Origin of the sequence: Streptosporangium carneum (genome assembly GCF_027922005.1) — a bacterium.
Lineage (GTDB): Bacteria > Actinomycetota > Actinomycetes > Streptosporangiales > Streptosporangiaceae > Streptosporangium > Streptosporangium carneum.
In genome coordinates this window covers 123,440-238,782 of sequence record NZ_BSEV01000012.1, presented here as the reverse complement: position 1 = coordinate 238,782, position 115,343 = coordinate 123,440, and the positions used below count along the sequence as shown (strand labels likewise).

General features: G+C 70.8%; 98 protein-coding genes and 1 pseudogene (1 of these 99 cut by a window edge). 47 read left to right on the top strand and 52 right to left on the bottom strand.

Annotated features, from left to right (window positions below; genetic code table 11):
- The 5 genes from PKF00_RS25265 to PKF00_RS25245 form a co-directional block, all read left to right on the top strand.
- Positions 1 to 125: the final stretch of an MSCRAMM family adhesin gene (locus tag PKF00_RS25265; RefSeq protein WP_271220119.1), read on the top strand. Its footprint begins 2,356 nt before the window's first position; only the last 125 of its 2,481 coding nucleotides appear in the window; its start codon lies beyond the left edge, outside the window; the stop codon is at positions 123 to 125.
- Positions 126 to 128: 3 nt separating this feature from the next.
- Entirely contained in the window at positions 129 to 2,186 is a 2,058-nt protein-coding gene (locus PKF00_RS25260; protein WP_271220118.1) for a UvrD-helicase domain-containing protein, read from the top strand.
- Positions 2,187 to 2,235: 49 nt separating this feature from the next.
- The gene (locus tag PKF00_RS25255; protein WP_271220117.1) at positions 2,236 to 4,083 is read left to right on the top strand and encodes a sigma factor-like helix-turn-helix DNA-binding protein; all 1,848 of its coding nucleotides are present in this window, start codon (positions 2,236 to 2,238) and stop codon (positions 4,081 to 4,083) included.
- Between the two features lie 65 nt (positions 4,084 to 4,148).
- Entirely contained in the window at positions 4,149 to 5,540 is a 1,392-nt protein-coding gene (gene cysS, locus PKF00_RS25250; protein ID WP_271220116.1) for a cysteine--tRNA ligase, read from the top strand.
- A 146-nt stretch (positions 5,541 to 5,686) separates the two neighbouring features.
- Positions 5,687 to 6,163, top strand: a complete 477-nt coding sequence (locus tag PKF00_RS25245) for a GNAT family N-acetyltransferase (RefSeq protein WP_271220115.1) — start codon at positions 5,687 to 5,689, stop codon at positions 6,161 to 6,163.
- A gap of 144 nt (positions 6,164 to 6,307) precedes the next feature.
- On the opposite strand, the gene PKF00_RS25240 is transcribed toward PKF00_RS25245, so the two are convergent.
- Complete coding sequence (locus PKF00_RS25240; protein WP_271220114.1) at positions 6,308 to 8,281, bottom strand: sigma-70 family RNA polymerase sigma factor; 1,974 nt, start codon at positions 8,279 to 8,281, stop codon at positions 6,308 to 6,310.
- A 68-nt stretch (positions 8,282 to 8,349) separates the two neighbouring features.
- Positions 8,350 to 8,673: a YciI family protein gene (locus PKF00_RS25235; RefSeq protein WP_271220113.1), complete on the bottom strand. Its 324-nt coding sequence runs from the start codon at positions 8,671 to 8,673 to the stop codon at positions 8,350 to 8,352.
- Between the two features lie 147 nt (positions 8,674 to 8,820).
- Between PKF00_RS25235 and PKF00_RS25230 the strand changes: the two genes are divergently transcribed.
- Together PKF00_RS25230 and PKF00_RS25225 are read left to right on the top strand one after the other, a co-directional pair.
- Positions 8,821 to 9,525 (top strand): DUF998 domain-containing protein, encoded by a 705-nt coding sequence (locus PKF00_RS25230; RefSeq protein ID WP_271220112.1) that lies wholly within the window; start codon positions 8,821 to 8,823, stop codon positions 9,523 to 9,525.
- A gap of 221 nt (positions 9,526 to 9,746) precedes the next feature.
- Positions 9,747 to 12,281, top strand: a complete 2,535-nt coding sequence (locus PKF00_RS25225; protein ID WP_271220135.1) for a penicillin acylase family protein — start codon at positions 9,747 to 9,749, stop codon at positions 12,279 to 12,281.
- Positions 12,282 to 12,328: 47 nt separating this feature from the next.
- On the opposite strand, the gene PKF00_RS25220 is transcribed toward PKF00_RS25225, so the two are convergent.
- From PKF00_RS25220 to PKF00_RS25200, 5 genes are all read right to left on the bottom strand, one after another.
- Complete coding sequence (locus tag PKF00_RS25220) at positions 12,329 to 13,384, bottom strand: MBL fold metallo-hydrolase (protein WP_271220111.1); 1,056 nt, start codon at positions 13,382 to 13,384, stop codon at positions 12,329 to 12,331.
- 63 nt (positions 13,385 to 13,447) lie between these two features.
- Positions 13,448 to 13,873, bottom strand: coding sequence for a hypothetical protein (locus PKF00_RS25215; protein WP_271220110.1), 426 nt, complete (start codon positions 13,871 to 13,873; stop codon positions 13,448 to 13,450).
- A gap of 118 nt (positions 13,874 to 13,991) precedes the next feature.
- On the bottom strand, positions 13,992 to 14,474 hold the full coding sequence (locus PKF00_RS25210; protein ID WP_271220109.1) for a DUF6113 family protein: 483 nt from the start codon (positions 14,472 to 14,474) through the stop codon (positions 13,992 to 13,994).
- Positions 14,475 to 14,479: 5 nt separating this feature from the next.
- Positions 14,480 to 15,385: an N-acetyl-1-D-myo-inositol-2-amino-2-deoxy-alpha-D-glucopyranoside deacetylase gene (mshB, locus tag PKF00_RS25205; protein WP_271220108.1), complete on the bottom strand. Its 906-nt coding sequence runs from the start codon at positions 15,383 to 15,385 to the stop codon at positions 14,480 to 14,482.
- Positions 15,382 to 16,836, bottom strand: coding sequence for a glycosyltransferase family 39 protein (locus PKF00_RS25200; protein ID WP_271220107.1), 1,455 nt, complete (start codon positions 16,834 to 16,836; stop codon positions 15,382 to 15,384). Before PKF00_RS25200 ends, mshB begins: the two co-directional genes overlap by 4 nt.
- 148 nt (positions 16,837 to 16,984) lie before the next feature.
- On the opposite strand from PKF00_RS25200, the gene PKF00_RS25195 reads away from it, so the two are divergent.
- On the top strand, positions 16,985 to 19,045 hold the full coding sequence (locus PKF00_RS25195; protein WP_271220106.1) for a S9 family peptidase: 2,061 nt from the start codon (positions 16,985 to 16,987) through the stop codon (positions 19,043 to 19,045).
- Positions 19,046 to 19,236: 191 nt separating this feature from the next.
- Here the strand turns inward: PKF00_RS25195 and PKF00_RS25190 are convergent, their stop codons facing one another.
- The 4 genes from PKF00_RS25190 to PKF00_RS25175 all read right to left on the bottom strand — a co-directional run bounded on the left by PKF00_RS25190 (position 19,237) and on the right by PKF00_RS25175 (position 24,270).
- Complete coding sequence (locus tag PKF00_RS25190; protein WP_271220105.1) at positions 19,237 to 19,854, bottom strand: hypothetical protein; 618 nt, start codon at positions 19,852 to 19,854, stop codon at positions 19,237 to 19,239.
- Between the two features lie 314 nt (positions 19,855 to 20,168).
- Positions 20,169 to 20,645, bottom strand: a complete 477-nt coding sequence (locus tag PKF00_RS25185; protein ID WP_271220104.1) for a GNAT family N-acetyltransferase — start codon at positions 20,643 to 20,645, stop codon at positions 20,169 to 20,171.
- Between the two features lie 119 nt (positions 20,646 to 20,764).
- Positions 20,765 to 22,510, bottom strand: coding sequence for an ABC transporter ATP-binding protein (locus tag PKF00_RS25180; protein WP_271220103.1), 1,746 nt, complete (start codon positions 22,508 to 22,510; stop codon positions 20,765 to 20,767).
- A complete protein-coding gene (locus PKF00_RS25175; protein ID WP_271220102.1) occupies positions 22,507 to 24,270 on the bottom strand; it encodes an ABC transporter ATP-binding protein in 1,764 nt (587 codons plus the stop codon). The genes PKF00_RS25180 and PKF00_RS25175 overlap by 4 nt, the downstream gene beginning before the upstream one ends.
- A 128-nt stretch (positions 24,271 to 24,398) precedes the next feature.
- Between PKF00_RS25175 and PKF00_RS25170 the strand changes: the two genes are divergently transcribed.
- The 5 genes from PKF00_RS25170 (at position 24,399) to PKF00_RS25150 (ending at position 29,526) form a co-directional block, all read left to right on the top strand.
- The gene (locus PKF00_RS25170; protein ID WP_271220101.1) at positions 24,399 to 24,632 is read left to right on the top strand and encodes an RNA polymerase subunit sigma-70; all 234 of its coding nucleotides are present in this window, start codon (positions 24,399 to 24,401) and stop codon (positions 24,630 to 24,632) included.
- 2 nt (positions 24,633 to 24,634) lie between these two features.
- Entirely contained in the window at positions 24,635 to 25,219 is a 585-nt protein-coding gene (locus PKF00_RS25165) for a Clp protease N-terminal domain-containing protein (RefSeq protein ID WP_271220100.1), read from the top strand.
- Positions 25,220 to 25,634: 415 nt separating this feature from the next.
- A complete protein-coding gene (locus PKF00_RS25160) occupies positions 25,635 to 26,864 on the top strand; it encodes a hypothetical protein (protein WP_271220099.1) in 1,230 nt (409 codons plus the stop codon).
- Between the two features lies 1 nt (position 26,865).
- Positions 26,866 to 28,992: a tetratricopeptide repeat protein gene (locus PKF00_RS25155; RefSeq protein WP_271220098.1), complete on the top strand. Its 2,127-nt coding sequence runs from the start codon at positions 26,866 to 26,868 to the stop codon at positions 28,990 to 28,992.
- A gap of 3 nt (positions 28,993 to 28,995) precedes the next feature.
- Positions 28,996 to 29,526 (top strand): flavin reductase family protein, encoded by a 531-nt coding sequence (locus PKF00_RS25150; protein WP_271220097.1) that lies wholly within the window; start codon positions 28,996 to 28,998, stop codon positions 29,524 to 29,526.
- On the opposite strand, the gene PKF00_RS25145 is transcribed toward PKF00_RS25150, so the two are convergent.
- Positions 29,510 to 30,148 (bottom strand): helix-turn-helix transcriptional regulator, encoded by a 639-nt coding sequence (locus tag PKF00_RS25145; RefSeq protein WP_271220096.1) that lies wholly within the window; start codon positions 30,146 to 30,148, stop codon positions 29,510 to 29,512. The genes PKF00_RS25150 and PKF00_RS25145 overlap by 17 nt on opposite strands.
- A 726-nt stretch (positions 30,149 to 30,874) precedes the next feature.
- Entirely contained in the window at positions 30,875 to 31,747 is an 873-nt protein-coding gene (locus PKF00_RS25140; protein WP_271220095.1) for an alpha/beta fold hydrolase, read from the bottom strand.
- 162 nt (positions 31,748 to 31,909) lie between these two features.
- Here PKF00_RS25140 and PKF00_RS25135 point away from each other — a divergent pair, with 162 nt between their 5' ends.
- Positions 31,910 to 32,461 (top strand): AAA family ATPase, encoded by a 552-nt coding sequence (locus PKF00_RS25135; RefSeq protein WP_271220094.1) that lies wholly within the window; start codon positions 31,910 to 31,912, stop codon positions 32,459 to 32,461.
- A 117-nt stretch (positions 32,462 to 32,578) separates the two neighbouring features.
- Here PKF00_RS25135 and PKF00_RS25130 read toward each other — a convergent pair whose 3' ends face one another.
- The 4 genes from PKF00_RS25130 to PKF00_RS25115 all read right to left on the bottom strand — a co-directional run bounded on the left by PKF00_RS25130 (position 32,579) and on the right by PKF00_RS25115 (position 38,365).
- A complete protein-coding gene (locus tag PKF00_RS25130) occupies positions 32,579 to 34,528 on the bottom strand; it encodes an outer membrane protein assembly factor BamB family protein (protein WP_271220093.1) in 1,950 nt (649 codons plus the stop codon).
- A gap of 316 nt (positions 34,529 to 34,844) precedes the next feature.
- A complete protein-coding gene (locus PKF00_RS25125) occupies positions 34,845 to 35,582 on the bottom strand; it encodes a succinate dehydrogenase/fumarate reductase iron-sulfur subunit (RefSeq protein ID WP_271220092.1) in 738 nt (245 codons plus the stop codon).
- Between the two features lie 84 nt (positions 35,583 to 35,666).
- Positions 35,667 to 37,589: a fumarate reductase/succinate dehydrogenase flavoprotein subunit gene (locus PKF00_RS25120; RefSeq protein ID WP_271220091.1), complete on the bottom strand. Its 1,923-nt coding sequence runs from the start codon at positions 37,587 to 37,589 to the stop codon at positions 35,667 to 35,669.
- A gap of 2 nt (positions 37,590 to 37,591) precedes the next feature.
- Entirely contained in the window at positions 37,592 to 38,365 is a 774-nt protein-coding gene (locus tag PKF00_RS25115; protein WP_271220090.1) for a succinate dehydrogenase cytochrome b subunit, read from the bottom strand.
- A gap of 224 nt (positions 38,366 to 38,589) precedes the next feature.
- Between PKF00_RS25115 and PKF00_RS25110 the strand changes: the two genes are divergently transcribed.
- From PKF00_RS25110 to PKF00_RS25080, 7 genes are all read left to right on the top strand, one after another.
- Positions 38,590 to 39,522, top strand: a complete 933-nt coding sequence (locus PKF00_RS25110) for a LysR family transcriptional regulator (protein WP_271220089.1) — start codon at positions 38,590 to 38,592, stop codon at positions 39,520 to 39,522.
- A 155-nt stretch (positions 39,523 to 39,677) separates the two neighbouring features.
- Entirely contained in the window at positions 39,678 to 40,850 is a 1,173-nt protein-coding gene (locus PKF00_RS25105) for a PP2C family protein-serine/threonine phosphatase (protein WP_271220088.1), read from the top strand.
- 40 nt (positions 40,851 to 40,890) lie between these two features.
- The gene (locus PKF00_RS25100) at positions 40,891 to 42,474 is read left to right on the top strand and encodes a sensor histidine kinase (RefSeq protein ID WP_271220087.1); all 1,584 of its coding nucleotides are present in this window, start codon (positions 40,891 to 40,893) and stop codon (positions 42,472 to 42,474) included.
- Positions 42,467 to 42,916: a response regulator gene (locus PKF00_RS25095; protein ID WP_271220086.1), complete on the top strand. Its 450-nt coding sequence runs from the start codon at positions 42,467 to 42,469 to the stop codon at positions 42,914 to 42,916. Before PKF00_RS25100 ends, PKF00_RS25095 begins: the two co-directional genes overlap by 8 nt.
- A gap of 328 nt (positions 42,917 to 43,244) precedes the next feature.
- Positions 43,245 to 44,030: a succinate dehydrogenase subunit SdhC gene (gene sdhC / locus PKF00_RS25090; protein ID WP_271220085.1), complete on the top strand. Its 786-nt coding sequence runs from the start codon at positions 43,245 to 43,247 to the stop codon at positions 44,028 to 44,030.
- A gap of 9 nt (positions 44,031 to 44,039) precedes the next feature.
- The gene (locus tag PKF00_RS25085; protein ID WP_271220084.1) at positions 44,040 to 45,941 is read left to right on the top strand and encodes a fumarate reductase/succinate dehydrogenase flavoprotein subunit; all 1,902 of its coding nucleotides are present in this window, start codon (positions 44,040 to 44,042) and stop codon (positions 45,939 to 45,941) included.
- Positions 45,938 to 46,699 (top strand): succinate dehydrogenase/fumarate reductase iron-sulfur subunit, encoded by a 762-nt coding sequence (locus tag PKF00_RS25080; RefSeq protein ID WP_271220083.1) that lies wholly within the window; start codon positions 45,938 to 45,940, stop codon positions 46,697 to 46,699. The genes PKF00_RS25085 and PKF00_RS25080 overlap by 4 nt, the downstream gene beginning before the upstream one ends.
- A gap of 275 nt (positions 46,700 to 46,974) precedes the next feature.
- On the opposite strand, the gene PKF00_RS25075 is transcribed toward PKF00_RS25080, so the two are convergent.
- The 11 genes from PKF00_RS25075 to PKF00_RS25025 all read right to left on the bottom strand — a co-directional run bounded on the left by PKF00_RS25075 (position 46,975) and on the right by PKF00_RS25025 (position 64,838).
- A complete protein-coding gene (locus PKF00_RS25075) occupies positions 46,975 to 48,813 on the bottom strand; it encodes a hypothetical protein (protein ID WP_271220082.1) in 1,839 nt (612 codons plus the stop codon).
- Positions 48,814 to 48,937: 124 nt separating this feature from the next.
- Positions 48,938 to 51,040 (bottom strand): hypothetical protein, encoded by a 2,103-nt coding sequence (locus PKF00_RS25070; RefSeq protein WP_271220081.1) that lies wholly within the window; start codon positions 51,038 to 51,040, stop codon positions 48,938 to 48,940.
- Positions 51,041 to 51,116: 76 nt separating this feature from the next.
- Positions 51,117 to 51,509 carry a (deoxy)nucleoside triphosphate pyrophosphohydrolase gene (locus PKF00_RS25065; protein WP_271220080.1) on the bottom strand — a complete coding sequence of 131 codons (393 nt, stop codon included), beginning with the start codon at positions 51,507 to 51,509 and terminating at the stop codon, positions 51,117 to 51,119.
- A 13-nt stretch (positions 51,510 to 51,522) separates the two neighbouring features.
- Complete coding sequence (locus PKF00_RS25060; RefSeq protein WP_271220079.1) at positions 51,523 to 52,608, bottom strand: C40 family peptidase; 1,086 nt, start codon at positions 52,606 to 52,608, stop codon at positions 51,523 to 51,525.
- On the bottom strand, positions 52,608 to 53,291 hold the full coding sequence (locus tag PKF00_RS25055; RefSeq protein WP_271220078.1) for a hypothetical protein: 684 nt from the start codon (positions 53,289 to 53,291) through the stop codon (positions 52,608 to 52,610). Before PKF00_RS25055 ends, PKF00_RS25060 begins: the two co-directional genes overlap by 1 nt.
- Before the next feature lie 2 nt (positions 53,292 to 53,293).
- On the bottom strand, positions 53,294 to 55,732 hold the full coding sequence (locus PKF00_RS25050) for a type IV secretion system protein (RefSeq protein ID WP_271220077.1): 2,439 nt from the start codon (positions 55,730 to 55,732) through the stop codon (positions 53,294 to 53,296).
- Positions 55,729 to 58,221: an ATP-binding protein gene (locus tag PKF00_RS25045; protein ID WP_271220076.1), complete on the bottom strand. Its 2,493-nt coding sequence runs from the start codon at positions 58,219 to 58,221 to the stop codon at positions 55,729 to 55,731. The genes PKF00_RS25050 and PKF00_RS25045 overlap by 4 nt, the downstream gene beginning before the upstream one ends.
- Before the next feature lie 135 nt (positions 58,222 to 58,356).
- Entirely contained in the window at positions 58,357 to 61,377 is a 3,021-nt protein-coding gene (locus tag PKF00_RS25040; RefSeq protein ID WP_271220075.1) for a TcpE family conjugal transfer membrane protein, read from the bottom strand.
- 47 nt (positions 61,378 to 61,424) lie between these two features.
- The gene (locus PKF00_RS25035) at positions 61,425 to 61,685 is read right to left on the bottom strand and encodes a hypothetical protein (protein ID WP_271220134.1); all 261 of its coding nucleotides are present in this window, start codon (positions 61,683 to 61,685) and stop codon (positions 61,425 to 61,427) included.
- 164 nt (positions 61,686 to 61,849) lie between these two features.
- Positions 61,850 to 62,674, bottom strand: coding sequence for a conjugal transfer protein (locus tag PKF00_RS25030; RefSeq protein WP_271220074.1), 825 nt, complete (start codon positions 62,672 to 62,674; stop codon positions 61,850 to 61,852).
- 856 nt (positions 62,675 to 63,530) lie between these two features.
- On the bottom strand, positions 63,531 to 64,838 hold the full coding sequence (locus PKF00_RS25025; RefSeq protein WP_271220073.1) for a helix-turn-helix domain-containing protein: 1,308 nt from the start codon (positions 64,836 to 64,838) through the stop codon (positions 63,531 to 63,533).
- A gap of 171 nt (positions 64,839 to 65,009) precedes the next feature.
- Here PKF00_RS25025 and PKF00_RS25020 point away from each other — a divergent pair, with 171 nt between their 5' ends.
- Together PKF00_RS25020 and PKF00_RS25015 are read left to right on the top strand one after the other, a co-directional pair.
- The gene (locus PKF00_RS25020; RefSeq protein WP_271220072.1) at positions 65,010 to 65,237 is read left to right on the top strand and encodes a hypothetical protein; all 228 of its coding nucleotides are present in this window, start codon (positions 65,010 to 65,012) and stop codon (positions 65,235 to 65,237) included.
- Positions 65,234 to 65,515, top strand: a complete 282-nt coding sequence (locus tag PKF00_RS25015) for a hypothetical protein (RefSeq protein ID WP_271220071.1) — start codon at positions 65,234 to 65,236, stop codon at positions 65,513 to 65,515. Before PKF00_RS25020 ends, PKF00_RS25015 begins: the two co-directional genes overlap by 4 nt.
- Positions 65,516 to 65,687: 172 nt before the next feature.
- Here PKF00_RS25015 and PKF00_RS25010 read toward each other — a convergent pair whose 3' ends face one another.
- Both PKF00_RS25010 and PKF00_RS25005 read right to left on the bottom strand, forming a co-directional pair.
- Positions 65,688 to 66,008 carry a DUF4326 domain-containing protein gene (locus PKF00_RS25010; RefSeq protein WP_271220070.1) on the bottom strand — a complete coding sequence of 107 codons (321 nt, stop codon included), beginning with the start codon at positions 66,006 to 66,008 and terminating at the stop codon, positions 65,688 to 65,690.
- A pseudogene (locus PKF00_RS25005) lies at positions 65,948 to 66,154 on the bottom strand (type II toxin-antitoxin system YoeB family toxin); the annotation flags it as partial. The gene PKF00_RS25010 and the pseudogene PKF00_RS25005, both read right to left, overlap by 61 nt.
- A 709-nt stretch (positions 66,155 to 66,863) precedes the next feature.
- Here PKF00_RS25005 and PKF00_RS25000 point away from each other — a divergent pair.
- The 3 genes from PKF00_RS25000 to PKF00_RS24990 all read left to right on the top strand — a co-directional run bounded on the left by PKF00_RS25000 (position 66,864) and on the right by PKF00_RS24990 (position 70,155).
- Entirely contained in the window at positions 66,864 to 67,217 is a 354-nt protein-coding gene (locus PKF00_RS25000) for a hypothetical protein (RefSeq protein ID WP_271220069.1), read from the top strand.
- Positions 67,218 to 67,339: 122 nt separating this feature from the next.
- The gene (locus PKF00_RS24995) at positions 67,340 to 67,999 is read left to right on the top strand and encodes an ABC transporter ATP-binding protein (protein WP_271220068.1); all 660 of its coding nucleotides are present in this window, start codon (positions 67,340 to 67,342) and stop codon (positions 67,997 to 67,999) included.
- Between the two features lie 404 nt (positions 68,000 to 68,403).
- Positions 68,404 to 70,155 carry a hypothetical protein gene (locus PKF00_RS24990; RefSeq protein WP_271220067.1) on the top strand — a complete coding sequence of 584 codons (1,752 nt, stop codon included), beginning with the start codon at positions 68,404 to 68,406 and terminating at the stop codon, positions 70,153 to 70,155.
- A gap of 227 nt (positions 70,156 to 70,382) precedes the next feature.
- Here PKF00_RS24990 and ychF read toward each other — a convergent pair whose 3' ends face one another.
- Complete coding sequence (ychF, locus tag PKF00_RS24985) at positions 70,383 to 71,471, bottom strand: redox-regulated ATPase YchF (RefSeq protein WP_271220066.1); 1,089 nt, start codon at positions 71,469 to 71,471, stop codon at positions 70,383 to 70,385.
- A gap of 170 nt (positions 71,472 to 71,641) precedes the next feature.
- Between ychF and PKF00_RS24980 the strand changes: the two genes are divergently transcribed.
- Both PKF00_RS24980 and PKF00_RS24975 read left to right on the top strand, forming a co-directional pair.
- Positions 71,642 to 72,946: a DNA recombination protein RmuC gene (locus PKF00_RS24980; protein WP_271220133.1), complete on the top strand. Its 1,305-nt coding sequence runs from the start codon at positions 71,642 to 71,644 to the stop codon at positions 72,944 to 72,946.
- Positions 72,947 to 73,034: 88 nt separating this feature from the next.
- Complete coding sequence (locus PKF00_RS24975) at positions 73,035 to 73,601, top strand: DUF6542 domain-containing protein (RefSeq protein ID WP_271220065.1); 567 nt, start codon at positions 73,035 to 73,037, stop codon at positions 73,599 to 73,601.
- Positions 73,602 to 73,665: 64 nt separating this feature from the next.
- Here the strand turns inward: PKF00_RS24975 and PKF00_RS24970 are convergent, their stop codons facing one another.
- Positions 73,666 to 74,634, bottom strand: a complete 969-nt coding sequence (locus PKF00_RS24970) for a 4-hydroxy-3-methylbut-2-enyl diphosphate reductase (RefSeq protein WP_271220064.1) — start codon at positions 74,632 to 74,634, stop codon at positions 73,666 to 73,668.
- 121 nt (positions 74,635 to 74,755) lie between these two features.
- On the opposite strand from PKF00_RS24970, the gene PKF00_RS24965 reads away from it, so the two are divergent.
- Positions 74,756 to 75,739 carry a hypothetical protein gene (locus tag PKF00_RS24965; protein WP_271220063.1) on the top strand — a complete coding sequence of 328 codons (984 nt, stop codon included), beginning with the start codon at positions 74,756 to 74,758 and terminating at the stop codon, positions 75,737 to 75,739.
- 157 nt (positions 75,740 to 75,896) lie between these two features.
- Positions 75,897 to 77,105 carry an exodeoxyribonuclease VII large subunit gene (xseA, locus tag PKF00_RS24960; protein WP_271220062.1) on the top strand — a complete coding sequence of 403 codons (1,209 nt, stop codon included), beginning with the start codon at positions 75,897 to 75,899 and terminating at the stop codon, positions 77,103 to 77,105.
- 67 nt (positions 77,106 to 77,172) lie between these two features.
- Here the strand turns inward: xseA and PKF00_RS24955 are convergent, their stop codons facing one another.
- A complete protein-coding gene (locus PKF00_RS24955; protein ID WP_344927227.1) occupies positions 77,173 to 77,643 on the bottom strand; it encodes a GNAT family N-acetyltransferase in 471 nt (156 codons plus the stop codon).
- 118 nt (positions 77,644 to 77,761) lie between these two features.
- On the opposite strand from PKF00_RS24955, the gene PKF00_RS24950 reads away from it, so the two are divergent.
- On the top strand, positions 77,762 to 77,992 hold the full coding sequence (locus tag PKF00_RS24950) for an exodeoxyribonuclease VII small subunit (RefSeq protein ID WP_271220061.1): 231 nt from the start codon (positions 77,762 to 77,764) through the stop codon (positions 77,990 to 77,992).
- 31 nt (positions 77,993 to 78,023) lie between these two features.
- Here PKF00_RS24950 and PKF00_RS24945 read toward each other — a convergent pair whose 3' ends face one another.
- On the bottom strand, positions 78,024 to 78,572 hold the full coding sequence (locus PKF00_RS24945; RefSeq protein WP_271220060.1) for a DUF4245 domain-containing protein: 549 nt from the start codon (positions 78,570 to 78,572) through the stop codon (positions 78,024 to 78,026).
- Positions 78,573 to 78,610: 38 nt separating this feature from the next.
- Positions 78,611 to 79,216: a TetR/AcrR family transcriptional regulator gene (locus PKF00_RS24940; RefSeq protein ID WP_271220059.1), complete on the bottom strand. Its 606-nt coding sequence runs from the start codon at positions 79,214 to 79,216 to the stop codon at positions 78,611 to 78,613.
- Positions 79,217 to 79,300: 84 nt separating this feature from the next.
- Here PKF00_RS24940 and glpX point away from each other — a divergent pair, with 84 nt between their 5' ends.
- Positions 79,301 to 80,335 carry a class II fructose-bisphosphatase gene (gene glpX / locus PKF00_RS24935; RefSeq protein ID WP_271220058.1) on the top strand — a complete coding sequence of 345 codons (1,035 nt, stop codon included), beginning with the start codon at positions 79,301 to 79,303 and terminating at the stop codon, positions 80,333 to 80,335.
- A gap of 99 nt (positions 80,336 to 80,434) precedes the next feature.
- Here the strand turns inward: glpX and PKF00_RS24930 are convergent, their stop codons facing one another.
- Positions 80,435 to 81,055: a DUF1707 SHOCT-like domain-containing protein gene (locus PKF00_RS24930; RefSeq protein ID WP_271220057.1), complete on the bottom strand. Its 621-nt coding sequence runs from the start codon at positions 81,053 to 81,055 to the stop codon at positions 80,435 to 80,437.
- A gap of 157 nt (positions 81,056 to 81,212) precedes the next feature.
- On the opposite strand from PKF00_RS24930, the gene PKF00_RS24925 reads away from it, so the two are divergent.
- Complete coding sequence (locus PKF00_RS24925; protein ID WP_271220056.1) at positions 81,213 to 82,430, top strand: MFS transporter; 1,218 nt, start codon at positions 81,213 to 81,215, stop codon at positions 82,428 to 82,430.
- Positions 82,431 to 82,544: 114 nt separating this feature from the next.
- On the opposite strand, the gene iolB is transcribed toward PKF00_RS24925, so the two are convergent.
- The 3 genes from iolB to PKF00_RS24910 form a co-directional block, all read right to left on the bottom strand.
- Complete coding sequence (iolB, locus tag PKF00_RS24920) at positions 82,545 to 83,366, bottom strand: 5-deoxy-glucuronate isomerase (RefSeq protein ID WP_271220055.1); 822 nt, start codon at positions 83,364 to 83,366, stop codon at positions 82,545 to 82,547.
- 205 nt (positions 83,367 to 83,571) lie between these two features.
- Positions 83,572 to 83,811, bottom strand: coding sequence for a Cgl0159 family (beta/alpha)8-fold protein (locus PKF00_RS24915; RefSeq protein WP_271220054.1), 240 nt, complete (start codon positions 83,809 to 83,811; stop codon positions 83,572 to 83,574).
- Positions 83,812 to 84,276: 465 nt separating this feature from the next.
- Positions 84,277 to 84,567 carry a hypothetical protein gene (locus PKF00_RS24910; RefSeq protein WP_271220053.1) on the bottom strand — a complete coding sequence of 97 codons (291 nt, stop codon included), beginning with the start codon at positions 84,565 to 84,567 and terminating at the stop codon, positions 84,277 to 84,279.
- 271 nt (positions 84,568 to 84,838) lie between these two features.
- On the opposite strand from PKF00_RS24910, the gene PKF00_RS24905 reads away from it, so the two are divergent.
- From PKF00_RS24905 to PKF00_RS24865, 9 genes are all read left to right on the top strand, one after another.
- On the top strand, positions 84,839 to 86,491 hold the full coding sequence (locus PKF00_RS24905; RefSeq protein ID WP_271220052.1) for a fumarate hydratase: 1,653 nt from the start codon (positions 84,839 to 84,841) through the stop codon (positions 86,489 to 86,491).
- Positions 86,492 to 86,597: 106 nt separating this feature from the next.
- On the top strand, positions 86,598 to 87,014 hold the full coding sequence (locus PKF00_RS24900; RefSeq protein WP_271220051.1) for a TIGR03668 family PPOX class F420-dependent oxidoreductase: 417 nt from the start codon (positions 86,598 to 86,600) through the stop codon (positions 87,012 to 87,014).
- A gap of 463 nt (positions 87,015 to 87,477) precedes the next feature.
- Positions 87,478 to 88,086 (top strand): superoxide dismutase, encoded by a 609-nt coding sequence (locus tag PKF00_RS24895; RefSeq protein ID WP_271220050.1) that lies wholly within the window; start codon positions 87,478 to 87,480, stop codon positions 88,084 to 88,086.
- A gap of 69 nt (positions 88,087 to 88,155) precedes the next feature.
- Positions 88,156 to 89,298, top strand: coding sequence for a serine/threonine-protein kinase (locus PKF00_RS24890; protein ID WP_271220049.1), 1,143 nt, complete (start codon positions 88,156 to 88,158; stop codon positions 89,296 to 89,298).
- Between the two features lie 35 nt (positions 89,299 to 89,333).
- The gene (locus PKF00_RS24885) at positions 89,334 to 91,067 is read left to right on the top strand and encodes a serine/threonine-protein kinase (RefSeq protein WP_271220048.1); all 1,734 of its coding nucleotides are present in this window, start codon (positions 89,334 to 89,336) and stop codon (positions 91,065 to 91,067) included.
- Between the two features lie 372 nt (positions 91,068 to 91,439).
- Complete coding sequence (locus tag PKF00_RS24880) at positions 91,440 to 92,861, top strand: class II fumarate hydratase (protein ID WP_271220047.1); 1,422 nt, start codon at positions 91,440 to 91,442, stop codon at positions 92,859 to 92,861.
- The gene (locus tag PKF00_RS24875; protein ID WP_271220046.1) at positions 92,858 to 93,244 is read left to right on the top strand and encodes a tautomerase family protein; all 387 of its coding nucleotides are present in this window, start codon (positions 92,858 to 92,860) and stop codon (positions 93,242 to 93,244) included. Before PKF00_RS24880 ends, PKF00_RS24875 begins: the two co-directional genes overlap by 4 nt.
- A gap of 262 nt (positions 93,245 to 93,506) precedes the next feature.
- Entirely contained in the window at positions 93,507 to 94,253 is a 747-nt protein-coding gene (locus tag PKF00_RS24870; protein WP_271220045.1) for a 3-hydroxybutyrate dehydrogenase, read from the top strand.
- A gap of 26 nt (positions 94,254 to 94,279) precedes the next feature.
- Positions 94,280 to 96,235 carry a helix-turn-helix domain-containing protein gene (locus PKF00_RS24865; protein WP_309298431.1) on the top strand — a complete coding sequence of 652 codons (1,956 nt, stop codon included), beginning with the start codon at positions 94,280 to 94,282 and terminating at the stop codon, positions 96,233 to 96,235.
- A 115-nt stretch (positions 96,236 to 96,350) separates the two neighbouring features.
- Here PKF00_RS24865 and PKF00_RS24860 read toward each other — a convergent pair whose 3' ends face one another.
- Together PKF00_RS24860 and PKF00_RS24855 are read right to left on the bottom strand one after the other, a co-directional pair.
- A complete protein-coding gene (locus PKF00_RS24860; protein WP_271220043.1) occupies positions 96,351 to 98,327 on the bottom strand; it encodes a glycosyltransferase family 2 protein in 1,977 nt (658 codons plus the stop codon).
- A 60-nt stretch (positions 98,328 to 98,387) separates the two neighbouring features.
- Positions 98,388 to 99,116 (bottom strand): aggregation-promoting factor C-terminal-like domain-containing protein, encoded by a 729-nt coding sequence (locus PKF00_RS24855; protein ID WP_271220042.1) that lies wholly within the window; start codon positions 99,114 to 99,116, stop codon positions 98,388 to 98,390.
- Between the two features lie 303 nt (positions 99,117 to 99,419).
- Between PKF00_RS24855 and PKF00_RS24850 the strand changes: the two genes are divergently transcribed.
- The 3 genes from PKF00_RS24850 (at position 99,420) to PKF00_RS24840 (ending at position 102,327) form a co-directional block, all read left to right on the top strand.
- A complete protein-coding gene (locus tag PKF00_RS24850; protein WP_271220041.1) occupies positions 99,420 to 100,094 on the top strand; it encodes a response regulator in 675 nt (224 codons plus the stop codon).
- Complete coding sequence (locus PKF00_RS24845; protein WP_271220040.1) at positions 100,091 to 101,521, top strand: ATP-binding protein; 1,431 nt, start codon at positions 100,091 to 100,093, stop codon at positions 101,519 to 101,521. The genes PKF00_RS24850 and PKF00_RS24845 overlap by 4 nt, the downstream gene beginning before the upstream one ends.
- A gap of 191 nt (positions 101,522 to 101,712) precedes the next feature.
- Positions 101,713 to 102,327, top strand: coding sequence for a hypothetical protein (locus tag PKF00_RS24840; RefSeq protein ID WP_271220039.1), 615 nt, complete (start codon positions 101,713 to 101,715; stop codon positions 102,325 to 102,327).
- A 16-nt stretch (positions 102,328 to 102,343) separates the two neighbouring features.
- On the opposite strand, the gene phoH2 is transcribed toward PKF00_RS24840, so the two are convergent.
- From phoH2 to abmR, 8 genes are all read right to left on the bottom strand, one after another.
- Entirely contained in the window at positions 102,344 to 103,690 is a 1,347-nt protein-coding gene (gene phoH2 / locus PKF00_RS24835; protein WP_271220038.1) for an RNA 5'-3' helicase PhoH2, read from the bottom strand.
- A gap of 222 nt (positions 103,691 to 103,912) precedes the next feature.
- Positions 103,913 to 104,680 (bottom strand): isoprenyl transferase, encoded by a 768-nt coding sequence (locus tag PKF00_RS24830; protein WP_271220037.1) that lies wholly within the window; start codon positions 104,678 to 104,680, stop codon positions 103,913 to 103,915.
- 47 nt (positions 104,681 to 104,727) lie between these two features.
- Complete coding sequence (locus PKF00_RS24825; RefSeq protein ID WP_271220036.1) at positions 104,728 to 105,237, bottom strand: hypothetical protein; 510 nt, start codon at positions 105,235 to 105,237, stop codon at positions 104,728 to 104,730.
- A gap of 377 nt (positions 105,238 to 105,614) precedes the next feature.
- Positions 105,615 to 106,130: an SCO6045 C-terminal-like domain-containing protein gene (locus PKF00_RS24820; protein WP_271220035.1), complete on the bottom strand. Its 516-nt coding sequence runs from the start codon at positions 106,128 to 106,130 to the stop codon at positions 105,615 to 105,617.
- On the bottom strand, positions 106,123 to 106,935 hold the full coding sequence (locus PKF00_RS24815; RefSeq protein ID WP_271220034.1) for an MbnB/TglH/ChrH family RiPP precursor modification enzyme: 813 nt from the start codon (positions 106,933 to 106,935) through the stop codon (positions 106,123 to 106,125). Before PKF00_RS24815 ends, PKF00_RS24820 begins: the two co-directional genes overlap by 8 nt.
- 51 nt (positions 106,936 to 106,986) lie before the next feature.
- Positions 106,987 to 107,982: a TIGR04222 domain-containing membrane protein gene (locus tag PKF00_RS24810; protein WP_271220033.1), complete on the bottom strand. Its 996-nt coding sequence runs from the start codon at positions 107,980 to 107,982 to the stop codon at positions 106,987 to 106,989.
- 162 nt (positions 107,983 to 108,144) lie between these two features.
- Positions 108,145 to 109,944 carry a phosphoenolpyruvate carboxykinase (GTP) gene (locus tag PKF00_RS24805; RefSeq protein ID WP_271220032.1) on the bottom strand — a complete coding sequence of 600 codons (1,800 nt, stop codon included), beginning with the start codon at positions 109,942 to 109,944 and terminating at the stop codon, positions 108,145 to 108,147.
- Positions 109,945 to 110,234: 290 nt separating this feature from the next.
- On the bottom strand, positions 110,235 to 110,762 hold the full coding sequence (gene abmR, locus PKF00_RS24800) for an ATP-binding transcription factor AbmR (RefSeq protein WP_271220031.1): 528 nt from the start codon (positions 110,760 to 110,762) through the stop codon (positions 110,235 to 110,237).
- Positions 110,763 to 110,927: 165 nt separating this feature from the next.
- On the opposite strand from abmR, the gene PKF00_RS24795 reads away from it, so the two are divergent.
- Positions 110,928 to 111,524: an acyl-CoA-like ligand-binding transcription factor gene (locus PKF00_RS24795; protein WP_271220030.1), complete on the top strand. Its 597-nt coding sequence runs from the start codon at positions 110,928 to 110,930 to the stop codon at positions 111,522 to 111,524.
- Positions 111,525 to 111,527: 3 nt separating this feature from the next.
- Here the strand turns inward: PKF00_RS24795 and PKF00_RS24790 are convergent, their stop codons facing one another.
- From PKF00_RS24790 to PKF00_RS24780, 3 genes are all read right to left on the bottom strand, one after another.
- Positions 111,528 to 112,793: a C40 family peptidase gene (locus PKF00_RS24790; protein WP_271220029.1), complete on the bottom strand. Its 1,266-nt coding sequence runs from the start codon at positions 112,791 to 112,793 to the stop codon at positions 111,528 to 111,530.
- A 280-nt stretch (positions 112,794 to 113,073) separates the two neighbouring features.
- On the bottom strand, positions 113,074 to 113,574 hold the full coding sequence (greA, locus tag PKF00_RS24785; protein WP_271220028.1) for a transcription elongation factor GreA: 501 nt from the start codon (positions 113,572 to 113,574) through the stop codon (positions 113,074 to 113,076).
- A gap of 105 nt (positions 113,575 to 113,679) precedes the next feature.
- Complete coding sequence (locus PKF00_RS24780; protein WP_271220027.1) at positions 113,680 to 114,108, bottom strand: DUF4307 domain-containing protein; 429 nt, start codon at positions 114,106 to 114,108, stop codon at positions 113,680 to 113,682.
- A gap of 250 nt (positions 114,109 to 114,358) precedes the next feature.
- On the opposite strand from PKF00_RS24780, the gene mca reads away from it, so the two are divergent.
- Entirely contained in the window at positions 114,359 to 115,222 is an 864-nt protein-coding gene (mca, locus tag PKF00_RS24775; protein WP_271220026.1) for a mycothiol conjugate amidase Mca, read from the top strand.
- Positions 115,223 to 115,343 lie beyond the last annotated feature (121 nt).

Genomic DNA, 115,343 nt, shown 5'->3' with positions numbered 1-115,343 from the left:
CCCCCGAGCAGGCGGCGCGGGTCATCGCCACGCGGGTCGGCCTCACCGGGCAGGTGGGCCTGCCGGACCTCCTCGCCCGGCTGAGAGAACGCGGGGACCGCGACCTGCTGTCCCTGCTGGCCTAGCCGATGCCCCGACTCGCGATCTCCCCGGAGTTCCCCGTGGAACTCGGCGCGCTGGCCTCGCCGGTGCGCAAGACCGTCCTGGTCGCGGTGCGCCGGTTCATGCAGAACGTGGCAGGCGCGCCGCATCCGGAGCGGGTCGTGGGGGCCAGGGACCCCCGGATCGTCACCTTCAGGCTCGCCGAAGGGCACCGCGGCGTCGCGGTCAAGCAGCGGGACGTCTACTGGCTGCTGACCGTTCTGCCCGACGCGGAGGCGTGGGCCTACGCTCGGAGTCACGGTTTCAGCGTCAACACCGCGCTGGGTGTGGTCGAGACGTGGGACGTGGCGGCCCTGGAACGGATCGAGCCCGCGGTGCGCAGGGCGGCCGACTCCTCGTCCATGCGGCTTTTCTCCGAGACCTGCGACGCCGACATGGCCACGCTGGGCATCGACCGGGGGCTGTTGCGGCTCGTCCGGCAGATCACCGACGAACTGATGCTCGAGGCCCTGGAGCTTCTGCTCCCGGCGACGCAGTACGCGCCGCTGGCCGCGCTGGCCAGGGGCGAATCGGTCGCCGGGGCCTGGCGCGAGCTCGAGATGTGCCGCGCGACCGCCCCCGGCCCCGACCCGGTCGACCCGGACGACCTCGCCGCCGCGCTGCTGCGCAGCCCGGACCGCGCGGTCTTCGTCGCCGACCCCCACGAGCTGGACCGCGTCGTCACCGCGCCCGGCTGGTGCGTGTTCCTGCAACCGGCGCAGCACCGTCTCGCCCGCTGGGAGTCGCACGAACGGCCGATGCTGGTGACCGGCGGCGCGGGCACCGGCAAAACCCTCGTCGCACTGCACAGGTCCGCGTTCCTCGCCGGTCGCACCGGTGGCCGGATCCTGCTCGTCACCTTCTCCCAGAGGCTGAGCGTCGAGCTCGGCGCCCGGCTCGACATGCTGGTCGAGGACGGGGCGGTCCGTGAGCGGATCGAGGTCGGCAACGTCGACCGGCTGGCGCACCGCATCGTCGCCGAGGCCGAGGGACGGGCGCCCGCGTTGGCCGGCGCCGCCGAGCTGACCGCGCTCTGGGAGGAGACCGGCAGCGACCACAGCCCGGCCTTCCTGCTGCGCGAGTGGGAGCAGGTGGTGCTGGCGCAGAACCTGCGGACCCTGGAGGAGTATCTGACCGCCCCCCGCCCCGGGCGCGGCGTGGAGCTCTCCGCCGCCGAGCGGACCGCCGTGTGGCGGGCCGTCGAGCACGTCACGGGGCGGCTGCGGGAGCGAGGCAAGCGCACCCTGCTCCAGCTGGCGGCCGACGCCTCACAGCTGCTCGCCCTGACGACCGGGGACCTGCTCGAGGAGAGGGAGCCGAGGCGCGAGCCGTACCGGCACATCGTGGTCGACGAGGCGCAGGACATCCACCCGGCGCAGTGGCGGCTGCTGCGCGCGGCGGTGCCGCACGGCCGCGACGACCTGTTCATCGTGGGCGACCCGCACCAGCGCATCTTCGACACGCGGGTCGCGCTCGGCTCCGTCGGGATCAACGCGATCCGGCGGCGGCTCCAGGTGTCGTACCGGCTTCCGCAGGAGATCCTCTCCTGGGGCGTGCGGCTACGCGGCGGCGGCCCCGCGGACGGACTGGTCGACGGAGTGCAGGAGCTGTACGGCTTCCGCTCGACGCGGCACGGGTCCCGCCCGATGGTCCGAGCCTACGATTCTCCGGAGGAAGAACTGACCGGTCTGGTCGCACAAGTGGGACAGTGGACCCAGGAGGGTGTGCCGCCCTGGGAGATCGGGGTGGCCGCCAGGACGGCGGGTCTCGTCAACGAAGCCCGCGTCGCCCTGCGGGACTTGGGGGTGAGGGTGACGACGATGCACGGCATGAAGGGCCTGGAGTTCCGGCGGGTCGCCGTGATCGGTGTCGCCGACGGGATCGTGCCCGCCCCCGCCTCCCTCACCCCCGGAGAAGAGGACCCCGCCGCGCGGGCGCACGACCTCCAGCGGGAGCGTGGGCTGCTCTATGTCGCCTGCACCCGTGCCAAGGAACTTCTTTATGTGTCCCACTCCGGACGAGCCAGCCCCTTCCTTCCCACCTGACGACATACTCTGAACTGCGGATATATTCCCCTTTGCCGGTTGGACCTCAATGAACCTCAGCCTGAGCGACATCGCGCCACCCCTGCGCTGGACCTCTCCCGGCCAGGTAGCGCCGATCGCAACCGACCCCCGTCTCCCCGAGGCGTGGTGGCAGGCGCTTCCGCTCGACCGGGCCTGCTCAACCATCGGGACCTCCGAGGTCGCCGGACGTCTGGCGGACCTCGCCCTGACGTGCTGGGGACACCTGATGCTCGGCGACGTGCTGCCCCTGCTCAGGTTCGCCGATCCGGCTTCGAGCGTCAGGACCCCCGAGGGGCTGGGACGCGAGGTGGTGCACAAACTGTTCACCGGGGTGCTGGAACGCCTCCTCGAGCCGGTCACCGAGGAGAGCGTCGCCCAAGTGCGTCCCTCCCGGCCCGACCGGCCGCTGCCGGAGCTGATCGACGAGGTCTTCGCGACCCTGGACGACCGGCAGCGGGCGATCGCCAGGGACCGCCTGTACGCCTCGCAGCGGGCCACGCTGGACGACCTGGCCCAGCGCTTCTCCGTGACCAGGGAGCGGATCCGGCAGATCGAGCGTGACCTGCGCGACCACGTGGAGGCCTGGCTCGCGAGCGAGGACGCGGCCCCGCTGGTCGCCCACGTCTCCTGGCTGCGCGGGCGCCTCGGCTCCGCCGTGCCCGCCGACGACCTGGCGGCGGCGGTGCCGTGGCACCGCGGCGACCTGGCGACCCTGGGCATTCCCGCGTGGCGGTTCGTGCGGACCCTGCTGACCGGCTACGACCAGGTGGACGGCTGGCTCGTGGCGGGCGGGGCCGACGAGCTGCGGGAGAAGACCAGGCAGCTGTTCACCGACGGCCCGCGCCCCCTGGTCGAGGCCGTCACGCTGGTCAGCCAGCTGGGCATCCGCGAGGACGTGGCCGAGCGGTGGCTCATCGCGGTGCCCCAGCTCCGGGTCCTCGAGGACCACGTGGTGCCGTGGCCGCGCAGCGTCAACGACAAGGCAGAGGCCGTGCTCGCGGTCGCGGGCAGCGCGCTGACCCCCGAGGAGATCCAGGAGCGCATCGGCGAGGACTACAGCCTGGTCGGCATCCGCAACCAGCTCACCGCCGACGACCGCTTCCTGCGTCTCGACCGCAACAAGTACGGCCTGTCCCGGTGGGGCGGCGAGCAGTACCTGGGCATCCGGGAGATGATCGTCCGCGAGATCGAGCGGTCGAACGGCGAGGCCTCGGTCAACACGATCGTCACGAACCTGACCTCGCGCTACGACGTGAGCGAGAGCTCGGTCCGCGCCTACGCGGGCGGCCCCGGCTTCGAGCGCACCCAGCGCGGCTGGATCAGGGTCGCCGGCGCCGAGCAGCCCGACTACCAGCCGCGCCGGGACGTCTCGGCGACCCGCCGCTGCTTCCGCAGCCGCGACGGGCGCTGGTGGCACCGGGTCGACGTCAACGCCGAGCACCTGCGGGGCTCGGGGTCGCCGCTGCCCACCGGCTTCGCCGCGCACCTGGGCATGGCGCCCGGCGGCCAGCTGACCGCCTCGACCCCGTCCGGCGACGTGGTGATCAGCTGGCACAACCAGCCGACCATGGGTTCCATCCGTCCCGTCCTGGTCGCCGCGAACGCCGCGGAGGGCGACCACGTCTTCCTGACGGTCTCGGACGGCGGCGAGCTCCTGACCCGTTACCTTCCCGCGGCGGCGGCGGGCCTGCCCGCGCTGAACCGGGCCCTGCACCTGATCGGCTACACCGCCCCCGTCGCCTCGGAGGCCGAGGGCATCCGCCTCATCGGGGCCCGCATCGGCCTGCAGGACGGCTCGGGCCGGGACGAGGTCATCGCCCGTCTCCGCGACCGCGGCGACCGTGACATCCTCGCCTTCCTCGAGGGGGCCGCCTGACGGAACCCTCCAGGCGACGCCCCCGCGACCTTTCTGGCGACGTCTCATGGCAATAGGCTCGGAGCATGCTACGGCTGTATGACACACGGCGCCGCCAGGTCGAACCGGTCGTCCCCCAGGGGGCCAGGTCGATGCGGATGTACACCTGCGGGCCGACCGTCTACCGCCACGCGCACGTGGGCAACCTCCGTTCCTACCTCCTGGCCGACCTGATCAGGCGGGTCGCGGAGCGGCACCGGGTCCGGGTCGTCGCCTGCCGGAACATCACCGACGTCGGGCACCTCGTCGACGACGCCGAGACCGACCCGACGGGCGAGGACAAGGTCCTGGCCCAGGCCCGCGCCGAGGGAAGGACCGGCCTCGAGGTCGCGCGGTTCTACGAGGAGGCGTTCAGGGCCGACACGGCCACGCTGAACATGCGCCCGCCCGAGCACTCCCCCAGGGCGACGGAGACGATCGACCTCATGGTCGAGATGATCGCCAAGCTGATCGAGAAGGGGCACGCCTACGCGACCCCCGACGGGTCGGTCTTCTTCGACGCCGCCTCCTTCCCCTCCTACGGCGAGATCTCGGGCAACCGCCTCGACCAGCTGAAGCCCGGCCATCGCGTCGAGGGCGTCGACCCGCGCAAGCGCTTCCACGCCGACTGGGCCCTGTGGAAGCCCTCCGATCGTGAGATGACCTGGGAGACCCCGTGGGGACGGGGCTTCCCCGGCTGGCACATCGAGTGCTCGGCCATGTCGCTGCGCTTCCTCGGCGAGCGCGTCGACCTGCACACGGGCGGGATCGACCTGCGCTTCCCACACCACGAGGACGAACGGGCCCAGACCGACTCCGCCGTGGGGCACGAGGTGGTCGACCACTGGGTGCACGGCGAGCACCTGCTCTTCGACGGGCGCAAGATGGCCAAGTCGACCGGCAACGTGGTCCTGCTCGGCGACGTGACGGAGGCGGGGCTCGATCCGCTGGCCGTGCGGCTCGCCCTGCTCGAGCACCGCCACCGCCAGCAGATGAACCTCACCTGGGACACCCTCAGGGCGGCCGACAAGGCCCTGCGCCGCTGGCGCTCCCGGGTCGCCGAGTGGTCGGAGTCCCCCAGCCGCCCGATGCCCGCCGAGCGGGTCTCCCGGATCGAGGCCGCCTTCGACGACGACCTCGACACCCCGCTGGCCCTGCGCCTGCTGCGGGAGCTGGAACGCGACGACTCGATCGCGCCCGGCTCCCGGTTCGAGGCCTTCCTGCACCTGGACCAGATCCTCGGCCTCGACCTGTCGATCGACATCGGCAGGTCGCCGAGTCTCCCGCCCGGCGCCGCCGAGCTGCTCGAACAGCGGCTGCGGGCGCGCGGGGCCAGGGACTGGACCGCCTCGGACCGGCTCCGCGACGAGCTCGCCGCCCTCGGAGTCCGGGTCGCGGACACCCCGGAGGGCCAGACCTGGTCGGCCGGGACCCACTAGCCCTCCTCCCGCCCGCCGAGACGACGGTGAGGGGGCGGGCCCGGCGGCGTCGGCGGGGCGGGCGAAACGGGATGAGGTTCCCCTGTCCCCGCAGGTCGCAGGGCGGATCACGGTTAATGTCGGTGACAGCCGATAGCGTCCCGATCATGAGTGAGATTGGCGTTGTCGTACGGGTCGCCACAACCGCCGACCTGGACGGGGTCGTGGCGTGCAGTTCCGCGCTGTTCGCCGAGGACGCCGGGACCCGCGACCCCTCCCTCAACGTGAACTGGCCGAGGGAGCACGGCCTGGCCAGGTTCACCGAGGCGCTGGGCGACCCCGGGCGTCTGGTGATGGTCGCCGAGGACGACAGGCGGATCGTCGGCCACCTGACCGGCTCGCTGTCGGAGCCCACCCCGATGCGGCCGGTCACGGTCGCGACGCTGGGCAGCGTCTACGTGCAGCCCGCCTACCGCGGGCAGAAGATCGGAGCCAGGCTGGTGGCGGAGTTCAGGACGTGGGCGACCCTGCACGGCGCGCAGTACGCGGGCGTGACGGCCTACTCCGGCAACGAGGCGGCCGTCCGCTTCTACCAGCGCAACGGCTTCGCCATGCGCTCGGTGGTCCTGGAGACCACGCTGTAGTCCCGGACGGCGCCGGGAGGTTCGCCGGTCGGGCCGCTGAGAGGCCCGGTCGGGGGAGGCTGTTCAGAGGCCGTCAGAGGCCGCTGAGAGGCAGGTCAGGGGTCACGCTGAGGGGCCGGGTCAGGGTCGCGCCGAGGGGGCTGCTCAGGCGCGGGGCCTGAGCTGCCGGAGGGTGTAGCCGCCGCCCGCCGGGTCCAGGGGCCTGGTGGCCTGTTTGAAGAGATACTCGGCCCGCTCGTAGGACAGGCGGCGGCGTCCCGTCTCGGGGCACAGGTCGCTCTCCGCCGGTGTCCGGGACGGTCCCGGACGCCGGTCCGTGAGGAAGACGGGGCCGCGGGCCCTGCCCGCGAGCAGATGGGGAAGGAGCCCAGCGGTCCCTGAGCGCCAGCTCACCCAGCCGTCGCCCACGCGTGCCCTGCGGTCCTCCAGGTCCAGGTCCTCGACGTTCAGGGACAGCACCGCCGTCACCCCGGCCGCCGACTCGTGCAGGAGCCGCCACAGGGTCCGTTCACGCAGCGGCAGGTCCGCACGGCTCCAGAGCGCCTCGAGCTTCGCCTGGCCGATCGTCTCCGTCGGGGGGCGGGTCTCGGCCCGCCGGTCGAGACCTGCCGCGAGGTCGTCGAGGGACGCCCACGCGCCGAACGACCTGACGGCCGACCTGTGCCGGTTCCAGGTGCCGGCCGCCGCCCCGCCCCAGGCCGTCGCGAACACCCGCACCACCTGTTCGGCGGTCAGGGAGGCCAGCGGCAGCTGGTCGCCCAGGGTCAGGCGCAGGCGTCGCAGGGTCTGCCCGTACGAGCGGACCGTCCCGGCCTCCAGGTCGTCGCGGTCGAGGAAGTCCCCGGCGGCCTGCGCGAGGGTGACTCCCGGCGTCCCGGCGACGGCGATCTCCTCCGCCCGGCGGAGCAGGAAGGCGCGCTCGGCGACGTTCCCGGTGAGGGAGGCGGCCCGCTCCAGCTCCAGGCGCGCCTCCTCGTGCCGTCCCAGCCGGATCAGGAGATCGCCCCGGACACCGGGAAGAAGGTGGTAGTCCTGCAGCGTGGGATCGGCGGTCAGCGAGTCGACCAGGGCGAGCCCCGCCTGGGGGCCGTGCGCCATCCCGACCGCCACGGCCCGGTTGAGCTGGACGACCGGCGTGGGCAGCAGCCGGGCCAGGGCCTCGTACAGCGTCGCGATCTGCGTCCAGTCCGTGTCCTGCGGGGTCCGTGCCTGCGCGTGGCACACGGCGATCGCCGCCTGCAGCACGTAGGGGCCCGGCGTGCCGCCGATCTCCCTGGCCCGCAGCATCGCGGTGAACCCGCGGCGGATGAGCAGCTGGTCCCAGCGCCCCCGGTTCTGCTCGAGCAGCTGGACGGGCTCGCCGGAAGGGCCGGTCCTGGCGTCCGCGCGGGACGCCTGGATCTCCATCAGCGCGACGAGTCCGTGCACCTCCGCCTCGTACGGCGCCAGCTCGGCCAGCAGCCGGCCGAGCCGCAGCGCCTCGTGGCAGAGGCCGGGGCGCATCAGGTCGTCGCCTGACGTGGCCGAGTATCCCTCGTTGAAGATCAGATAGATGACCCCGAGCACCGACGCCAGGCGTTCGGCCAGCTCGGAGCCTTCCGGCAGCTCGAACGGCACCTGTTCCTCGGCCAGCGTCCGCTTCGCCGAGGCGACGCGCCGGGCGATCCTCGGTTCGGTGACCAGGAAGGCCCGCGCGATCTCCGCGGATGTCAGGCCGCCGAGCAGCCTGAGCGTCAGCGCGACCCGTTCCTCGGTCGGGAGGGTCGGGTGGCAGGAGACGAACATCAGCCGCAGGACGTCGTCCCGTTCCGGGTCCTGCGGCTCGGGGTCCTGCCGCTGGTCCAGCTCGCGGGCGAGCTGCTCGTGCCTGCGTTCGAGACGCTGGGACCGCCGGATGCGGTCGACGGCGCGACGCTTGGCGACGGCCGTCAGCCAGGCGCCGGGACTGTCCGGGACTCCCGACTCCGGCCACTGCTCGAGGGCGGAGACGAGCGCGTCCTGGGCCAGTTCCTCGGCGAGGCCGACGTCGTGCACCAGCCGCGTGAGCGCGGCGACGATCCTGGCCGACTCGAGTTTCCAGACCGCGTCGACCGTGCGGTGGACGTCCGTCACGGGCATGATGACAGCACCGCCCCCGTTCGCTCGCAAACCGGGGCGGTGCCGTCAGGCGGCTCGAAGCCCATGTCTCAGGGGCCGAAGACCTGCTGGATCACGCTCTCGCCGTCGCCGACGATCCTGCGGAACCTGCGGGCCAGCTCGATCGCCTCCTCCTTGGAGCGGACCTCGATCAGCGCGAAGCCGGCCACGGCTTCCTTGGCCTCGGCGAACGGCCCGTCCGTCACCGTGATCGTGTCGCCGGAGGACGTCATCCGCACGCCACCCGCCTCGAGGCCGCCGGTGGCCAGCAGCACGCCCGCCGCGGTCAACTCCTCGACGAACCTCGCCATCTCGACGTACAGGTTCTCGTCGGGGGCGGTGTCGGAGGCCTTGGTCGTCATCAGGTAGCGCATGGGTTTCTCTTTCCTCGCGTTCTGCCGTGGTGTTCTGCCTCCACGTCGTCCAATCTATGTGACAGGGAATGGCGCCGTTCCCTGTCACATCGCCGGATCGACGGATGGCTGAGAACCAAGGCAGACGAACCCGAGAAGGGCACGGCCATGACCGTCATCCAGATCCCCGCCACGACCGCGACGACCGTCGTGACCGCCGAGACCGCCGAGCCTCCGGTCGCCGCCGCGTCACCGGTCACCCGCTCCCTGCTCACCTGCGCGGCCGTCGCGGCGCCCCTGTGGGCGGCCGTCTCCCTGGTCCAGGCCGCCACCCGCGAGGGCTTCGACCTGACCCGCCACCCGTTGAGCGCGCTGAGCAACGGCTCCCTCGGCTGGCTGCAGATCGCCAACTTCCTGGTCGCGGGAGTCCTGACCGTCGTCGGGGCGAGCGGCCTGCGCCGCGCCATGCACGGCACTCCTGGGGGCAGGTGGGCGCCCCGGCTGCTCCGGATCAACGGCGTCGGCATGATCGCCGCCGGGCTCTTCGTCATGGACCCGGCCGACGGCTTCCCCGTCGGCACCCCGTACGGGATGCCCGAGGCGCTCACCTGGCACAGCTACGGCCACATGGCCGCGGGCTCGATCTCCTTCACCGCCCTGATCGCCGCCTGCTACGTCCTGGGCCGTCACTTCGGGCGCACCGGTTTCCGCGGCCACGCCGTCGCCTCCCGTGTCGCAGGCACCGCCCTCCTGGTCGGCGACGGCTGGGCGATGAGCGGCGGCGGGGCCGGTTCGCTGACCCTGGCCGTCGGCGCCGTCACCGCGATGCTCTGGATCTCCGCGGTCGCCGCCCGGTACCGCCGCGGCCGGTGAGCCTCTCCGTGCCTCTCCGCTGAGCCTCTCCGCGCCTCTCCGCCGCGAGGGCCCGCCCGATCCCGGGCGGGCCCTCGCCGTCCGCCGTTCTCCCAGGTGTCCAGCCCGTGCCAGGCCACAGGAATTGATCAAGAAAAGGGCGTTCCGGCTCCTGAGGGCTGCCAAACTTGTTCGACCACGCCGCATAGGAGGTGTTTGTGAAGTTCCGGCCTTATGCCTGGATGCCCCGGCCGCTCACGTGGCTCGCACGAGTGGTGACCGTCCTCGTGGTGCTCGCACTGGCTCTGGCCGGGGCCGGGGTGTGGGCCGTACGCGCGTCCTTCCCGCAGCTGTCGGGCGAGCTCAAGGTGGAAGGCCTCAGCGGAAAAGTCACCGTATATCGGGATAAAACAGGTGTTCCGCATATCTACGCGGACTCTCCGGAGGACCTGTTCCTCGCCCAGGGATACGTGCACGCCCAGGACCGTTTCTTCGAGATGGACTTCCGCAGGCACGTGACGGCGGGACGCCTCTCCGAGATGTTCGGCCCCTCGACCCTCGTCGAGGACAAGGTCATCCGGACCATGGGCTGGCGCAGGATCGCCGAGCAGGAGCTGCCGACGCTCTCCGAGCAGACCCGGCGCTACCTGGACGCCTACGCCAAGGGCGTGAACTCCTGGATGGGCCGGCACAAGGGCTCCTTCGGCAGGAGCCTGGAGTACGGGGTGCTGCTGCTCACCAACTCGGGCTACGAGCCGGAGCCGTGGACCCCGGCCGACTCCGTCTCATGGCTCAAGGCCATGGCGTGGGACCTGCGCTCCAACCTCTCGGAGGAGATCGGCAGGGCGCTCGCGGCGAGCAGGCTGCCGCGCGAGCGGGTCGAGCAGCTCTGGCCCGGATATCCCTTCGACGCCCACCAGCCGATCGTCACCCGGGGATCGGTCACCGACCGCGGGTTCGACCAGAAGGAGGAGCCGCGCGGGGGCGTCACCCAGCCGGACACCGCGCCCGACCCCGCCGCGCTGACCCGCGCCGCCGGGGCCGTGCGGGCGGTGCCGAGCCTGACGGGCGACCCCAGGGGCGGCCGCGGCATCGGCTCGAACTCCTGGGTGGTCGGCGGCCGGCACACCGCGTCGGGCAAGCCGCTGCTGTCCAACGACCCGCACCTGGCGCCCAACATGCCCTCGGTCTGGTACCAGGCCGGGCTGCACTGCCGCACCAAGAGCGCCCAGTGCCCGTTCGACGTCACCGGATTCACCTTCTCCGGCCTGCCCGGCGTGATCATCGGCCACAACGACCGGATCGCCTGGGGCTTCACCAACCTCGGCCCCGACGTCGCCGACCTGTACCTCGAACGGGTCAGGGACGACTCCTACCTGTTCATGGGCGAGTGGCGGCCGCTCACGACCAGGGTGGAGAAGATCGAGGTCGCGGGCGGCGAGCCGGTCATGCTCAGAGTCCGCGACACCATGCACGGACCGATCATCTCCGACGTCCTGCAGGACGCGAAGGACGCCCTGCCCGGCACGGCGAAGATCTTCAAGGAGCAGGCGGAGGCGGTCGCGCTCAAGTGGACGGCGCTCGAACCGGGCAGGACCGCCGACGCGATCTTCGAGCTCGACGCCGCGCAGGACTGGCAGGGGTTCAGGGCCGCGGCCGCCAAATTCGAGGTGCCCTCGCAGAACCTGATCTACGCCGACGTCGAGGGCAACATCGGCTACCAGGCACCCGGCCGGATCCCGGTGCGGACCAGGGGCGACGGCACCTGGCCCGTCCCCGGCTGGACCGGCGAGTACTCCTGGCAGGCGGCCGTCCCCTTCGACGAGCTGCCCAGCCTCTACAACCCGCCGGAGGGGTACATCGTGACCGCGAACAACGCGGTCATCGACCCCGAGCGTTATCCGCACATGCTGACCAAGGACTGGGCGTACGGCTACCGCTCCCAGCGCATCCTGGACCGCCTCGGAGCCGAGTTGAAGAAGGGCAAGGTGGACGCCGCGACCATGGGCGCGGTGCAGCAGGACACCGACAACGGCTTCGCCCGGTTCCTGGTGCCCAGGCTGACGGCCCTGAAGGTGGCGGGCGGCGCCGCCGAGGCCCTCGAACCGCTGCGCTCCTGGGACGGCTCCCAGGAGATGGAGTCGGGCGCGGCGGCGTACTTCAACGCCGTCTGGCGGCACCTGCTCGTCGAGACCTTCGACGACGACCTGCCCGAGGGGGCGTGGCCGTCGGGCGGCGACCGGTGGTTCGAGGTGGTCCGCGTGATGCTCGACAGGGCCGACGACCCGTTCTGGGACGACACGCGGACGCCGCAGAAGGAGACCCGCGACGACATGCTGCGGCGCGCCATGGCCATGGCCTACGACGAGCTGACCGAGCGCCTCGGCCCCGACGTCGGGGCCTGGCGCTGGGGCGACCTGCACACGCTCGAGCTGACCAGCCAGACCTTCGGCTCCTCGGGGATCGCCCCGGTCGAATGGCTGTTCAACCGGGGCCCGTTCCCCGTCCCCGGCAGCGACGACGCGGTCAACGCCGCGGGCTGGGACGTCCAGGAGGACTACACGGTGAACTGGCTGCCGTCGATGCGGATGGTCGTCGACCTGTCCGACCTGGACAGATCCCAGTGGATCAACCTGACGGGCGCTTCCGGCCACGCCTTCCACGACAACTACTGGGACCAGGCGCCGCTGTGGGCGAGCGGGAGGACGACCCCCATGCTCGCCCGCGAGGAGTCGATCAGGAAGGCCGCGACCCACACCCTGGTCCTCACGCCGTGACTCCGCCGGGCCCCCCTTGGTCCTCAAGCTGGTCCTCAAGCTGGTCCTCACGCCGTGACCGCGCCGCCGGACTCCCACACCGGAAGGCCCCCCGACCCGGCGGTCAGGGCCGAGGGCTCCCTGCCGGTTCCGAGGGACGGCAGGACGCGGGACTCTCCGATGGAGAGGTCCCACAGGTCGGCGCGGTCGCGGCCCGCCTCGGTCCAGGCGGCGCGGGCCTGCTCGATCGGGGCGAGCAGCGACTCGCCGGACAACACGAAGGTGCCCCAGTGCATGGTCGCCATCCGCCGCGCGCCGACGTCCTGGCACGCCTGTACGGCCTGCGCCGGGTCGACGTGCGAGGACCTCATGAACCACCGGGGCTCGAACGCGCCGACCGGCATGAGCGCCAGGTCGATCCCCTCCGGGTAGCGCTCCCCGATCTGCGCGAAGCGCTCGCCGTACCCGCTGTCCCCGGCGAAGTAGATCGTCTGCTGCCCTGACCTGATCACCCAGCCGCCCCACAGTGTCCTGCAGGTGTCGCCGACCGATCTGCGGCTCCAGTGGTGCGCGGGCACGAAGTCGAAGCCGACCCCGCCGATCGTGGCGCTCTCCCACCAGTCGAGCTCGGTGACGTCGGTGAAACGCCGCCGGGTGAACCAGGGCCTCAGCTTGGCCGGGACGAGGATCGGGGTGTCCCTCGGCAGCCGCCGCACGGTCGCCGCGTCCAGGTGGTCGTAGTGGTTGTGGCTGATCACCACGGCGTCCACCCTGGGCAGTTCGGTCCACGCGACGCCGGGCGGGGTGAGCCGCGGCCGGACTCCGGGGATCTTCCTCGCCCAGACCGGGTCGGTCAGGATCGTCATCCCGCCGATCTGCAGGACGTAGGTGGCGTGGCCGACCCAGGTGACCACGGTCTCCGTCGCCAGCGCCCTGGGCAGCCCGTTGCGGTGGACCGGGATCCGGTCGACGTCTCCGATGCCGGGCCTGAGCCCGCCGTGCCACAACGCCACGACCAGCTCCTGGAACGCGGGGAGCGGGGAGGTCAACCTGTCTCTGAAACTGTACGGCCACGACCTGTCGGGCACTCGCGGCGAGATCTCCGGCTGGGCCGTCTGCGGCATGGGTGACCCCCTTGGCAACCATCGGTCCGGACGATGATTCCTATTTGAGGTGATTCATTCCCACTAAGATGACCTCGGCCGAAACCACCAGGGCGATTTACGGGTATAGTTCCCGTCTTCCAGGTTCGCGAGCCGTTCGAAAACGTTCCAGGCGGCGTGGTCGCCGCAGATCACCACGGAGACGGCGAGCGCGACCACGTACAGCGGCAGCATCGGCAGCCCCACGCAGAGCATGTACTGGGAGGCGTGCCTGCCCTCGTGCCTCAGCAGGGCCTCGGTGAAACACCCCTCCTGCCCCCTGGTCAGCACCACGTTGCCGACGGTGAACGCCCCCGCGACCGGGAACGGGATGCGGTAGTCATAGGCGAGGATCAGCCCGTCGGGCCCCCGCGTCCGTCGGGCCCGGCCGAGGCGCGCCACCAACAGCCCCAGCGGGGTGGACAGGTTCACGTAGTTGAGCGTCCGCCGTACCCGATGCAACCGCCGCATACCGGGATTGTGCGCCGTCAGACCGCTGGAGACCAGCGCGAACCCGTGACACCACGGTGGGCCGGCTCGGCACGGCCGGGTCCCGCGACCGGGGCCGGCCCGGGCACGGGCCGTGACGTCACGCGGGCGGACCTTGGTACGGCCCGGGCGGGCCCTGGTACGGCCCGGGCGGGCGGGAGCCGTAGGAGTGCTGGGTGAGAAGCCAGGAACCGCCGTGCCTGGTCGGCGAGAGCAGGACGCCCGCCAGGACCGCGACCACTCCCCCGTAGAGGTAGACGTAGCCGGACGGGTCGTTGGCGATGACCACGTCGCCCTCCGGCCTGCCCGCCAGCCAGACCATCGTCATCACCAGCCAGCCCGCGGCCGGAGCCAGGGCCGCGAGCTTTCCCCCCATCGCCCGGCCCGCGCCGTGACAGACGGCGAACAGCAGCAGGACGCAGCCGATGGCCGAGATCGGGATCGGCGAGAGGTACCACGAGTGGTGGAAGGCCCCGAGAACCCCCATCACGAGCCCCAGGATGACGAGCACGGCGTACGCCGCTCCGGTGACCGCCCTCTCCGAGGGCCTCTCCACCGCCGAGACCTGCTCCATCACAACCATCGAGGCTAGTCGATCCCGGCGAAGAGATCGTCTTCCAGCTTGTACGGCTCGCCGAGCCCGCCCACCTCGATCGGAGCGGCCGGGACGGTCGGCCCCTGCGTGCCCGCGCGCAGGATGAAGTGCTCGACCGCGAACGCCTCCTGGCCGATGTCGTTCGACAGGGCGAACCAGGGCGGATCCACACTGATCTGGGTGGCGTGCGCCCGCATCGCGTCGATCTTGCGGCCGATGTGGGCACGGGCGTCGATCTCGGTGGTGATCTCCTCGTCGGCGCACCCGAACGGCAGGTCGTCGACGTCCTCGACGAGGAAGCGCACGTCGGCCTCGCGCATCGCCTCCGCGCTCCTGCGCATCGTGGACCTGGCCATCGCGGTGAAGTAGAACTTGGCGATCCGCCACGGCTCGCCCTCGCCGAACGCCGGGTCGGCGGCCAGCTCGAAGGCCCGCCACGCGACACGGTTGGCCTTGATGTGGTCGGGGTGCCCGTAGAAGCCGTTCTCGTCGTAGGTGACGAGCACCTGGGGCCGCACCTCACGGATGACCTTGACCAGCTCTCCCGCGGCCTCGTCCAGGTCGGCCCGCCAGAAGGCGTCCTGCCTGTCGTTGGAGGCGACGCCCATCATGCCGGAGTCACGCCAGCGCCCGGGACCGCCGAGGAAGCGGTGGTCGGTGACGCCCAGGGCCTCGCAGGCCGCCGCCAGCTCGCCGATCCTGTGCTCGCCCAGTGTGTCGTCGCGGTCGGCCGCCAGGTGGGCCAGCTCGGGCGGGATGACCTCGCCCCCCTCGCCGAGCGTGCAGGTCACCAGGGTGACCAGGGCCCCCTCCGCGGCGTACTTGGCCATCGTGGCCCCGCTGCCGATCGTCTCGTCGTCGGGGTGGGCGTGCACGAGCAGCAGACGGCGGTCGTTCATGTCCTCGAGGGTATCCGTCTCGTGTAGAGGGTGATGCGAACCGCCCCGGATATCCGGGTCTGTCCGGCTTTCTTGAAGGTCCGCTTGAGCTCCCTCAGCCGGGGGTCGTCCTGCCACTCGGCTCCGAGGATGCGTCGTGAGACCAGCCACACCCGGTCGGCCCCGGGGGCGAAGTCCGCCAGCCTGCGGTACGGCTCGCCGTACACCGCGACGAACAGCCGGAATCTCTGAGGCATGTAGAGCACGGCGTCGCCCGGCCTCTCCCGAACTCCGAGCTCCGCCGCCAGGGTGCGGAGGTCGTCGGGGCGGTTGGCGGGCCCGCGGACGGTGAGATGGGCGCTCGCCGACAGCGCGACCAGGAGCGCGAGGACCGCCAGGCTCACCGGGGCACGGCGGAGCGCGATCAGGCCCGCCCCGGCCAGCAGTGCCACGGCCGGTAGGACGAACAGGACATAGCGCGGGTTGTAGACCGGGTACACCTGCGAGACGGCGAACGACAGCGCCACGGGCAACAACGCCCAGGGCACCGCGACCACCGCCAGGGACGGCGTCGCCTTCCCGCCTTCCGGTCGCGCACCCGCCTCTGCCTCCGGTTCCGCCCCCGGCTCCGTTCCCGGCTGCGTCCCCGTCCCCGGACGTGCTCCCGGGCGTGCCCCGTACCAGACTCCGAGCAGGGCCAGCAGGGTGAGGAGGGCCAGGAACAGCGGCGGCGTGGAGGAGTCCCGCCAGGACACCGGACCGCCGGAGATCTCGACGCCGAACTGCGCCAGCGCGGCGAGGTCGGGCGTCTTCAGCCAGAAGAGCTGCTCGTCACGCTGCCCGGAGGCGATGACCACGAGCGGAGCCAGCAGCGCCCCGGCTCCGGCGACCGAGGCCAGCCACGCGACGATCTCCCCGCGCCTGCGGGCGACGGCGACGGTGACGGCGTGCGCGGGCAGCAGGAGCAACGCGTAGAGGTGGAACCAGCCGAGAAGGGCGATCAGCGCGCCGTACCCGAGGAAGCGCGACCTGCGCTCGCCGAGCAGGACCCAGGTCGCGGCCACCGCGACCGCGCTGACCAGCGCGTAGCTCCGCGCCTCCTGACCGTAGCGGCTGACCATGGGCAGCGTCGCGTAGACCAGGCCTGCCAGCTGCCCCGCCCACGGCCCCGTCCACGGCCCTGTCCACGGCCCCGTCCTTGGCCCTGTCTTCGGCCCTGTCTTCGGCATCGCCAGCCTCCGGCCGATGGCCGCGACCCCGAACGTCGCCCCCGCGACCGCGAGCGCCGAGGGCAGCCGGACCGCGACCTCCCCGCCGAAGGCGGCGAAGGGACGCAGCAGGAGGTAGTACAGCGCGTGGACGGTGTCGATGTGGCGGAGCAGTTCCCACAGCTCGTCGAGCGACATGGTCGCCGCCAGCACACTGACCGACTCGTCCCGCCAGAAGGACGGGACGCCGATCCCCCAGAGCACGAACGCGAAAGCCAGAACGGCAGGTGCCGCGGGGGAACGACAAATTCGCGCGCTAAGCGTCACTCGCCCAAGTTTCTCCTATGATCGCCCGCGGTTGGACCGTCCCAGGGAGATCCGTGAAACGGCTGGGACTGGCAAGATGACTGGTATGAGTGAGAGTTTTCCTCGTCTGCACGCAAGGACCCGCCGATTCACCCTCGGAGTGCCGCGTGCCTTCACCATCGCGCCTGACGGCGCGCGCATTGTCTTCCTGCGGACGAAGGGCGGCTGCGACCCGGTCACCTGTCTGTGGGAGTTCGACGTCGCGAGCGGCACCGAACGGCTGATCGCCGATCCGCGTGTCATAGCGGCGGACGAGGAGAACCTCCCGCCCGAGGAACGGGCGCGCCGCGAGCGCAGCAGGGAGCAGGCGGGGGGCATCGTCGGCTACAGCGCCGACGCCGCCGTGACCGTCGTGGCGTTCGCGCTCTCCGGCGGGCTGTACGTCGTGGACCTGAAGACCAGGAGCGTGCGTCACCTGAGGACCGCGGGCCCGGTGATCGACCCCCGGGTCTCCCCGACCGGCGAGCACGTCGCCTACGTGACGGGCGGCGAGTTCCACGTTCAGGACCTTGAGGACGAGGTCGACCACAGGCTGGCCCGCCCCGAGTCGCCCGAGGTGACGTACGGCCTGGCCGAGTTCATCGCCGCCGAGGAGATGGACCGCATGCGGGGCTACTGGTGGTCCCCGTCCGGCGACGCCGTACTCGTCGAACGGGCCGACGAGTCGCCGGTCTCGAAATGGCACATCGCCGACCCGGCCAACCCCGCCAGGCCCGCGACCGAGCAGCGCTACCCCGCCGCCGGCACGGCCAACGCCAAGGTCGAGCTGTTCGTGCTGGGGCTGGACGGCTCCCGCACCCCGGTCCCCTTCGACGACGAGTACCTCGTCACCGCCTCGTGGGACGCCCACGGCCCGTCGATCGTCACCCTGACGCGCGACCAGAAGACCATGCGCCTGTTCGACGTCGACCCGGCCACGGGGACCTCGACCCTCGTCCGCCAGGACACCGACCCCGCCTGGGTCGACATCGTCACCGGCGTCCCCGGCCACCTGTCGGACGGCACGCTGGTCTGGGCGGCGAACATCGACGGCGGCCACCGTCTGGTCATCGGCGACCAGCCCGTCACGCCGCCCACGCTCCAGGTCCGCGAGATCCTCGACGTCGACGGCGACGCCGTGCTGTTCCGCGCCAGCGGCGAGCCGACCCAGATCGCCCTGTGGGCCTACAAGGACGGCCGCATCACCCTGGTCAGCCCCTCGGAGAGCGGCGTCTACAGCGGCCACACCGCGGGCGGCACCCTCGTGGTCACCGGCCAGACCCTCGACGGAGAGGGGTCGACCGCGCGCGTCTCCCACCACGGCAGGCCCGTCGGCCACATCGCCTCCCACGCCGAGCGCCCCGGCCTCGACCTGCGGGTCTCGCTGATCCGCGCGGGCGAGCGCGACCTGTCGACCGCCGTCCTCCTCCCGTCGGGACACGTGCCGGGTTCGGCGAGACTGCCGGTCCTCATGGACCCGTACGGCGGGCCGCACGCCCAGCGCGTCCTGGCCGCCTCGGGCGCCTACCTCACCAGCCAGTGGTTCGCCGACCAGGGCTTCGCGGTCGTCGTGGCCGACGGCAGGGGCACCCCCGGGCGGGGTCCCGAGTTCGAGCGGGCCATCCTGCACGACGTGGCGACCCCCATCCTGGAGGACCAGGTCGACGCCCTGCACGGAGCCGCCGCGCAGTTCCCCGACGACCTGGACCTGACCAGGGTCGCCATCAGGGGCTGGTCCTTCGGCGGCTACCTCGCCGCCCTGGCCGTGCTGCGCCGCCCCGACGTCTTCCACGCGGCCGTCGCCGGAGCTCCGGTGACCGACTGGCGTCTCTACGACACCTGCTACACCGAGCGGTACCTCGGCCACCCCGACGAGGGCCACTACGAGTCCACGTCGCTGTTCGCCGACGCGGAGAAGCTGGACCGCCCGCTCCTGCTGATCCACGGCCTGGCCGACGACAACGTGGTCGCCGCCCACACCCTGCGCCTGTCGTCCGCCCTGCTCTCCGCGGGCCGCCCGCACAGCGTGCTGCCGCTGTCCGGCGTCACCCACATGACCCCGCAGGAGGTCGTGGCGGAGAACCTGCTGCTGCTCCAGGTCGACTTCCTCAAGAAGGCCCTCTCCTGAGGACTCCCTCCTGAAGGCCTTCCTGAAGACTCTGTCCTGAGGCGGCGGTTTCCGAGCCGAGAACAGGGGAGGGCGCCGCGCACGCGACGCCCTCCCCCGCCCCGGATGGGAGGGAGCCTCACCGGCCCGCCGCACGGATCGGCGCCCTCGGCTCCCCGGGACCGTGCCGGGATTCCCCGGCTGAGCGTCCCCTACCCCCAGCGCTTCCAGCCGCCGTGCTTCTTCGCGCTCCCCGGGCCGCTGCCGGTTCCGGGGCCTGTCCCCGCGCTGCGGCCTCCCGGGGCGTTGTGGTCGTCCCTGGCCTCTGGGCCGTCCTCGGTGTCCCCGCCCTCCGGGCCGGTCCCGCCGCCCAGTTTGCCGCCGCCCCTGCCGCCGACCTTGTCGCCGCTCCTGCCGCCGTTCGTCGTGCGCTCGTCCTCGTCCTTCCAGTTGCCCTGCTGCCTGGGCCTGACCGGCCTCGGCCTCGACTCCTGCTTCGACTCCTGCGCCGACGAGGGAGACGGCGGAGGCGTGGAGGAGGGCACGGGAACGGGATCGGAGGCGACGACTCCCGGGAACGCCTTCTGAGCCCCTGCCCGGGACACCGCCGGGGACACGGCCTGAGACACGCCGGTCGCGTTCGCCGGGGCGAAGGCGCCGGCGTCGGAGACCGTACGGCTTCCCGGTCCGGCTGCCGAGGCCATGGCGACTCCCCCGCAGGACACGACGAGGGGGACGACGAAGGCGGCGCCGGCCAGGAACCTGCCCAGCGTCGCCTTCCGCTCCGAGCCCGCTTGGCCCATGACGGGCTCGATCGATTCAGGTGACACGAGAAGCACCCCTTTTCCAGTCCGGTGACTACATGCTTTCGACTGACCACGTTCAGCGACGATCATCGTAGCCGCCGAGGGCCGCTTCCCCCCGGAGGTGCGCCCGCCGTCGGGCGGTTCCCTCACTGCCTCCCACCTGGAAACCCTCGGGAGATTCCGTCACCGCCCCCTGCCCGGGAGCCCTTGGGAGATTCCGTCACCGCCCCCTGCCCGGGAGCCCTTGGGAGATTCCGTCACCGGCCCCCTGCCCGGGAGCCGCCAGGAGGTTCCGTCACCCCCACCCGGGAGAGGCCACCGTGAGAGTCGCCGCGCGCTCACGCCTCAGGACGCCACACGTACCGGATGTCCGGCTCCCGCTCCTCGTTCCCACTCCCGTCGGTCCGCTCGGCCTCGACGAACCCGTGCCGCTCGTAGAACCGGTGCGCCGGGGTGTTGACCTGGAACGTCCACAGCTCCAGCCCTTCGGGGCTGCGCCGCTTGGCCAGCTCGACGAGCCGGTCGCCGATGCCCCGTCCCCGCCAGGAGGGGTCCAGGTAGAGCTGGTCCAGATGGCCGCCGTCGAGCACCATCATCCCGACGACGGCCCCCTCGACGGCCGCGACCCAGGTCTCCCTGGTCGGCACGACCTTGTCCCGGAACCAGGCACGGATCTCCTCGTCGCCTCTGGGCCTGCGGACCGTGGGCAGGGCCGCGTCGAAGGAGCGCAGCCAGACATCGGCCACGGCGGCCCCGTCCAGGTCGACGGCGCGGCGGATGACGGGATCATTGGTGTTCGAGGCATTCGTGTTCACGGAGGAACGGTGACAGACGGCCAGGAACCACGCACCCGAATTTACGGCCGCCCCGAGCCGCGCCCGTTCCGCAAGCCGCGCGGCGCATGGCCTGCGACGACCGGCCCACGGGGGGCGCGTCACTGCGGTCGGCCGTGCCAGCTGCTCCACAGTGCCGCGTAGGAGCCGTCGGCCGCGACGAGTTCGTCGTGGGAGCCGAGCTCGCTGATCCGGCCGTCCTCGACCACCGCGACCCGGTCGGCGTCGTGCGCCGTGTGGAGGCGGTGGGCGATGGCGATCACGGTGCGCCCGTCGAGGACGGCGGCCAGCGAGCGCTCCAGGGAGCGCGCCGCCCGGGGGTCGATCAGCGAGGTCGCCTCGTCCAGGACGAGGGTGTGCGGGTCGGCCAGGACCAGGCGGGCGAGGGCCAGCTGCTGCGCGTGGGCGGGCGAGACAGGTTCGCCGCCGGAGCCGACCGCCGTGTCGAGGCCCTCGGGCATGCCCGAGGCCCACTCCCAGGCGTCGACGGCCTCGAGCGCCGCCCTGACCTCCGCGTCGTCAGCCTCGGGACGGGCGATCAGCACGTTCTCGCGCAGCGTCCCCCGGAACACGTGGTGCTCCTGGGTCACCAGGGCGACGTGGCCGCGCAGTTCGTCCAGCGGGAGCTCGACCAGCGAGGTTCCGCCGACGGTGACCGAGCCGGTGCGCGGCCCGTGGATGCCCGCGAGCAGGCGGCCGAGCGTGGACTTGCCCGCCCCGGACGGGCCGACCACGGCGAGCCGCTCCCCCGGCTCGACGACCAGGTCGACGCCGTGCAGCACGTCGTGGCCCTCGCGGTAGGCGTAGCGGACGCCGTCGGCCCGCAGCTCCTCCCCCTCGGGGACGCCGGAACCCGCGGCGCGGTCGTCCGGCACCTCGGCGACGCCCAGCAGCCGTGCCATGGAGGCGCCGCCGACCTGGAGCTCGTCGATCCACATCAGCAGCCGGTCGAGCGGGTCGATGAGCTGCTGGACGTACAGCGTGGCCGCGGTCACCTGGGCCAGCGAGACCCAGTCCTGGATGTAGAAGACGCCTCCGGCGACCAGCGTCGCCACGATCGGGACCACGTAGCCGAACTCGACCGAGGGGAACCAGACCGTGCGCAGCCCGAGGGTGTAGCGCTCGGCGGCCCAGGACCTGGCGATGTCGGCGTCGGTACGGCGGTGCCTGCGCTCCTGCAGGCCCAGGGCCTCGGCCGCGCGGGCGCCGCCGACCGTCTCGGCCAGGCCGTCGGTCATGTCCGCGTACGCGGCGCTCTCGCGAAGGTAGCCGTCCCTCGCCCGCTTGAGGTACCACCGGGTCGAGATCCACAGGATCGGCACGGCCAGCAGCGAGGGCAGCATGAGCAGCGGCCCCGTCAGCAACAGCGCGCCGACGGTGATCACACCGGCGACCATGGCGATCAGCGTCTCGGGGATGGCGTGCCTCACGGTGCGAGACAGCGTGTCCACGTCCCGGGAGGTGCGGGTGATGAGGTCGCCCGACCCCGCGCGCTCGACCGTCGACAGCGGCAGGCCGAGGACCCGGCCGACGAAGTCCTGGCGCAGCTCGGCGAGAACCTTCTCGCCGAGCCTGGAGGAGGCGTAGACGGCGAACCTGATCAGGACGCCCTGCGCGGCCAGGAATCCCGCGACGGCCAGGGAGATCGCGGTGACGTCGACCCCGGTGCCGTTCTGGACTCCCGCGACGAGGTGTCCGAGCAGCTGCGGCACGGCCAGGCCCGCCACGGCCGCCAGGCTGTGCAGGCCCAGCGCGACCGTGAGCTCCCTGGGGTACTTCAGTGTGAGTCTGCGGGCGTAGGCCCGCACCTGCGCCTGGTCGGCGACCGGCAGGATCTGCCTGCTCATGCGATCTCCTCGCCTCGGGAGCCGTACCCCACGGCGGCGGGCTCGGGCGTCTCGTCCGCCCGCTCGTCCCGGAGGTCCTCACCCCTGGTGACGACGGACCGGTAGTTCGGGTGGGCGGCCAGCAGGTCCCTGTGGGTTCCCTGGGCGCGTACGAGCCCCTCCTCCACGTAGATCACGTGGTCGGCGCGGTCGAGCACCAGCGGACTGCTGGTGCAGACCAGGGTGGTCTTGCCCGCCCTGGCCTTGACGAGGCGGTCGGCGATGCGGGCCTCGCTGTGGGCGTCGACCGCGCTGGTCGGCTCGACGAGGACGAGGACCTCGGGGTCGAAGGTCAGTGCCCTGGCCAGCCGCAGCCGCTGTCGCTGTCCGCCGGAGAACTCCCTGCCCGACTCCGTGACGCGCGCGTCGAGGCCGTCGGGCAGCGCCTCGACGATGTCCTCGGCGCACGCGGCGCGCAGGGCGGCCGCGATCTCCTCGTCCGAGGCCTTCCCCGTGACGTCCAGTTCGTCCCTGAGCACACCGGCGAACAGCGTGGCGTCGTTGTCCGCGACCAGGATCCTGCGGCGGATCTCGGCGACCGGCAGGGTGTTCAGCGGCACGTCGCCGAAGTCCACGTCGCCGTCGACGTAGCGGCCGAGCCGGTCGGCGATCGTCGCGGCCTCCTCGGGCGTGGCGGAGGCCAGGGCGGTGAACGCGCCGGGACGGACCGCGACGCCGGAGGCCACGTCACGCAGCAGGCCGCCGCCGGATCGCGCGGAGCCGCCGCCGACCTCGGGTTCGAGGCGGAGGATCCGCACCACCCTGCCGGCGGCGACGTGTCCCTTGGTCAGCTTGTCCGCGGCCTCGGTGAGCGTCCGCAGCGGGGAGATCAGGAAGGCCGCGTAGCCGTAGAAGGCGACGAGCTGGCCCGCGGTGATCTCACCTCTGATCGCGAAGGTCGCGCCCAGCCAGGTCACCCCCGCGATGAGCAGGCCGGGCAGCAGGATCTGCGCGCCCTCCAGCGTGGACTCGACCGCCGCGACCCGCACGCCCGCGCGTCGTACCTTCTGGGACTCGTCGGTGTAGCGGTCGGCGAAGATCTGCTCGCCGCCGACGCCGCGCAGCACGCGCAGGCCCGCGACGATGTCGGCCGCGCGGGTCGACAGCTCTCCCTGCAGGTCGCGGTGGGCGTGCTGGCGCCGGTGCAGCGGCCTGAGCAGGGGCCCGACGGCGACGGCCATGATCGGCACGCCGACCAGCACCGTCAGGCCCAGCGGCGGCGAGGTGCGCAGGAGGATGACGGTGACCGTGACGACGGCGACGACCGCGCCGGTGCCGCGGAGCAGGATGTCCATCGCGTTGCCGATGTGGGCGATGTCGGAGTTGCCGACGCTCACCACCTCACCTGTCGACATCCGCTTCGGCAGGGTCGCGCCCAGCCTGGTCGCCTGTCTGACGGTGACCTGGACGGTCCGGTAGGCGGCTGCCAGCCAGTTGTAGACGGCCATCCGGTGCCGCAGGATGCCGGCGACCGCCTGCACGAGCCCCAGTCCGAACAGCACCGCCGCCCACCTGAGCAGGCCGGGCATGTCCTTGGCCGTGATGGCGTCGATGCCCTCGCCCATGGCCGCGGGCACGAGTGCCATCGCGGTCCACCACAGGACGGCGTAGCCGATGCCGATGGCCAGGGGACCGACCTGCATGCGGGCGATCCAGAGAAGGTATCCGAAGGGACTGCGGGCGTCGGGAACGCCGGGATCGGCGGCAGGTAGGGAGCGCATAGCCACCCCAGCCTGACAAAGGCTTACATGGCCAGGCAAACCGTTTTCTGACTGTGGGACGGCCGCCGGACACCGGAAAACGTCAATCAGGGTTGACACTCCCGAGTCGTCAACCTAAATTGACATCTATGAGCGATACGGCACAGTTGGCCTCTGACGCGGGCAGTCGTGATCCGGCCGTCGGCCTGCGGGCCGTACGGGCGCTGCGGATGCTCGTGGACCGGCTGGAGGCCCTGCAGGTGGAGAACGCCAGGGAACAGGGCTGGTCCTGGCAGGAGATCGCCCACTGCCTGGAAGTGACCAGGCAGGCGGTTCACAAGAAGTACGCCGGCGGCCGAGGCCTGCTGAGACGGGAGAAGTAACCATGTTCGAACGGTTCCACCGGGAAGCCCGCCAGACGGTCGTCCTCGCCCAGGAGAACGCCCGGCGCCTGCGTCACGGCCTCATCGGCACCGAACACCTCCTGCTCGGCCTGCTCGACCAGCGCGGCACGCTGTCGGCGCGCGTGCTGGGCGGGCACGGCCTCGACTACGAGCACGCCTACCGGGCCGTCGCCCGTCTGGTCCCCCGACGGCCGGGGGAGGCCCTGGACGCCGAGGCCCTGGAGTCGATCGGCATCGACCTGTCGGCCATCAGGGAGAAGGTCGAGGCCGCCTTCGGCCCCGGCTCCCTGGACCGCGCGCCCACGACGACCAGGCGGGGACGCCTGAGCGGCCGGCACATCCCCTTCAGCCCGCGCGCGAAGAAGACCCTGGAACTGGCCCTGCGCGAGGCGATCGCCCTCAGGCAGAAGGCCATCCATGACGGCCACCTGCTGCTCGGCATCCTCCGCGACGGCGGCGGCCTGGCCTCCCGCGTCATCGCCGACGCGGGCATCGACCCGGCGACCCTCCGCCGGGAGATCGTCGGAGAGCTCGGCCAGGGGCCGGGCAGAGCCGCCGCCTCGTAGGCCCCGCCACAGGTCCCCGCGGGAAACCGAAGAGCGGGCCGACGCCCCGGCGAGGAGTTTCGAGGCGAAACAAGAACCAGCCCCCGCACGTACGTACTTTTCCTGATATCAAGTGCCGACTTCAGCATGCATCCTTTGTTGTGTCGCCGAAAAACGGCGGCAACGGCGGCCTCGCCCAGTGAGAGGCCGACGGATTCCAATGGAGGAGGATTCCATGAAGTCGACCACCAAGATGAAGAAGATCACCGTCCGCCGGACCGGCGACGTCCGCCTGACCAGCGCCACGTGCGCGTGCCCCTACCCGCAGGCCAACTAATCAGCCTGAAAGCGGAAAAAGGCTGTGCGCACACATGTGCGCACAGCCCTCCGGGCACGACGCCGGAAAATGGCAGAAGAGGCGGAGACGGAGAAGGCCGTGAGCGACGTCGAGATCGCTTTCCACGAGCTGAGTTTCATCCCCGAAGGGGACGAGGTGGTGGTCGGCAGGGTGGACGCGGAGTCGTACGCGGTGCTTCCCGCCGACGGCGCCGCCCTGTTGCGGGAGATGACCCGGGGCATGCCGCCGGACCGCGCCGCACAGTGGTACCAGTCCACCTACGGCGAGCAGGTCGACATCGACGAGTTCCTGGAGACGCTGCACGAGCTGGGGTTCGTCCGCTCTGACGGGGTGACCGAACACGAGCGGCCCGAGCCGCCCCGACGCGTCCCGCTGCGCCGACTCGGGCACGCGGCGTTCTCCCCCCTCGCCTGGGCGGCCTACGCCGCCGTGTTCGCCGGGTGGCTCGTCGCCGCCGTCCACCACGACGACCTTCTGCCCCGGCCCGGCCACATATTCTTCGCCGAATCGCTGCTCGTCGTCCAGTTCGGAATCATTTTCGGGCAGCTGCCGCTGGTTTTCCTGCACGAAGGATTTCATGTGCTCGCCGGACGCCGCCTCGGCCTGCGCAGCCGGCTCAGCGTCAGCAACCGATATCTGTACATCGTTTTCGAGACGCAGATGAACGGCCTGCTGGGCGTGGAACGCAGGAAACGTTATCTGCCATTCCTTTCCGGCATGGCGTGCGACGTCGTCGTGTTCAGCGCTCTCGGACTGGTCGCGAATCACACAAGAACGGCTGACGGTGCTTTCTCACCGGTCGGAAGAATCGCACTGGCTTTGGCCTTCACTGTTCTGATGCGGTTCGCGTGGCAGTTCCAGCTCTATCTGCGCACCGACCTCTACTACGTTTTCGCCACCGCGCTCAACTGCCACGACCTGCACAACGCCAGCACGGCGTTGCTGCGCAACAGGGTCTGGCGACTGCTCGGCCGGCCGCACCGCGTCGTCGACGAGGAGCAGTGGACCGAGTACGACCGGAAGGTCGGCCGGTGGTACGGGCCGTTCATCAGCCTCGGCGTCGTCGTCATGCTTCTCATCACCGTGCTGGGGTCGCTGCCCGTCACGGTGCAGTACGTCGAGACCGCCGTGCGGAGCATGCGCGGCGGGGCAGGGGACGCCTCCTTCTGGGACGGGCTGCTGGCGATGGTGATCCTCGTCAACTGGTTCGTCCTGCCGGCGTACCTCGCCCGGCGCAAACGCCGGCGAGCCCGCTCGCCCCTGCCGCCGGTGACCGCCGAGCCGGCAACCACCAAGGGAGTGAACTGAGATGCCTGCCCCGGGCCGTCACCCGAGCCACCCGCGTCATCTGAGAATCGTCGGTGACCGCCGCGCCGACCGGCTGCGCCGTGCGGCCGAGGAGCCGGAAGGCGAACACGCCGTCGTCGCCCTGTGCGACCAACGGCTGCGCGGTCCCTACACGGGTGTCGACACGGTGTTGCACGCCCTGCTTCCCGACGCCCACGCCCGATGGCCCGAGCTGGTCGACCGGCACCGGGTCGAGCTGCTCTACGGCATTCCCGAGCTGGCGGAGCTGATCGGCCCCGGGCCGCAGCAGCTCGCGTTCACCGGGCCCTTCGAGGAGCGGACCCGCTTCTACGGAGCCCAGATGATCCGATGCATGAACCAGGGCATCGTGACGTTCCTGACCGAGTACGCGCGGCTGACGACCGGGGCGGGCCGCGCTCCGCTCCGCCTGGTGTTCGAGGACGTGCACAGCGCGGAGGCGAGCACACAGGAATTCGTCGCGCTGCTGGTCCGCAGGTCCGACCCCGGAACGCTGCGGGTCGTGGTCTCCGGCGCGGAGGACGGGCTGACGGCGGAGCTGACCGAGACGCTGTCGCGGTTCGCGGACACCGCCCGCGCACGGCCAGGTGAGGCGGATCATCCGGACGGCCGGGCGGCGCGCGGCCCGGAGGAGCTGGTCGAGGCGTATGTCTTCGCGGACGGCACCGGCGACGACCCCGCCGAGCTCGCGGCGTACGAGGCGGCGGACGCGGAGTTCGTGCGCGAGCTGCACGACCGGCGCGCCGACGAGCTGGCCGTGGACGCGAGCCTGGGGACCAGGATGGGCGCGATCCCGTACCACCGCGAGCGCGGCGCCGACCCGGGCGGCCGGGGGCGCGAAGCCCTCACCGAGGCCCTGCGGATCAGCGCCGAGATCGGGTTCTCCGCCACCACCGTGGACATCGGGCTGCGCGGGAGGGCGGTGACCGATCCGGCCGCCCATCCGGCGGACTTCCGCCGGTTCACCGCGCTGGCGGCCAACGCGCTCGTGCCGCTCCACCGCCTGGACGAGTCGCTCGCGCTCTACATGGACCTGCGCAGGCGGTACACCGACCCGAACGCGCACATGATCAGCAGTTACGGGATCGCCATGCTGTACACCCGGTTCTTCTCCCCCCGCGACCACGAGACGGCGCTCGCCTGGCAGAACAACGCGGTGGCGCTGGCCGCCCTGCTTCCCGACCCCAGGGAACGCACCCTGCGCCAGGTGTTCAACGACAACGCCCTCGCGCTCATCGAGATGCACCGCGGCAACCTGGAGCGCGGCCTGGAACTGATCCAGGTGGGAATCGAGAGACTGGACGGCATGCTGGCCCCCGACGAATGGGTGGTGCACCGCTCCCAGCTGCTCTACAACCGGACTCGGCTGCTGGCTGCGCTCGGCCGTCTCGACGAGGCCTACGCCGGCTTCACCGACCTGATCGAGCTGGACCCCTACTACACCGACTATCTGAGCGAGCGCGCCAAGATCTCCCGCAAGCGCGGAGACTTCGACGCCGCGCTGGCCGACTACGAGCGGGCGGTGGCGATGTCCCCGCCCTTCCCCGAGCTGTACTACAACCGGGGCACCGCCCGGCTGGAGGCGGGCGACGTCGAAGGGGCGCTGGCCGACTTCACCTACGTGCTGGAGATGGAACCGGACGACATGGCGACCCGGATGAGGCGCGCGGAGCTGTTCCTCGACAGCGGAGACCTGACGGCGGCCGAGGCCGACGTGACGGCGGGTCTCGAACTGCGCCCCGCCGAGCCGGAGCTGCTGTGCATGCGGGGCACGATCGCCCTGGACGGCGGTGACCTGGAGCAGGCGGGCCGGTGGCTGGACGCCGCGCTCGCCGCCACCCCCGACTATCCGGCGGCACTGGTCAACCGGGCGGTGGTGCACTTCGAACGGGGGCTGCCGCAGGCCGCGGTCGACGATCTGACCCGGGTGCTCGGCCTGATCGGCGACGACCCCGACGTGCTGCTCAACCGCGGCCTCGCCCACGAGGCCGCAGGCAGGCCCGATCTGGCCCTGCGGGACTTCGAGGTCGCGCTGGGGCTGCCGGGCGCCGACGCGGCCGAGCTGCGTCTCGGGCGGGACCGGTGCGTGGAACTGCTGGCCGGTGTGTGACCGATGCCGGTGTCAGCCCCACGCTTCCGCGACGCGCTGGCGACCGTGGCCACCGCGGTCTCGGTGGCCACGACCGTCGACAGGCGGGGGATGTCGTGCGCGGTGACGATCGGATCGCTGTGCGCGTTGTCGCTCGATCCCCCGCTGGTGCTGTTCTGCCTGGCCAGGGACTCCGGTTCGCACCCGGTGTTCTGCGCGGCGGACCGGTTCGCCGTCACCGTGCTCGCCGAGGAGCAGGCGGAGGTCGCCCGGCGTTGCTCCGGACTCCGCGCCGCCCGTTCCTCCGTGCCGCTCGTGCTGGTGGACCGGTTGCCGGTGGTGCCGGGAGCGTTGGCGCACCTGCTGTGCTCGACGTACGCGCTGGTGGACGGCGGCGACCACACGATCGTCATCGGCGAGGTCGAGCACGCGGCGGTGCGCGCCGGTCGGCCCCTGCTGTACCACCAGCGCGACTTCCAGGCTCTCGCGCCGTCTCCGGGAGGCTCGGGGGAGGGTTCGGAGGGGTTCGGGACGGAACTCACGAGGGCGCGGTGACGATGCCGAGCCGCTGCGCGAGCAGCACGGCGTTGACCCGGTCGCAAACTCCCAGCTTGCGGTACAGCCTCTCCTGGTGCTTGGTCACCGTCCGCGGCGAGAGCCCGAGCTGGTGGGCGATCGCCGTCGCGCTCAGTCCCGCGCAGAGCAGACGCAGGACGTCGTGTTCCCGCGGCGTGAGCCCGACGTCCGCGGTACGGGTGAGCCAGACCCGGGTGATCGCGGCGTGCGGTTCGGCCAGCGGCTTGGTCAGCGTCTCCAGGGCCGCCAACTGCGCGGCGGTCAACAGGAGGGCCCGTGACTCGATCAGCTCGGCCAGCCGCTCGGCCGCGGATTCCGGTGTCTCGCCCCAGCGCCACTGGTTCCCCTGACGTGTGAACACCCCCAGTTCCAGCCCGCCCCGGACGAGCTCGCCCGCCAGGACGTGGTTCCCGTGGGACGCGGTCCACAGCAGGCGCAACGTGTCAGCCTCCACCGGGCCGCCGAGCACCTCGAGGATGCGCTCGTCGGCCCGCCCGCGGTCGTCGGGCGGGCCGTCGACCTCCATCCCCACAAGGGCTGATTCGTTGACCGTCATCGCGGCGGCGAGCATGGCGAGCAACATCGTGACGATTCGATGCACCCGATCTCCTCCTTGTTCGACGAATCCCCCGAATGAAATCCCCTTTTGCGCGCAGACTTTACTTTTAACTCGATTACCGGCGAATGGCCACCTGATCGAGCGCTTTTCCGGTGACCGAATCCGGCAACGGCGTTCACCCCGGAACAAGAGGTTCGACCCGCCGAACACGACCCTCGGCAGCCGATCGCCTTTCTCGGCGAGAAACGACGCCCGACCGGCCCGAGAGAGGGCCGGGGGTTCGACGTGCCGCAGGCCGCACGGCACCGGACGTCTCCGACCTCGGAGAACGCCTCTCCTGAACGCCGCCTCCGCGACCGGCGTCACCCCGACCCGGCACGCTTTTCCACACCGGCGTCATCGAGGAAACAAAATTTCCGGCGAATCCCCGATGCACCAAAACCCTATCGGACAAAGGGGGAAACAACGTCGGCTTCCATAACGGGTTCTATTCACTCGTCATATGGGGGCGTTTTCACGCGTCAGCCGATTTCGGACACACGGAAAAGTCGCACCCGCCTGCCGGCGTCCACGCGCCGACCGGGCGCACGACATGCGGCTCCCAGGAAGTTCGCCGGGAGACTCGCCCGTCGCGGAGTTTTGGATTAAGAGTTTGTACGGTCACGTAATCGCCGTGCCGCCGGCCCCTCCGGCGAGCGGCCGGGCCTCCTGCCCCGGCGAGCCGGGAGCGCCTTGGTGAGCCGGGAGCGCCTTGGTGAGCCGCGGCCGTCACGCCGTGTTGGCGACGATCGCGGGGACGACGGTGTCCCAGACCTCCGGCGGGGGCATCTGGTGGCCCATGCCGTGCAGCGGGACCAGCTTCGCGTCGCGGACCTCCCGGGCGAGGGCCTCGGCGTGGCCGATGGGGAACAGCGGATCGTCCGTGCCGTGGAGCACCAGGGTCGGGACGTCGATCTCGCCGAGCCGAGGCCGGATCGACTCGCCTCCCTCGATCATCCAGTGGTTCGCCGCGGCGGCCGGGACCGGGCTGCGGTCGAAGGCGCGGCCCGCGATGCGACGGATTCGCCGCTCGTCCACCGGGATGGCCCCGGCGAAGGCGCGCTCCCCCGCCAGGAAGTGCGCGATGACCGACTCGCGGTCGGACCAGTCCGGGCTCGGCTGCGGCTCCTGGAACAGCCTGACCAGCTTCTCGCTCATCGGCGGCAGGTCGGGGCTGTCGGGCCCGCCGGGGCTGGTGGAGGCGAGGGTCAGCGAGGAGAGCCTGTCCGGGTGTCCGACGGCGAGGCTCTGCGCGAGCCACCCTCCCATGGAGACGCCCACGACGTGCGCCGGGCCGAGGCCGAGCGCGTCCAGCAGCCCCACCGCGTCGGCGAGCAGGTCGTCCATCGAGTAGGCGGGCGCGCCGACCGGGTAGGTGGTGGAGCGGCCCGTGTCCCGGCTGTCGTAGCGGATGACATAGCGCCCGGCGGCGGCGAGCCGCGCGCAGAGGTCGTCCTCCCACCAGTCCATCGACGCCTCGGCCCCGCCGATGAGCAGGATCGCCGGGTCGGCCCGGTCGCCGAAGGCCTGCGCGCAGAGACTGACCGCCCCCACCCGCACCACCCGCTCGGCCTCGGGCTCCACACGCTCGAAGTCTGCCATGCCCCACTCCTCAGCTCCCGTTTCGCCGAGACGCTACTGCGCACCACCGACAATCCGGCTCCACCGGCCGCCCCGGCTCACCGGCACGGGCGGGCGCCGTCGCCGCCGTCTCGTGACCCGGCCGGTCTTCGGCTCGGGTCCACGGGATGCGAGAGTGATCGCATGGTGCGCCACGAAGCCTCGGTGATCGTGCTGGCCGGCCCTCCGGGAGCCGGCAAGTCGACCGTCGCCGCACTCCTCTGCGATGAGCTGAAGCCGAGCGTCCACCTGCACACCGACGACTTCTGGGGGTTCATCCGGCAGGGGTACGTGGCCCCCTACCTGCCGGAGTCGAAACAGCAGAACGACGTCGTGATGGGCGTCCTGGTCGCCTGCGCCTTCGGATACGCCGCGGGCGGCTATCAGGTGGTCGTCGACGGCGTCGTGGGGCCCTGGTTCGTCGGCCTGTTCGGAGCCGAGGCCGCCGCCAGGGAGATCGCGTCGCACTATGTCGTGCTCCGCCCCGGCCGGGAGACCACCCTGGCGCGGGCCACCGGACGCGGCGGAGACGCGCTGACCGATCCCGGCCCGGTGCTCCACATGTTCGAGCAGTTCGCCGATCTCGGGGCCTACGGTCACCACGCGCTCGACTCGACCGGCATGAGCCCCGTCGAGACGGCGCACGCGGTCCGGCGGGGCCTGGCCGAGAAGACCTTCCTCCTCGGCCCCGGCTAGCGTCCCCGGGGCGGCGGGCCGGGACGGCGCTCCTGGGCCGCGGTCCTTGCCGGGGCCGGGGCGAGAGCCCCGGGAGGACACGACCCGGACCACGAGGAACCACTCGGCTCGGCCGGGTCATCCTCCGGCGTTCAGGGCGTACACCTTGCCGTCGTGGCTGCCGACGTAGACCACGCCGTCGACCACCGTCGGGCTGCTCTGAACCCAGCGGCCGGTTTCGCTGGTCCAGCGTTCGGCGCCGGTCGCCGCGTCCAGGGCGTACACCCTGTTGTCGTCACTGCCCACGTAGACCACGCCCCCGGCCACCGCCGGACCGGACCGGACCCAGTCGTCGGTCATGTCGCTCCAGCGTTCCGCGCCGGTCTCCGCGTCCAGGGCGTACACCCTGCCGTCGGCACTGCCCACATAGACGACGCCGTCGACCACCGCGGGCCTGGAGTCGACGTCCTTGCCGGTTCTGTACGTCCAGCGTTCCGCGCCGGTCTCCGCGTCCAGGGCGTACACCCTGTCGTCGTCACTGCCCACGTAGACGACGCCGTCGGCCACCGCGGGACTGGAGTCGACCTCCTCGCCGGTTCTGTGGCTCCAGCGTTCGGCGCCGGTCGCCGCGTCCAGGGCGTACACCCTGCCGTCGTCGCTCCCGACATAGACCACGCCCCCGGCCACCGCCGGACTGGAGCCGACGGAGTCGCCGGTTCTGCGGGCCCAGCGTCTGACGCCGGTCGCCGCGTCCAGGGCGTACACCCTGCCGTCGGCACTGCCCACGTAGACGACGCCGTCGGCCACCGCGGGACTGGAGAAGACCTCGTCACCCGTCTTGTACGTCCAGCGTCTGGCGCCGGTCGCCGCGTCCAGGGCGTACACCCTGCCGTCGTCACTGCCGACATAGACCACGCCGCCGACCACCGCCGGACTGGACTCGACCGCCCTGCCGGTCGCGCTGACCCAGCGTTCCGCGCCGGTCGCCGCGTCCAGGGCGTACACCCTGCCGTCGTCGCTGCCCACGTAGACCACGCCGTCGACCACCGCAGGGCTGGACTGGACCCAACTGCCGATTCTCTGGGCCCAGAGGATCCTCGGAAGCGGTTTCGACGGCGAGGGACCGGGGGTGGGACGGTGCGGCCCGGGTGGGATCAGGGACGGCACGACCAGGTAGAGCACCAGGCCGAGGCAGACGAGTGACAGGCCCGCAGCGGTGATCGTCTTCCGGCTTCGCCGATCCGGGAGGCCGGGCTCCCTCGTGTCGTCGGTCGTTTCGGCGCCCGCGACGGCGGCCGTCGAGGCGAGGTCGTCTCGGATCCCGTCCAGGACGGCGGCTTCCTGGCGCAGGACGTCGTCGACGAAACGGAAGAACTCCCTGGTCGCCCGCCGATCGTTCTCTCCCGTCCCCTCCCTCCCGGTGAAGGGCGGCATCGGCGGGGAGAGGCGGGGAGCGGCCTGCGGCACCGGGCGCCCTGCCTCGACGAGGCGGCGCCCCACGGCGGCGGCCTGCCGGCCCGCCTCCTCCAGGAGACGCCCGGCCTGTGAGGCCTGCCGCTCGGACTGTTCCAGCCGTCGTCGCGCCTCCTTGCGCAGCCGTTCGCCCGCCTCCAGTCGTGTCCGCACCTGACGTAGCCGGGCGGCCCGGGCCTCCTGCCGTGCGCGCTCCGCCTCGCTCGGCTTCGCGCTCCCGCCGACGGCTCCGAATCGGCCGACCGCGAACGGGCCGCCCAGCGACCGCTGTTCCGCCATCAGGCGCGCCTCGGTCCGGGCCAGCTGGCCCACTATCTCCCGCAGCGCTTCGCCGACGCTTGTCTGGCGGTCCACCGACTGCGTGAGCCTGTCGGCTTTCTCCCTGACGGCTCGCGCCGTCTCGTCCAGCGGCCCCGGCTCCACCGGCGTCGGCGAAGAGGAGCGCGCCCAGCCGACCAAACCGGCCACGACGGGGAGCAGCGACAGCAACTGCGCGACGTTGGCCGCCGCCTCCAGATCCCGCGTGCGCAACGCGAGTCCCAGGACGGCGATCGACACGCCGATCGTCAGCCCGGCGGCCACCCACCGCCATCCGTTCCGCTGGGGCCTGCCCATGCCCCCATTTTGAGGTCCTCAACCCTGGAACTACTGGTTGTCATCGGATCGCAACAGAATCGGAGGATCGCCACTCCGATAAGTGGCTAATTTTCCTGTTATGCGCCCGGTGAGCCGCCCACTTCCTCGGGACGACCGCTCATCCGGGTCCGGGGCCGACCCCCAGGAGACGCCGTTCGAGCGTGATCCCGCGCGGAGTGGGCGGAGTGGGCGGGGCCCACGCGTGCGCGGGCCGTCCCGGCGTCCGGTCGCCCCCATGAGAGCCAGAAGGCCCGGCCACCGTGGACAGAGGTGACCGGGCCTTTTTGAACAGGACCTACTTGGCGGCCCTGAGGTAGTCGCGGTTCATCCTGGCGATGGTGTCCAGCGGGATGCCCTTGGGGCAGACCGCGGTGCACTCGCCGGTGTTGGTGCAGCCGCCGAAGCCCTCCGCGTCCATCTGCTCGACCATGGCCACGGCGCGGGAGTCGCGCTCGGGCTGGCCCTGCGGCAGGAGGCTGAGGTGGGTGATCTTGGCGGCGGTGAAGAGGGAGGCCGACCCGTTGGGGCAGGCGGCGACGCAGGCGCCGCAGCCGATGCAGGTGGCCGCGTCGAACGCCGCGTCGGCGTCGACCTTCTTCACCGGGACGCTGTGGGCGTCGGGGGCGGATCCGGCGGGGACGGAGACGAAACCGCCCGCCTGGATGATCCGGTCGAACGCCGAACGGTCCACGACCAGGTCCTTGACCACCGGGAAGGGCGCGGCGCGCCACGGCTCGATGGTGATGACCGCGTTGTCCTCGAAGTGCCGCATGTGCAGCTGACAGGTGGTGGTCGCCACCTGCTCGCCGTGCGCCACACCGTTGATCACCATGCCGCACATGCCGCAGATGCCCTCGCGGCAGTCGTGGTCGAAGGCGACCGGGTCGTCGCCCTCCAGGATGAGCCGCTCGTTGAGCACGTCGAGCATCTCCAGGAAGGACATGTCGGGCGACACGTCCTCGACCCGGTAGGTGACCATGCGCCCCTTGTCCTCGGGGCCCTTCTGCCGCCAGACCTTGAGTGTCAGGTTCATGCCCATGGTTGCCTTACCACTCCTCATTCGCCGCACGGGCCACTCGTCCCTCGTGGACCGCTTCGCTCACTGCGTCGGGCGCGCTCACTTGTAGCTCCGCTGGCTCATCTTGACGTACTCGTAGTCGAGGTCTTCCCTGTGCAGGACCGGGCCCTGCTCGCCGTACTCCCAGGCCGCGACGTAGGCGAAGTTCTCGTCGTCGCGCAGGGCCTCGCCGTCGGCGTCCTGCGACTCGGCGCGGAAGTGACCGCCGCACGACTCGGTGCGGTGCAGCGCGTCGACGCACATCAGCTCGGCCAGGTCGAAGAAGTCGGCCACCCGGCCCGCCCGCTCCAGCGCCTGGTTCAGCTCGTCGGCCTCGCCGGACACCTTCACGTTCTTCCAGAACTCCTCGCGCAGCTCCGGAATCCGCTCGAGCGCCTTGCGCAGCGACTCCTCGGTGCGCTCCATGCCGCAGTAGTCCCACATGATCTTGCCGAGCTCGCGGTGGTAGGAGTCTGCGGTGCGGCTGCCGTTGTTCGACAGCAGTCTGTCGATCTTCTCGCGGACCGCGACCTCGGCCTGGGCCACGGCCTCCTCGTCGACCTCCCCGTAGGGGCCGTTGGCGAGGTAGTCGCCGATCGTGGTCGGCAGCACGAAGTAGCCGTCGGCCAGGCCCTGCATCAGCGCGGACGCGCCGAGACGGTTGGCGCCGTGGTCGGAGAAGTTGGCCTCGCCGATCACGAACAGGCCGGGGATCGTGGACTGCAGGTCGTAGTCGACCCACAGGCCGCCCATCGTGTAGTGCACGGCGGGGTAGATGCGCATCGGCTGGGTGTAGGGGTCCTCGCCGGTGATGCGCTCGTACATCTCGAAGAGGTTGCCGTACTTCTTCTCCACCGCGTCGCGGCCGAGACGGCGGATCGCGTCGGCGAAGTCGAGGTAGACGCCCAGGCCGCCGGGGCCGACGCCGCGGCCCTCGTCGCAGACGTTCTTGGCGGCGCGGGAGGCGATGTCACGCGGGACCAGGTTGCCGAACGCCGGGTAGATGCGCTCCAGGTAGTAGTCGCGCTCCTCCTCGGGGATCTGCGCGACGGGACGGTCGTCGCCCGCCTTCACCGGCACCCACACGCGGCCGTCGTTGCGCAGCGACTCCGACATCAGGGTCAGCTTGGACTGGTAGTCGCCGCTGACCGGGATGCAGGTCGGGTGGATCTGCGTGTAGCAGGGGTTGGCGAACATCGCGCCGCGCCGGTGCGCGCGCCAGATCGCCGTGGTGTTGCAGCCCTTGGCGTTGGTCGACAGGAAGAACACGTTGCCGTAGCCGCCGCTGGCCAGCACGACCGCGTCGGCCACGTGCCGCTCGATCTCACCGGTGACCATGTCGCGGACGATGACGCCGCGTGCCCTGCCGTCGGAGACGATCAGGTCGAGCATCTCGTGGCGGGTGTGCATCTCCACGGTCCCGGCCGCGATCTGCCGCTCCAGGGCCTGGTAGGCGCCCAGCAGCAGCTGCTGGCCCGTCTGGCCCCTGGCGTAGAAGGTCCGGGAGACCTGCGCGCCGCCGAAGGAGCGGGTGTCGAGCAGGCCGCCGTACTCGCGGGCGAACGGCACGCCCTGGGCGACCGCCTGGTCGATGATGTTCACGCTGACCTGGGCGAGCCGGTAGACGTTCGACTCGCGGGCCCGGAAGTCGCCGCCCTTGACGGTGTCGTAGAACAGCCGGTAGATCGAGTCGCCGTCGCCCCGGTAGTTCTTGGCGGCGTTGATGCCGCCCTGGGCCGCGATGGAGTGGGCGCGCCGCGGCGTGTCCTGGTAGCAGAAGGACTTGACGTTGTACCCGAGCTCGCCGAGCGTCGCGGCGGCCGAACCGCCCGCGAGGCCGGTGCCGACCACGATGATGTTGAGCTTGCGCTTGTTGGCCGGGTTGACCAGCTTGGCGCTGAACTTGCGCTTCTCCCAGCGGTCCTCGATCGGTCCCTCGGGAGCCCTGGTGTCGCGGATCGGCTCACCTTCGGTGTACTTCATGACTACTTGATCACTCCGATCATGACCGCGACGGGGACCGCGAGGAAGCCGAGCACCAGCACGGCGGAGACCACGGCGGCGGCGGCCTTCAGCGGGCGGTAGCTCCGGGAGCTCGCCAGGCCGAGCGTCTGGAAGGCGCTCCACAGGCCGTGCCGCAGGTGCAGGCCGACCATGACGACGGCGACCACGTAGAAGAGGGTCACCCACCAGCGCGACGGGTCGAAGCCCTGGGCCAGCCTCTCGTACGGCGTGCCGTCCCAGCCGGCCGGGTTGACCACGCCGAAGGTGAGGTCGAGCAGGTGCCAGACGACGAAGAGCACGATGGTGACGCCGCCCCAGCGCATGATGTGGGTGGCGTAGCCGCCCGCCTGGGACTTGCGCTTGGCCGCGTACTTGACGGGACGGGCCTTGCCCGCCCTGCGGGCCAGGGAGATCGCCGACCACATGTGCAGCACGACCGCCGCGACCAGCACGACCTCGACGACGGTCAGCAGGACCCTGCGCGGCAGGATCGGCTCGCCCATGGTCCGCAGGAACTCGGCGTAGGCGTTGAACGTCTCCGCGCCGAAGAAGCTCTTGAGGTTTCCGGCCATGTGGCCGACGAGGAAGAGCACCAGGATGGCGCCCGTGACGGCCATGACCGCCTTTTTCCCGTTCGACGAGCCCAGGAACCCGCCGGACCTCCTGGGCGTCACAGTCTTGGCAGCCTTCGCCGGGGCGTGCCCTGAAGGTTTAACCGGCGCGGTGGCGGTACCGCGCTCAATCGTGGCAGTCACATGCTCGACGCTAGGTAGGGTGATTTACCCGCGTCCAAGTCATCGAGGATGTGGTTTCCATAGCCAGCGACTATCGGCTCTGGGTTTATGCCGGTTTTACAGCGAAGGGCTCCGGCGAGATGCGAGCAATCTCACATCGCGGCGGCACGTCGCGCTCTCCCATCGTCCCCGACTCGGGGGGCCGCCCCGGATCGGCCACCGACGCCTCCGTACGCTAGGGAAACGTGCAGCTCCAGCAACTGGCCTATTTCGTGGCAGTGGCCGACTCCCGGCACTTCACCCAGGCCGCCGAGCGGATGCGTGTCGCGCAGCCGTCGCTGAGCAAGCAGATCAGGGCGCTGGAGGCCGACCTCGGCGCGCCGCTGTTCAGCCGCGCCAGGGGGAACGTCACCCTCACCCCCGCCGGGGAGGCGCTGCTGCCGCTGGCCCGCAGGATGCTGGCCGACGCCGAGACCGCCAGACGCGAGGTCGGCGAGCTCGCCGGGCTGCGCCGCGGCCGGGTGCGGCTCGGCGCGACGCCCTCGCTCTGCGCGGGCCTGATGGCGGACGCCCTGGCCAGGTTCCACCGCGAGTACCCCGGCATCGAGCTGCTCGTCGAGGAGGGGGGCTCCCGCGACCTGGTCCGCACCCTCGCCAGAGGACAGCTCGACCTGGCACTGATCATCATGCCGCTGCAGAGCGACGACCCGGCCCTGGTCACCGAGGAGGTCCTGCGGGAGAACCTGGTCGTCGTCTCCCCCTCCCTCTCGCACGCGCGCAGGCCGTACATGCGGATAGAGGAGCTGCGCGGACAGCCGATGGTGATGTTCCGGCGCGGCTACGACCTGCGGGAGGCCACGCTCGGCGCGTGCCGCCAGGCGGGGTTCGAGCCCAGGCTGGCCGTCGAGGGCGGGGAGATGGACGCCGTGCTGCGCTTCGTCGAGGCGGGGCTCGGCATCGCGCTGGTCCCCTCGATGGTCCTGGACGGCCGTCCCGGGCTGACCGGGACGCCGCTGGCGCCTCCTGGGCTGCGCCGTACGATCGCCATCGCCCACCGCAAGGACGTCGAGCCGACCCGCGCCGCCCAGGCCTTCCGCGACACGCTGCTGTTCTTCCTGGCCGAGGCGTCCCACGAGGGTAGCCTTCCCGAAGGCCTCGAGCTGATCACCCCGGGCTGAGCGGGCCCGTCTCCCCGGGCAGGCGCAGAAAAGAAGGCGTCGCCTTCGCGACCGGAGCTCCCGAGGCCCGGGCGATCGCTGTCCCACAGGTCCTGGTGCCGCACTATTCTGCATAACGTTAATAGAGGTTTCCCCGATCCCCCGAAGAGGCGTCAGTGACCGCCCCTCCCAATGAAACGCTCACGCTCCTGCTCATCGAGGACGACGCGGGCGACGCCTTTCTCGTGGAGGAACTGCTCTCCGAGGCCGAGAACCCCCCGAAGATCATCTGGGTGCGCAGCCTGCAGGAGAGCAGAGAGCGGCTGACCGACGACGTGCAGTGCGTGCTCGTCGACCTCTCCCTGCCCGACGCGACCGGCCTGGAGGCGCTGGAGCAGGTGCTGTCGATGGCGCCGCACGCCGCCGTGCTCGTGCTGACCGGCCTGAACGACGCCCACGTCGGCGTGGAGGCCGTCGCGGCCGGAGCCCAGGACTTCCTGGTCAAGCAGGACGTGGAGGCACGACTGCTGGCGCGGGCGATCCGTTACGCGATGGAGCGCAAGCGCGCCGACCTGGCCCAGCGCAAGCTGGTCGAGGCCGAGCTGCTCACCAAGGAGAACTCCCGCCTCGAGCGCGGCCTGCTGCCCGTCCCCCTGCTGGACCAGGGAGGGCTGGAGCACCACGCCCGCTACCTGCCGGGGCGCAGGCGCGCCCTGCTCGCGGGTGACTTCTGGGACACCGTGCAGAGCCCCGACGGGGCGGTGCACGTGGTGGTCGGCGACGTGTGCGGGCACGGCCCCGACGAGGCGGCGCTGGGAGTCGCGCTGCGGATCGCCTGGCGGGCCCTCGTGCTGGCCGGCCACACCGGCAACGAGCTGCTGAGCGTCCTCGACTCCGTGCTCCGCCTCGAACGCAAGTCCGCGGAGATCTTCACGACGCTGTGCATCGCCACGATCGACCCCGTGCTCAGCAGCGCGCGGATGCACGTGGTCGGCCACCCGCCGCCGCTGCTGATCCGCGACGGCGTCGTCGGCGTGGTGCCGGGCACGCCCTCCGGCCCGCCGCTGGGCATCTTCCAGGGCGTGGACTGGGCGGAGATCGAGGTCCCGCTCGGCGACGACTGGTCGCTGCTGCTCTACACCGACGGCCTGATCGAGGCCACCGTGGGCGGCGGGCCCGACCTGCTCGGCACCGAGGGCCTGCTCGCCCTGGTCCACGAGCACGGCGGGATCCACCTCGACCGGCTGATCGAGCGGGTGATCGAGCTCAACGGCGACTCGCTCAGCGACGACCTGGCCACCGTGCTCATCTCACGGACCTCGCGGGCTCCAGGAGGCGATGACCGATGACCGAACCGGCCACCTCGGAAGTCCTGGAAGGCGGAGAGCGATGAGCGAGCACACAGGCATCCGTCCCCTGCCCACCCCCGCCCCGGCCGCGGGTTTCGGCAAGCTGCGGGTGGCCCAGTGGTTCCTGCTCACCGGGGCGATCGTCGCCCTGCTGTTCGTGATCGCCGCCGCCTTCACGATCTCCTCGATCGAGGAGACCAGGGTGGCCCGGGTGGCCGTGGTCGACGTCGTCGACCCCGCCGCGCTGCGCACCCTGGAGATCTCGAACGCGCTGACCGCGCAGGAGGGGGCCGCCAGGACCTACGGCAGGACCAACGAGGCGACGTCCCTCCAGGCGTACCGTGACGCGGTCGCGGAGGAGTCGAAGGCGATGGCCGCGCTCGAAGCCCTGACGCCCAGGATGCCGGAGACGCAGAAGGTCCGCGCCGAGGTGGCCCGCCTGAAGGGGGCGGGGCAGGCGTGGCGGCGCGACTACGTGGAGAAGATCGTCGCCGAGGTTCCGACCTTCAAGTCCGAGACCGCCTCGCGGAACGCCCCGCTCAACGCCGAGCGGTTCGCCGAGATCCGCTGGTCGCTCACGGCTCTGCAGGCTCATCTCGACCGGCTGCACGTCGAGGGCGGCCAGCGCCTCGAACGAGGCTGGAACACCCTCTACGTGGCGCTCGGCGGCGTGGTGCTGGCCATGGTCCTGGCCGGGATCGGCGCCGCGCTCATCGTGCGGTACGCCGTGCTCCGCCCGCTGGCCAAGCTCAACGGGCAGGTCCGAGCGGTCGCCCAGGGCGACTTCGAGCACAAACTGAAGGTCGAGCACCCGTCGGAGCTGGCCGAGCTCTCCAGCCACGTGGACTCCATGCGCCGCCGCATCATCGCCGAGTGGCGCCGGGTCTCCTCGGCGCAGGCGAAGCTGGAGGAGCAGGCGGCCGAGCTGCGGCGCTCGAACGGCGAGCTGGAGCAGTTCGCCTACGTGGCCAGCCACGACCTGCAGGAGCCGCTGCGCAAGGTGGCCAGCTTCACCCAGATGCTGGACCAGCGTTACGGCGACCAGCTCGACGACCGGGCCAAGCAGTACATCGCCTTCGCGGTCGACGGCGCCAAGCGCATGCAGCTCCTGATCAACGACCTGCTCGATTTCTCCCGGGTCGGGCGGACGGGCGGCGAGCCGATCTCGGTCGACGCCAACCAGTCCCTGCGGACCGCGCTGAACAACCTCACCGCGCCGATCGAGGAGTCGGGGGCCACCGTGACCTCCGACGAGCTGCCCACGGTGCGCGGCAACAAGGTCCAGCTCGTCCAGCTGTTCCAGAACCTCGTCGGCAACGCGGTCAAGTTCCGCTCCCAGGAGTCCCCGGAGATCCACATCGGGGTGCGGCGCGACGGGGACATGTGGGAGTTCTCCTGCGCCGACAACGGGATCGGCATCGAGAGCAAATACACTGACCGGATCTTCCTCATCTTCCAGCGTCTGCACGGACGGGACGTGTACGCAGGCACCGGCATCGGCCTGGCGCTGTGCAAGAAGATCGTCGAATACCACGGCGGTCGCATCTGGGTGGAGAGCGACGCCCCCGACAAGCCCGGAACGACCTTCCGGTGGACCCTTCCCATTGGAGAGACCGATGAATGACCTGCGCTGGATCGACGTGCTCCTGGTCGAGGACGACCCGGGTGACGTGCTGCTGACGCGCGAGGCGTTCGAGCTGAACAAGGTCAGGAACAAGCTGCACGTCGTCAACGACGGCGAGCAGGCCATGGCCTTCCTGCGCAAGGAGGGCGAGTACGCCGACGCGCCCCGCCCCGACCTGATCCTGCTGGACCTCAACCTGCCCCGCAAGGACGGCAGGGAGGTGCTCCAGGACATCAAGGGGGACGACAAGCTCCGCGGCATCCCGGTGGTCGTGCTCACGACGTCGGAGTCGGAGGAGGACATCCTGCGCAGTTACAACCTGCACGCCAACGCCTACGTCTCGAAGCCGGTCGACTTCGACCAGTTCATCAGCGTGGTCCGCCGGATCGACGACTTCTTCGTGACCGTGGTCAAGCTGCCCAGCTCCGATCAGCACTACTGACCGGCACTGCTGACCGGCGCTGCTGACCGGCAGTGCTGACTGGGCGGGCTCGCCGCGCCTGTGACCGAAAATCTCCACAAAGGCCTCTTCACCTCGCGGAACGTGACGCTCCCCTGGCTCCGACCTGACCAACGTGACAGGAATCACACTGAGCCGGTGAAAATGTGAGTGACGCTTCTCACACGAACGGGTAGTCGCGTCGTAACGTATCCCCACCAATAAGCGCGCGCACGGTGAGCCGGCGCGACCATGGCCCGGCGCGCGGCACAACTGAAACGACCCGGACCCCTTTGGCGAGCAGGGTCCGCGGGAGGTGGAGAGGTCTCCAATGACCCAGACAACGGCCGACAGCCCGGCCAGAAGACAGCGCGCGCAGATCAAGGAGCGCACGCTGCGGACCGACCAGTGGTGGCGCTATCCACTGGTCACCTTCATCATCTTCACGGCGTTCCTCGTCTACTCCACGTGGGCGATCTTTGATACGAGCTACTTCGCGTCGCCGTACATCGCTCCGTACGCCTCCCCGTGCCTGGCGACGAGCTGCCCCGAGGGGGCACGCCTGTTCGGCCTGGCGCCGTTCGGCGACTGGTACACCCTGCCGCCCGGGCTGCTGATCCTGGCCCTGCCCGCGGGCTTCCGCTTCACCTGTTACTACTACCGCAAGGCCTACTACCGCGGGTTCTGGCTGTCGCCGCCCGCGTGCGCCGTCAACGAGCCGCACGGCAAGTACACCGGCGAGTCCCGCTTCCCGCTGATCCTGCAGAACATCCACCGCTACTTCTTCTACGCGGCGATCGTGATCGGCCTGATCCTCGCCTGGGACGCGGTGCTGGCCCTCGTCGAGAAGCCCGTGGGTCTCGGGACGCTGATCCTGGTGGTCAACGCCGTCTTCATCAACCTGTACACCCTGTCGTGCCACTCCTGCAGGCACATCACCGCCGGGCGCCTGAACCACTTCTCCAAGCACCCGGTCCGGTACAGGGCGTGGGGTTTCGTCTCCAAGCTCAACGCCAAGCACCAGCAGCTCGCGCTCATCTCGATGTTCACGGTCGTGGGAGCCGACCTCTACGTGCGGCTGGTCGCCAAGGGCATCGTCAACTTCCCGTTCGCATAAGGATCACCAGTGGAAATCGAGCGTCACGAATACGACGTCGTCGTCATCGGCGCCGGCGGAGCTGGTCTGCGGGCGGCCATCGAGGCCCGCCAGCAGGGCAAGCGGACCGCGATCGTCTGCAAGTCGCTGTTCGGCAAGGCGCACACCGTCATGGCGGAGGGCGGCGCGGCCGCCGCCATGGGCAACGTCAACAGCGACGACAACTGGATGGTGCACTTCCGCGACACCATGCGCGGCGGCAAGTTCCTCAACAACTGGCGGATGGCCGAGCTGCACGCCAAGGAGGCCCCCGACCGCGTCTGGGAGCTCGAGGCGTGGGGCGCGCTGTTCGACCGCACCAAGGACGGCAAGATCAGCCAGCGCAACTTCGGCGGGCACGAGTACCCCCGGCTCGCCCACGTCGGCGACCGTACGGGCCTGGAACTGATCCGCACCCTGCAGCAGCGCGTCGTCGCCCTCCAGCAGGAGGACGAGAGGCTGCACGGCGACGCGGAGGCCTACATCAAGGTCTTCCAGGAGTGCACGGTGACCCGCCTGCTGAAGGACGACGAGGGCGCGATCTCCGGAGCCTTCGGCTACTGGCGGGAGAACGGCAGGCTCATCCTCTTCGACGCCCCCGCGGTCGTGCTGGCCACCGGCGGCATCGGCAAGTCCTACGTGGTGACCTCCAACTCGTGGGAGTACACCGGAGACGGTCACGCGCTGGCGCTGCTCGCCGGGGCGAAGCTGATCAACATGGAGTTCATCCAGTTCCACCCCACCGGGATGGTCTGGCCCCCCTCGGTCCGCGGCATCCTCGTCACCGAGTCGGTCCGCGGCGACGGCGGCGTGCTGCGCAACTCCGAGGGCAAGCGCTTCATGTTCGACTACATCCCCGAGGTGTTCAAGGACAAGTACGCCACCACCGAGGAGGAGGGCGACCGCTGGTACACCGACCAGGCGAACAACCGCCGCCCTCCGGAGCTGCTGCCCCGTGACGAGGTCGCCAGGGCCATCAACTCCGAGGTGAAGGCCGGTCGCGGCTCACCCCAGGGCGGCGTCTTCCTCGACGTCTCCAGCAGGCTGCCCGCCGCCGAGATCATCAGGCGGCTGCCGTCGATGCACCACCAGTTCAAGGAGCTGGCCGACGTCGACATCACCGCCGAGCCCATGCAGGTCGGCCCGACCTGCCACTACATCATGGGCGGCGTCGAGGTCGACGCCGACACCGGCGCGGCCGACGTGCCCGGCCTGTTCGCCGCGGGGGAGGTCTCCGGCGGCATGCACGGCTCCAACCGGCTCGGCGGCAACTCCCTGTCCGACCTGCTGGTGTTCGGCCGCAGGGCCGGCGCGGGAGCGGCCTCGTACGTGAACGGGCTCGCCGCGAGGCCGCAGGTCTCCGAGGAGTCGGTCGCCGCGGCGAAGGCCGAGGCCCTGGCCCCGCTGGAGCGCTCGGGGGAGAACCCCTACGAGGTCCACCAGGAGCTGCAGCGGACGATGAACGAGCTCGTGGGCATCATCCGCAAGGCCGAGGAGGTCACCGAGGCGCTGGAGGGCGTGGAGAAGCTCAAGGAGCGGGCCCACGGCGTCGGCGCGACCGGAAGCCGGATCTACAACCCCGGCTGGCACCTCTGCCTGGACCTGCGCAACATGCTCCTGGTCTCCGAGTGCGTGGCCAAGGCGGCGCTGATCCGCCAGGAGAGCCGTGGCGGCCACACCCGCGACGACTTCCCCGGCATGTCGCCCGAGTGGCGCCGCAAGATCCTGGTGTGCGGCCTGTCCCCCGACGGCTCCGACGTGACCGTGGAGGAGAAGGCGCAGCCCGCCATGCGCGACGACCTGATCACACTGTTCGACCGGGCCGAGCTGAAGAAGTACATCACCGAGGAAGAGCTGGCCGACTTCGACGCGTTGGTCAAGGAGCAGCCATGAGTTACAAGGCGAAATTCCGCGTGTGGCGCGGCGAGGGCGGCGAGGGCAAGCTCGAGGACTTCACCGTCGAGGTGAACGAGGGCGAGGTCGTCCTCGACATCATCCACAGGCTCCAGGCCACCCAGGCGCCCGACCTCGCGGTCCGCTGGAACTGTAAGGCGGGCAAGTGCGGCTCGTGTTCCATGGAGATCAACGGCAAGCCGAAGCTCGGCTGCATGACCCGGATGTCCACCTTCTCGGAGGACGAGACGATCACGGTGACGCCCATGCGGACGTTCCCGGTGATCAAGGACCTGGTCACGGACGTGTCCTTCAACTACCAGAAGGCACGCGAGATCCCGTCCTTCACCCCTCCGGCGAACGTGCAGCCGGGCGAGTACCGCATGCAGCAGATCGACGTCGAGCGGTCCCAGGAGTTCCGCAAGTGCATCGAGTGCTTCATGTGCAACAACGTCTGCCACGTGATCCGTGACCATGAGGAGAACAAGCCCGAGTTCGCCGGTCCGCGCTTCCTGATGCGGATCGCCGAGCTGGACATGCACCCCTACGACGTCGCCGACCGCAAGGACGCCGCGCAGGAGGAGCACGGCCTCGGCTACTGCAACATCACCAAGTGCTGCACCGAGGTCTGCCCCGAGCACATCAAGATCACCGACAACGCGCTGATCCCGATGAAGGAGCGAGTCGTCGACCGCAAGTACGACCCGCTGGTCTGGCTCGGCAACAAGATCTTCAAGAGGTCCAGCTCGAAGAGCTGACCCTCCCCAGGCGGCGCCGGTCACATCCCCCCGTGACCGGCGCCGCCGCACGTACAAGCCCTTCCCCACCACGCACGACCACCGCCGAAACACCACACCCCACGGACAGCCACCGCGCCGGTACGGCGAGCCGCGCCACCAACCCACACACGGCCACCGCCGAAACACCACACCCCACGGTCAACCACCGCGCCGGTACGGCGAGCGGCGGCGCCGAGCGGGTCGGCGCCGGTGAGCGGCGCGCGACCCGGGAGCGTCTCCGGTCAGAGAACCGACTACTTGGAGCGACGGAACAGGCCGCGCTTCTTCTTGCCGTCATGGCCGGGAAGGGGATAGACCGCCGTCCCACCGTGTTCGTCGGAAGAGTCCGACTTCGGCTTGGTGCCGGGAAGCGGCTCGAGGCCGAAGGGGCGGCGAGGCTTCGGGGGCTCCTGCGAGACCTCGGGAGAAGCGGACTTCGACGGCTTGGGTTTGGTGCCGGGAAGCGGCTCCAGCCCGAAGGGACGACGGTTCCGCGGCGGCTCCTGTGGGAACGGCGCTCCCGGGAACTCACCGGGCCCCTGCGGCACCGGACCGGGGAACTCCCCAGTGCCCGGCGAAGAAGCACCGGAGAACCCACCCGGCCCCTGCGACAACGGACCACCGGGGAACCCGCCGGGCCCCTGCGGCAACGGACCGCCAGGGAAGCCCCCCGGCCCCTGTGACAACGGGCCGCCGGGGAACCCGCCGGGTCCCTCGGGGAAGCCGGGCTGGAAGAGGTCGCCAGGTCGCTGTCCCGGTCCTTCGGGGAAGACCTCCCCCGCCTGTCCACCGGAACGCGGCGGCTCCTGCGGGAACGGCGCTCCCGGGAACTCACCGGGCCCCTGCGGCACCGGACCGGGGAACTCCCCAGTGCCCGGCGAAGAAGCACCGGAGAACCCACCAGGCCCCTGCGACAACGGACCACCGGGGAACCCGCCGGGCCCCTGCGGCAACGGACCGCCGGAGCCCTGTGTCGGGCCCGTGGGGAACTCTGCGGGCCCATGGGGGAAGGCTCCCTGCGGGGACTGCGCCGCGCCCGGGTCGTGGAAGGAGGTCTGCTGGGCGTCCTGGCCCGCGAGGCCGTACGGCGACCATTCGTGATCCGCCGGAGGCCTGCCGTACTGCTGGTCGGCGTGACCGGTCGGCTGGTCGTGACCTGGCGCGGGCATGTGGGCCGTCGGCTGCTCGTACGGCTGGACGTGCTGCTCGGGCGCGTAGCCCTCGGGGTGGCCGGGGCCGTACATGTGCATGGGGACGAAGCTGATGATCGGCGCGTAGGCCGTGCCGCCCTGGTAGACCGTGGGTGGAAAACCCGGCGCGGGCGCGTACGCGGCGCCGGGGGGATAGGTCACCGGGTCGACGAAACCACCGGGATGACCCTGGGGACGGGGACCGGCCCTGCGGACGGCGGACGCGTGGGCCATGCGGCGCAGCCTGCCCTCGAAGATCAGCACGGCGAACAGCACCAGCAGCACCAGGATCAGCGCGGGGATGCCGAGTTGACGGCTCAGCTCGGGGGCGTTGAAGTCGGAACCCGCGTTGCGGATCTCGTAGGGCACCGAGGTCGGCCCCGCGTCCTCGAACGTGGCGCTTCCGGTCGGCTCCGACGAGGCGCTCGGAACGGGGGTGGGCGTCGGCTGGACCTCCTCGGTGCCGGGGAACACCGGCTCCTCCTCGCTCGGCGTCGGCGCGGCCGTCTCCTCGGGGAGAGGAACGAGGGGGGTGGAGGTCGGCGGCTGCACCGGAGGCTGCACCGGAGCCGTAGTGGGCACCGCCGGAGGCACGGTCGCCTGCACGGTCTTCGTCTTGCGCGGCTTGGGGGCCGTGGTCTTCGGCGGCACGGTGACCGTGGTGGTGACCGTCTTCTGCGGCACCGGAGAGGCGGGAGGAGGGGTGGGATCACCGGGGTCCTGGGTCACCGTGACGGTGACGACCGGCGTCGGTTGCTCCTCACACGGCGCCGAGGGGTCCACGTCGCACCCGGGGACCTCGGAGGGGTTCGCGGCAGCCAGCTTGGCGACGGCGTCCGCTGGAGGCGCGGTGGTGAACGGTGTGGCGAAGAGCAACACTCCACCGCAAAGTCCCACCGACATGAGAACGGCGGAGACAGCTGCCGCACGCCGTGATCGGGTCACCGGTGCCCTCCGAGAATTCCCTATACATGGCGAGTCAAGTCAAGGAAATACTAGTCGGGTAAAAGTAACAGCAAAGCCTGTTTCACAACACAGCTCGCGACCCGCGCCTGCGTTGAATTCGCGCCTGTAGCCAGAGCAGACCCAGCAGTCCGCCGACCGCGGCTCCGACCGTGGGAAATCCACTCGCCCCTGTCAAGGACGGCCCCGACAGAGCCGCCTGCTCGATCTCCTGGCCAGGCCCGTCCAGGTCACGCGGGAGTGGCGCGCCCAACGGCTGGGAGTCCGCCATGACCGAGGTGAGCGGTGACACGGCGGGCACGGGGGCCGCCATCGGCATCCGCAGGCCGGGGTCGTCCCATAGCTGCGCTCCCTGTCCGGATCCGGACAATTCCGTGGAGGCGGGGGGCACAAGCGGTTCGGAAGGCGTGACCGTTCCCCGTCGTGCGACAGCGGGACCGGGGACCTGCCCGCGAGACCTTTCCTGCTCGGCGAGCGGCTTGAGCGATGTGAACGGCCGGGGCACGGGTCGCGCGGCCGCCGTCGGCTCCCCGATCGCAGGCCACGCGGCCGCCGTCGGCTCCTCGGCCGAGGTCTGCGGCACCGTGCCGGACTCCTGGGACTTCCCGTGCACCGGGGCTTCTTCACAGGGCGCAGGAGCGGGTCCCTGTCCGGACGCGAGCGGTACGGCATGCGCCTCTGGCTCGCCGATGACCCCCGTGTCCTCGTGCGCCTCTGGCTCGCCGATGACTCCCGGCTCCTCAGACGCCCCGGACTCTCCCACGATCCTCGCATCCTCATGCGCCTCGGATTCGCCGATGACCCCCGCGTCCTCCTGCGCCTCTGGACCGCCGATGCTCCCCGGCTCCTCAGACTCCGCGGGCTCTCCCACGATCCTCGCATCCTCATGCGCCTCGGGCTCGCCGATGACCCCCGTGTCCTCCGGGACGCCCGTCCCTTCCAGGATCGCGAGCACCCACAGGTTCGACGACGTGAACGGCCCCACCTTCTCTTCGGTCTGCGGCGAAGCCGTACCGGAGACCGCGCCGCCTTCCGTGAGAGGAGCGCTGGAAGCCGCGACCTTCCCCGCTGGAGACGCGTCGGGAGGCGTTGTGGGCAGGGAGGAGGTCGTTGCCGCCCCCGAAGCCTCGAAGGAGGCCCTGGAGCCCGTGCCCGGCGTCCCATGGATCACGCCCGGTGCCCCAAGGGGCGCGTCCGGCGTCTCAGGGATCACGCCAGGGGCCTCGGGGATCGCGCCTGAAGCGTCAGAGGTCCCGGGAAGCGAGCCCGAGAGGTCGGAGGCGCCTGAGGCGCCCGAAGGCATTCCGGAGGCCGGGGACAGCGCGCCGGAAGGAGCCGGGAACACGCCCGGTGCGGGGCGGGGCACCACGGAACCGGCCTGCCGCTCCTGTCCCCGCCCCTCCTCGCCTTCGGCCGTCCCCACAGTGACCGCTTCCACCTCGACCAACCCCACCTCGGCCGCTTCCACCGTGGCCGTCCCCGCTTTGGCTGTCTCCGCCGATTCCGCCGATTCCGTCCCCCCGTTGGCCGCTTCAGCCTCGGCCGCTTCCGCCCTCACCCCGGCCGTCTCCGCGTCGAGTTCCCCCGCTCCCGCCTCGCGTGCCGCGAACGCCTCCGCTCCCGCCTCGACCATGGTCCTGGCCGTCTGGGTGGTCCACTCCCCCTCGGGGGTGAGCATCCGCGCCACCGCGGTCACCTCGACAACCCGGTCGTCCACGGGCGCGGCGAGCAGCACGTCCACCGGGGTGCGCGCGCCGACCTCTCCCACGGCGCACACTCGCTGGTCACTCCTGACCGGCCGCCGGTCGCCCGTCGCGGAGGGACAGTCGACGCCTCTGAACGTGGCGGCGGGCGTCGTCGCGACCACCAGTCGCGCGTCGCTTCCCGGTCCGCGCAGCCACACCCTGAGCCGGACCACGTCACCGGCGCGGGCGCGCCGCGACCACGAGACGAGGCTCTCCGCCCCTCCCAGGTCCGACGCTCCCCCCAGGCTCGACGTCCCTCCCAGGCTCGACGTCCCTCCCGGGTCCGACGCTCCCCCCAGGCTCGACGGCGCTTCGGCGGGCTCGATCGTCCCGATCGCGTACACCGCCGATCCCCCGCCCAGAACGAGCGTTCCCGCCCCCATCGCCGACGCGACGCGGGCACGCCGCCACCATCCGGTCACCGCATTTCCCCGATCCCCCGATACGGACACGCGACAACAACACGTCCAGTGCTTTTATGTCACACTCTGTAACCGATCAACCGCCGTCGAGCTGACCTTGTACGGCTCGCACGATCGGCAGGTCGGCGGGCAGCCACGGCACGTCGTACAGCTCGTGCCTGGCCAGCCAGCGCAGGTCCAGGTGTTCCTTGGCCTCGGGCTCTCCTTCCACGATCTCCGCCAGCCAAACCCTGAGCACGTATCCGTCCGCCAGCGGCCAGTCACCACCGACCTGCTCCCCCGCCTCGACCATGACGCCGAGCTCCTCCTGGCACTCCCGGATCAGCGCCGTACGGTCATCCTCCCCCGGGTCGACCTTTCCCCCGGGGAACTCCCATCCACCGGCGAGCTCGGGAGGGTCGGCGCGCTGGGCGGCGAGCAGTCTGCCGCCGCCGTCGACGATCGCGGCTCCCACAACGACCTTGTCCATGGGCCTGATTGTGTCAGCCCTGCTCCTTCAATTTGAGCTGTGCGAGGATCTGGGGATTCTGCAACGGACGGGTGAAACCGACGATGCCGGTGCGCTCCTTGTAGGAGGTGACCTTGATCGGCCCGCACAGACGGCATCTGGCCTCGACCATCTTGCCCGGCGAGACCACCATGCCGACGTGGCCCGGACGGTCGACGCCCGTTCCCGGACCGGAGTTGAAGAAGACCAGGTCGCCCGCCTGCTCCTCCCCCTCGGGGACCCGCACCCCGAAGGGCCACTGCCCGAAGGTGGTGCGCGGGATGGTCAGGCCGACGCTCCGGTAGGCCATGTAGATGATCCCGGAGCAGTCGTAGGCGTCGGGTCCCGTGCCGCCCCACAGGTACGGCTTGCCGCGCTGGGCCAGGGCGTACTCCAGGATCCCGGAGACCGTGCCGGAGGGCGCGGCCTCCAGCAGGGGCTCGTCGCAGGCCCCCTCGGCGTCCGGGGGCACGCCGACCTCGCCGTCCTTGGCGTACCTCTCGGCGATCTCCATGACCTGGTCGACGTACCACCAGGCCCGGTTGTAGACGAACAGCGAACGGCGCACGTCCTCCGGCGCGCCGTTGCGCTTGAGCATCTTCGCCGCGCCCAGGATGGCGTCCGCCGGGTTGTAGATGTCCGCCCAGCCGTCGCCGTCGCCGTCCGAGGCGTAACCGTTGAACGTCGACGGAATCTTGATCTTCGTTTTCCCGCCCCAGGTGCTGACCAGGAACTGCATCGGCCCCGCGGCCCCGGCGTAGTTGGTGCCGCTGCTGACCCCGGGAAGCGTCGAGCGCCCGTGGTCGGTCTCCCGCTTGCCGACCCCGGCGAGCACGTTCCACTGCACGCCGATCTTCTTGCCGCTCTCGCGGTACAGCTCGAGGTAGTCGGCCGGGATGTCCGAGGTCGCGGTCTCCGACTGGTCCGACACGGTCTGGGCCGTGTCGTCGCAGTCGGGCAGGCTGCCTCCGGTGAAGGAGGGGAACGAGCCGACCATCAGCATCGGCGCCATGCTCAGCGTCAGCAGGCACAGGCCCGTGACGGCCACGATCAGCGCGAGACGGACCTTTCTGTCACCCATCAGCCGACCTCGCCGGCCTGGGCGGAGTCGTCGTCCCCGTCCTGCCCGGAGTCCGCGGGCTGCAGGTCGTGGACCCGCCAGTCGGCGCCGACCGCGACGAGCGTCACGGCGTAGTCGGCCGTCTGCTGCCTGGTCCCGCTCTTGGCGGTGACGGTCTGGGTGCCGGTGACCACGAAGACCACGGAGGTCTTCTGGATCTGCCGGATCTCCTTCACCTTCGCCGTCCCGACGGAGACCACCTGGTCGGCCGCGTTCTTCTCGACGGTGCCGGGCGAGGTGACGATGCGCAGCAGCACCTCGGCGAACTCGGCGGTGGTGTATCCCCTCAGGCGGTCACCGTAGTCGGCGGGCTCCTCGTCGTAGCTGTAGGTGCCGTAGTCGGCGGTGAACCGCCGGGCGTAGTCGGCGGAGGCGGCCAGCTCCTGCTTGGTCATCGGCAGGTAGGAGTAGACGTCGAACGGCGCGTTGCTGGCCGTCGCGGCCGGACGCGGGGGTTCGGGGTTCCCCTGCGCCTCGGGGTTCCCCTGCGCCTCGAGCACGGTACGGCTCACCCCGGCCGGCCCGGCGGCGGTGTTCTCCTCGCCGCCGGAGTCCGGCCACATGGTCAGGTAGACGCCGACCAGTGCGAGCATCGCGACCAGCACCGCGAAGACGACGCCCCGCCGGTTGCCCTCCTCCGCCATCCTCAGTCCTTATCGGGATTCGAGGCGCGGAGCCAGAACGGCGCCGCCGCCTCGTCTGCCTGCCTGTCACGCTCCGGCCTGCCGGGCAACCACAGCGGCGGCGCGTCCGAGGACCTGCCGCGCCCCGCGTCGTCCCTCGAGGATCCGGACGATCCGAAGATGCTGCTGCCCGACCTCGACGAGCCCCGGGAGCCGCCGCCGTTGCCCGAACCGTTCCCCGAGCCGCGCGAGCCGGACTCGGATCGCCGGGAACCGCCGCCACCGCCGCCGCCTCCGAAAAGGCCGCCGCCGGAGCGACCGCCCCCGCCGGAGGACCTGCCGGAGGACGAGGGCGCGGAGGAACCGCCGCCGCCGGAGGACCTGCCGCCGCCTCCTGAGGACCTGCCGGAGGACGACGGGGAGGATCCGCCCGCCGACCCCGAGCCTCGCTGCGGGGCCCAGCCTCCTGAGGCGCCGCCGAACCAGCCGCCGCCCGCGCCGCCTGAACCGCCTGAACCGCCTGAACCGCTTGAGGCGCCCGCGCCGCTCCGCACGGAACCGCCGGACCTGGTCGGGGACGCGCCGCCCGCCGTACCGCCGCCGGACAGGTTGAGCGGCGGGGCCGCGCCGGTGCGCGCCGCGGTGACGGGGCGGCCCGTGCCCTTGCGCCGGGTGCCGGTCTGGGCGTCGGTGTCCAGCGGCGCGGGCTGCGTGCCGACCGGGACCCTGGTGCCCGAGGGCGTGCCCGTCGCCTGTGCGCCCTCCTCGCCGCGCACCCTGCCCTGGGCCACCGCGGCCGCGGCCGTCGCGACCGAGGCTCCGCCCGCGAGCGCGGCCGCCTGCAGCACGGGCTCGGCCTTGCGCATGCCCCAGCGGCCGACCCTGGCCGCCGCGACCGGCGGCAGCGCCCCGGCCGCGCGCTGCAGCGTCGGCGCGGAGGTCGCCTCACCCAGCATGCGGGTGGTGAGGGTGTGTCCGTCCATGGAGGAGAACAGGTGCTGGAACGGCCGCCGGTAGAAGAACACCGCGATCGTCATCAGAGCCATGAACATGACCTGCATGCCCCACGGCAGCGCCGTGGAGATGATCAGCGCGTAGCCGTACACCAGGACGCTCAGGACCAGGGCGAGCACCGCCTGTCTGAGGAGTGTGCCGACCAGCATCTCGACCCAGCGCATCGCGATGATCCGCCCCGATCCCGGATGGACTCCGAGCAGGAGGAAGATCGGAGCGAGGATCAGCAGCAGCAGGAAGCCGATCTTGAGAACCAGCAGCGACACCGCGACCAGGAAGATCAGCAGTCCCGCGACCATCGCCGCGACCAGCGCGCCGATCGCGATGCCGAGCCTGCTCGTCCAATCCTTTCCCTGGAGGAGGAAGAAAATGGGCGTGTTCTCCAGCCTGTTGGCGACATCCTCCTCGTACCGTGCCTGATGGGCATTCGTGTTGGGGGTCTGGGACGCCTTCATCTCGGCCGCGTCCAACGCCTGGATGTCCAGCAGCTTCGCACCGAAGTCCCGCACCACCGGCGCCTTGGGGTCGGCGGTGCCGAACTCACCCATCAGCCACGGCTTGCAGACCAGGGTCGACCAGAGCGCCTCGGCGTTCTGGTCGACTCCCGGGACGCCGGTCTGGCCGTAACCACCGGGCTTCGCCTGGGGATTGGCGTCACCCTTGGCAGGAAGGCAGGAGGCTCCGCCCGCGTTCGGCAGGCCGGAGAAGGCGGAGTTGACGATCTCACCGGTCTTGTCGGTGACGGTCTTGCCGATGCCGGTGAAGTCGCCGGGGCGGCTGAAGAACCACACGGCGACGGTGACCGCGAGGACCATCCAGATGATGCCCTCGGCGGTCGTGGTCGCGCGCTTGCGGATCAGGCCGTACCAGGCGATCCAGATGGCGCCGAGGATGACGACCGGCCGGAGGTACGGCCAGTACATCGCGTCGGCCAGGCTCTTGACCATGTCGTCGACGACGTTCTTGATCGACTCAAGGGGGCCCTCGGTGGCCGCCGCCTGGTAGGTCGTGATGGTCAGCCGGTCGAGCGCCTTGGCCCAGGAGAAGACCGTGTTCGCGGTCATGTTGCCCATGACCGCGGCGACGTCGTCACAGCCGAGCTGGTGGGTGTGCCAGAACAGCCCGCTGGTGCCGTATCTGGAGTAGTTGTCCTGTGGGGCGGCGGCCTGCGCGCCCGCGGTCGGCGCGGGAGACGGCACGGCGGCGGGGACTCCCGCCGCCGCGTCCGGGGGCGGCGGTTTGAGCAGACCGTCCACGCCCGACCCGACGATCTCGGGGGCCAGGTCCGGGGAGAGGTCGCAGATGGCGGCGGCCGCGGTGGCCGACGGGCCCGTCGGCAGCAGCAGCGGCAGTGCGAGGAAGGCGGCCATCGCCATCAACGCGATGGCGATCCGCCTGCGTAGTCGTCTCTTGCGGGAGTGCTCGCGCCCCTTCAGGGAGCCTTTCATGACCGTACCTCCAGCGCCGCAGCCCCAGACCTACTGACTCTGTCGCCCCCAGAAAGATCATGCACGTTCTCATCGGGTTTGTCGTGGGTCGGATTCGTGTCGAGCCAGCGGAGCAGCTCATCGGAGATGAGGTCCACCCCTATCCGGCCCGCGCGACCGTCCAGATCCCGAAACACGCACTCGCCGTTGCCCAGCGAGCGCAGCACCGCCTTGTGCTCCTCAGAGGGTTCGACCCCGAGCAGCGCCATCACGTGGTCCACCTCCACCCGTTCGGTGGACCTGAAGGCGAACACCGAGGACAGGCAGTTGGTCACCTGTTCGTTCAGCAGGTCGCCCGCGTTCTGCGAGACCAGCACCAGCGCGGTGTTGCGCGAACGCCCCATCCGGCTGACCTCGGGCACCAGCTTGGCGCCCTCAGGCGTCGAGGTGATGGCCCACGCCTCGTCCAGGAAGATCGCCTTGGGCGTCCGCCTGTCGAGGCCGTTCATCAGGCCCCTGGCGAACTGCGCGACCAGATAGAGCAGCGCCACCGACAGGCGCTGCTCGTAGGAGTAGTCGTCGCGGCCCGTCGAGGCGTCGGGGAGGGTCAGGCCTCCCAGGGTGAAGACCGTGGTCCAGCCCTCGGTGTCGATCTGGTCGCCGCCCGAGGGGTCGAAGCACAGCCGCGCGAGGTGCATCTCCGACATCGAGCGGAGCACGGCGCCCAGGTTCTTCGAGGCGGCGTCCTCGGTCTGCTCGAGGTGCTCGACGACCTTGCCCAGGGAGGGGTCGGGCCCGTTGGAGACCGCCGCGACCGCCTGGATCATCGCCGACTCGCGCTCCTCGGACATGCGGGGAAGCAGCAGGCGCAGGGTCTCGCTGGCCATCGTCTTCTTGGCCGCGATGTCCTCCCCGAAGGAGAACGGGTCGAGCAGGCCGGGCGCGGCCGAGCCGAGCGGGATGGTCCGCGCCTTCCTGCCCCGCCCCTGCAGCAGCTGGACCAGGGACTCGGCGTCGCCCTTCGGGTCGATGACGGCGATCGTCACGCCGCGCAACGCCATCTGGTAGATCATCAGCAGCGCCAGGGTCGTCTTGCCGCCGCCGGGCTCGCCGGTGATCGCGATGGCCGTGGGGCGGTTGCGGGTGGCCGCGACCAACGGGTCGAAGTGCACGATGCTGCGGGCCCTGCCCAGGGTCTCCCCGACGTACGGCCCCATCCAGCCCGCGTTGCCCTCGTCGACCCGGTCGCCCAGGTCGACGGTCGCGGTCGCCATGCCGCCCGCGATGGTGCGCAGCGGCTGCCGCTGGGCGTAGGCGTTGACCCGGACCTTCTCGCCGGGAAGCGCCTCGCAGAACAGCGAGAACTGGTCGCCGGTCGAGTTGACGATGTCGATGCCCATGTCGCGGTAGTGCTCCACGACCGCCTCGACCCGCTGGACGCAGATCTCCTCCGTCGGGGCGGACACGATCAGGCGGTGCCAGCCGTACACGAAGGGCAGTCGCTCCTTGGTGATGCCGTGCTCCAGCATCCGGGCCGCGTCAATCTGCTCGGCCAGCGCCAGCGGCGCCTCCGCCCCGGCCTCGCGGATGTGGATGTCCATGTCACGGGCGTGGGCGAGCTTGCGCGCGACGTCCTTGCTGGCCTTGATCGGCGAGATCAGCCGCATTCTGGAGCTGATCTCCACGGGGAAGGGCAGCTGGTCGGCGAAGTGCATCCACGGCTCGCCGTCGGGGAAGGGCATCAGGTCGGGGAAGCGGGCGAAGGACAGGTGCGCGACGTAGGAGTCGCCGTCGGGCTGCTCGACCCGCAGCAGCGACCTGCCGTTGTGGATCTGCCCCTCGACCAGGGCCTCGATCTCACCCCTTCCCCACGTCCGCTTCGGGCTGGCCGAGGCGGGGGGATCGCCGAGGGAACCGGTCGCGGCGTGCTGGAACAGCCACGCGATCTCGGTCGAGGTCGCGTGCCTGGCGTACAGGGCGCTCGACGACAGGGCCCGGCCCAGACGCTCCGCCTGCTCGCTCCATTTGGCGATCTCGGCCCGGGGGACGTGGTCGTCCTCGATGCCAAGGGCCTTCTCACTGCGCTGGTAGAAGCCGAACAGCTGGGAGAGCACCCCGTTGCCCAGCTGCCTGCCGCGCGCGCCGAGCCGTACGCCGAGGTAGACCTCCTTGGTCCAGAAGTCCTTCGCCCAGACGTGCCGGTACATCTCCTCCAGGTAGTCGCGCCAGCCGGGGCCCTCGTCGGAGGTGGCGTTCAGGGCCATCGCCCACTCGGCCGCGGGATAGGTGCGATGCGCGACCCGCAGGTGCACCTCGGCGTCCGGCATCCTGATCGCCGCCAGCGCGATCGTGACGTTGGTGGCCAGCGCCTCCCGCTCCTCCGGGGTGACGAACTCGTAACTCACGGTCGGCAGCCGGAAATAGGCCCAGACCGACGAGTCGGTCAGCAGGATCCGGTCGTCGAAGTATCGGACGGCGAGGCGGTTGCGTGCCCGCGACGGGCGGCTCACACGACCTCCTTCGCCCGACCTGCGGCCTTCCGCGGACGCACGGCAGACGCTCCGGGGCCGGGGGCCCCCTCGCCGCATCCGTTCACCTGGACACCTCGTTACGCCCGTTCACCACTTCTCCTCGCGCCCGGGGGATCACTGGGCCACTTCCTCCTCGCTCGGTCGAACCGCCTGCGCCGCTCCGAAACCCGCGACCACGACCCCTGCCAGCGCGAGATACGCCCGGCGGCCCGGCGCGCGCAGGTGGGACGGCTCCACCCGCTCCGACCTTCCGGGAGCGAGCTCGTCCTCCCAGGGCACCCGCACGATCGCCCTGCACCGGCCCCTGGCGACGGCCTCCGCCTGTTCCACGTCGCCCATGCTGCGGCGGCTCACCCCGTTGACGACCATGATCGCGCGCCTGCGGAGGTCGGCGCAGCCGTGCCCGTCAAGCCACTCGTAGGTCATGGCGACCGCGTCGGGCCCGTCCTCGCTCGCGGGGACGACCAGGACGAGCTGGTCGGCGTAGGGAAGCACCCGCGCCGCCAGCGCCGCGGCCGGGTCGACGACGATCAGCTTGTAGTGGCGGTCGAGGACGTCCATGGTCTGGCCGAGCCGCCGGTCGGAGAAGAGCGTGCGGTCGGAGAGCCGCTGCTCGGCGCCGGAGTCGGCGTCACCGGCGAGAACCTCCAGGCCCGAGGCGCAGCGGCTGGTGTAGGTGCGCATGCCGAGATAGCCGTTGACGTTGTCGAGCCCGGCCAGCAGGGAGGTCAGCGTCTCGGGCGACTCGGCCTGGACCCGGCCGGACAGGGCGTTCGCGCCGGTGTTCGCGTCGACGGCGAGCACCCGGTCCTCGCGGTGACGGGCGAGGGTGTGGCCGAGCATGAGCGCGGTCGTGGTCTGCCCCGCGCCGCCGGTGCACCCGAGCACGACCACCCTGCGGCTGCCGGTGAACGCCGCCCTGGCCCGCGCCTCGTCGATCTCGGAGCCGTCCGTACGGCTTCCGCCCCCGGGCCCGATGACCACCTGTGCCAGCCGCCGCCAGCCGCCGGCCGAGTCCCTGCCGACGACCGACTCGACCCTGCGGACCCGGGTCTCCGGATGGCCGGGCCTCGGCACGGGAACCGCGGGCGTCACCGGGTCGGAGCCGGTGACGGGTCCCGAGGGGACCGCCCTGATCGAGACGCCTCCCGGCGTCCCCGTCTGCCGCTCCTGCGAGCGGGCCCGCTGCCTGTCGGCGACCTGCTCGGCGGGGGCCGGCTGCCCCTTGCGGTGCTGGGCCAGCGCGCTCTCGTCCGCCCTGCCCTGAGGGGTTCCCGACGGACCGCTCCTCAACGGCGCGCCCTCACGCGGCACGTCCTTCTTGCCGGGCGTCTCGCGGGGCGCGTCGCCGACCGGCGTCTCACGGGAGACGTTCCACATCGGCACCTCACGGGGCACGCTCCGCACCGGCACGTCCCTGCCGGGCGTCTGGCGAGGCCCACTCCCGACCTGCGCGCCCTTGCCGGGCGTCTCGCGGGGCACACCCCTGACCGGCACGCCCTTGCCCGGCGTCTCCCGCGCGGAGGTGTCCCTCCGCGGGACGTCGCCCCCCTTGGTCGTGGTCTCCGTGACACGTCGCCCGACCGGGGAGGGGCCGACGAAGCCCGGCGTCGCGGAAGGCCGCTCGGCGGGCGCGGCCTCGGGGCCGACGGGCTCGGCGCGCCCGGCGTCGATCCCCGCCTCAGGAACGGCCTTCACCTCGGGAACGGCCTTCACCTCGGGAACGGTCTTCGCCTCGGGAACAGCCTTCGCCCCGGGAGCGGATCTCACCTCTGCATCGGGCTTCGCCTCGACCATGGGCTTCGCCTCAGCCGTGGGCTTCGCCTCGGCAGCGGACCTCGCCTCGACGAGCGGCGGGCGCTCGCCCCGAACAGGGCGCTCGACCGGTGCGGGCCGCTTGGAGCGCTCGACAGGCTCGCCCCGCTCGACCGCGGCTTGCCGGGGCCCGTCAGACCGTTCGGAGCGCTGGAACTCCCCGGAGCGCTCCGGCCCCTGGGACTCCTCGGGGCGCTGGGACTCCTCCGAGCGTTCGGGCCGCTGGGCCTGGGACGAGGCGGTTCGCTCGGCCTCGGCCGAGGCGGCGAGCCTGCGCAGCCGCCGCAACGCCTCGGCTCCGATCGGGGCCTCAGGGGTCGCGGAGGCCGCGGCCGTGGAGGAGGCGGCCGTGGAGGAGGAAACCGGGGACGCGGTGGAATCCACAGGAGCGACGGGGGTCCGCGGAGCCCTGACGACCGGTGCGCCGGGAGCCGACGGTGCGGCGGGAGCCTGGGAGGCCTCGGTCTGCGAAACCCGGGCGGCCTGCGCCTGGGGGGTTCGGGAAGACGGCGCGGCGGGGGCCTGGGCGGCGGACGAGACGGAAGTCTCCGGGGCCTGGGGAGCCGACGCGGTGGGCGTCCGATCGCCCTGGACCTTGACCTCTACGGGGAAGGAGCGAGGAGGCGGAGCGAAGACCCGCTCGACCGGGGTCGTGGCGGGCCGCCCGGAGGGCCTGGAGGAAGCCGTTTCCCTGGACGTCTCGGCGGGTTCCCTGGACGTGTCGGCGGGGGCGGCGTGCCCGAGGGCCGGGGCGGCGCCCCTGCGCGGGACAGGAGCCGTGCCCCTTGCTGCGCGCTCACGCACGACCGGAGCCGGATTCGTGGCCGCCGCCGTGGCCGCGGCAGCCGCGGCGGCGACGACGGGCCGCACCTCGCGGGCCGGGGTCGCGGCGCGCTTCGCCTGGGCCTGCCTTGCCTTGCGCGCGGCCCTGCCACGGACCTCGGCCTTCTGGGGCGCCGCGCGCCAGACCCTGCCGGTCAGGGTGATCTCCGCGGGCTCCGTGGTCGGAGCCATCCGGCACCAGGTGCGCGGCTCCCCGACGTAGCGGACCTGCGACTGGAGCAGCTCGGTGAGTCTCTTGCTCTCGATCACCGGCCTGGTCGACAGCCAGGTGACGACCCCGGGCGGCACGAGGTAGACCACGTGCCAGGGTGCGTCGAAAGGCAGGCCGAGCAGCGCGAGCAGCAGTGACCAGGGGGCCACCACACCCACGAACACACCGATCCAGACGATCGGAAGCGGCGTCGGCAGCCGTAGGTCGTACAGCTTGTAGAGCCGCTTTTCGATCCGCCAGATATTGGTATACGTGGGTAGATCCACACGCTCCTCCTCTCCGCCACTCGTTGTTTGACCGCTTACGCGCGGTCTCAACCCCCCGAGATCCCCAGCGCCCCCGCGATCGCCTTCGCGGTCACCTCGATGATGTTGGGCACGTAGAAGATCACTCCGATGGCGATCGCGAGGATGATGAACTGGACGAACCTGGTGATCTCACGGGTGAAGAGGAAGAAGAGCGCCACGACGGACACGATGACGAGGAAGAGCGGGGCGAAGAAGCTTCGGAGGAAGTTGGCCAGGCCCTGGGTGTCCACGCCCTTCGGAGGCGCCGTTGGCTGAGCGAGGTCCATCGCGTTCAGCAGGATGGTCTTCAGGATCACTTCTCGTCCTCCGTGCTTGTGATCACGGCCCGGGGAGTCGCGGGCTCATGACACGCATATGGGAACCCGCTCACCGCCGACTCGCCGATCAGGGGGGGTCTGCTCACTGTGGACCGGCACCATTCGATCATGTGTTACCCCACAGACCGTTTCGCGCCTCGGATGTCCTTGACGAACCACTTGTCGCCCTGTTTCACGACGGTGAGGCGATATGCCTGCTCCAGCTTCCCGCTCATCTCGCCCGGGTCCGAGGCGGTGGAGTCGGCGGACGGGGTCGCCCCCGAGGGCACGCCCCACACGACCGTCGCGGTCGCCTCGCGGGTGGCGCCGCCACCGGAGGGAACGACGAGGTCCTTGAGGTTCACGAAGGTGAAGGCGCCGCCGAAGCCCTCCAGCGTGACCCCGGCGGCCGCGTAGCGCTGCAGGGACACGGTGTCTCCGGCGGCGTACGCCTTGAAGAAGTCGGCCAGGGGGGTGCGCAGCTCGGTCTCCGCGGCGTCGTCCCGCTCCCCGTCCGCCACCGCGGGCAGGTCGGCCGGTGTCGGCGCGGGCAGGATGCCCGGACGCCCCGAGACGACGAACCTGCCGGTCTCGGTGTCGTAGAACACCGGCACGGACAGCAGCTGACGGCGGTCTCCCGACTGGAAGGCCAGCGTCACCACGGCGTTCTCCCTGTCGATGATCTCGGAGCCGTACGGCTGCACCGCTCCGGCGGCCATCCGGCCGAGCCCGTCCCAGCCGAACTGCGGCTCGGCGCCGTCGGGCAGGTAGGGGGCGAGCCTGGACGCCCTTTCCTGGGAGCGGACGGCCTCGAAATTCAGATAGACCGCGGCGAACTGGCTGGCGAAAGACGTCGCCCGGCTGACGGGAAATTCGGTGTCCGGGGAAACAGGGGTCGCTCCACCTGTGGCGTTCTGCTGAGTGAAGCGCTCAAAAGGTGCACGGACCCCGTTCACCACGATGACCACTATTAGCGCCCAAAGTATGGCGCGACCTGCCCATACGAGCCAACGCCCGCCACCGCCGGACCAGCGACCCCGGGACGGCGCGCCCCGCCCTCGCGCCGGAGAGCGGTCGAACTCGGGGTCGCGAGGCGCCCCCGGGTATGCCGACAGCTCAGGGTCGTCGGTGATCCGAGGATCACGGACGGTTGACCTTCGAGCCATCTTGCCTCCGCTCGCGCCAATCCCCCGGCTGACGCGGTGTCGTATTACTCCCGACCCCGTTAACCATGGTCAAGCACTTACTCTAACCGCCTTGCCGATTGTTTCAGGAAAGCCACGCCTATGCTGCAGGCATCATGGTTACTGAGCAAACCGGGTCTGGAACCCGGCTGACCGCCCATCCCGGACGAGGGGGGCGAAGAAAGCACATTACGCCTGGCCAGCACGGGCACTGATTACCCAAAGGCCACGCATTGCTATCCAAACAGCAGTGCGAGTGTCCCGACCTGCACATTTACCACCGAACCCGTCACCCAGGGTCACCGGACGGGAGCCACGGCCGCGTCCGCGAGCCGGAGCCGCCTGTCACAAACCGGCCACCGGACGTCGAAGCACAGACTCCCCTCCGCGCGTGGACACCCCTCCGCACGAACCACAAGTTCCGCATCCCGCCCCACGAACCGTCAAGCGCCGGACACCACCCGCGTACGGATCTCCATGCGTACATCACGTAGATCTCGCCGACTCCCCGCGCCTGCGCGACTCCCGCTCGGACCGCCGTCCCCCAGCCCTCGGGGGAAGGATCCGTCGCCCGTCGCACTTGCCGGCCACCGACCCGGTCACCCGTCGCCGTCCAGCACGCCAACGGCGATCAGGCCGATCGACCGCCCACCGTCAGGGCGCGCAGTTCCCTCGCCTCGGGCAGGGCGCGGGCCTTCTCCGGCAGGGCGTCGACGACCAGACGGGTCGCCGACATCACCCGGGTATCGCGCCGCTCGGCAGGCAGCGCGTCGACGAGGCGCAGTGCCTGATGCGCGCCCTCACTGGGATCGGTGCGGGCGTGGAGCGCCGCGCCGTAGAAGGCGAGCATGGTCGCCGTACGGTGCCCCGCCGGATAGAGGCTCTCGGCCGTGTCTCGGGCGGCCTCGGCCCGTTTGACGTCTCCCGCGAGCGTGTAGACCAGCGTTCGGTTGTGCCACAGGGCACGACCCTGGCGCGAGCTTCCCGAGGCGGACAGCCGCTCGTACGTCTCCTCGGTCCGGCGCAGCGCGGTGATCGCCTCAGTGTGACGCCCCATCATCGCGAGGATCAGCGACTCGACCCCGAGAGCAGCCACGAGCGGCTCGCTGGGGTCGTCTCCCGCGAGGCGACGCGCCTCTCTCGCCACGACAAGCACGTCGTCAAGGTTCTCGTCCGGATCCTGCCTCCGATATCCCGCCTCCCAGCCTCTCAGCCACGACGCCAGGAGGTCGTCCCCAGCTTGTGCGCTCAGCAGGCGCGTCTGTGCCCACCACCGGTGCGCCTGGCGGCGATTGCCCAGGTCGAACCACTTGCCTCCGATCAGGGCCGCGTGGCGCGCGGCGGCATGCGTGAGATCACGCTGCACGGCGTCAGGTTGGGCACGCCCCAGATGGGGCGCCATGTCGGTGTAGTCGACCGCGAGCGCGGCGAGGACGACGGCGGGAGGGTCCAGGCGCGCCCGCTGCTCGTGGATGTCGGCGGCGTGCTCCCAGTCGTCGATCATCCCCTGCGACACGCTCGCCCCCGGCAACGGCTGCTGCGCGACGGCCAGAGCGTCGCTCAACGAGGTCAGAACAGGAGCCATAGCGCCTACCGCGGCGACGGCGACGGCATCCCGCATCAGTCGTCTGCGTTCCATGTCCTCGTCCTCATCCCGCGTCAAGGCCTTTACTTCGACGTTACTCCTTCGTGACCGGTCCGCATCGGCCATGGCGGCGCGCAGCCCCAGCGAGATCAGCTTCCCCTCGGCGCCGAGCTCGGCGTCCAGAGCTTCGATCGCGTCGGCAGGCGGGCGATGGGTGGCGGCCTCCCAGCGGCTCACCATCGAGTAGTTCCAGCGGATCCGCTCGGCGAGCCGACGCTGACTCATCTGGCACTGCTCGCGCCGCTTTCGCACTGCGCGGCCGAACTCCCGCCACTCCGGTGACTCTGCGCCCATCGCCTTCACCCTGCCCCTGTTGCACGGCTTGCACACCCGAGCCGCAACGCACTGTGTCTTGTCCGGTGCGGTGCGTGACTCCAACTATGGCAGCAGGCAAGGCCACGTAAAGCGGAACCCCGCAGGCGGACAGGCCATACGGGGTTCCTCGATCGCAAAGGAGTGCGATCCATGAGCGATGCTAGGTCCACCGCGACCAGCCCGGCCATCCCGGGCTGGCGGGTCATCCGCAGCGACGCGGGGCGCTACTGGGCCAGCCGCCAGGAGCCCTTCCCCTGCACGGCGGCCGAGGACACCTCGTTGCACCGGCCGCCGTTCCGCACCGTGGACGCCGACACCTTCGCCGATCTTCAGGCCGAGGTCGGTCGGCAGGAGGCGGCGGGACGGGAAACGCAGTGATCAGGCGGCGTTCCGCCCGTGAGCCGGGGCGACATCGTGAGGGGCGACCTCACACGAGGGTTCACCAACGCCTGTGGGACGGTCCCGCCCGTGACCAGGCCAAGCTGCTGAACGACACCTGGCGGGGGTGGAGCGTGCTCTACAGTCTCGGCGACCGCCGCTTCTACGCCCTCGCGGCCTGGCCGGCTCCCGAGCCGCTGATCGTCTCGGACGACACCGCCGAGGGTTTGGCGGCGCGGATGCGCGAGGCGGAGACGGCGCATCGGAGGGCCGCCTGATGACGCCGGAGCGGCGACGTCAGGGGGACGAGGAGCTGACCCGCCAGGCGGAGATCCTGCGCACCCTGCCTGCGCCTCCCCCCTCCCCCGGGTCTTCATCCGTCCCCGAGGCCGACGGCCGTCCTTGAGCGCCCTTGAGGACGGTGGCCGTCCCTGCGGTCGATCGCCGTCCCTATCGAAAACTGATCTCGGTCACCGGGTCGGTCGAGTTCGCGACCCTCAGCAAGGTGTCCGCGTGGCACAGCTCGCCGAGATCGCACGCGCATCCGAGGTCGAATCCGCGAAGCTCGCGGCGCACCATGTCAACGGTGACGCGATGGCCGAACCTGTTGACCAGCGTCCCGGCGAGCAGGTGTTCACGGTGCAGGCGCATCGCCTCCGCCCTGCCGTGCTCGGCCACCGTGAACGGGTTGCCCCACCGGCTGACACGGGTCACGACGACGACCCCCTGCGGCTTGGGCTGCCCCCGTTTGTACTGAACCCGCTTCGGCATGACGCCTCCCCCTGTGCGGTCCGCTCCCATGGCGTGCCCGGGCGACCGGCGGCCAGGGGGCGACGGAGGATGTCCTCGATGAGCTCGCTGGTCCGTGCGAGCACCTTGCGGTCGCTCTTGAGCCAGGAGGTGCAGTCCTCCCAGCCGTGCCCTTCGAAGAAGAGCCTTACACCACTCCTTTCCCCGTATCTGCCGCGTCGGAGTCGATCAACTCACGCGCGGAGAGGCGGAGAGGTTGACGTGGCGACGAAGTCGCGCTGGAGATCAGTGTGGACGCCCCCGGCCGCCTCGGTCGACCGCCGACCGCTCTCCCGTTCCGCAGGCGCCAACGGCCTGCGCCGAACCTCTGCCCGCCGGGGCTCCATCCGACCGAGCCGTCCGGTCACCGGGCGAACAACTGACCAGATCCCGCCGATCAGGCGCGCGACTCCTCGGCACCCGCCAATTCCGGCACCGCCCGAGACCGTACACAGACAAGCAGTAACACCGGGCGTCGAAACTTGGCGATCGCCGTCTCACCAGAAGACCTCACTCGCCAAAAGCTAAGCCTCCGCCTCCGCTGCAAGTCACAACGCCAGACGAAGACTCCATTTACCGCTTTTCTTTCCGGCTTGCCCGAAAACCATTGGAATTGCGCCTCAAAAAGGGGAACACCTTATGGCGTCGACGCCATGCCAAGAATGAAGCCTGTCCTGTTCATCCAAGATTGCACACAGAAGGAAAGCCGTGTAAAGATCAGTATGGCTTTCCGTTCACCTGTAGGCGGGGAAGGTCGCCAAAACGTCCCCCGCCTACAGCACATCTGTCGATGCAACAAGGAGGATACCTGTGTCCGGCGATAGGTACAGCCGCCGCATGCGCGCGCTTACCGCGTTTGCGGGAGGGATAGTGGCGGTCGCCGCTCTCACCCCGATCGCGAGCGCGTACGCAATCAACGTCACGAACGGCAGTGGAGCTGCTCAGTCGTACACACACGGCAACAATGTGGTGCGTCTGCTCAACCACTGCTGGGCCACGAACCCCTGCCATGTCTACAACGAGTACTACCGAAGTGCAGCGCCCGGGACGAAGCGCTCGTACGAGCTTTACGGCCCCGAGAACGGCCCGTGGCAGAACTATGTCGACAGTAACACCGGATCGACGGTAACCAGCCTCCGCGCGTGCGAGACCATCTCCGCGTGGCCGGACGACTGCAGCGCCTGGGGCTGACAAACAACGGCTCCAGTTGACACATGGCAAGATACGGTGCCGAGCAGGTATTTCCTTACTACTTGCTCGGCACCCTCCTATTTAAAGGGGCAATCATGCCTGATCCAAGACATCAGCATCCATTGCTGAGCATCGAAAATCTGAGCCACTCCACTGTGAACGCGGAGATTTTCACCAGCCTCAGCCTCCATGTCCGCCGGGGGGAGTCGGTCGTACTCTGCGGACCGAGCGGGACCGGCAAGACCACTCTTCTGACATGCGTGCTGGGTCTTACCAGGCCGGACACCGGGCACATTTACGTGGCCGGAAAGAACATAACCGACATGTCATCCAGACAGCTCGCCCTCTATCGTCGCAAGCACGTCGGCATGGTGTTCCAGTTCGGTGAGCTGCTCCCCGAGCTGTCACCGCCCGAGAACGTGGCCCTCGCGGCTCTCCTCGCGGGGGTCGATCGCAAGACGGCGTACGACTCCGCGGAGAGACTCCTGTCCGAACTCGGCGTTCCTCTCGGGCAGACTCCGACCGCCTACCTCTCCGGTGGAGAGAGACAGCGAACGGCTGTGGCGCGGGCGTTGATCACGAACCCGCCGCTTCTGCTCGCCGACGAACCCACCGGAGCGCTGGACAGGAACACCAGGGATTCGGTGGCCGATCTCATCTTTGAGCTGCCCCGGAAACAGAACTGCGCACTCCTGGTGGTGACCCATGACGAGAGTCTGGCACGCAGGGCGGACCGCAGATTCGACCTGGTGGCCGGGCGCCTCATAGGGGCCAAGCCGTGAGCCGCCAAAGACTCTGGTGGCATCTGTTGCGTCTGGGACTCGCCGCAGGCAGGAACTCACCTGGGGGGAGGCTGCGGTTCGCGGCCCTCACCGTCGCGGCCACCACCATGACACTCGTGTTCATGTCCGTCCTCACGGTCGTCGCGACATACGACGGATGGGACAAGCGAGATCTGGCGCGCGGCGCGGAGATGGCGAGAGGCAAAAGACCCGTAGTCGCGAGCTACAAGTGGACCAGAGACTCCGTGGGGAACGTCCCTCACCAGGTTGTTCATGTCGAGCCGCGTTCGTCGACAGTCGCTCCGCCGCCGGGACTGCCACGTTGGCCCGGCCCTGGAGAGGCGTTTCTCTCTCCCGAGCTGCTCCGCGCCGGCGCGGGAGAGGGCATACGTGACAGGTACGGGGTGTTCGCTGGAATCATCCAGGACGACGGGCTCGCCAATTCCGCCGAGCGACTCGCCTACGTCAGACCGAAGGTCGACGACCGTCGCGACTGGTTCGGTGTCACCCGAATCGGTTCCGCGAGATCCGCCCTCATGGGCGACTCTCGCAACCGCGTGCCGATCGGCCAGTTCATCGCCACGATAAGCATCACCCTCGGCGGCGCGGCCATGGTGCTTCTCATCATCGCCGCGCGATGCGGATCAACCGTGAGGGACAGGCGTACACGCCTGCTGACGGCCCTGGGGGGAGGTTACCGGCACAGGGCATTGGTCAATCTTGGCGAGGCACTCATTCCCTCCTCCGTCGGAACCGTCCTGGGATGCGTCCCCTACTTCGTGATGACGATATGGAATGTCCGTCTTCCCATAACCGGATTCACCACGAACTCCGCCGACCTGCGCTCGTGGGCCTGGGCGGCTCCCACAGCCGCCGTCAGCGCGTTCGCGCTGGCGCTTCTGGTGGTCGTGACCATTCACCGGGACACCGGGAGCACTCAGGGGACACAACCCCGGACCTTTGAGGGAGCCATTCCTCGGTGGCGGTCCGTCGTGGGGGCGATAGGGCTGATCGCGATCGTCGTCACGCCCTACCTCTCGAAGGTCATGAGCTTCCTCGCGTACGTCGGGGGCACGGCTCTGCTCTGGGGGATGTTGCCCTCGACCGCCGGCCTGGTGATTCGACGCCTGGGGACGTCTCTGGCGAACTTCGGCGTACGGACGGGGCGGAGCGACACGCTGATCGCCGGTCGATGGGCCCACGCCCGCCCGGGAGTCGTGGTTCGTCTGGTCTCCGTCGTCGTCATCGGCCTTGGTGTGATCACCCAAGCCCAGGTCTGGTCCAGCCGCTTAGGTGAATCAGGTCAGAACGCCCAAAGGGCCCACCAGGAACTGCGCGACTCCGTACTGATCGTCGTTCCACAGTCCATGACCCCTCTGAGGGTCGATCGCTTCACGGGCCTGCTTCCGAAGGAAGCGGAACTGCTCATGGTAAACACTCCGGACACCCCTGAAGGAACGACTGAGATCCGTGGGTCGTGCTCGACCGTCCGGAAGTTGAACCTCAAGTGCTCCCCAGGCCCCCTTGCGCAGGACAAGGGCGACGTCCGAGCTCGTTTCCTGAACCAGTACGTCAGCTACGTCGGGAAGACAGAGCTACGGGAGGGGAGCGTTCTCGCGGCGGCGAAAACCTCCGACCGGATCGCTGTGATACTTCCGCTGGGCTCGGACGGTTTCAGCGGTCAGGTGAAGCAGGCCGCCTACCAGTCCTTCGGGATGGCCTTCGTGGAACGGCCCTATGACTCATGGCTGCTCGGCACGGACAATCTGGCCACCATGGCCACCTGGGTAAGGCTGTTCACCGTCCTCATGATGGGAATCCTGCTGCTGGCCGTGGTCACCAGCTCGGCGGGCGAGTTCCTGACGTTCACAACCGCCGTCGCCCCCCTGGCGGTGTTGACCGAACGTCGAAGATTCGTCATGGGCATCGCCCTCTGGAACCTGAGCGCTCCCACCGTGATCGCCGTGGGGTTCGGGACCGCTGTGGCCGCCTGGCAGGGAACGTTCTTCATCGCGATGACCAGCGCCGGAACGTTTTCTTGGACCCTGCTCGGGACAAGTGCGCTGGTGGCACTGGGACTCGCGGGCGTCATCGGCCTGGCCGGAGGCCTGGGAGCCGTACAGGCGACCGCCCAGTGGCGCCCTGCGGCGGATTGACCGCCGACGGCACCGGGCCGGAGCCGTACCGCTTCTGCCGGAGGACCTCACCCCTGAAGGGTGTCAGCGGGGCGACGGACCGGCTTACGCCGTGCCCGCGTTCACGACCGCCGGCTGAGAGCGGACGGGGAACGCGGCGACGTCCCGCCGAGTCCCGCGGCCGAGGAGGCGCCGGACGCCCCTCTGCCGCGGGCACGACGTAGCCCGTTCACACTCTCTGAACCGGCTCAGACGTTGAAGCGGAACTCCACGACGTCGCCGTCGCGCATCACGTAGTCCTTGCCCTCGATGCGGGCCTTGCCGACCTGGCGGGCGGCGGCGATGGAGCCCGCCTCGACCAGCTCGCCGAAGGAGACGATCTCGGCCTTGATGAAGCCGCGCTGGAAGTCGGTGTGGATGACCCCGGCCGCCTCGGGGGCGGTGGCGCCCTTGCGGATCGTCCAGGCCCTGGTCTCCTTGGGGCCCGCGGTGAGGTAGGTCTGCAGGCCGAGCGTCTCGAAGCCGACGCGGGCCAGCTGGGCCAGCCCCGACTCCTCCTGGCCGACGGACTGCAGGAGCTCGAGGGCCTCGTCGTCGGGAAGCTCGACCAGCTCGGACTCGATCTTCGCGTCGAGGAAGACGGCCTCGGCGGGCGCGACGAGCGCGGACAGTTTGGCCCGCAGCTCCTCGTCGACCAGCTCGTCCGCGTCGAGGTTGAACACGTACAGGAACGGCTTGGCGGTCAGCAGGTGCAGGTCGCGCAGGTCGGCGACGTCGATGCCCGCGCCCTTCGCCCCGGCGTACAGGGTGGTGCCGCCGTCGAGGAGCTTGACGGCCGCCTCGGCCGCCTCCAGGGCGGGCTTGCGGTCCTTGTTGGTCCTGGACTCCTTCTGGAGGCGGGGAATCGCCTTCTCCAGCGTCTGCAGGTCCGCGAGGATCAGCTCGGTGTTGATCGTCTCGATGTCGCGCCCCGGCTCGACGCCGCCGTCCACGTGGGTCACGTCGGGGTCGCCGAAGACCCGGATGACCTGGCAGATGGCGTCGGTCTCACGGATGTTGGCGAGGAACTGGTTGCCCCGCCCCTGTCCCTCGGACGCGCCCTTGACCAGGCCGGCGATGTCGACGAACTCGACCTTCGCGGGCAGGATCTTCGCGGAGCCGAAGATCTCGGCCAGCTTCTCCAGACGCGGGTCGGGGACGCCGACGATGCCCACGTTGGGCTCGATGGTGGCGAAGGGATAGTTCGCCGCCAGGGCGTTTGCGGTCTTCGTCAGCGCGTTGAAAAGCGTTGACTTGCCGACGTTGGGCAATCCGACGATGCCGATGCTCAGGCTCACGTCAGCCGAGTTTACGGCGAATCACCCAGTGCTACCCGCCGTGGAGGGGTGCAGAGGGGCCCGGAGGACCGTAAGGGGAGGCCGACGGCGCGGAACGCGCGGCCTCCGCGTGGAAAGCGTGTCGGGAGGCCGGGAACCGGCGGGCCTGACATCATTCCGTGGTGGATGTCATGGCCCTCGCCTTCCAGCTCGCCGTAGGACTCGCCGCCGGACTCGCGATCGGGTTCCTGCTGGGCAGGGCGCGTGCCTCCTCAGGAGAGGCGGACGTCGTCACCCGCCTGGCGGACGCCGAGGCCAGGGCCAGAGCCGCCGAGGAGAAGGTCGCCTACGTCGAGGAGCAGCTCGCCGAGCGCTTCCAGGCCCTGTCCGCCCGCGCGCTCGACGTCAACAACCTGCGTTTCCTCGAGCTGGCCGAGACCAGGCTGGCGGCGGGGCGGGCCGAGGCCGCCGGGGAGCTCGAACAGCGCAAGCAGGCCGTCGAGCACCTGATCGAGCCGCTGAAGGACACCCTGGCCCGTGTCGAGACGCAGCTGCGCGACACCCAGTCGGGTCAACGGGCCGCCCACGCCGAGCTGGCCAAGCACATCGACGTCGTCCGCGAGAGCAACGAACAGCTGCGCCTTCAGACGACAGCCCTGGTCAGGGCGCTGCAACGCCCCGAGGCCAGGGGGCGGTGGGGGGAGCTCCAGCTCCGCAGGGTCGCCGAGATCGCCGGGATGCAGCGGTTCTGCGACTTCGACGAGCAGGCGAGCGTCACCACCGCCGACGGCGTGCTCAGGCCCGACATGGTCGTACGGCTGGCGGGCGGCAAGAACATCGTGGTCGACTCCAAGGTCTCCCTGGCCGCCTACCTCGAGGCCGCCGAGTCGACCGACCCCGACCACCAGTCGGCAAGGCTCGACACCCACGCCCGTCACGTGCGCGAGCACGTGGACCGGCTGGCGGCCAAGGCCTACTGGCAGGCGTTCAGCCCCGCGCCGGAGTTCATGGTGCTGTTCATCCCCGGCGAGGCCTTCCTCGCGCCCGCTCTGGAACGCGATCCCGCGCTGCTGGAGTACGCCATGCGGCGGCGCGTCCACATCGCCACGCCGACCACGCTGATCACCATGCTGCGCACCGCCCAGTACGCCTGGCAGCAGGCCGCGCTCGGCGAGAACGCGCGGGCGGTCTTCGAACTGGGCAAGGAGCTCTACGAGCGGCTGAGCAGTCTGGGACGCAACATGGACACGATGGGCCGGTCGCTGAGCCGAGCGGTCGAGTCGTACAACCGCACCGTCGGCTCCCTGGAGTCGCGGGTGCTGGTCAGCGCGCGCAGGTTGAACGACCTGGGGCTGGTCGACGGCGAGCTGGACGGCCCCCAGACCGTCGAGGACCTGCCACGCGCGCTGACCTCACCCGAACTGCTGGGAGAAGAGGAGTCAAGCTCGTCTCTCATCTCCCGCCTGAACGGTAAGTTGGCGAGCGACCTGCCCTAGAGATGCTGTTCCCCGCAAGGCGCCGGCGGCCGGACGCCGCAGGCGGGAAAGAGGGGTCGATGGGGACCGAGGTCGAGGGGGGCGAGTGGTGAGCGAGCGAGGCGACGGACGGCCGCTTGGCGGCGAGCGCGCGAACGATCGGAAGCAGAAGAACGGCGTCCGGCTGACCGGCCGGGGCGCGATCGCGCTCGTTGTGGCCTTCACACTGCTGGGCAGGATCCTGCAGGCGGTGTTCGGACCGTCCGCGCTGGTCGGAGTGGCCTTCCTGGCGGGCTGCGCAGGCGCGGTCGCGCTGGTGAACCGGCGGGACCTGCTCTCGCTGGTGGTCTCGCCGCCCCTGGCCTTCTTCGCGGCCACGCTGGTCGCGGAGGCCGTCGCCTCCCTGAGCGCCCCCACCCCGATCCAGGCCTTCGGGCTGGGCATGTTCACCGCGCTGTCCGCCGGCGCCCCGTGGCTGTTCGCGGGCTCGCTCCTGGTCCTGGTCGTCGCCTGGCGGCGCGGCCTGGCGAGCTGCGTCCGCGAGCTGCGCGAGGAGCTGCGAACGGCGGGCCCCGACATCCCCCGCCCGAGGGTCGGCGACAGCGCGGGCTTCGCCCCCGAGCCCGAGGGATACTTCGAGCCCAAGGTGTACGGCACGCCTCGCGACGGGCAGTAGGAGCCGGGCGGTCAGGGACCGTACGGCGACGCGGGGCGCCGCCGTACGGGGCGTCGGGGCCGGATCAGACGGTGACGCGCAGGTCCTTGCGGAGCTCGTGCGGGAGGGCGAAGCGGACGCTCTCCTCGACGGACTCGACCTCCTGGACGTCCTCGAAGCCGTGCGAGGCGAGGCGGGACAGGACTCCCGCGACGAGATCCTCGGGAACGGAGGCGCCGCTCGTCACACCGACCGTGGTGACGCCGTCGAGCCATTCGTCCTTGATGAACGAGGCGTCGTCGACCAGGTAGGAGGCGTCGGCCCCGTGGTCGAGGGCCACCTCGACCAGGCGCTTGGAGTTGGAGGAGTTCTCTGAGCCGACGACGATGACCAGCTGGGCCTGGGCGGCGATCTCCTTCACCGCGACCTGGCGGTTCTGGGTGGCGTAGCAGATGTCGTCGCTCGGCGGATCGATGAGGTTCGGGAAGCGCTCCTTGAGCCGGGAGACCGTCTCGGTCGTCTCGTCGACCGACAGCGTGGTCTGCGACAGCCACACCAGCCGCTCGGGGTCCCGCACCTGGACGGTGTCGACCGAGCCGAGGCCGTCGACGAGCTGGATGTGGTCGGGGGCCTCACCGGCGGTGCCCTCGACCTCCTCGTGTCCCTCGTGCCCGATGAGGAGGATGTCGTAGTCCTGGGAGGCGAAGCGCTTCGCCTCGTTGTGGACCTTGGTCACCAGCGGGCAGGTGGCGTCGATCGTCCTCAGGCTGCGACTGGCGGCCTCCTGGTGGACGGCCGGGGAGACTCCGTGGGCGGAGAAGACCACGATGGCGCCCTCCGGCACCTCCTCGGTCTCCTCCACGAAGATCGCTCCACGCCGCTCCAGCGTCCTGACGACGTGGGTGTTGTGGACGATCTGCTTGCGGACGTAAATCGGCGCGCCGTACTGCTCCAGGGCCTTCTCCACGGCCTGGACCGCGCGGTCGACCCCGGCGCAGTAACCACGGGGCTTCGCCACGAGTACACGTCGGGTCGCGGGGCTCTCTGAGGTCATGTCCTTATGCTACGTGGAGAGCCTGGGGAGCCCGCCCACTTGCTCTATGACCTCATGAGGCACAAGTCTTACCTAACGCTTGCCAGATGCAGCGTCCAATACAGATCTTCAGGGAGACGACATGACAGTCCCCGACATCGTCCGCAATGTCACCAAAAGCGTGCTCCAGACCGCATTGAACGGGGTCGGCCAGGCATTGCAGCTCGGCGACCGGGTGAAGAACACGATCAAGCGTCTCACCGGTCAGGAGGAGTCGGAGGAGACCGCCGACCAGCGGGTCGACGCCGGAGAGAGCGCGGAGAAGGCGGAGGACAAGCCCGCCCGCCGCGAGCCGGTGATCTTCGCCCCGCGGCCGGAGAAGACCGCGCCCGCCGCCACCGAGGAGGCCAAGGCCGAGTCCAACGGCACGAAGGCGCGCCCCGAGCCGGTCATCTTCGCCCCCGCCAAGTCCAGGAGCGCCGCGGAGACCGTCGAGCCCGAGACGGCCGAGCCCAAGGCCGCGGAGACCGTCGAGCCCGAGACGACCGAGCCCAAGGCCGCGGAGCCTCGGACCACGGAAGCCCGGACCACCGAACCCCGGACCGCCGAACCCCGGACCGCGGAGCCGAAGGCTCAGAGCCCCGAGCCTGAGGTCTCCGAGCCCGCGGCCGTGAAGATCGAGGTCACCGAGGTCGAGGTCACCGAGTCCGAGACGGCCGACACCGCGACGGTCGAGGTCACCAAGACCAAGGTCGCGAAGCCGGAGGCGGCAGCGGGCACGCCGAAGCCCGAGACCGCCGCGGCGGAGACGGCGACCGCGAAGGCGGAGGCGGACACCGTGACGACGCGGACGGAGACGACTCCGGCGGTCGAAACGGAACCCGCCCGGGCGGTCGAGGCGGAAACGGCCGCGGAGGCCGAGCCGGAAACGGCTGAGGAGCCGACGCTCGCGGAGCCGATGCCCGGCTACGGCGGGCTGTCGATCGCCTCCCTGCGTGCCCGGATGCGCGGCAGGTCAGCCGACCAGATCAAGGAGCTTCTCGCCTACGAGCAGGCCACCTCGGCCAGGGCGGACGTCGTGCGCATGTACGAGAACCGTCTGGTCAAGCTGGAAGCCGCCGAGTAACGCCGCACAGCGTTGTGACCGGAAACGTTCACCGGGTCACGCGCCGCTGTCGGACACGGACATCCGGGCGCTCACAGGATGTCCGAGGGACATCCCGAACCCGGCGGAGACACGGGATCAGCCCGACGGCCGGGCCCTGCGCGTAGGCTCTGCGAGCATGAGCTCGAAGACCACCCCTGAGCAGCCGCTCCCCGTCCGCACGGTTCTGCAGATGGTCGGCGGCTGGATCAGCAAGCTCGGCACCGTCTGGGTCGAGGGGCAGATCACCGAGCTGACCGCCCGGGGCGGCACGGTGTTCCTGACGTTGCGCGACCCGGTGGCCAACGTGTCCGCCCGTGTCACCTGCCCGCGCGGCGTCTACGAGGCGACCGTCCCCCGTCCCGTGGACGGCGCCCGGGTCGTCATGCACCTGAAGCCGGACTTCTGGGTCAACAAGGGCTCCTTCGCCTTCACCGCCCTGGAGATGCGGCCGGTCGGCGTCGGCGAACTGCTGGCCAGGTTGGAACGGCTGCGCCAGTTGCTCGCCTCCGAAGGGCTCTTCGGGGTCGACCGCAAGCGGCGGCTGCCGTTCCTGCCGGGCACCATCGGGCTGATCTGCGGTCGCGACTCGGCCGCGGAACGCGACGTGCTGGAGAACTCCCGGCGTCGCTGGCCCGCGGTCCGGTTCAAGGTCGAGCCCGTCGCGGTGCAGGGGCCGTACGCCGTCACGGAGGTCACCGAGGCTCTGCGCACGTTCGACGCCGACGGCGAGGTCGACGTCATCGTGATCGCGCGGGGCGGCGGGTCGATGGAGGACCTGCTGCCCTTCTCCGACGAGTCCCTGGTCAGGGCGGTGGCCGCGTGCCGGACCCCGGTGGTCAGCGCCATCGGGCACGAGCAGGACAACCCGCTGCTCGACATGGTCGCCGACGTGCGGGCGTCGACCCCCACGGACGCGGCCAAGAAAGTCGTCCCCGACGTCGGCGAACAGCTCACGCTCATCCGCCAGCTCCGTGACCGGGGCCGCAGGGTGACGGGCGGCTGGCTGGAGCGCGAGACGGCCTGGCTGGCCGCCGCCCGTTCGCGTCCGTCCCTGGCCGACCCGGTCCGCGAGGTCGAGCGCAGGGCCGAGCAGGCCGAGCAGCTCAGGGATCGGGCGAGACGTTCCCTGACCGCCTCCCTCGACCGCGCCGAGGACTCCCTCGGGCACCTGCGAGCCCGCCTGCTCGCCCTGTCCCCCGCCGCGACCCTCGAGCGGGGTTACGCGATCGTGCAGCGTCCCACGGGCGACGTCGTACGGCGTGCCGCCGACGTCGCCCCCGGCGACGAGCTGACGATCAGGTTCCCCGACGACCGGGTGACGGTCAGGAGGGATTCCGCCCCGTGAGCCGGAGGCGGCCCGGTGACCGCACGTGGGGGCTCCGGCGCATGGGCGAGGAACGGCCGGGTGACGCTCAGGAGGGGTTGCGCCACGTGAGCGAGGGGTAGCCGTCGTCGGCGAAGCCGAGCTCCCGGTAGAGCGGCTCCGCCTCGGAGGTGGCGTGCAGGTCGACCCTGCGGATGTCCAGGCCGCGGTACCACCCCATGAGCGTGACCATGATGGCCCGGCCGTGTCCCCGCCTCCGGTGGGCCGGATCGGTCGTCATGCCCTGGATGTAGCCGTAGCGGCCGTCGGGAAGGCTGGGCCCCGGGAAGCGGTCGAAGATGAGACCGATCCCGCAGGCGGCCAGTCCGCCCTCAGGGGCGTCCACGACGTAGACGGCCGTGTCCTGGCTGCCGATCCGCTCTCCGAGGCTCTCCGCGTAGGCCTCGTGCCAGCGGCTCTCGACCGGATAACTGCCGTCCATGGCCATGCGGTCGGCCAGGATCTGGCGGAGCCGTACCAGTTCGGGGATGTCCTCGGAGACCGCGTGACGAACACTCATCGATCCAGTCTCCCAGGTGGGTGATCGGCGACGGCGACCGGCGGGCCGCTCAGGTCGACGCCGGCGGAGCGGTGTCCGATCCGGCGAACACCGGTGGTCGCCGCACTAGGGTGGGCATGTGGCCGATGAGAAGACACCGTCGTACGAGCAGGCACGCGAGGAGCTGACCGAGGTGGTCCGCCGCCTGGAGGCGGGCGGGCTCACCTTGGAGGAGTCGATCGAGCTGTGGGAGCGCGGCGAGAAACTGGCGGCGCTGTGCGAGGAGTGGCTCCAGGGGGCCCGGGTGAAGCTGGCGGCCGCCATGGCGCAGCGCAGGCAGCCCGACCCCGCGGGAAACACCCCTTTCTAGGGCCTTCCGCTTTCTGCGGAGCCGGAGGGGCTCAGGAGGTGATCCTGGGCTGCTGCTTGAGTGATCCGGCGAGGGCGGACAGTTCTTCCCACGGGGCGCTGCCGGTGACGACCACGGTGGTGTCGGGCAGGAAGCGGATCAGGGAGCGCTGGTTCTTGTCCTCGCGGAAGCGCTTCTCCCAGGTCACCCCGTTGATCTGGACGCTGCCGACGACCGTGCTGCTGTTGGCCATCCGGTTGGCGAACTCGGCGGCGGGCCTCTCGTCGCTCTGGGCGAGCATGGCGTGCAGGCGCTTGGCGGTGGCGAAGCCGAGCTTCCAGGTCACCGCGGTCTTGCCGTCGGGGGTCTTGGCCTCGGTCCTTCTGGAGCTGGTCGGCACCCAGCCGGGCTGCACGGGCTCCGGCGACCACACCTGGTAGGCCGCTTCGCGGCGCATGTTGGCCAGGTCGATCGAGAAGTTGACGCTGGGGATGTGCTCGGTCCGGCTCTGCGGGGCGACCAGCAGGAAGGCGCCGACGCCCGCGAGGCAGACGAGCATCGCGAACGCATAGCCGTAGAAACCCTCAGTGAACCGTCGCACGACTGTCGAGACTATCCGTTCTCGGGGGCGCTCCCGTCTCAGGGGCGTCGGATCTGCCCGATGATGGTCAGCACTCCGTCGGCGAGGGCACGGGAGGCGTGCTCGTCCTCGGACAGGGCGACCTCGGAGACGGCGGCGGCGAGCGCCCCGGTGAGCACCACGACCAGGGCCCCCTCGTCGCCCTCGAACAGGGCGGCGTTGCGTTTGGCCCACTGACGCAGCCTGTCGCGCATGGTGACCTCGAACCCCGGCGGTCCGTCGCCGCGCAGGAAGAGCGCGGAGATCTCGCGCTCGGCGAGGCAGCCCTCCAGGTAGGCGCGGGCGCCGGCGACGAACAGCCGCATCGGGTCGCTCTCACCCCCGGCGCGGGCGGTGTGGACCGCCTGCTTCGTCCGCTGCGTCTGCCGCTCCTGGAACTCGTCGAAGAGCGTCAGGTAGAGGTCTGCCTTGCCGGAGAAATGGTGGTAGAGGCTGCCGACGCTGGCTTCGGCGCGTGAGACGATGTCGGTGACCCCGGCTTCGGCGAAACCGCTGGTGACGAAGACTTCCCTGGCCGCGGCGAGGAGGGCGACGCGCGTTGCCGCACCCCGCTCGGAGGTGCGTGCGGTCACGTCTGTCACCACCCGTTCCGTGTCGCTGCTCATCGTGGGGACATTATCCTCCGCTGACCGGTTAGAGGGGGGCAACTACGATCGTTGTGCAGTAATCCACGAGAGGGGCCCTCCGCCATGTCCGATCAGACGTCCGTCCCTGCCGCGCTCGCCACAGGTGAACACGCACCTGATCGCAACCTTGCCCTTGAACTCGTCCGGGTCACCGAGGCGGCGGCGATGTCCGCGGCCCGCTGGGTCGGGCGCGGCGACAAGAACGGCGCGGACGGCGCCGCGGTGAACGCCATGCGTCAGTTGATCAACACGGTGTCGATGAACGGCGTGGTGGTCATCGGCGAGGGCGAGAAGGACAACGCGCCGATGCTCTACAACGGCGAGCACGTCGGTGACGGCAGCGGCGCCGAGTGCGACGTGGCCGTCGACCCGATCGACGGCACCCGGCTCACCGCGCTCGGCATGCCGAACGGGATCTCGGTCATCGCGGTCAGCGAGCGCGGCTCGATGTACGACCCGTCGGCCGTCTTCTACATGGACAAGCTGGTCACCGGCCCCGAGGCCGCGGGAACCGTGGACATCAACGCGCCGGTGGCCGACAACATCGCCGCGGTGGCACGTGCCAAGGGCTGCGAGGCCTCCGACGTGACCGTGGTCATCCTCGACCGGCCGCGTCACGACAAGATCATCAGGGAGATCCGGGAGGCCGGAGCGCGGATCAAGCTCATCACCGACGGCGACGTGGCCGGGGCCATCATGGCCGCCCGCGCCGGCACGGGCGTGGACCTGATGCTCGGCATCGGCGGCACCCCCGAGGGCATCATCGCGGCGTGCGCGCTCAAGTGCCTGGGCGGCGTCATCCAGGGCAGGCTGTGGCCGCAGGACGACGCGGAGCGGCGCAGGGCGCTGGACGCGGGCCTCGACCTGGACGCCACGCTGACCACCGACGACCTGGTCAGGTCGGACGACGTCTTCTTCGCCGCGACCGGGATCACCGACGGAGAGCTCATGCAGGGCGTCCGCTACCGAAGCGGTCGCGCGGTGACCAACTCCCTGGTCATGCGGGGCCGTTCCGGCACGATCCGCAAGATCGAGAGCGAGCACCAGCTCTGGAAGCTTCGGGCCTACAGCGCCATCAACTTCGACAGCGCCAGCTGAGCCGGGGACGGCTCCCTCCGTTCCGGTCGGGGACGGCCTCCCGCCTCCCCGGCCCGGGAACGGTCCCGGGCCTCCGGGGCGGGACGGCTTACGGCTCCGTCACCCGCCGTTCGCCGTCCGGCGGCGGAACCAGGGGCGGCGGGGGCGTTTCGGCGACTTGGCGACGACGCCGCCCATGGTGACGAGGCCGGTGATCTCGATCACCGGCCCGTCCGGAGAGGGCGGGACCTGGTTCTTCTTGCTCGCCATGACGCCGGAGGCGGGCATCAGGATCCGGACGCCCTCGGGGACGATCAGCGTGAGCGTCCCGGCCATCACGGTGACCTGAAGGGTCACGTGGTTCGACTGCAGCACCGCCTCGCGCAGGTCGAGGGTGACGTTGGCGCAGATCGCGGTCGCGGAGAAGCGGGTCGGCACCACCCAGCGGCCCGCGTGCACCTGGCTGCCGAAGAACGCCGTCACGGGGCGGACGTCGGTCCGCAGCGGCTGGGCCTCCGGCGGGAGCAGGTCGACGGTGAGCACGGACAGTTCGCCCAGGGTGCGGGCGCGGTACAGCGCGGTGATCCGCTCCTCGTGCTCTTCGGGGGTGAGCCGTCCGTCGGCGAGCGCGTCGCCCAGCACGGCGGCCACCCGCTCCCTGTCGTCGTTTCCCGCCCGTAGCTCTCCCGGACGCGGTTCGCGCGCGGGCTCACGGTGTGCGGGAGACGGGAAACTGTCCACCCTTTGACCATAATCCCCGCGAGGGGCATCACCGGAAATCTCGCGAAATTCTCGTACAGCACCCGCGAGACCGCCGCGTAGGCGACCATTGACCCTCGGGAACCGCGCCCCTACCCTGACGGAACCTGAACACCCCTCATGTTTGATGGAGGTCGTTGTGCCGACCCCGTCCCCGGCTCCGGCCAGGCTTCCGGTTCCGCGCGACAGACGCGACAGACAGGCGCGGGTGGCGACCTCGGCCGCCTTCTTCGTCCAGGGTCTCTGCTTCGCCACCCTGCTCACCCACGTGATCGACCTCCAGCGCAGGTTCGGGCTGAGCGACGACGACCTGCTCCTCGTCCTGCTGCTCGTCCCGGTGATCGCGGGTGCGGGAAGCGCCGTCGCCGCCCCCCTCGCCGCGAGGTACGGCAGCGGCCCGGTCCTGCGCATCTCCCAGGCAGGCGTCTGCGGCGTCGTCGCCCTGTCCGGCTGGAACGACCGGCTCGCCGGGCTGTACGTGCTCAGCGCCGTGTTCGGCCTGTTCGTCGGAGCGGTCGACGCGGCGATGAACATGCAGGCGGTCGCGGTCGAGCGCCGGTACGGCATGAGCGTGCTGACCGGTTTCCACGCCGTGTGGAGTGTCGGCTCGATGCTGGGCGCCGGGGTCAACTCCGCCTTCAGCGCGCTCGGGGTCGGCCTCGGCTGGTCGTTCACCGTCCCCGTGCTGGTCGGCGTCGTGATCTCGGCGGTCATGCTCCCCCGGCTCTACGACAGGGACGGGGAACGGGCGACGGAGCGTGCGGCCCGGGTCGCGGCCAGGACGCCGTGGCGGCCGATCATCCCGCTCTGCCTGGCGATGGCGTTCCTGTACGTCGGCGACGCGGCGGTCTCCAACTACAGCACCTTCTACATGCAGAACGCCCTGGCCGCGAGCGGCTGGCTGGTGCCGTTCGCCTACCTGCTGTACCAGGCGGCCATGCTCCTCGCGCGGGTCCCCGGCGACCTCGCGGTGCGCAGGTACGGCCCGGCCCCGGTCGTCAGGGCGGGCGCGGTCATCGCCGCGGCGGGCACGCTCGGCGTCGTGCTCGCCCCCGGTGTCCTCGTGGCCGTCCTGGCGTTCGGCCTGATCGGCGTCGGCCTGTCGATCATCGCGCCGCAGTCGTTCTCCGCCGCGGGCCGTCTCGGCGCGGGGGCGGAGACGGCCATCGCCAGGGTCAACCTGTTCAACTACGTCGGCTTCCTCGTCGGCGCCGCCGTGGTCGGCGCCGTCAACGACACCGCGGGGGCCAGGACGGCGTTCGTGCCGGCCGCCGTCGCGGTCGCGCTGATCGTGGTGCTGGCCGGGGGCTTCCAGCCGAAGGTCGAACCGGCCCCGGGCGCCCCCGTCCCCGGCTGAGCACGACGCGAGGCTCACAGGGGCACGACGCGGGACGCGCGAGCACGGCGCGGGGCTCGCCGGGGCACGACGTGGGAGGCGTGAGAGCACGGCGCGGGGATCCGCGGGGGCGGGTCAGCGCGCCGCCTTCGTCATGGGGAGCCTGGGGTCGACCGCCTGCTCCGTCCAGGAGGAGCGGACCCAGGCGTGCCTGGGGTCGTCGCGGCAGGCCATCGACCGCTTCCGGGCGGGTCCCGCCAGCACGTTGAGGTGGTAGAGGTCGTAGCCGGGCGCCGCCATCGACGGGCCGTGATAGCCGTGCGGGACGAGCACCACGTCCCCTGTCGACACCTCGGCCAGCACGTCGTGGGTGCCGTAGACCCGCTGGTACCCGGGACCGCCCTCGAAGTAGTAGATCTCCTCGAGCACGGCCTCGCGCTCGGAGAGCGAGTCGTGCTTGTGCGGCGGGTAGGACGACCAGTTGCCTCCGGGGGTGAGCACCTCGACCGCGACGAGCTTGTCGCAGTCGAAGGCGTCCGGGGCGCAGAAGTTGTTGACCTGACGGCTGGCCTGCCCCGCTCCGCGCAGTTCGACGGGGACCTCGCGGGCGGCGCCGTACCTCACGGGGAAGCTCCTGGTCGCGCGGGCGGCGGGGAAGGCGAACCGGCCCGCGCCGGTGATCCGGACGGTCGCGCCGACGGGCAGGTAGGCGAAGTCGCTGACCGCGTGGAAGACGGAGGTCCGCCCTTCGAGGGCGAGCCGTACCCCGTCGCACTCGACCTCGCACGAGCCCGAGAGCGGCAGGACCAGCATCTCCTCGTCGCCGGTCGCGAACCGCACGCTCTCGCCCGACAGGTTGAGCAGGCGGAGCCCGGTGTAGGTCCACCCCGCCGACTCGGGGGTGATCCACAGCGCCCAGGGCGCCAGGGTGGCGCTGCCTGCGGGGATGAGGGTCATGATCTCTCCTGACCGCGCGGCCCGCGGGGATCCCGGTCTCGCGACGCGTCAGGACGCCGCCCCCAGGCCCCCGACGCGGCGGCACGCCGCCCCCGTGGCTCCGCGGAACGCCGACCCCGTCCCCGCGACGCGTCAGGACGCCGGTCCCCGTCTCTCCGGCCGCCGGGACACCGGCCTGCGGCGTCGTGCCCGCCCGATCTCTCGCTCATGCCACCTCCAGCATCGCCACGGCGGTTCCGACGGCCGTGGCCACGTCCTCATCGGAGGGGTACAACAACGCGCGGCCGATCACAAGCCCCCACACTCCAGCGGGCTCGTCCAGCCGTTCCCGGGCGGTCCGGCGGGCCTCTTCCGGCGCTTCCCACGCCTCCGGCGAGCGCCGCACGGCCGTCGCCCCGACGGCCCCGCCCCCTCCCACGCCGCCGGTCGGCGTCCCGTCGTGCACGGGCTCCCACGGTCAGGGATCCCGCGGCAGGCGTTCGAACCTGCCCGCGAGGGCGCGGACGACCTCGTCGGCGCGGACCCTGCGCGGGTAGGCGGCCGACTCCTCGCGCGGCTCACGCGCGCCGGGGTCGCCGTGGTCGAGCGCGTCCGAGGGCGGCGTGGCGAGGGCCCGCGACCCGAGGTCCCCGGCCGGATCCCTGCCGGCGGGCGGCCGTGCCCCCGCGGCCGGCCTGCCCTGCCGTATGGCCTGCCCTGCCGTACGGCCTGCCCTGCCGTACGGCCTCGCGCGGCCCGCGGGTGATCTGGGCGGCGATCCCGCCCGCCGCCCTGTCGACGGCCGGATGCGGATCGGCCAGTCGGTCCTCGACTTCTCACGAACGTCGGACTCGGCGGGGGAACCGCCGGCCTCCCGATGTTCCCGACACGGGTCTGGACGTCACCGCCGCTCCGGGGAGCGTCGTGTGTCTCAGTGCGACAGCCTCTCCGAGTCCCGCGAGGAGCCCGTCCGCTGTCGGGGCAGCTCTGTCTGCTGGCCTGTCTGCTGGCCCGTCTGCTGCGCCAGTTGCTCCTTCAGCTGTTCCTTCAGCCGCTGGGCCTTCGAGATGTCCGCGGGCTGCTGGGGAGCTTGGCCGTCGACGCTCCTGATTGTCGCGAGCGCGATCGCGATGAGCGAGATCGCGAGTCCTGCCACCACGAGAAGCGCGAGGATCGCGAGCATCACGACGTTGCTGCTCATGACGATGTTTCCGGTCTCCATGACGTCCTCCGGCTTTCACCGGGCCCGGCCCGGCCTCACTTCCAGCTTCCTCTGAGTCTTCGGACACGGGGAAGTGTGAGACGCCACGAGAGGGCAATGCTTATCCCAAATCCCCATTTCTCATCTCATGTCGCTTTTGTTGGGGCGAGATCAGAGGAGGCACGGAGCCGAGGCAGGCCTCCCGGCGCTCGACCAGGCCGGAAGGGCACGATCGGCAGGCCTTACCCTCTATGGGACCGGAGAAGGCCCCCGGCACGGAGGACCGAAGACGATGCCCGAGTTCGACTACACCGACCTGCTCCCCATGGGGCCGGATGAGACGTCATACCGTCTGATCAGCGCCGAGGGGGTGCGCGTCGTCGAGGCCGCGGGCCGCAGATTCCTTGAGGTCGACCCCGAGGCGCTGCGCCTGCTGACCGAGACGGCGATCCACGACATCTCCCACTATCTCCGGTCGTCCCACCTGGCCCAGCTCCGCAAGATCATCGACGACCCCGAGTCCAGTGGGAACGACCGTTTCGTCGCGCTCGACCTGCTCAAGAACGCCTCGATCTCGGCGGGCGGCGTGCTCCCGATGTGCCAGGACACCGGAACCGCGATCGTGATGGGCAAGCGCGGTCGTCACGTGCTCACCGACGGCGCCGACGCCGAGCACATCTCGCGCGGCGTCTACGACGCCTACACCAAGCTGAACCTGCGTTACTCCCAGATGGCCCCGATCACCATGTGGGAGGAGAAGAACACCGGTTCCAACCTCCCCGCGCAGATCGAGCTCTACGCCGAGGACCCCCACGGCCACGCCGACGAGTACAAGCTGCTGTTCATGGCCAAGGGCGGAGGAAGCGCGAACAAGTCGTTCCTCTACCAGGAGACCAAGGCCGTCCTCAACGAGAAGCGGATGCTCCAGTTCCTGGAGGAGAAGATCCGCTCCCTCGGCACCGCCGCGTGCCCGCCGTACCACCTGGCGATCGTCGTCGGCGGCACCTCCGCCGAGTTCGCGCTGAAGACGGCCAAGTACGCCAGCGCCCGCTACCTGGACTCCATCCCCACCGAGGGCTCCCCCAGCGGCCACGGTTTCCGCGACACCGAGCTGGAGGCCAAGGTCTTCGAGCTCACCCAGAAGCTCGGCATCGGCGCCCAGTTCGGCGGCAAGTACTTCTGCCACGACGTCCGCGTCATCCGCCTGCCCCGGCACGGCGCCTCGTGCCCCGTCGCCGTCGCGGTCTCCTGCAGCGCCGACCGCCAGGCCCTGGCGAAGATCACACCCGAGGGGATCTTCCTGGAGCAGCTGGAGACCGACCCGGCGAGGTTCCTGCCCGAGACCACGGACGAGCACCTGTCCGACGACGTGGTGAGGATCGACCTCAACCGTCCGATGCCGGAGATCCTCGCAGAGCTGACCAAGTACCCGGTCAAGACCCGCCTGTCGCTGACCGGCCCCCTGGTCGTCGCCCGCGACATCGCGCACGCCAAGATCGGCGAGCTGCTCGACGCGGGCGGCGAGATGCCGCAGTACCTCAAGGACCACGCGGTCTACTACGCCGGTCCGGCCAAGACCCCCGAGGGCTACGCCTCGGGCTCCTTCGGTCCCACGACCGCGGGCCGCATGGACTCCTACGTGGAGCGCTTCCAGGCCGCGGGCGGCTCCATGATCATGCTGGCCAAGGGCAACCGCTCCAAGCAGGTCACCGACGCCTGCGCGGCCCACGGCGGCTTCTACCTCGGCTCCATCGGCGGCCCCGCCGCCCGTCTCGCCCAGGACTGCATCAGGAAGGTCGAGGTCCTGGAGTATCCCGAGCTCGGGATGGAGGCCGTCTGGAAGATCGAGGTCGAGGACTTCCCCGCCTTCATCGTCGTGGACGACAAGGGAGACGACTTCTTCACCGACAGGACCGGCCCCGTGCTGTCCATCGGCCGCCGCTGACCCCGCCGTCGCCCCCGACGGGACGAGGGCCGGATTCGTCGGGAATCCGGCCCTCGTTCCCGCTCATCCGCAGATCGCGGGCGACCCGCGCTGATTCAATGGCCGGATGGACACGTTCCAGGCACGGGACAGGTTCCGGGCGGCCAGGGTCGCGCGGCTGGCCACGGTGGACGCCCTCGGCGCGCCCCATCTCGTCCCGGTGACGTTCGACGTCGACGGCGACACGATCTCCTTCGCGGTCGACCACAAACCGAAGCGCACGACGGATCTGCGCCGTCTGCGCAACATCGCCGCCGACGACAGGGTGTGCCTGCTCGCGGACCACTACGAGGACGACTGGTCACGCCTGTGGTGGGTGCGCGCCGACGGAAGGGCCAGGATCGTCGGGAGCGGCGCGGCCAGGGAACGGGCCGTCGCACGGCTGAGCGACCGCTACCCGCAGTATCGCGACCGGCCTCCGCACGGCCCCGTCGTGCTCATCGAGGTCGAGTCCTGGACAGGATGGTCCTCCGGCGACCTGTAGTCCTTCCAGAGCGGGCCTGAGGGGATCGGAATCCCGACACCCGCGTCACCCCTTCGCCGCACCGGAGCGGCCTCGACAGGGCCGCGCACGGCTCGCCCGCGCCTCCCCGCGTCCTTCACCACACGCCTCGGCGCGCACACGTCCGGCGGACCGGCCGCGCACGCCCGTTCGCCTCCCCGGCGGGCGACGGGAGAGAGCACGGATCCGATCAGGAGCCTCGCGCCGCGGCGGCGGTGCGAACGCCTCCGCGTGGACCGTTCCGGACGGCGCGGCCATGCGGCGCCGCGTCGTCCGCCGGTCGAGGTTGCGCGAGACCCCTCAGGACCGAACTGACACCTGCCATCATGCTGCAGTTGCGAATTACTTGCAATAGAGGAGAGTCCTAGGTCGCAGGTCTGATGCATGTGCAAGTAAGTTGCAATAGTGTCCGATGGAGCAGAGATCAACGAGGAGGTAGACCTTCATGGGTGAGTACGCCCTTCCGGACATGCCCTACGACTACGCGGCGCTGGAGCCCGCGATCACCGGCGAGATCCTGGAGCTGCACCACTCCAAGCACCACGCCGCCTACGTCAAGGGCGCCAACGACACGCTGGAGCGGTTGGCCGAGGCCCGCGACAAGGGTGAGTTCGGCGGCCTGGTCGGCCTTGAGAAGACCTTCGCCTTCAACCTGTCCGGGCACGTGCTGCATTCGATCTTCTGGCAGAACCTCTCCCCCGACGGCGGCGACCGCCCCGACGGGGAGCTGGCCGCGGCCATCGACGAGCACTTCGGCTCGTTCGAGGCCTTCCAGAAGCAGCTGACCACCGCGACCGCCGGGGTGCAGGGCTCGGGCTGGGGCATCCTGGCCTGGGAGCCGCTCAGCCGCCGCCTGGTCGTCGAGCAGGTCTACGACCACCACGGCAACGTCGGGATCAACACCACGCCGCTGCTGGTCTTCGACGCCTGGGAGCACGCCTACTACCTGCAGTACCGCAACGTGCGCCCCGACTACGTCGAAAAGCTGTGGGGTCTGGTCAACTGGAACGACGTCACGCAGCGCTTCTCAACAGTAACGAGTACGAAAATCTGACCTAAGATCGCAAGAAGTTTCGGCCCGGTCTCTACTGGTCGCATTACGCAAATCGGTAAGCTGCCCCACATGCGTGCGCCGTCCGGATACCTTCTTGCAGCGCGCTACCGGCTTTTCGAGCCGGTCGGGCGCGGCGGCATGGGCACTGTCTGGCGGGCGCACGACGAGTTGCTCGACCGCGAGGTCGCGGTCAAGGAGGTGCGGCTGCCGCTCGTCCTCGACGAGGACCTGCGGGCCGAGCTGTGCGTCAGGACCGAGCGCGAGGGCCGGGCGACCGCGATGGTCGCCCACCCCTCGGTCATCACCGTCTTCGACGTCGTCACCGAGGACGAGCGTCCCTGGATCGTGATGGAGCTGCTCCGCGCCAGGTCGCTGGAGCAGCTCCTCCAGGACCGCGGGCCGTTGCCGCCGCGCGAGGCGGCGGAGATCGGACGCCAGGTCCTCGGCGCGCTGCGGGCGGTGCACGCCAAGGGGATCCTGCACCGCGACGTGAAGCCCAGCAACGTCCTGGTGACCAACGAGCGGGCGGTGCTCACCGACTTCGGCCTGGCCGCGCTCGAGGGCGACGTGTCGATCACTCAGGCCGGCATCGTGCTCGGTTCGGCCGGATACATCGCGCCCGAGCGGGTGCTCGGCGCCAAGGCCACCCCCTCCGCCGACCTGTGGTCGCTCGGCGCGACCCTCTACACCGCCGTCGAGGGCCGCGGCCTGCACGGACGCCGTACGGCCGCCGCCGCGCTGGCCGCGCTGACCAGCGGCGAACCGATCCCGATGGAGAAGGCGGGACCGCTGACCCCGGTGCTGCGCGGCCTTCTCATGATCGACCCGGCGGCCAGACTCGACGCGGTCAGGGCCTCGATGATGCTCGCCAGGGTGGCGGCGGGAGGGGTGGCGGAGGAGCCGCTCTCCCGGCCCACGGGCCGGGCCGTCAGGAACCCCGCGATGATCAGCGTCCCGTCGTTCAACCGCCGCCCGCAGCACCGCGGGCTGCACCGCGCGGGCTCGACGCCGGTCTCGGCCCCCGCCCCGGTCGCTCCCCCGCCGTCCCCGATGCCCCAGCCTCGGATGCACCGCCGCCCCACGGAGGGCGTGCACCGCAAGCCGGTCGAGCGAGCCCCGGAACCACACCCTTTCATGCGGTTTGTCACGCCGCTCATCCGCCTGGTGCTCCCGCGCCTGTTGTGGCCCAGGGAGCTACGCAAGCGAGGGTAAAGCGAGCTTCAAGAAAGAATCGCTATCTTCTTCTCATGCCGGAACAGCAGACGCGCGTGCTCGCTGACCGCTACGAGCTGATCGCACCGCTCGGCCGGGGGACGATGGGCACGGTTTGGCGTGCCCACGACCGTTCCCTCGGCCGCGAGGTCGCGATCAAAGAGATCCGTCAGGAACCCGGGCTCAGCGAGGCACAACGCGCCGAACTTCGGGAGCGCATGATCCGTGAGGGTCGTACGGCTGCCCGCATCAGCCATCCCTCCGTGGCCACCGTTCACGACGCGATCGTCGAGGACGGCAGCCCGTGGATCATCATGGAGCTCGTGCAGGCGCGCTCCCTGGAGCAGGTGATCGAGGAGGAGGGGCCGCTGCCGCCCAGGCTCGTCGCCGAGATCGGGGTGGACCTTCTGGGAGCGCTGCGCGCCGCCCACGACCAGGGCGTGCTCCATCGCGACGTCAAACCCGGCAACGTGCTGATCACCGAGAGCGGACGGGTGGTGCTCACCGACTTCGGCATCGCCAAGGCCGAAGGGGACACCAGCCTCACCAAGACCGGCATGGTGATCGGCTCCCCCGGCTACACGGCGCCCGAGCGGGCCAGGGGGGAGCACACCGGGCCCGAGTCCGACCTGTGGTCGCTCGGGGCCACGCTGTACTTCGCGGTCGAGGGCCGCCCCGCCTACGAGCGCTCCTCGGTCGCCGAGACGCTGGCCGCGCTGATGACCGACAAGGCCGACCCGCCGACCCAGGCGGGACCGCTGCGCCCGGCGCTCGAGCAACTCCTCGAAAGGGACCACAGAGCACGGCCGTCGCTCGCCCAGGCGATCGCGATGCTCAGGACCGTGGCGGACACCCCGTCGTCCGCCACCCCCGCCCCGACTCCCTCCGCCCCGGCCGGGTCCACCGGATCCACCGCGTCCGCTCCCGCCGCCGCGAAGCAGACGTCGGCGTCCACGGAACAGACGTCGGCGCCCGCGGAGCGACGTGCCGCGTCCGAGGGCGCGAAGGACGCCGCCGCGGAGTCCGCGAAGCCGTCAGAGGTTACGAAGCCGTCAGGGGCTGCGAAGCCGTCGGCGCCCGCGAAGCCGTCAGGGCCCGAGAGCGCGCAGGAGGCGGACGAGGAGTTCGACGCCGATCGCACGGTGCTGGTCATCCGCCCGAAGGGCGGCCTCAGGCTGCCCCCGGGACCCGGCGCGCCCGCCGAGCCTCCCGCGCCCCCGGTCGCGGCCCCCGCCTCGAGGGCGGGCGCCTCGCCGACGGGCGTGCGCCCTGACAGGCCGGTCGCCGGACCGCGCGGCTCCTCCGGCCCCACGGGGCTCGGCACACCGGTGGCCGGGCGGCCCGCCCAGCCGAACGTGACGTCCCCGGGCCCCCAGGCGGCCCAGGGGCCAGGATTCCCCCCTGCGGGAGGTCCGGGATACGCGGACACGGCGCCGCACGCGTTCCCCCAGGGGCCGGGAGCGCCGATGGCACGGCAGCCCGCGGGTCCGGTCGGCGCGTCGCCCGACGGCCCGCCTGGCGGCTTCGGAGGGCCGCAGGGAGCGCCACAGGGTCCGTGGCAGCCGGCGGGCACTCCCGGAGGCCTCCCGAACCATCCCGGCCTGGGAACCGACCTGTTCGCGATCGCGGGCCAGAACGGCGGGCCCGCCCAGAACGGCCAGCGGCCCGCCCCCGCCAAGAGCCGCGTCGGCGTGCTCGTCCTCATGGGAATCGCGGCCCTCGCCCTCGTGGTGATCGTCATCCTGGCGGTCTCGGCCCTCACCGGCTGACAGACCTCGACGACGGGTCGCGGCGTCCGGCTCCGGACACCGCGACCCGTCATGCCGTCATGCCGTCATGCCCCTCCCGGCCGCGCGCCGCCCATCGGCGCCGATCAGGCCCACGTCCCCCCTCGCCGCACCGGCGCCACGAAGCACTCCGACACGACGGAGAAGGCACTCCGCCCCGCGCCCGACACCGGGACGCCGAAGCCGGGAAACAGATCGCCGGGGCGGATCCGAGCTCACGGGCGGAACACAGCCCCCCAGCGGGAAACGCCCCCGAACAGACCCGAGACCCACCCCACAGGACACAGACCGAAGCCGGGGAGCGGATCGCCGGGGTGGATCCGGGGTTCGGCGGGCAGGACGCAGACTGGATCCATGAGCGAGTATCGGATCGAACATGACTCGATGGGTGACGTGCGGGTTCCCGCGAGCGCGAAGTGGCGGGCGCAGACCCAGCGGGCCGTGGAGAACTTTCCCGTCTCAGGACGTGGCCTGGAGAGCCCGCACATCGCCGCGCTCGGCCTGATCAAGGCGGTCGCGGCCGAGGTCAACGCCGAACTGGGGGTGCTCGAGAAGGAGATGGCCGAGGCGATCGCCGAGGCCGCGACGGACGTGGCGGAGAACGAGTGGGACGGCGAGTTCCCCGTCGACGTCTTCCAGACCGGCTCCGGCACCTCCTCGAACATGAACGCCAACGAGGTGATCGCCACTCTCGCCGAGGAGCGCCTGGGCCGCCCCGTCCACCCCAACGACCATGTCAACGCCTCGCAGTCCTCGAACGACGTGTTCCCCACCTCGATCCACGTCGCCGCCGCGACCGAGGTGACCTACCATCTGATTCCCTCCCTGCGGCACCTGGCCACCGCGCTCAGGAACAAGTCGACGCAGTTCGAGAACGTGGTCAAGGCGGGCCGCACGCACCTGATGGACGCCACCCCGGTGACACTCGGCCAGGAGTTCGGCGGTTACGCGACCCAGATCGACAACGCCATCTCCCGGGTGCGCGGCTCGATCCCCCACCTGGTCCAGCTCCCCCTGGGCGGCACGGCCGTCGGGACCGGGATCAACACTCCGCCCGGCTTCGCGGCCAAGGTCATCGAGAAGCTCAGGGAGGCCACCGGGCTGCCGTTCTCCGAGGCTCCCGACCACTTCGAGGCCCAGAGCGCGCGGGACGCCGTGGTGGAGCTGTCGGGCCAGCTCCGCACGGTCGCCGTCTCCCTCAACAAGATTGCCAACGATCTCCGCTGGATGGGCTCGGGGCCCAGGGCCGGGCTCGGCGAGATCAACCTCCCCGACCTTCAGCCGGGGTCGTCGATCATGCCCGGCAAGGTCAACCCGGTCATCCCCGAGGCCGTGTGCATGGTCGCCGCCCAGGTCATCGGGAACGACGCGGCCATCGCCTTCGCCGGAGCCTCCGGCAACTTCGAGCTGAACGTGGGACTTCCCGTCATCGCCCGCAACGTGCTGGAGTCCGTCCGGCTGCTCGCCAACGTCTCCCGGCTGCTCGCCGACCGGTGCGTCCACGGCATCACCGCCAACGCCGACCGCCTGCTGGAGTACGCCGAGTCGTCCCCCTCGATCGTCACGCCGCTCAACCGGCACGTCGGGTACGAGGAGGCCGCCAAGATAGCCAAGCAGGCCCTGGCCGAGCGCAGGACCATCAGGGAGATCGTCGTCGAGCGCGGCCACGTCGCCAACGGCGTCCTGACGGAGGAGCAGCTCGACGCCCTGCTGGACGTGCTCTCCATGACCCGGCCGCCCTCCCAGGGAGATCGCTTGGGAGGATCCGGATCATGACTCAGATCAAGTTCTACGGCCGCCGCGACGTCTGGTCGGAAAGACGCCAGGAGATCTCCGACACCGTGCAGGGCTGCCTCACCGAGGTGTGGCGGCTGCCCGCCGACAAGCGGTTCCACCGCTTCCTGCTGCTGGACGCCGAGGACTTCGTCTGCCCGCAGCGTGGCGAGCGCTACCTGATCGTGGAGATCATCTGTTTCCAGGGCAGGTCGGACCAGGCCAAACGTGACCTGATCCGCACCCTGTTCGCCAGGGCGCAGGAGGAGCTCGACCTCCCCGCCGAGGACCTGGAAATTGTGATCATGGAGTCTCCGCAGGTCAACTGGGGCATCCGCGGCCTGCCCGGCGACGAGCTCGCGCTGACCTACCCGGTCACCGTCTGAGCGCCGCACGAGCTGGACTCTCCCTCCGCGGGAGAGTCACCCCGTCCGCCGGAACCTCCCCTCCCGGGAGATCCACCGAGACCTTCCGGAACCTCCCGGGGCTCGTTGAGTCTCTCCCGGGAGGTCCGCCTGCCCTCCTGGAAGGAGGCACGGACCCGGCCCCGCGGCCGGGCGGGCCGTCCCGGGCGGCGCACAGGCCGGAGGCGGAGTGTGTCGGGGGCGACATGGGATGTGATCTGGGTCATTGCCTAGATTCGACGTCATGACTGATCTGGCCGGACGGCGAGCCGTGGTGACGGGAGCGGGCAGCGGGATCGGGCGTGCCTGCGCGCGCCGGCTCGCCGCCGCGGGGGCGCACGTGTTCGTGGTCGACGTGGACGCCGACGCCGCGGCGGAGGCGGCGAAGGAGATCGCCGGGACGCCGGTGGTCGCGGACCTGTCGTCGCCCGGCTTCGTGGCCGCGATCCCCTCGGACGTGGACGTCGTGGTGAACAACGCCGGGTTCCAGCACGTCGCGCCGATCGAGGACTTCCCTCCCGAGGTCTTCGCCACCATGCTCAAGGTCATGGTCGAGGCGCCGTTCCTGCTGGTCAGGTCGGTGCTGCCGGGCATGTACGAGCGAGGCTGGGGGCGGATCGTCAACGTCTCCTCGGTCCACGGCCTGCGTGCCTCGCCGTACAAGTCGGCCTACGTCACCGCCAAGCACGCCCTCGAGGGGCTGTCGAAGGTCATCGCCCTCGAGGGGGCCGCGCACGGCGTCACCTCCAACTGCGTGAACCCCGCCTACGTCCGCACTCCCCTGGTGGAGAACCAGATCGAGGACCAGGCCAGAAGCCACGGCGTCGGCGGGGACGAGGTCGTCGAACGGATCATGCTCGCTCCCGCCGCGATCAAGCGGCTGATCGATCCGGAGGAGGTGGCCGAGCTGGTCGCCTACCTGTGCGGGCCGCACGGCTCGTTCGTCACGGGGGCGTCCCTGCCCGTCGACGGAGGCTGGACGGCTCGCTGATCCCGCCAGGCGGGACAATGGACGTCATGAGCACGCGGGTCTTCCTCGAACTACTGGCCAGGGAGGCCTCAGCGGCCGAGTTCGAGGGGCCCGTCCTGGCGGCGAGAGCCGCGGGGGCGGACGCGGCGACGCTGGCCGAGCTGGAGGAGGCCAAGCTCGCCGCGCTGCGGGTGCGGGCGCTGCTGCGGCGCAGGGCCAGGCGCGAGGCCGAGCTGTCGGCGCTGTTCGACACCGCGGGCGACCTGGCCGGGCTGCGGGACCTGGACGCGGTGCTCGAGGCCATCGTGCGCCGGGCACGGCAGCTCCTGGGCACGGACGCCGCCTACATGACGCTGCACGACCCCGAGCGCGGCGACACCTGGATGCGGGTGACGGACGGCTCGGTCTCGGCCAAGTTCAGGGCGCTCAGGCTGGCCATGGGCGCGGGCCTGGGCGGGCTGGTCGCCCAGACCGCCACGCCGTACTCGACGGCGGACTACTTCGCCGACGAGCGCTTCCGCCACAAGGCGGACATCGACGAGGCCGTGATCGAGGAGGGGCTGGTCGCCATCCTGGGCGTGCCGCTCAAGCTCGGCACGCGGGTCATCGGGGTGCTGTTCGCGGCCAACCGGAGTGTGCGTCCCTTCACCCAGGACGAGGTGGTGCTTCTCGGCTCGCTGGCCGCGCACGCGGCGGTGGCGATCGACAACGCCAGGCTGCTGCAGGAGACCAGGAACGCCCTGGAGGAGCTCAGCGAGGCCAACCTGCAGGCGAGCGCGCGCAGCAGCGCCGTCGAGCGGGCGGCGCTCGCGCACGACCGGATGGCCGGGCTGGTGCTGCGCGGCGGCGGGATCGAGGACGTCGCCGCCGTGGTCACCGAGGTGCTCGGCGGCGCGCTCGTCGTGCTGGACGACGCGGGGCGGCCGATCGCCGGGGACGCGGCCGAGCTTGAGGCGGGCCTGCCCGCCCGGGGGCCCGGGAGCCGGTCAGGGAACACGGGCGAGGGAACGGGCAGGGGCGGGGGCGGCGGCCGGAGGGGACGCGCCACGGTCGCGGCCGTGGTCGCGGAGGCGGCGCGGTCGTCCAGGGCGCTCGGCCGTACCGTCAGGAGGGGGAACCTGCTCGTCGCGTCGGTCGACGTGGGCGCGGAGCCGCTGTGCACGCTCGTGCTGCGGGCGGAGGAGCGGGTCGCGGACACCGACCAGCGCATCCTCGAACGGGCCGCGCTGGTCACCGCCCTGCTGTTGCTGTTCCGCCGCACGGTGGCCGAGGCCGAGGGACGGGTCAGGGGCGAGTTGCTCGACGACCTGATCTCCCGTCCCGCCCTGGACGGCCTGGCCGAACGGGCCAGGCGGGTCGGCGTCGAGCTGGACGACGCCCACGTGGTCGTCGTCGCCCGCCACGGAGAGGGGCGCGAACGCGCGGGCTTCTGGGCCTCCTCCCAGGCCGCGCTGAACCACGGTCTCGCCGCCCAGCGCGGGGACGAGGTGGTGCTGCTGCTGCCCGGCGACGACCCCGGAAAGCTCGCCAGGCGTGTGGCGGCCGAGCTGAGCGCCTCCCTCGGCCACCCCGCGACCGCGGGCGCCTGCGGTCCCGTGCGCGGTCCCGCCGGGGTCGGCGCGGCCCACAGGGAGGCACGGCGCTGCGCGGACGCGCTCATCGCCCTGGGCAGGGCCGGAGACGGCGCGAGCGCCGCCGAGCTGGGCTTCGTCGGGCTGCTCGTCGGCGAGGGACGCGACCTCGAGGCGTTCCTGTCCTCGACCCTCGGCCCCGTGCTCGACTACGACGCCCGCAGGGGCACCGCGCTGGTGCGCACGCTCACCGCGTACTTCGGCACGAAGGGTTCGCTCTCCCGTACGGCCGAGGCCCTGCACATCCACGTCAACACCGTCACCCAGCGCCTCGAACGGGTCGCACAACTCCTCGGCCCCGGCTGGCAGGCCCCTGACAGGGCCCTGGAGGTCCAGCTCGCCCTGCGGCTGCACAGGCTCAGCGGCCGGTGACCCGCGCGCCTCCGTGGAGCACGGGGCGGGCGGGGCAGGCGGCGGCGCGGGGACAGCCGGACGGCCCTCGTGGGGCACGGGGCGGCGGCGCGGGACCGGCGGGACGGCACGCGCGTCAGCCCGGCATGTAGCGCCGCTGCACGCTCCGGGTGACCCGGACGGCGTTGCGGATTCCCGGGATCCGCAACGCGACGCGCTTGAGCAGCGGGTAGCGGAACGCGGGCCGTCTGGCCGCCGAGGAGGCGTGGACCTCGACCCTGCCGCCGAAGCTCATCCCGACCTTGAAGCGGAGCCCGACCTCCCGGTCGTCGACCCGCAGGAACGGCCTCCAGTCGCCGGGGGCGAGGAAGCCCTCGCGGTAGACGCGCCGCGTCGGGACCTTGGCGACCAGCCGCCCCGCGAGCTGTCCCGGCACCCCCGGCTCGACCAGCGCGGGCGCGCAGACCTCGTGCTCCCCCCGCGTCGCCCTGCGCAGCACCAGCTCGGCGGTGGGCCCGCCGCTGGGCGGCACGTACGGCACGGGCACGACGACGAAGACGTGGTCGCGCTGCGGGGTGACCGTCGCCCCCGGGGAGACCAGCACGATCGACTCGGCGAACGAGCGGGGCTCGACGCAGACGCCCAGCTCCCCCAGGTCCGACCACCAGGGGATGATCAGCCGGTCGGAGTGGTTGGCCAGTGTCCCCGTGCAGTTCAGCGGGGACCCGGTCACCCGGGCTCGGGCCTGGTCGGCTCCGCCGTACATCCGCACGTGGATCTCCCAGAGCCCGGAGGGCAGCGGGTGGCCGAGGGCGGCGGTCGCCGCGTCGAGCCTGGCCGTTCCGGTGACCTGGAGCCTGACCCCGTTGCGATGGCGGCTGCGCGTCATCGAGCAGGCGACCGGCAGGAAGTAGATGAGGCCGGTGTCCTCGTGCCTGGCGTAGACCTCGAACCTGGCCCGGGACGCGGCGTGGGTGACGTCGGCCAGCTCGGGCGGGAGGGCGGTCCCGTCGAGGGGGACGGGAGGCTGCCAGATCAGGCCGTTCTCGCCGTGCGGGACGAAGCGCACCGGCTCGCCGCCCGCGCGGACGATCTCCACGCTGAGCCCCATGGTGAACGCGCCGTCCTCCCAGAGGAGGTCGGTGAGCTCGGCCCGCAGGCGGGTGCCGCGCATCGCCTGGGCGAGCAGCAGGAGCTGGTCGAGCCTGCCCGCGCGGAGCAGCGCCGCCCTGACGCGCAGGTGGACGGGAAGGTAGCGGTCGAGTCGCGGGGGAAAGCGCTGGACGACCAGCTCCCGCAGGGTGGTGAAGGTCGCCGCCCTGTCCCTGGAGGACAGCACGAACGAGGCGCCCGCGAGGCGTCGCAGCACGGCGGTGCGGAACCAGTGCGCGTACATCCGGTCGCGCCGCCGCCCGGGGGGCACCTCGTAGTCGACGACGTCGAGGAGCTCGCGGAGCTCGGCGCCGTGGACGTAGGGGTTGTCCTGCTGTTCCGCGCGCTCCCCCAGGTGGCAGCAGACCTGCTCGGCGAGGACGGCGACGACCTTGGCCCGCAGGTACGCCCTCGCGACGAAGGTCTGCTCCGCCAGGGTGCCCCCCGGATCGGCGAAGGCCAGCGCCTCGGCGTCCAGGAAGGCCCTGCGGTAGAGCTTGTGCGGGGTCAGCAGGGTGAGCAGCCGGTCCTTGAGCAGGTCGGCGCGGTCCCGGTCGCGTTCGAAGATCTTGGACGGCGGCGACTGGCCGTCGACCAGCCGCCCGATGAGGATGTCGGCGTCGGTCTCGACCGCGCGGGCGTACATCCGCTCGAGCGCGACCCGCTCGAGGCGGTCGGTCTGGTCGAGCATGTAGACGTACTCGCCTCTGGCGACCGCCATCGCGACGTTGCGGCCGCGCATCGGCGAGCCGGTCCGCCCGAGGTGGAGCACCCGCACGTTCGAACGGTTCGCGGCGACGGCGTCGAGGCGCAGCTGGGTCCCGTCGTCCGACCCGTCGTCGGCGAAGATGACCTCGTACTCCTCCGAGGCCATCGACTGCTCGAGCACCGAACGGATACACGCGTCGGCGGTGTCACCGGGGTTGTACACCGGTACCACGACACTGACCTTCACATCCATGGGGCCAAGCGTGCGACGCCCGCGCCCCGCAGACGGTCAGACTTGCCGACTCCTGGCGTCTCAGTACCAGCCCTTGGCCTGGGAATGGCCCCAAGCACCACAAGGGGTGCCGTAACGCCCCTTGATGTAGGTGAGGCCCCATTCGATCTGGGTGGCCGCGTTGGTCTGCCAGTCACTGCCCGCGCTGGCCATCTTGGTGCCGGGCAGCGACTGCGGGATGCCGTAGGCGCCGCTGTAGCGGTTCATCGCCCGCTCGTTCCAGCCGCTCTCCTTCATCCAGAGCTTCTCCAGGCAGCCCCACTGGTCGCCCCAGCCGCGCGCCTCCAGCATCTGCTTGCCGATGGCCTTGTTGCCCGTCGGGTTCGAGGTGCCCGGCGGGAGCTGCTTGGGGTCGAAGCCGTCGCCGCCCGGCGCCTCCTTGGGGATGAAGATCGGGTCGAGCGGGTCGCGGCCGTCGCGGGCGGCCTTCAGCTTGTCGGCCTTGATCGCCTGGGCCGCCTGGATCTTCAGGATGTCGGCCTTCTGGTCGGACGCGAACGGGTCGCCGCCAAACATCTTCGCCACGTCGTCCAAGGAGAGCGCGGACGTCGGCGGCGGGGCGGAGGCGTTCTGGATCGCCGTGTGGACGGTGAAGCCTCCGCCGCCCACGACGACGACGGCCACCGCGCCGAGGATGACGGCACGCTTGGGGGTCAGCCACCCCGAGGCCTTGGCCTTGCCTGACTGCTTGGCCGTACGGCGGGGGCGGGGAGCCGAGGGCTCCTCGAAGTGGGGTGATCCTGAACTCACGACCTATGAGCTTGCCGTGCCCGGGGGGGTGGTCCGCAACCTGAACGAGAGAGTTGGTTGGCACTCCACAGGAGGTTCACCGGCTTTTTCGTGACTTACTGCCTGATTACATGGTCTTTCCCGGGGTTTGAGCAACGCATGTGATGTTCATCACATTTTTCTGGTTCGACTCGTCCCGCGTGCCCCTGTGCCGGGGGATGTGTCCACCTCAGGCTCGCAGATCAGCGTCTTGATCTCGCCTGGCCCGCGTCACAGTTTCGTGACGTGGCGGGTCCTATCGGGCATTGCATTAATAATGACCGCGTGGCTGGCATCCTCCTCGTTGAAGACGATCTCTCGGTCCGGACAGGGCTCGAGCTGGCGCTGACCCGTCAGGGGCACTCCGTCATCTCCTATGGCAGCGGCGAGGAGGCTCTCGAACACATCAGGTCGCGCCGCCCGGAGATCGCCGTCCTGGACGTCATGCTGCCCGGAATCGACGGGGTCGAGGTCTGCCGTCGCATCAGGAAACTGGACCAGCTCCCTGTGATTCTGCTCACCGCCAGGGGCGACGACCTCGACGTGGTCGTGGGGCTCGAGGCGGGGGCGGACGACTACGTGATCAAACCGGTCGAGCCCCGCGTGCTGGACGCCAGGATCCGCGCCGTCCTGCGCCGGGTCGAGTCGGTGGCCTCGGACCGCATCACCTTCGGCGACCTGGTCGTCGACCGGGGAGCGCTCAAGGTGTCGCTGGCCGGCAGGGAGGTGCACCTGACCCCGACCGAGCTGCGGCTGCTGCTCGAACTCGTCCGCCACCCCGGTCAGGTGCTCAACCGCAGATACCTGCTGCGGGCCGTGTGGGACCACACCCACGTCGCCGACTCCCGGCTGGTCGACGCCTGCGTCCAGCGGGTCCGCGCCAAGATCGAGGCGGTTCCCGCGGAACCCGAGTTCATCCACACGGTGCGTGGCTTCGGCTACCGCTTCAGCCCGCCGTGAGACGGATCTACAGCGGCCTGCGCGGTCGTCTGGTCATCACCTTCACCCTGATCGCCGTCACGGCGTCCGCACTCGTCGCGGGGATCGGCTACGAGCTGGTCAAGACCCGTGTGATCGAGCGCGCCGAGGAGGTCGCGGTGAGCGACATGCGCGACACCCTGGAGGGGATCAGGGTGCCGATCGGCGGGCTCTGGCCGGGCGAGACGCCGCCGACCGACGCGGAGATCAACGGGCTGCAGAAGAGCCTGCGGACGGCGAACGGCGCCGTCGTCGTCCGTTACAAGGACCTCCGCTCCCCCCGGGGGGAGGAGTACCTCTACCCCGACGGCGGCTTCAGCATGAGCGACGTCCCCGCCGACCTCGCCACCGGGGCCGACCGCAGGATGGCGGCCAAACGCCAGCGGATCAACGGGCGGATGTGGCTGCTCGTCGGCACCCCCGTGTGGCGGATAGAGCCGATCCACACGGCCCAGCCGACCGGGATGACCGTCTTCGCGTTCATCCCCCTGTCCGAGGAGGAGCAGCTCCTGAACGACCTGCGCCAGCCGCTGGCGGCGGCGGGGGTCATCATGCTGTTCGTCGCGCTCGCGGTGGCCCTCATCTCGGCCAGGCGGGTGCTGCTTCCGGTCAGGCGGCTCGGCTCCGCGGCCCGCGCGCTCGGCGCCGGGCACCTGGACACCCGGTTGCCGGTGCACGGCCAGGACGAGCTGGCCGAGCTGACCGCGACGTTCAACGACACGGCGGCCGCGCTCGAACGGAGCGTGTCCGAGCTGCGCACGCTCGAGGCGATGTCCCGGCGGTTCGTGGCCGACGTCTCGCACGAGCTGAGAACCCCGCTGACGGCGATGACCGCAGTGACCGACATGCTCTCCGAGGAGGCCGACCGGCTGCCCAGCGAGCCCGCCGAGGCCGTACGGCTGGTGCTGCGGGAGATCGGGCGGCTGCGGACCCTGGTCGAGCAGCTCATCGAGGCGAGCCGGTTCGACTCGGGCACGGCCACGCTGCACCTGGACACGGTGAACGTGGCCGACGTGATCTGTGACTGCCTGGAGGTGCGGGGCTGGTTGGATCAGGTCCGGGTGAACGTGCCGCAGGGGCTCGCCTTCTCCCTGGACCCCAGGCGCTTCGACGTGATCCTGGCGAACCTGGTGGGCAACGCCCTCCGGCACGGCGAGCCTCCCGTCGTGGTGACCGCCCGCAGCACGCCGAACGGGCTGGAGGTGAAGGTGCGCGACCACGGCAAGGGCATTCCGCCCTCGGACCTGCCTCATGTGTTCAACCGTTTCTACAAGGCGGGGGCCAGGGGCGACGGCAGCGGGCTCGGCCTGTCCATCGCGCGGGCCAACGCCCACCTGCACGGCGGCACGATCTCGGTGCGTCCACAGGATCCGGGCACGCTCTTCACGGTCTGGCTGCCCCCGGCATGAGACAGGGCACCAGGCGAGACACCGAGCGAGGCACTGAGCGAGGCACCGGACAAGGAACCGGACGAAACACGGCACACGGCACAGGGGCGCGTGGCGGGAAGGCACATGGCACGGGGGCGTACAGTGCGGAGACACACGGCGTGGGGACACCCGACGCGGGGCGGGACGCGAGGCGAGACACGGCGCGGGGCATGAGACGGGGCGCGAGGAGCGGCACGGCGCGGGGCATGGGACGGGGCACGCGGGGCGCGGGGCGGAGCACGAGGCGGCTGGCGGGCCTGCTCGCCGCCGTGCTGGCGCTGGGCGGGTGCGGGATCGACCCGACCGCGGTGCGCGACCTGGACCGCCCGCCGGTGATCAGCTACAGCCCCACGTGGGTGACGGTCTATCTGCTCCGTGACGGCCGCCTGGAGCCCGCCAAGATCCCGGTGGGCTCCGACTCGGCGAAGAACATCGTCGACACCCTGTTCAGGGCCGGGAAGCAACCGCCGAAGGAGGGCCTGACCAGCGCGCTCAACGACTTCACCCACCACGACACCGAGACCACGAGGTATCACAACGAGGCCGAGCGCAACGACCCCGCGGGCAACCTGGGCTACCGGCTGAGCGTGATCGTCACCGGCGGGCGTGAGCTCTCCAGGGAGGGGATCGCCCAGATCACCTGCACCATCCGGCAGAACAAGCAGGAGAGCATCTGGAGCGTCGAGGTCACCCGCCTGTTCCCCGGGCCGCCGAAGACCTGGGGGGAGCACACCTGTTTCGAATACCGCGACCTCGCGGCGAAAGGAGTGCGGCTCCCCCCGTGATCACGCAGCCTGACGACTACAGCGTGACGTCCTCGAGCATCTCGGTGACCAGCGCCGCGATCGGCGAGCGCTCGGAGCGGGTCAGCGTGATGTGGGCGAACAGCGGGTGGCCCTTGAGCTTCTCGACCACCGCGACCACGCCGTCGTGCCTGCCGACCCGCAGGTTGTCGCGCTGGGCGACGTCGTGGGTGAGCACGACCCGCGAGTTGGCGCCGATCCGGCTCAGCACCGTGAGCAGCACCCCGCGCTCAAGCGACTGCGCCTCGTCGACGATGACGAAGGCGTCGTGCAGGGAACGACCGCGGATGTGGGTGAGAGGGAGCACCTCGAGCATCCCCCTGTCCATGACCTCCTCGATCACCTCGGGCGTGGTGACCGCGCCCAGGGTGTCGTAGACGGCCTGCGCCCACGGGCCCATCTTCTCGTTCTCCGAGCCGGGCAGGTAGCCCAGGTCCTGGCCGCCGACGGCGTACAGGGGGCGGAAGACGATGACCTTGCGGTGCTGGCGGCGCTCCAGGACCGCCTCGAGGCCCGCGCAGAGGGCCAGCGCGGACTTGCCCGTGCCCGCCCTGCCGCCCATGGAGACGATGCCGACCTCGGGGTCCATCAGCAGGTCGAGGGCGATGCGCTGCTCGGCGGAGCGGCCGTGCAGCCCGAAGACCTCCCGGTCGCCGCGCACCAGGCGCACCGACTTGTCCGGCAGCACCCGGCCCAGCGCGGAACCCCGGCTGGACAGCAGCCGCAGTCCGGTGTGGGTGGGCAGGTCGCGGGCCTCCGCCAGGTCGGCGACGCCGTGCTCGAAGAGGGTCTCGATGTCCTCCGTGGTGACCTGGAGCTCGGCCATGCCCGTCCAGCCCGACTCGACGGGGGCGAGCTCGGCGCGGTACTCCTCCGCGGCCAGGCCGATCGAGGCGGCCTTGATCCGCATCGGCAGGTCCTTGGAGACCAGCACCACGTCGTGCCCCTCGGCGGCGAGCGTGCGCGCCACGGTCAGGATGCGGGTGTCGTTGTCGCCGAGCCGGAAGCCTACGGGCAGGATCGACGGGTCGCTGTGGTTGAGTTCCACCCGGATGGTGCCCTCGCCGATCGGCATGGGCTCGTCCAACCGCCCGTGTGTCACCCTCAGGTCGTCGAGAGACCTCAGCGCCTTACGCGCGAAGTATCCGAGTTCTGGATGATGGCGCTTGCCCTCCAACTCGGTGATGACGACGATCGGGAGGACCACCTCGTGCTCGGCGAAGCGGCTGATCGCCGCTGGATCGGCAAGCAGGACCGAGGTGTCCAGGACGTACGTACGCCGATTGGTGACCGGCGACGTGGGTGAGGACGAAGGGTTTGCCACGCGTTCTCCCCCGGGCGCCATGAGGGGCGCCCTGCCATGAGCTGGGATGCGGACCGGACCCGGGACCACGTTCGCGGCATGCCGCGGAGGCACCGGTGACCGGCCCTCCTTGGCAGGTCGTGACGCAAAGGTGGGCCCTCTCCGGAGTAGACGAGCTGCGCCCGCCTACTTGTTACGGTACGTCCTGAATACCCGACTTCCAACAGGGCAAGCCTGACCGAAAGGGGGTGTTCATGTCCTGTTTCAGGAGCCGTACCGTCGGTGCCGCGCGGCGTAGGAGCGGAGAGCCCGCAGGAAGTCGACTCTGCGGAAGTCAGGCCAGTAGGCCTCGCAGAAGTAGAACTCGGAGTGGGCGCTCTGCCAGAGCAGGAAGCCGGACAGGCGTTGCTCTCCCGAGGTCCTGATGACCAGGTCCGGGTCGGGCTGGCCGCGCGTGTAGAGATGCTCCGCGATGTGCTCGACATCGAGGACCTCGACAAGGTCCTCGATGCTCGCGCCCTTGCTGGCGTGCTCCTGGAGAAGGGAGCGCACCGCATCAGCGATCTCACGCCTTCCTCCATACCCAACGGCAACGTTCACAATCAAACCCGGACGGTGTGATGTTTCTTCTTTTGCGTTTTTCAGGACACGGGCCGTGTGATCGGGCAGGAGATCAAGCGCTCCCATGGGTTTGATATGCCATCCGTCAGCCACGAGCTCCTGGACCACGTCCTCGATGATCTTCATCAGCAGGTCGAGCTCGTCCTTGGGCCGGTTGATGTTGTCACTGGACAGCAACCAAACGGTCACCACCTCGACCCCGGCCTCCCGGCACCAGCCGAGCAGTTCGGAGATCTTGTCGGCGCCCTTGCGGTGACCTCGGCTGACGTCGTTGAGACCCATCGAACGCGCCCAGCGCCTGTTCCCGTCGACGATCACGCCGACATGCCGGGGAACCATGTCTCTCTCGCGGGACAGCTTCCCTTCCAGCCGTCGTTCGTAGAGCCGGTAGACGAGATCACGAACGCCCATTGGAGCCCTCCCCTCAACGCCCGCCGTCGAAGGGCGCTGACAGGCAATTATCGCCGCCCCGGAGACCTCTCCGCCCCCTCTATCGGGGTTCTGGAGGAGTTGCCGGACTTCTGTGGCCCCAGGCACTCCTCCGCCTCGGCGACGAGGCCGTCCACGAAGGCTCCCAGTTCCGCCGAGGTGAGCACCGCGCGCATCCCCACCCCGCCGCGCCCCCACGCCTCGAGAAAAGCCCTCCTGGCCAGCCGCCACTCACCCGAGGGGCCGCGCGGCCCGGGGATCCAGATCGGGATGGTGCGCAGCTGGCAGCGGAGCTCGCCGCCGCTGACGATGCCCTTCCTCGTCCGGTAGCGGAAGGCGAACAGTTCCTCGTCGTCGGGAAAGCGGTCGTCGGGGTCGGGCCACTGCTCCTGCTGCCCCGCACGGGCCTCGGCGACCCCCTTGGCCAGCCTGGTGAGGAACCAGCCGCACCGCTCCCCGACCGTTCCGTACAGGGCGCCGTCCCGGTGGAGTTCGAGCGTGATCTCGTACGGCGAGCCGATGCTGTCCCGGCACGCCACCGGCGTAACGGTCAGATAAGACCCATCAAGGCAACGCAGTCCCCCCACCCCAGAGAGGGTATCCCCGGCACAGGACGCCAAAACGTGCTCAGGGGAGAGACGCTCTTCAGGAGAAGCAAGCGTCCCGTCCGCCCTCCCGGCTCCCAGGCTCCTCCCCGCTCCCACCCGATCCCGCGCCTTCTCCCCCACCCCGGGACGCCCCTCCCCCGCCTCGGACGGCCCGCCCCCAGACCGCCTCGGACGGCCCGCCCCCAGACCGCCTCGGACGGCCCGCCCTCAGACCGGTCCGCGCCTCTCCTGCGCGTCGGACCCGCGCCTTCTCTCCGGGCTCCGAGTCACGCCTCCTCTCCGGGCTCCAGGCCACACCTCATCTCCACTCACGATCCCCACTCACGGGCCCTGTCCCGGCCTCGTGCCCGGCTCCGACTCCGGCTCACCCACCGCCCCAGCCTCGACCTCAGCCCCGGGGCCGGATCCACCCGCGCCTCCGGGTCCGGCTCCTGCGGGAGCAACCCCTTCTCCCCGAGCCATCGGGCGAAGTCCTGGGCGTCCACGCGGGAGCCGCCCTGCGGCTTGGGGCGGCCGCGCGCGTAGCCGTCGAACTCCGCCGCGAAGGCGTCGCCCAGCAGCGCGCACAGGTCGGGCCTGAGCCGAGCCACCGTCCCCCGCCGCTTGGAGATCAGCGCGGCCTCCTGGATCCGCAACCGCCCCACGTCGAACCCCTCGGGCGGCTCGCCCCCCGCGACCAGGGCGGCCACCAGCCCGGCCTGCGCCCTGGCCAACGCCTCCCGCGCCCCGCTCCCTGCGCCGTCGCCCGGACCGTGCTCCGCACTGCGGGCCGGACTGTGGGCCGCACTGTGGGCCGGTCCGTGGGCCGCGCTCCGGTCAGGCACGGGCCATCGCGCCGCGGATGTGGTCCAGCTCCGTCTCGAACACGGCGTCGCTGGGGTAGTCGCCGTCCCACTCCAGCAGCACCCCGGGCGGCTCCACCCTGGCGCGGAGCTCCGACAGGATGTCCAGCACGTCGTCGGGGACTCGGGTGGTGTGGGTGTCATGCCACAGGCCGTGGTGGGAGTGGCCGCCCGCGACGTGCACGTAGGCCAGCGCGGACAGCGGCAGGCCGTCCAGCGCGGCCACCGCGTCCAGCCCCAGGTTGACCTGGTTGGTGTAGAGGTTGGCCACGTCGATCAGCAGACCGACCCCGGTCGCCTCGACCAGCTCGCCCAGGAACTCCGCCTCCGTCATCTCGTCCTCGGGCCAGCCGAACAGCGCGGCCACGTTCTCCAGCGCGAGCGGTACGGCCAGCGCCTCCTGGGCCCGCCGCACGTTGTCCACGACGACCGACAGGGCGGCCCTGGTGCGCGGCACCGGCAGGAGGTGACCCGCCTCCATGCCGCCCGCCCGCACGAAGGCCAGGTGCTCACTGACCAGAGGGGACTCCAAAGCCTCCGCGCAGGCCGCCAGATGCGCCAGACGCGCCGGATCCGGCGGCTCCGCGCCGCCGATCCCCAGTCCGACGCCGTGCGGGATCACCGGTGTCCCACGGGCGCGGAGCACCCGCAGCGACTCGGGGAGCCTGTCGGGGCGGACGTTCTCCGCGATCACCTCGACGAACCCGACACCGGGCAGCCGCTCCACGGTCAGGTCGATCTCGGGACGCCAGCCGATGCCGACCCCCAACGATCCCGATCCGGACACCGTCCCCCCTACTGATCCCGAGTCGTGATTCGTGTGAGTCGCACGAGTCGTTCAGCCACCGCAGCCACCGCCGCACCCGCCTCCGCCGCAGCTCGACCCGCTTCCGCAGCTCGACCCGCCGCCCGAGTCGCCCCCGCCGCCCCAGCCGCCGGAGCCGAAGTCGCCGCCCCCGCCGTACGAGGAGCTGTCGGAGGAGCCGGCGGAGCCGCCGCCGCAGGAACCCGACGCGCAGCCGGAACCGCTCGTCGCGGCATGGGAGTTGGCCCGGTTCAGCTCCTCCTCCAGGACCGGGTCGCCCAGCTCGCCGAGGCCGTACAGGGCGACGGGGAAGGCGACCGCGAGGGCCAGGTCGGGGGTCGCGGAGCGGACGCCCCGCACGTGGACCCTCCTGGCGGAGGCGAGCGCCCGGCTCCCGGCCTCGGTGACGATCCCGCGCAGCGTCCGCCTCATCTTCAGGTAGGCGAAAAGGCCGACCAGCGACGCCAGCGTACCGAGCGGCGCCGAGGCCACGAAGAAGAAGTCCGCCGTGTCGGAGACGGCGAGGAAGAGGACGGTGAAGACCTCGAACACGACCGCGACCACCGTGAGGGTCAACAACCGCCTGAGCAGCCTGTGGGCCTCTCCGAGGGCGCTCTCCGGCACCAGGAGGCCCATCCCCAGCAGGCGGTAGCGCAGGCCGTCCATGGCGACGCCCTCGGCGACCGTACGGCGCAGCTCCGTCGCCGGGCACGAGCCGCCCCTGCCGCGCAGGGTGTCGAGGACGGCCTGCTCGATCGCCTCGGAGCGGGACAGCGCGCCCGTCACGAGGCCGATCTGACCGCCCCTGGACACCCGGACCGCCCCGACCCTGGCCAGTACGCCGATGGCGGTGTTGACCGCCCGAAGCGGCCCGCCCGACAGGTAGGCGAGCTCGTAGGGGCCCAGACTCGCGTCGGCATTGCCCCTGGCCGCCGAGATCACTCTGCGGTGCTCCGCGCGCACCGCCACCGCCGCCATCCAGACTGCCACGAGGACGGTGACGGCTACGACAAACAGGACGACTCCCATGTCCGCCTCCGGGGGAAAAGCGAGGCGTGTACCCCGCTGTCATGTAGACGCGCGGGGCATCACAGAAGTTGCGGCGCACAGGACTCCGGTGCGGTGGGCGCGAACGCTCACCGCACCACGCCGCTCACCCCCGGCCCTGTGGGAGTGAGCCGCCGGCGTGCCCTAGCCGAGGCGCTCGACCAGTGCCCGGTACTCGTCCCAGAGTTCCTTGGGCAGGTGGTCGCCGAAGGTCTCGAAGAAGGACGGGATCAGCGACGCCTCGTGCCGCCAGACCTCCTCGTCGACGGTGAGCAGGGTGCGCAGGTCCTCGGCGGAGATGTCGAGGCCCTCGGTGTCCAGCTCGGCCGGCAGCAGGCCGATGGGGGTCCGCACGGCCTCCGCCTCACCGTTGAGGCGGTCGACGATCCACTTCAGGACGCGGCTGTTCTCCCCGAAGCCCGGCCAGATGAACCTGCCCTCGTCGTTCTTGCGGAACCAGTTCACGTAGTAGACGCGCGGCAGCTGGACGTTCGCCCGCTCGCCGAGGCTGATCCAGTGGGCGAAGTAGTCGCCCATGTTGTAGCCGCAGAAGGGGAGCATCGCGAACGGGTCGCGGCGCAGCTCGCCGACCTTGCCCTCGGCGGCGGCCGTCTTCTCCGAGGCGATGTTGGCCCCGGTGAAGACGCCGTGGTTCCAGCTCAGCGACTCGGTCACCAGCGGGACCGCGGTGGCGCGGCGGCCGCCGAAGAGGATGGCCGAGATCGGCACGCCCCTGGGGTCCTGCCACTCGGGGGCGATCGTCGGGCACTGCGCGGCGGGAACCGTGAAGCGGGCGTTGGGGTGCGCGGCGGGCTCGTCGCTGTCCGGCGTCCAGTCGCGGCCCTTCCAGTCGGTCAGGTGCGCGGGCGGCTCGTCGGTGAGCCCCTCCCACCACACGTCGCCGTCGTCGGTCAGCGCGACGTTGGTGAAGATGCTGTTGCCCCAGAGCGTCCTGATCGCGTTGGCGTTCGTGGACTCGCCGGTGCCGGGCGCCACGCCGAAGAAGCCGGCCTCGGGGTTGATGGCGTACAGGCGGCCGTCGTCGCCGAAGCGCATCCAGGCGATGTCGTCGCCGACCGTCTCGACCTTCCAGCCGGGGATGGTCGGCTGCAGCATGGCCAGGTTGGTCTTGCCGCACGCGCTGGGGAAGGCCGCCGCGATGTAGCGGGTCTGCCCCGACGGCGGGGTGAGCTTGAGGATGAGCATGTGCTCGGCCAGCCAGCCCTCGTCGCGCGCCATCGTGCTGGCGATGCGCAGCGCGTAGCACTTCTTGCCGAGCAGCGCGTTGCCGCCGTAGCCGGAGCCGTAGGACCAGATCTCGCGGGTCTCCGGGAAGTGGCTGATGTACTTGGTGGAGCTGCAGGGCCACGGCACGTCGGCCTGGCCCGGCTCCAGCGGGGCGCCGACCGAGTGGACGGCCTTCACGTAGCCGCCGCGCTCCTCGATGAGCCGCAGGGCCCGCTCGCCCATCCGCGTCATGATCCGCATCGAGACGACGACGTACGGCGAGTCGGTGATCTCCACACCGAGCTGGGAGATCTCACCGCCGAGGGGGCCCATGCAGAACGGCACGACGTACATCGTGCGACCGCGCATGCTGCCCTTGAAGAGCCCGGCGAAGGTGCGGCGCATCTCGTCGGGAGCGATCCAGTTGTTATTCGGCCCCGCGTCCTCCTCACGCTCGGAGCAGATGTAGGTCCGGTCCTCGACGCGGGCGACGTCGGTCGGGTCGGAGGCCGCGTAGAAGCTGTTCTGCCGCTTGGCGAGGCGCTTGAACGTCCCCTGTTCGACCAGCAGGTTCGTCAGGCGCGTCCACTCGGTCTCCGAGCCGTCGCACCATTCGATCCGGTCGGGCTGGGTCAGCTCGGCGACCTCCCTGACCCACGCGGCCAGCTCGTCGTGGGTGGTGGGACTTGGGGCGGTTACGTCCTCGATAACGGACACTGCTACGGCTCCTTACACTTCTCAGGGCCAAATCATCATTGACGACCAAACCGCCCTTAATCCAATTGGCATAGACCAGTGAATAGACGCGGTTCGTCGTCGCCGGACCCCCGGACCGCCCACGGTGACGGGCATATGAGCTGGCAGGAGCCACGACGTTCTGAGTGACCTACCCAAAAGAAGTGAGACTAAAGGAGCCAGTTCGGCCAGTGGTATAGGCCAATCACAGAGGTCTAAACCAATCGTCGAACAGGTTCAGACCAATTTTCGGCCGTTTTCCCTGGCCCGCCTCAGGAACCGATGTCAGGCCCCGAGGCCCGCACGCGGTCCACGTGCTGGAGCGCGTCCCGCAGATCGGTCAGCCAGGTGTCGGTGTGGGCGCCCACCAGGCGCACGCACCAGGCGAGCGCGTCACTGCGGCTGCGGGCGACCCCGGCGGCCACGAGAGTGTCCAGGACCCGCCGCTCCGACTGGCGCAACCTGGTCATAACAGGAACTGACAGTGTGGTGAACATCACCGTCTCGTCACCGACGGCCACCCCCCACGAGACCTTCCTGCGGAAGCGGTGCTCCGCCTCCCGTGCGATCTCGATGCGCCGCTCCCGGGTCTCCTCCCTGAAGCGCTGCACCCCGCCCTCGACGGCGGCGGCCCGCTCGACGTCGGAGACGCCCTCGGCGAGGACGGGCGCCTCGAGCCTGCCGATGACCGCGATCTCCTCCCGGTCGAGCACCACCTCGGGACGCCCCTCGAACCAGCCCTCGGGCAACCGCCCGGAGAACCAGCCCCGCAGTTCTTCCACTGATTCTTCCGTATCCATGTAATCGAGATTACATCTCTTCGTTCTCAGAAGCCATCACCCCGCCGTGCCCGTGCCGCGTCCGGCGCACCGGTGCGGCCACGACGGCGCGGAACGGGTCGGCGTCGCTGATCGCGGCACTGGTTGCAGTGTTCACATGCGTGTCCGAGACGCCACAATCAGCACATGAGTTCTCCACATCCTGAGGGACTGCGTGCGCGCAAGAAAGCCAGGACCCGGCGGACGATCCAGGAGCAGGCGCTGCGGCTGTTCGCCGAACGGGGCTACGACGAGACGACCGTCGAGCAGATCGCGGAGGCGTCGGAGATCTCGCCGAGCACGTTCTTCCGTTACTTCCCCACCAAGGAGGACGTCGTCGTCCAGGACGACTACGACTCCCTCCTGATGGCCGTGCTGGCCTCGCAGCCCGTGGACCTGGCCCCGATCCCGGCGCTGCGCGCGACCGTGCACGACGCGTTCACGCGAATCCCGCCCGACGAGGAGGCGCAGATCCTCGCCAGGACCAGGCTGCAGCTGCGCCACGCCCCGCTGCGCGCCAAGGCCGTGGACAACCTGATCAGCACGATCGCCATGCTCGCCGAGGGCATCGCGGGACGCATGGGACGCGACACGACCGACCCGCTGAGCCGTACCGCGGCCGGGGCGGTGGTCGGCGCGATGCTGCCCGCGGTGTTCAGCTGGGCCGAGTCCGACGGCGCGAGACGGCTCGCGGAGACCGTCGACGAGGCCCTCTCCCTGCTGGAGAAGGGCCTGCGCCCCTGACCCCTAGAGGACCTTGGCGGCGATCTGCGGGCTGATCCGCACGGCGCCCGCGAAGTTGCGGGTGCTGACCGGGACGAGCTTGACCACGTCGCCGGTCCTGGGCGCGTGCAGCATCATGCCGTTGCCCCAGTAGATCGCCACGTGCGAGACGTAGCCGGGGTTGGTCGGGTCGTGCCGCCAGAACAGCAGGTCGCCGGGCTGGGCCTGGGCGAGCGAGATCTGCGGCCCCGAGACGAACTGCTGGTGCGTCACCCTGGGGACCTTGACTCCCGCCTGGCCGTAGGCCCACTGGACGAGTCCTGAGCAGTCGAAGGTGTCCGGGCCCTCGGCGCCCCACACGTACGGGCGGCCCAGCTTGCCGATCGCCGCGGTGAGGGCGGTCTTGACCTGGAGTGCCGTCATGAAGGCCCCCGCCGACCAGACCGTGCGCCGGGGGGCCGACAGCACCGGGTTGATCGTGGCGACCTGGCTCCCCTTCGGCAGGATGCGCAGCAACGTGCGGCGCAGCTCGGCGGAGTCGGCGCGCGGCGCGCTCACCACCAGCGCGTTGTCCTCGGGGATGCCGAGGGCGCGCGCGGTCGGCCGGGAGACCACGGCGTCGATGGCGCCCATCCCCATCGTGGCGTACGCGCCGACGCGCAGGGTCAGCCCGGCCGTCGAGACGGTCTTGCCCAGGGACATGCCGCCGTCGTTGCCGAGGACGAAGGAGACGGCCAGCTCACCCGCTGAGACGTTGCGCCAGAGCCTGTCGGAGCGCGCCGTCGGCTTCGGGGTGAAGGCGCGGAACGTCGAGGGGTTGACCCCCAGCGTCTGCACCCGCTTGCCGTCCAGGGAGACCTCCGCCGCGTCCGCGCGCTCGACCGCCCGCACGCCCGCCACCTGGGCGACCTTGGCCACGACCGCCGAGCTCAGCGGCTTGTTCGACACGACGAACAGGTTCGGTTTGCGGATCGTGGTCAACGGGGCCACGGGAGGCGGGGCCGCCTTGGTCGGCTCGGCGGCCGTCGTCCCGCCCTGCCGGGGGGCCCGGCCCGCCTCCTGCTGGACCTGCCCGGCCACGGGCCTGCGCAGGATCGTCTCAGGGGCGTCGTCGGGCAGCTGCGAGACGACCACCAGTGTGGCCGCCAGCACGGCGACGGCGAGGACCGCGACGACCGAGAGCACCGATCCCGGCCTGCGGGCGGCGCCGTACGGGACGCGGGGGCGGTAGGCCAGGTCCTGGCGGGCCTCCTCGATCAGATGGGAGACACGCGTCCGCCTGTCGGGCACGACCTCTTCCCTTCCACCTGTTCGAATCCGCCTCTACGAGGGTGCCGCACGCCGCGCCGCGCCGCACGGGAACTCACCAAAACGCTCCAAACACGACAGGTGCGTGAAGCGGTCGGGCAGGGCTTCGGCTCGGGTCACGGGGCCTCGGGTCACGGGCCGACGGTCGCGGACCGACGGTCGCGGGAACCGGCCCGGCCTCGGACGCCGCCCGTCCCGGACACGGCCGGACATGGCTATCCGCCGGGACTCCGTCCCGGCGGATCAGCTGCTTCGATCCGGGTCAGTTGCCGATGTACGGCACGGCCTCGAGGATCTCGACCGTGTTGGAACGGCCGTTCGGCATGGTGTAGGTGGCCTTCTCGCCGATCTTCTTACCGTTGATCGCCGCGCCGAGCGGCGACTTGGGCGAGTAGACGTCGATCGGCGCGCCACTCTCCTCGCGGGACGCCAGCAGGAAGGCGACCTCCTCGTCGTCGCCCTCGAAGCGGACGGTGACGGTCATGCCGGGACCGACCACCCCTTCGGTGCGGGGGGCCTCGCCGACCCGCGCACTGTCGATGATCTGGCGGAGATGGAAGATGCGGGCCTCCATCTTGCCCTGCTCGTCCTTGGCGGCGTGGTAGCCGCCGTTCTCCTTCAGGTCGCCCTCTTCGCGGGCGGCTTCGATCTTCTTCGCGATGTCGACGCGCCCGGGCCCCGAGAGGTACTCAAACTCCGCCTTCAGGCGGTCGTACGCCTCCTGAGTTAGCCAGGTGACGCTCTCGTTGTGGGAGTCGGCCACGGGTTCTCCTTGCTTCCTCTGTGGGGCTTGGTACTTGGGGTAGCGGTCGTTCGAATTTCGACAGGCTAACAAGTTAACCGCTCGAACGCTTCCCCAAATGTCTCACTATACGAGATAGCAGTAGTGGACGTCGCCAGAAGTAGCCTGGGCACTGGTCTCTAGCCGTTCAGTAAGGCGGACATATCCCTCACCAGCCGGAATACTGACCTCACGACTGCCGACTTCGGCGTGACCGACGTCCGTCGCCCGCAGGCGGCAGACGGCCGCGCGCTCGGACGGCTTGACCACTTCGAAGGTGATCTGAAGAGAATCGCCGCGCCTGGCGTCAAAAGCGATGACCTGATCGATGACCTGGGTGTTGCCCTTGGACGCCCACATCACGTATCCCCACCCTCCGGCGCACACCGCGCAGAGGATGGCGATCACGACGTGCACGACGAAGCGCCCCCTGCGCTCCGGACGGTCGGGGAAGTCGTCCGGGGTGCCGAGCACGGGACCGGTCTGCCGGCCCCTCTCGGCCTCGCTGGTGGCCATGACGGAATCTCCCTGCACTACCTCGGCGTTATCCAAGACAATTGTCTCTCGCGGGGGCCTTGCCCTCGCGACCGCCCAAGAGAAACTAACCTCTCTTTAGAGTGACCCAGCCCAACCCGGGGGAGCGGTGCGGCACCCGCGCGAGCGAGGCGGACGGCACGGTGAGACGAGCCGTCCGCGAGACCGGCGCGGATCCGAGCGCGACCGACATAGAGGAGACATCGAGCCCGTGAGTGCACCGCTGAGGCTGATGGCAGTTCACGCACACCCCGACGACGAGTCGAGCAAGGGTGCCGCGACCATGGCGCGCTACGTCGCCGAGGGCGTGGACGTGCTCGTCTGCACCCTCACCGGAGGGGAACGCGGCTCGATCCTGAACCCCAAGATGGACCGTCCCGACATCCTCGAGAACATGGGCGAGGTCCGCCGCCTGGAGATGGAACGCGCACGCGAGATCCTCGGAGTCGAGCAGCGTTTCATGGGATTCGTCGACTCGGGCCTTCCCGACGACGAGAGCGAGCCGCTGCCCGAGGGGTGCTTCGCCCTGCAGCCGCTCGAGGTGGCCGCCGCGCCGCTGGTCGCCGCGGTGCGCGAGTTCAGGCCGCACGTCATCCTCACCTACGACGACGACGGCGGCTACCCGCACCCCGACCACATCATGACCAACCGCGTCTCGGTCGAGGCCTTCGAGGCCGCGGGCGACCCCGACCGTTACCCGGAGGCGGGCGACCCCTGGCAGCCGCTCAAGCTCTACTACCAGATGGGCTTCACCAAGGAGCGGTTCGAGGCGCTCCACGAGGCCATGGACGCCCGCGGCATGGGCTCCCCCTACGCCGACTGGATCTCCCGCTGGGAGGACCGCCCGCAGAAGTGGCCGGTGACCACCCGCGTTCCCTGCGGCGACTACTTCGAGGTCCGCGACCGGGCGCTCCTGGCTCACGCGACCCAGGTCGACCCCGACGGCTTCTGGTTCGTCTGCCCGAGGGAGCTGCAGGAGGAGATCTGGCCGACCGAGGACTACCACCTGGCCCGCTCGCTGGTCGACACCGAGCTGCCCGAGGACGACCTGTTCGCCGGCATCCACGCCGACGAGGTGTCGCGGACCTGCCACTGACGCGCGAACGCCGACGGCGGGACACCGGCGACGCATACGCCGGCGACACGGGCGCGGAGACGCGGACCAGGCGTCGCGGGCCCGCCGCCGGCGCGCCACCGCCACCCCGTGGTCCCGCCGC

Coding starts and splice junctions, on each gene's coding strand:
- PKF00_RS25260 (WP_271220118.1), top strand. CDS start 129: ATGCCCCGACTCGCGATCTCCCCGGAGTTCCCCGTGGAACTCGGCGCG.
- PKF00_RS25255 (WP_271220117.1), top strand. CDS start 2,236: ATGAACCTCAGCCTGAGCGACATCGCGCCACCCCTGCGCTGGACCTCT.
- cysS (WP_271220116.1), top strand. CDS start 4,149: ATGCTACGGCTGTATGACACACGGCGCCGCCAGGTCGAACCGGTCGTC.
- PKF00_RS25245 (WP_271220115.1), top strand. CDS start 5,687: ATGAGTGAGATTGGCGTTGTCGTACGGGTCGCCACAACCGCCGACCTG.
- PKF00_RS25240 (WP_271220114.1), bottom strand. CDS start 8,281: ATGCCCGTGACGGACGTCCACCGCACGGTCGACGCGGTCTGGAAACTC.
- PKF00_RS25235 (WP_271220113.1), bottom strand. CDS start 8,673: ATGCGCTACCTGATGACGACCAAGGCCTCCGACACCGCCCCCGACGAG.
- PKF00_RS25230 (WP_271220112.1), top strand. CDS start 8,821: ATGACCGTCATCCAGATCCCCGCCACGACCGCGACGACCGTCGTGACC.
- PKF00_RS25225 (WP_271220135.1), top strand. CDS start 9,747: ATGCCCCGGCCGCTCACGTGGCTCGCACGAGTGGTGACCGTCCTCGTG.
- PKF00_RS25220 (WP_271220111.1), bottom strand. CDS start 13,384: ATGCCGCAGACGGCCCAGCCGGAGATCTCGCCGCGAGTGCCCGACAGG.
- PKF00_RS25215 (WP_271220110.1), bottom strand. CDS start 13,873: ATGCGGCGGTTGCATCGGGTACGGCGGACGCTCAACTACGTGAACCTG.
- PKF00_RS25210 (WP_271220109.1), bottom strand. CDS start 14,474: ATGGTTGTGATGGAGCAGGTCTCGGCGGTGGAGAGGCCCTCGGAGAGG.
- mshB (WP_271220108.1), bottom strand. CDS start 15,385: ATGAACGACCGCCGTCTGCTGCTCGTGCACGCCCACCCCGACGACGAG.
- PKF00_RS25195 (WP_271220106.1), top strand. CDS start 16,985: ATGAGTGAGAGTTTTCCTCGTCTGCACGCAAGGACCCGCCGATTCACC.
- PKF00_RS25180 (WP_271220103.1), bottom strand. CDS start 22,510: ATGAGCAGGCAGATCCTGCCGGTCGCCGACCAGGCGCAGGTGCGGGCC.
- PKF00_RS25175 (WP_271220102.1), bottom strand. CDS start 24,270: ATGCGCTCCCTACCTGCCGCCGATCCCGGCGTTCCCGACGCCCGCAGT.
- PKF00_RS25170 (WP_271220101.1), top strand. CDS start 24,399: ATGAGCGATACGGCACAGTTGGCCTCTGACGCGGGCAGTCGTGATCCG.
- PKF00_RS25165 (WP_271220100.1), top strand. CDS start 24,635: ATGTTCGAACGGTTCCACCGGGAAGCCCGCCAGACGGTCGTCCTCGCC.
- PKF00_RS25155 (WP_271220098.1), top strand. CDS start 26,866: ATGCCTGCCCCGGGCCGTCACCCGAGCCACCCGCGTCATCTGAGAATC.
- PKF00_RS25150 (WP_271220097.1), top strand. CDS start 28,996: ATGCCGGTGTCAGCCCCACGCTTCCGCGACGCGCTGGCGACCGTGGCC.
- PKF00_RS25140 (WP_271220095.1), bottom strand. CDS start 31,747: ATGGCAGACTTCGAGCGTGTGGAGCCCGAGGCCGAGCGGGTGGTGCGG.
- PKF00_RS25135 (WP_271220094.1), top strand. CDS start 31,910: ATGGTGCGCCACGAAGCCTCGGTGATCGTGCTGGCCGGCCCTCCGGGA.
- PKF00_RS25130 (WP_271220093.1), bottom strand. CDS start 34,528: ATGGGCAGGCCCCAGCGGAACGGATGGCGGTGGGTGGCCGCCGGGCTG.
- PKF00_RS25125 (WP_271220092.1), bottom strand. CDS start 35,582: ATGAACCTGACACTCAAGGTCTGGCGGCAGAAGGGCCCCGAGGACAAG.
- PKF00_RS25120 (WP_271220091.1), bottom strand. CDS start 37,589: ATGAAGTACACCGAAGGTGAGCCGATCCGCGACACCAGGGCTCCCGAG.
- PKF00_RS25100 (WP_271220087.1), top strand. CDS start 40,891: ATGAGCGAGCACACAGGCATCCGTCCCCTGCCCACCCCCGCCCCGGCC.
- PKF00_RS25095 (WP_271220086.1), top strand. CDS start 42,467: ATGAATGACCTGCGCTGGATCGACGTGCTCCTGGTCGAGGACGACCCG.
- sdhC (WP_271220085.1), top strand. CDS start 43,245: ATGACCCAGACAACGGCCGACAGCCCGGCCAGAAGACAGCGCGCGCAG.
- PKF00_RS25080 (WP_271220083.1), top strand. CDS start 45,938: ATGAGTTACAAGGCGAAATTCCGCGTGTGGCGCGGCGAGGGCGGCGAG.
- PKF00_RS25075 (WP_271220082.1), bottom strand. CDS start 48,813: ATGTCGGTGGGACTTTGCGGTGGAGTGTTGCTCTTCGCCACACCGTTC.
- PKF00_RS25065 (WP_271220080.1), bottom strand. CDS start 51,509: ATGGACAAGGTCGTTGTGGGAGCCGCGATCGTCGACGGCGGCGGCAGA.
- PKF00_RS25060 (WP_271220079.1), bottom strand. CDS start 52,608: ATGGGTGACAGAAAGGTCCGTCTCGCGCTGATCGTGGCCGTCACGGGC.
- PKF00_RS25055 (WP_271220078.1), bottom strand. CDS start 53,291: ATGGCGGAGGAGGGCAACCGGCGGGGCGTCGTCTTCGCGGTGCTGGTC.
- PKF00_RS25050 (WP_271220077.1), bottom strand. CDS start 55,732: ATGAAAGGCTCCCTGAAGGGGCGCGAGCACTCCCGCAAGAGACGACTA.
- PKF00_RS25035 (WP_271220134.1), bottom strand. CDS start 61,685: ATGGACCTCGCTCAGCCAACGGCGCCTCCGAAGGGCGTGGACACCCAG.
- PKF00_RS25025 (WP_271220073.1), bottom strand. CDS start 64,838: ATGGGCGCAGAGTCACCGGAGTGGCGGGAGTTCGGCCGCGCAGTGCGA.
- PKF00_RS25020 (WP_271220072.1), top strand. CDS start 65,010: ATGAGCGATGCTAGGTCCACCGCGACCAGCCCGGCCATCCCGGGCTGG.
- PKF00_RS25010 (WP_271220070.1), bottom strand. CDS start 66,008: ATGCCGAAGCGGGTTCAGTACAAACGGGGGCAGCCCAAGCCGCAGGGG.
- PKF00_RS25000 (WP_271220069.1), top strand. CDS start 66,864: ATGCGCGCGCTTACCGCGTTTGCGGGAGGGATAGTGGCGGTCGCCGCT.
- PKF00_RS24980 (WP_271220133.1), top strand. CDS start 71,642: ATGGCCCTCGCCTTCCAGCTCGCCGTAGGACTCGCCGCCGGACTCGCG.
- PKF00_RS24970 (WP_271220064.1), bottom strand. CDS start 74,634: ATGACCTCAGAGAGCCCCGCGACCCGACGTGTACTCGTGGCGAAGCCC.
- PKF00_RS24965 (WP_271220063.1), top strand. CDS start 74,756: ATGACAGTCCCCGACATCGTCCGCAATGTCACCAAAAGCGTGCTCCAG.
- xseA (WP_271220062.1), top strand. CDS start 75,897: ATGAGCTCGAAGACCACCCCTGAGCAGCCGCTCCCCGTCCGCACGGTT.
- PKF00_RS24955 (WP_344927227.1), bottom strand. CDS start 77,643: ATGAGTGTTCGTCACGCGGTCTCCGAGGACATCCCCGAACTGGTACGG.
- PKF00_RS24940 (WP_271220059.1), bottom strand. CDS start 79,216: ATGAGCAGCGACACGGAACGGGTGGTGACAGACGTGACCGCACGCACC.
- glpX (WP_271220058.1), top strand. CDS start 79,301: ATGTCCGATCAGACGTCCGTCCCTGCCGCGCTCGCCACAGGTGAACAC.
- iolB (WP_271220055.1), bottom strand. CDS start 83,366: ATGACCCTCATCCCCGCAGGCAGCGCCACCCTGGCGCCCTGGGCGCTG.
- PKF00_RS24910 (WP_271220053.1), bottom strand. CDS start 84,567: ATGGAGACCGGAAACATCGTCATGAGCAGCAACGTCGTGATGCTCGCG.
- PKF00_RS24905 (WP_271220052.1), top strand. CDS start 84,839: ATGCCCGAGTTCGACTACACCGACCTGCTCCCCATGGGGCCGGATGAG.
- PKF00_RS24900 (WP_271220051.1), top strand. CDS start 86,598: ATGGACACGTTCCAGGCACGGGACAGGTTCCGGGCGGCCAGGGTCGCG.
- PKF00_RS24895 (WP_271220050.1), top strand. CDS start 87,478: ATGGGTGAGTACGCCCTTCCGGACATGCCCTACGACTACGCGGCGCTG.
- PKF00_RS24890 (WP_271220049.1), top strand. CDS start 88,156: ATGCGTGCGCCGTCCGGATACCTTCTTGCAGCGCGCTACCGGCTTTTC.
- PKF00_RS24885 (WP_271220048.1), top strand. CDS start 89,334: ATGCCGGAACAGCAGACGCGCGTGCTCGCTGACCGCTACGAGCTGATC.
- PKF00_RS24880 (WP_271220047.1), top strand. CDS start 91,440: ATGAGCGAGTATCGGATCGAACATGACTCGATGGGTGACGTGCGGGTT.
- PKF00_RS24875 (WP_271220046.1), top strand. CDS start 92,858: ATGACTCAGATCAAGTTCTACGGCCGCCGCGACGTCTGGTCGGAAAGA.
- PKF00_RS24870 (WP_271220045.1), top strand. CDS start 93,507: ATGACTGATCTGGCCGGACGGCGAGCCGTGGTGACGGGAGCGGGCAGC.
- PKF00_RS24865 (WP_309298431.1), top strand. CDS start 94,280: ATGAGCACGCGGGTCTTCCTCGAACTACTGGCCAGGGAGGCCTCAGCG.
- PKF00_RS24860 (WP_271220043.1), bottom strand. CDS start 98,327: ATGGATGTGAAGGTCAGTGTCGTGGTACCGGTGTACAACCCCGGTGAC.
- PKF00_RS24840 (WP_271220039.1), top strand. CDS start 101,713: ATGAGACGGGGCGCGAGGAGCGGCACGGCGCGGGGCATGGGACGGGGC.
- phoH2 (WP_271220038.1), bottom strand. CDS start 103,690: ATGGCGCCCGGGGGAGAACGCGTGGCAAACCCTTCGTCCTCACCCACG.
- PKF00_RS24830 (WP_271220037.1), bottom strand. CDS start 104,680: ATGGGCGTTCGTGATCTCGTCTACCGGCTCTACGAACGACGGCTGGAA.
- PKF00_RS24810 (WP_271220033.1), bottom strand. CDS start 107,982: ATGGGAGTCGTCCTGTTTGTCGTAGCCGTCACCGTCCTCGTGGCAGTC.
- abmR (WP_271220031.1), bottom strand. CDS start 110,762: ATGGATACGGAAGAATCAGTGGAAGAACTGCGGGGCTGGTTCTCCGGG.
- PKF00_RS24795 (WP_271220030.1), top strand. CDS start 110,928: ATGAGTTCTCCACATCCTGAGGGACTGCGTGCGCGCAAGAAAGCCAGG.
- PKF00_RS24780 (WP_271220027.1), bottom strand. CDS start 114,108: ATGGCCACCAGCGAGGCCGAGAGGGGCCGGCAGACCGGTCCCGTGCTC.
- mca (WP_271220026.1), top strand. CDS start 114,359: ATGGCAGTTCACGCACACCCCGACGACGAGTCGAGCAAGGGTGCCGCG.